We start from the raw sequence: 115,343 nt of genomic DNA, 5'->3' as shown, positions 1-115,343 counted from the left end.
AAAGATGATAAAAAATCGGCTTGTTCAGCAATTTACATTGTCTTTTTGCTCAGCGCAAATACTGATGTATTAATCTTGCGGACAAGGGGGTACTTCAAGCCCACGGCGTGCATAAAAATCGTGAACAAAATCATCAAATGTTCCGTTATCTAATGCATCACGCATCATTTCTGCTAAACGCAAGTAATAACGAAGGTTATGAATTGTGCCAAGCATTGATGCAAGCATCTCACCACATTTTTCTAAATGGTATAGATACGAACGGGTAAAGTTGGTACAGGTGTAACAATCGCAATGCGGATCAAGTGGGCTTTGATCATGGCGGTATTTCGCATTTCGTATACGCACTAAACCGTCCGTAACAAAATAATGTCCATTACGTGCGTTACGAGTTGGCATTACACAGTCAAACATGTCTACACCACGACGAACAGCTTCAACGATGTCTTCTGGTTTGCCAACACCCATTAAATAACGTGGTTTATCCGCAGGCATTTGCTCTGGAAGATAATCAAGGACTTTGATCATCTCTTCTTTTGGCTCGCCTACAGAAAGACCGCCAATCGCATAACCATCAAAACCGATTTCTTTTAATCCATTTAGTGATTCTTGGCGGAGGTCTTCATACATGCCGCCTTGAATAATACCAAACAGAGCATTGCGGTTTTTTAACACATCATGATGTTGAGTCTTACAACGCTTTGCCCAACGCAATGAAAGTTGTAGAGATTTCTGAGCTTCTTCGTGAGTCGCTGGATAAGGTGTACATTCATCAAAAATCATCACGATATCTGAATTCAATGTATGTTGAATATCCATCGAAATTTCAGGAGAAAGAAAGACTTTAGAGCCATCAATTGGAGAGCGGAATGTTACGCCGTCTTCTTTGATACTACGCATTGCGCCTAAGCTAAATACTTGGAAGCCACCAGAGTCAGTCAAAATTGGTTTATTCCATTTCATAAAACCATGTAGACCACCGTGCTCACGAATGACATCTAGGCCAGGGCGTAGATATAAATGAAAGGTATTCCCTAAAATGACCTGTGATTTAATTTCTTCAATATCACGTGGGAGCATGCCTTTAACAGTGCCGTAAGTTCCGACAGGCATAAACATCGGTGTTTCAACGACACCATGTTCCAAGGTTAAGCGTCCGCGTCGAGCGCGACCAGACTGACCTAATTTTTCAAACTTCATAAATTGTCCAAATCGAGGCGAAAAAACAGTTCGCTGATTGATAGCGATAAAGCACTCTATTTTCCTAGATTCGCGCAGTTTATGCTAGAAAAATTACATTATTCTTAACGACTTGGATTTTTGTTTATGAAAAATTACAAGAGATTCATGATCTTGCTAAACAATGAAGATATCTGCTTGTTTTTCGACCAGCTATACAGTTTTTAGCGTACCTTAATATGAATAAATCGTAATGGATAAACAACGTGATTCTCTAAGATATTGCCACTTTTTAAGGTGGAATCCTTATTTGAAATTAGGGCGATAATCAAAATTTTGTTGCGCTTGATGATCGGTAAATGGGCGAATAGGTTTCTTTGCGAGGCTGATACTGTTGATTAAGTTATTTGGAAAAATTTGAATCAAGTTATTAAACTCTTCGACATTTCGATTGAATATTGAAATTGCAGCACTGACATTTTCATTTTGCTCTTGAATGTCATGCATCATTTGGTTGTAAAGCTGATCAGCTTTGAGATCTGGATAATTCTCAACAACCACATTTAAACTTTTCATTAACGACTGACTTAGCGCTTCAATATGCTGAAGCTGAGCTACATCAGTTGATTGTGTATTGAGATTTAGGATTTGTTGGCGTAAGGCTGTGATATTTTCTAATGTTGATTTTTCAAACTCAGTGTATTGAGATAAATTTTGCTCAAGATGCTCTAATGTTTTAATTTTCTGACGTTCAAAATTTGCGACATCTGACCAAGCACGCTGAGAAGCATTCAAATATCGAACGATATTATTTCGAACCCATATTCCCCAAACAACAATCAAAACAAAGATGGAAAGAAAAATGAATAAGCCCACACGCATTACCTAATATGATCGTTATTATGCAACTAAGTTTAGCATGCTCTGTTTGAGTTGTTGATAATTTGGCATGGTTAATGTTCTTAAGTAACCGCGCAAAGCGGATATATTTTTAATGTCTTTGATTTCAAGCTTGTGTGTGACGTCAAATAAATCGCGCTCTCCCAAATAGCACATGATTTGGTCATGAGGGTGGAAAATTAAGTCGCCCTGGTGAAGTCGATAAAATTCAATCAGTTTGAGTGTGGTTGATGGCGTCATGATCTTTGCGAGTTGTAAGCGATCTGTACCGTAAATCTGAACTTTTTTACGTAGCTCTAAATCGCTGCTCTCCCAGCGCTCTGTATATGGTGTGGTGAACCCTTTCTTTCTACTGGTCGTCGCTAATCCTAGTGGTGATATATCAAATACAAATACGCCCCAACGATGACGTTCAATTTTTTTTAATTTTTGTGGTGTTTTGTTTTGCTCAGGCAGATTGACTTCATCAATAAATCGGTAATGAAAAAGCATAACAGGGAAATCTTGATTTTGCGCGTTTTTCCACGTGGTAGAGGCAAATTTTAAAATGTCATTGGCATGGTTGCCTTGGTTAAACAAAGGAAATTTTTGCCTTAGCTGACTTATGATCAAGGTGTTATGTCTATTTGTTCCAAGGTGTGATGGCGTTGAATAAGCTTCTATACCGAATTTAAAACCAATCATTCGCTCTTCAAGAAATGAAATCACTTCATGAATAGGTTTATTTGGTTCATAAATTATATATGCAATCAGGATAAGTATCGCCGCTGAGCTATATGCCATCCATTTTAATGTGTCAAAAATAGGAAAGAGCGAAAAAACAATGAATATGATGGCAAGCGTAACTAAAAATTTAGGTATGCCATTGTGAAAAAAGAGTTGGGTATTCGAACCCCATGGATGTAATCCTTGCAGGATGTCATCAGAATGTTGAGCAGAACGTCCAAGAGCCCAAAGCCGATCAACACTGGCCATAATTTGCTTGTTCTTTCGGGTGCGAAGGTGAAGCAGTTGCTGAACAGAATCAATCGGCATAGATCAGATCCTAATCTTTTGCTTGGTCAATCAACATTGCGTCACCATAACTAAAGAAACGATAGCGTTCTTTTACAGCATGTTGATACGCATTCAAAATATAATCACGATTGGATAGGGCTGAAACAAGCATTAATAATGTTGATTCTGGAAGGTGGAAGTTAGTAATCAAACGATCTACTACTTTAAATTCATAACCAGGATAAATAAAAATCTGAGTATCACCAGTCCAGCCCTTCAGTTCGCCACCATTGGCTTGAGCCGCGCTTTCTGTTGCGCGTGTTGCAGTCGTTCCGACGGCAATCACTTTATTACCTCGATCTTTAGTCGCCTTAATCAACGCCATAGCTTCATCGCTGACTTGGCACCATTCACTGTGCATGATGTGATTTTCGATATCAGTGGTGCGTACTGGTAAGAAGGTACCTGCACCCACATGTAAGGTGACAAATGTCTTGTTTACACCTTTATCTTCAAGTTTTTTTAATAGTTGTTCATCAAAATGTAGAGACGCCGTTGGAGCAGCAACGCTAGCAATTTTTGTAGGATCATTAAATACGGTTTGATAACGAACAGTATCAATATCTTCTGCTTCTCGGTTGAAGTAAGGTGGAATAGGCAATGCACCAAACTGATCCAATACATCTAAGATTGGTTTGGAAAATTCCACCACATAGAGATTTTCATGGCGCCCTTGAACCGTAACTTTAACCTCATCTGATCCGACAAAAAGCTCAGCACCTGGTTTTGGTGAGTTACTTGCTTTGATATGGCAATGAGCAATAAATTGATCAAGCATTCTTTCAACCAGAACCTCAATCGCACCACCCGAAGCACGCTTACCTTTCAAGCGAGCTTTCATTACCTTAGTATCATTGAGAACTAATAAATCACCTTCATTAAACAGGTCTAAAATATCGGTAAATTGGTGATCGTCATATTGACCATCGGCTTTAAGATGAAGTAAGCGAGAAGCGCTTCGCTCTTCAAGAGGGTAACGGGCAATAAGTTCGTCAGGGAGTTCAAAGTTAAAATCAGAAAGTTGCATAAGAATATAAAAATGGAATCAGCAAAAATTTTGGCATTAGTATATGCTTTTTTTGCCCAGTTCGAGTTGAGTTTGGTGGTTAAAAAAGCATAATGCATGCTATTGATTTAAAAATAGGCGCTTGAGTCAGGTTTTGCATTGACAAAGAAAAGAAAAACGATATTATACCGAACACAACCTTTCCCGAGGTGGTGAAATTGGTAGACGCGGCGGACTCAAAATCCGCTGTCAGAGATGACGTGTCGGTTCGAGTCCGACCCTCGGGACCAAATACTTAAAGGCCTTCAAGCATATTCAGACTTGAGGGCCTTTTTATTTGTTTTAAATAAATAAAGGAATTTTAAAATTTCAAATGAAGATTTGATGAATAATATAAGATAAGGATTGAGTAAATTTTATTTTAATAATAAATAGTTATGGTTTATTCAATCGATCTTCACTAGACGCTTACGTTTTATAAAGTATGACTCATGCTTTAGCTAGATATTCAGTCCTCAAAAATGCACTTTCTTAATATTTGAGAATGTATTAGTCTTGATGAAATAAGGTTTCATTTCTTTACTGTGAAATGAAAAAATAAAATGTAATCGATCATTATTCCCCTTTACTCCATGGCAGGATGTAGACATGAAAATAGAATTTATAGATGTCGATCAAGCTGATCAGCTCAGTGCCTGCAAAATGTCTCTTTTACTCGGTGTATCAACGCCAAAAAATCAACTTGAGAGTTTTTTAAGATTTGCGCGTGGCATTTTAAATGCGGAATCAGCAATCTTAGCTTTTCATGATGAACCATATGTGTGGCATTCTTCTCCAAATGGATTTAAAGCTTTTAATGCCAATAAAAAAGCAAAATTATTACCATATTTCGCGGGTCAAACTTCGATCAGTCGTGATCATCCTAATTATTCATCTTTTTCAGCACATATTCATCAACTCGGAGTTGATCACGAGCGAATTATAGCCATTGATTTAAAAGTGAATGATGATTTTTCAATTGGTCAAGTGATTTTATTTGATAATCAGCACCAACCTTTTGATGATCAAAATTTAGAACTGGTTTATGATTTTTCAATGAGCTTAATTCGTATATTAGAGCTTCATTCGGATTATGCGGAACTCAAAGAATTATATGAACAACAATCGGCGCTTAATTTCAGTAAAACAAAATTCTTTCAAATCATTGCACACGATTTACGCGCACCATTTCATGGCTTATTAGGTTTTTCTGATGTATTGGCCAATGAGCGTGAAAGTTTGGATGAGGACAGTGTACAGAATATCGCTGAGTATTTACATGATACCGCTCAATCGACTTATAACTTATTGGAAAGCCTATTAAATTGGGCAATGGCTGAAGGCGGGAGATTTGTCTATCATCCTATTCAGTTTGAGCTTAAACAGGTGACAAAAATCGTTTTTGATGTTTTAAACACGTTGGCTGTGAAAAAAAATATTCAATTAATTGAAAGTGTGCCGCAAGAGTTAAAAGTCTTTGCCGACATTAATATGATCACATCAGTGATTCAAAACTTGGTATCCAATGCTTTGAAGTTTACTCATGTGGATGGAACTGGAAAAGTTTATATCGAAGCATCAAAATGCGATCAAGGTGTCGAAATTGCCATTCGCGATACAGGTTTAGGTATGACATCACAGCAAATTGAGAAGCTTTTTCAACCGGATTTGAAGGTATCTATTCGTGGTACATCTGGTGAAAAAGGTGCTGGTTTAGGTTTGGTGTTATGTAAAAGATTTGTTGATTTGAATCATGGTGAAATTGGTGTCAGTTCTCAACAAGGTCAAGGTACGACTTTTAAAGTCATATTACCTGAAGCAGACACTCATGCAGCGTTACCTACCACCCCAAATACGAGTAATCAAACATCTTTGGAAAAAGTGAACTAAATAGTCCACAAATTGCGTAAGGACTGATATAAAAGAGTTTTAGATTTATTCAGGCTTTTTTTCAAATGAATGCTGATCAGTTGCAAAAAACTCTTAGAGCCAGTCAATACGCGGAACAAGTTTATAATTTACATCAAACATTATTAGAACAAGATTATTCATCTGATCAATTTAATAAATTTTTAAGTACTGAACAAATCTATCACATTGTACAAAAAGAACTTGCTGACATTCAGGATGAAAAAGAATGGATGCAAAAAATTCGAATTTTGCGAGCACGTTTAATGTTTCGGTGGATTTGGCAGGATGCGAACCGCTTCATTTCAGTTATTACATTGACTCGTGAGCTTTCAGACTTTGCCGATGCCAGTATTGATGCAGCCAAAAGCTTCGCTTATCGTCCATTGCAAGCCAAACATGGAGAGCCGATCGGCTATAACGGTAAGCTTCAAGACCTTATCGTGATTGCAATGGGTAAATTGGGGGCTCAGGAACTTAATTTATCCAGTGATATTGATCTTATATTTGCCTTCGATGAGCAAGGTGAAACAAATGGTCGTAAATGTATTGATGTTCAGCAATTTTGCATCCTTTGGGGGCAAAAAATTATTTATTTGTTGGAACATATCACCGCAGATGGATTTGTATTCCGAGTGGATATGCGATTACGGCCATGGGGTGATGGTTCAGCACTTGCAATCAGTCATGCGGCACTCGAAAAGTATCTCAGTCAACATGGACGTGAGTGGGAGCGTTATGCATGGATAAAGGCGCGTATTGTTACAGGAGGAAAGGAAGGGGATGAGCTTCTGGAAATGACTCGACCTTTTGTATTCCGCCGTTATGTGGATTACACCGCTTTTGCAGCGATGCGTGAAATGAAAGCGATGATTGAGCGTGAAGTTCAACGTAGAAATATTGAAGATGATATTAAACTTGGTGCAGGTGGTATTCGTGAAGTCGAGTTTATCGTTCAAGTTTTCCAGTTGATTTATGGTGGTTCAAAACTTGAGCTACAAGACCGTCAATGTTTAGTGAGTCTACATCATTTGGGGGTTGTTGGACTACTTGAACCTGAAGTGGTAGATGAGCTTGAAAATGCTTATTTATTCTTGCGTCGTGTGGAACATGCTATTCAAGCCTTAAATGACCAACAAACGCAATCACTGCCTACTGAGGTTGACCAAAGAAATCGCATCGTAGAGACACTTGGTTTTGAGAGTTGGGATGCGTTCTTAGATGTTCTCAATGAGAAGCGCGCTATAGTAACTTATCAGTTTGAGCATTTGATTAAAGAAAAAGAAGTAGATCCATTGGTTGAAAGCTTTAGCCAAATAGAGCAGCAATTGAATGAAGTTTTAGATGAGTCTGCTAAAAATTTGGTTCGTGAATTTTGGTATGGACATGCCATCAAAAAATTACCCGCTAAAGCAGTTAATCGTTTAAAAGAGTTTTGGCCTCATCTGATTCAAGCTGTTCTTGAATCGGATAATCCACAAGTCGCTTTGGTAAGGCTGATGCCACTGGTTGAATCTGTGATGCGGCGAACAGTCTATCTAGTGATGTTAATTGAAAGTAAAGGAGCATTACAGCGACTCGTTAAAATGGCGACTGTAAGCCCATGGATTTGTGAAGAGTTAACTCATTATCCAGTTTTACTCGATGAGTTTTTATCGATGGATTTTGAGTTACCTAAACGCCAAGATTTGGAGGATTCACTTAGACAGCAGCTGCTGCGTATTGAAATTGATCAAGTGGAAGATCAAATGCGCGTATTGCGCTTATTTAAAAAATCGAATGTTTTGACTGTAGCAGCAAGTGATGTATTGGCTGAAAGTCCACTGATGCGTGTGTCTGATGCGCTCACCGATATTGCTGAGGTTTCAGTTCAAGCAACTTTGAATTTAGCATATCAAATTACAGCAAAAAAACATGGTTACCCAGTAGATGCAGATGGTCAACGTTGTTCAAAAAATCATATGGCATTCAGTGTCATTGGGTATGGGAAATTAGGCGGTATTGAACTTGGGTATGGTTCAGACCTTGATTTAGTCTTTATTCACTATATGGATGAGCAGGCAGATACAGATGGCTTGAAACCAATTAGTGGTTTTGAATTTGCGATGCGTGTTGGGCAAAAGCTCATGTCGCTGATGACAACCCAAACTTTAGATGGTCGTGTGTATGAGATTGATACACGATTGCGTCCTTCAGGAGAAGCTGGGCTTCTCGTCACAAGCCTTAAGGCTTTTGAGCAATACCAACTTAAAAATGCATGGCTTTGGGAGCATCAAGCGATTGTTCGTGCGCGTAGTATAGCGGGTGAGCAAAGCTTAAGAGAAAAGTTTGAGGAATTACGCTGTCGTATTTTAACTTTGCCTCGAAATGAAGAAACGGTGAGAGCAGAAGTGCTAAAAATGCGTCAAAAAATGAAAGACCATTTAGGCTCATCAAATGAGCAAAAAAAAGATGGAATTTTTCATTTAAAACAGGATGCAGGTGGTATCGTTGATATCGAATTTATGGCACAGTATGCAGTATTAGCATGGAGTGGGACGAATCCTGATCTCGCCCATTACTCCGACAATGTACGAATCCTTGAGGATGCCGCAAAAACTGGCTGCTTATCCAGCGCCGATGCGACAGCATTGATTCAAGCTTATCTCCGTGAACGTGCCGAGAGTCATCGTTTAGCCCTTGCAAATCAATCCATGCAAGTGAGTGCTGCGAATTGGCTCGATACCCGTAAGGTCGTTTGCAAGCTATGGCAAAGATTAATAGATCCAACTGCATCAGTAGTTGGATAGAAATGACTGTGTATAAAAATTTGGAGTTTAGGTCATGAATTTGGCTGATCGTGATGGTTTTATTTGGCAAGATGGACAATTAGTTGATTGGCGTGAAGCAAAAACTCACGTCTTAACACACACTTTACACTACAGTATGGGTGTGTTTGAGGGTGTCCGTGCCTACGAAACTCCGAATGGAACGGCAATTTTCCGTTTAAAAGAACACACCAAACGTCTTTTAAACTCTGCCAAAATTTATCAGATGAAAGTTCCGTTTGATCAGGCGGCGTTAGAACAAGCTCAAATTGATGTGGTGCGTGAAAATAAATTGGCTTCTTGCTATTTACGTCCAATTATCTTTATTGGTTCGGAAAAGCTAGGTATTGCAGCGACGGATAATACAATTCATGCAGTGGTTGCTGCGTGGAGCTGGGGGGCTTACCTTGGTGAAGAAGCAATGGCGAAGGGTATTCGTGTAAAAACTTCTTCTTTTACACACCATCACCCTAACGTGACGATGTGTAAGGCGAAAGCATCAGGAAACTATACGCTGTCTATTTTGGCACACCAAGAAGTTGCGCACTCAGGTTATGACGAAGCAATGTTACTTGATCCACAAGGTTATGTATGCCAAGGCTCTGGTGAAAATGTATTCTTAGTGCGTGATGGTGTGATTCATACCCCTGATATCGCTGGTGGTGCTCTTGATGGTATTACACGTCAAACCATTATTACGATTGCGAAAGACCTTGGTTATGAAGTCGTTGAACGTCGTATTACGCGTGATGAATTCTATATCGCTGATGAGGCTTTTTTTACAGGTACAGCGGCAGAAGTAACGCCAATTCGTGAATATGATGACCGTCAAATTGGTGAGGGTGTTCGTGGTCCAATCACAACACAAATCCAAAAAGCATACTTCGATGCCGTACAAGGTAAAGACCCTAAATATGTTCACTGGTTAACATATGTGAAATAATTAAGGCTTTGAAAAAGGACTCAATTGAGTCCTTTTTTAATCATCTTTACCAAAAATATCTCTGGTATACACTTTATCTGCAACATCATTCAGTTCATCGCAATGACGATTACTAATAATTAAATCTGCTCTTTTTTTAAATTCTTCCAGTGTTTTGATGATTTTTGAGTTTTGAAATTTCTTATCTAAAAGTGTGGGTTCGTAAATAATGATCTTGATTCCTTGTGCTTTGAGACGTCGCATAACGCCTTGTATTGCTGAAGATCGAAAATTGTCTGAACCACTTTTCATGACCAAACGATATATCCCAACAACGCTAGGGCATCTCTCCAAAATAGACTGTGCAATAAAATCTTTGCGAGTAATATTCGCATCTACAATGGCTTGAATTAAATTGCTTGGAACTTGGTCGTAGTTGGCGAGTAATTGTTTAGTATCTTTAGGAAGACAATATCCGCCGTAACCGAATGATGGATTGTTATAAAATTTACCAATTCGAGGATCTAAACAAACACCCTCGATCATTTGGCGAGTGTCCAATCGGTATAGTTGAGCGTAAGTATCTAGTTCATTGAAAAACGCAACGCGCATAGCTAAATAGGTGTTTGCAAAAAGTTTGATTGCCTCTGCTTCCGTGGAGTCAGTGAATAAGACTGGACAATCTTTTTTATAAGCACCTTCTATGAGCATGTTTGCAAATTGATGTGCTCGTTCAGAATTTTCACCCATTATAATTCTTGAAGGATATAAGTTATCCAGCAATGCTTTTCCTTCTCTCAGGAACTCGGGTGAAAATATAATATTTTGTGTTTCAAATTTACTTTTTAGTTGTTGGGTGTAACCTACAGGAACTGTCGACTTGATCATGATCGTCGCTAATGGATTGATACTTAAAATCTCAGTGATCACAGATTCAACACTTGAAGTGTCAAAATAATTGGTTGTAGGGTCATAATCAGTTGGTGTTGCAATAAGAATATAGTCTGCCTGAAAATATGCATCCACAGCATTAGTTGTTGCTTTAAAGTTTAATGGTTTATTACTTAGAAAATCAGAGATTTCTGTGTCTTGTATAGGTGAGATTTTCTTGTTCAATAAATTTACTTTATTTTGATCAATGTCTAAGGCGGTGACTTCATGATGTTGCGCTAAAATCATCGCATTTGAGAGACCGACGTACCCAGTGCCGACAATAGTAATTTTCATTATTTTAGTTCAAGCCAGATTAAATTTAATTTGACAAAGTAGGGTTTCTAAGACGTGACAATTTAATGAAGATTTGATTTCAATTTTGAGGAGTTTGAATTCTTATCGTTCAAGAATATTTTAACTCTGTGGTATGATGCAGCTATTGATTCGGTGGAATAAAACGGCATGTCAATACATGAAAACAATGTCTTATTAGAAGAAGAGATTGCACAAGAACAGAACATTGTTTTGTGTATGAAGTGGGGAACCAAATATGGTTCTGAGTATGTGAATCGTCTTTACAATATGGTGAAACGACACACGACTGTTGATTTCCAGATGGTTTGTCTCACTGACCGTACAGAAGGAATTGATCCAAATGTTAAATGCTTTCCTATTCCACCGTTAGCATTGCCTGAAGGTGCGCCTGAGCGTGGTTGGAACAAGCTTTCAACTTTTGAGCCTGACTTATATGGCTTAAAGGGTAACGCGCTATTTTTAGATTTGGATGTTGTTATCGTTGATAACATGGATGATTTTTTCACTTATCCAGGTGATTTTTTAATTATTCACGACTGGAAACGACCATGGCGAATCACAGGTAATAGCTCAGTATATCGTTTTAAATTGGGCGCTTTCCCTGGATTATTACCATATTTTCGTGAGAACTTTGATGAGATCCGAAAAAAATTCCGTAATGAACAAGCCTATTTGTCATGGTATGTAGATAAACATGCGAAGCAAACCTATTGGCCAGATAGCTGGTGTAAAAGTTATAAATATCACTGTTTACAAAAAATCCCAATGGCGTTTTTTAAGCCACCAGTAAAACCTGAAGGTGCTAAAATTATTATTTTCCATGGTGAGATTAATCCACCTGATGCTGTGAATGGTGGCGGTGGTAAATGGTACCGCTATGTGTTGCCAAGTCAATGGATTAAGGATGCTTGGCGCTAAACATGGAAATGTTGAATAGACAAGAAAGAGCATACCGTTTATCTGTTGTGATGATGGTAAAAAATGAGGCTGAAAATTTAGCAGTTAGTTTACCTGCATTGCGTGGTTGGGTAGATGAAATCATTGTGCTTGATTCTGGAAGTACTGATCACGGACGTGAACTGGTCGAAGCTGCTGGCGGTCAATGGTTTGTGAATACAGATTGGCCTGGTTTTGGTAAACAGCGTCAATTGGCGCAAAGCTATGCGACTGGTGATTGGATTCTAGCATTGGATGCTGATGAAGAAATTACTGAAGAATTAAAGCAAAGCATTTTAAAAGTTATCCAAAACCAACCTGCAAATATCGTTTATGGAATTAAACGCGTTGATTGTGTTTTTGGACATGAGATTGACAATCGTTATTGGTCAATAAAAGCGCATTGGCGTTTATATCCTAAATCATTTCAATATAACGATAATTTAGTGCATGAATCTATTGTTTTGAATCAAGCTAGAACAGAAACATTGAATGGATTCATGTTGCATCATACTGCACCTACACCAGAATTTTTACTCAGCAAAAGACTCCAATACGCGAAAGCGTGGGCAGTTGATCGTTTTAATCGTGGAAAATCAACTTCATCATTTGCAATTTTACTGCATGCATTCTGGGCATTTATAAAACAATATATTGTAGATGGTCGTTTTTTGAAAGGCCGCTATGGTTTTTTATACTCGATAATATTTGCGCAATATACTTTTAATAAATATGCAATTTTGTATGATCTACATCATAACAATGCCGAAGGAAAGTTTGTTGCTGAACATCAAGCATTGCAGAATCTAACTTCAATCGAGCTTGGGACAGAAAAAAGATCCACTTTATCATTGGTGATTATTTTAAAAAATGAGTCAAGACATTTGGCAGATTGCTTAGATAGTGTGGTTGATCTCGTGGATGAAATCGTCATTCTAGATTCAGGAAGCACGGACAATACTCGAGAAATTGCTGATCGTTACGGTGCAAAATGGTTTGTAAATACTGATTGGAAAGGTTTTGGTAAGCAACGTCAATTGGCTCAAAGTTATGCCACTCAAGATTATGTGTTGGTTCTGGATCCAGATGAGCGATTGGATCAACCTTTACGTGACTCGATTGCAGAAATTCTAAAGCAGCCAGTACAGTATGATCGAGTGTTTAGTTTGGCGCGAGTGAATTTATTCTGTGGTGTTGAAGTTCAAAAACGAGGCTGGTACACCGACAAACTTGCAAGACTTTATTCACGTGAGCATTTTAAGTATTCAGATTTAGAAGTGCATGAATCTTTAGACCAAAAAGGGGTTTCAGCACAATGTTTGCCAGGTTATTTGGCTCATTTGACCAACGATGATTTACACCATTTCTTGCTCAAAAATGTTCGATATAGTCATGATTGGGCAAAAGATAAGTTTAAAAATGGAAAAAAAGTCAGTTTAATTGCCTTAATATTTCGATCAATATTTTCATTTATTCGAGAATATATTATCCGAGGTGATTTTGTTGGTGGAGCATATGGATTATTTTTGGCAATCGCTTCGATGGGATACACCTTTAATAAATACGTGATGCTTTGGCAAATGAATCAAGAGAAGAATAAATGAATATTGTAATCGCAAATATGTCGACGATTCCAGTTTTTGCTTACGGTGGAACGGAGCGAGTTATTTGGGATTTAGCAAAAAAATTAGTCGAGTTCGGTCATAAAGTCACATTTATCGTCCCGAAGGGCTCAACTTGTGATTTTGCAGAAGTTATTGAAATTGATCCTTTTAAATCTTGGAGTCAATTAATTCCTGAAAATACAGATATCGTTCATTTTCAATTCCAACCTAAAAACCTTGAAATTGATATACCTTATGTTGTGACAGAACATGGTAATGCTCAAGTGGGTGATTTGTTAGATAGAAATACTATTTTTGTTTCAAAAAATCATGCAGAGAGACATCAGTCGAACAGTTTTGTTTATAACGGCCTCGATTGGTCAAATTATGGTAATGTGAATTGGAAAGCCAAGCGTGATTATTATCATTTCTTAGGTAAAGCGGCTTGGCGTTTAAAGAATGTCAAAGGTGCGATCAATGTTGCTTTAAAAGCGAAGCAAAAATTAGATGTATTGGGTGGTGACCGCTTTAATTTTAAACGAGGCATACGCTTAACATTTTCTCCAAATATTCGTTTTCATGGTATGGTGGGCGGTCAAGAAAAACTCGCACTATTAAATGGTTCAAAAGGTTTGATTTTTCCAGTGCGTTGGCATGAACCATTTGGTTTAGCGATTATCGAAAGTATGTATTTCGGGTGTCCAGTTTTTTCAACGCCTTATGGGGCTATTCCAGAATTAGTTCCTCATTTTTGTGGAAAACTTTCACCTCAAACCGATGAGTTAGTCGATGCTATTTTGAATCAGAAATATGATCCTTTACAGTGCCACGAACATGTTAAAGAATATTTTAATGCTGAAAAAATGATGTATGGATATTTAGAAAAATATCAAATGGCTGTTGAGGGTAAAGCATTTAATTATCAAGCTCCATCATTATTGAAAGATAGCACTCATTTAGATTGGCATTAAAAATGCTAAACTCTCATGTAGTTTTTAAATGTATTGCAAATGTTCTAATGTGTAATTAGACAAACTAGAAAAACTAACTTTTATGGATAGATATTTTTTTAATTAATCTAAATTAAAGTATAATGTATATGTTTTTTTCATACTAGAACTGTTGAATGTGAAATTTATTAACAACCATAATCTATTAACTTTTTTTATTTTATAAGCTTAGTAAAAAGTAGATCCCCAATTTTATATGAAGAGTTTTGTTATAAGTTTACCTTCTGCTCATGAGCGAAGGAGTCATATCACTGAGGAATTTCACGCAAAAAAAATTGATTTTGAGTTTTTTGATGCTCTAACTCCCGATTTAGCCTACGAAATTATAAAATCTGATTTTGATTTTTTTGACCTGACTAAAATTAGTGAAGGTGAATTGGCGTGTGCATTGAGCCATATTACTGTTTGGAAGAAAGCGCTGAATGATGGTTTGGATTATGTTGCGATCTTTGAAGATGACATTTTTTTAACTGAAGATGCATCATTATTTTTAAAGGATAGTAGTTGGTTAGAACAAAATATAGATATTTTAAAGATTGAAACTTTCTTCGAGAGAGTAATTTTAAAAAAATCAAAATTAAGTAAAGAAAAACATGTAATAAGTGAGCTAAAAACAGATCACTTTGGGGCTGCGGGATATATACTTTCGAAAAAAGCCATAAAGAATATTCTAAACTATATTCAGCATCAAACAACGTTGAAACCATTGGATCACATACTATTCTCTGATTTGCTTAAACACAATGATTATATTGTTTATCAGTTGGAACCTGCGATTTGTATACAAGAGAAAGTTCTCAAGCAAGAAATTACGCTCGTTAGTTCGCTAGATGCTTTCCGCAACAATTTTAAAGTACCAAAACAAATGTTGAGCATTGATCAAAAAATCAAACGAGAATTTCTTCGTTTGATTCATAAGTTGAGGCTATGTTTGTTTGCTAGAAAAGTAGAGTTTAAGTAGCTGAATTATGAAAAATTTTGTTATTAGCTTAGAGACTGCTAAGAGCCGACGTGAACACATAAGCATTGAATTCAATCGTCAAAATGTTGGTTTTGAGTTTTTTAATGCGATTACACCTGATTCTAGTCAGAAATCGATTAACTTATTAGATCTAAATTTTCAAAAGACAGAGCTTACAGAAGGTGAAATAGCTTGCTTATTGAGTCACCTCACTTTGTGGAAAAAAGCAGTTGATGAGCAATTTGATTTTATTACTATATTTGAAGATGATGTTTACCTGGGTCAAGAGAGTCATCTACTTTTAGAGAATTATAATTGGATACCAAAAGATACACATATAATCAAACTTGAAGTTTTCTCAAAAAAAATAAAAATGGCTTATCAAAAGCAAGCTATAGTACCTGGTAAACGAGCGTTGTATCAGCTGAATGGTATACACTTAGGTTGTGCTGGCTATATTTTATCTAGAAAGGCTTGTGAACAATTATTGCAATATGCTCGAAGTCTTGATGAAATGGTGGCTGTTGATCATATAGTTTTTGAATTATTTGATCAGTCAACTCAGTATACTCCATATCAATTAAGTCCTGGGTTGTGTATTCAAAGCGATATATTAAAGCCTACACAAAAAGAAATTTTTGAAAGTAGTTTAGAGCAGAATCGTCGTAAGCGTTTTGATATTCAAGTACAGCATATCAAGCAGAAATTGACGTTTAAACAAAAGGTTGTACGGGAGTGGTTTAGACTCATTCAGCAACTGTTGGATGTATATCAGCACCGAACAATTAAGTTTAAATAGGAAAAATATCGATGGGTGATGAGAAGGTTATTCTAGCTGCTGCTACAGGTTACAGTGTTTCTCAAATTTTAGCGTTCATAAACTCTTTAGATCATACTGAATTTGATGGTGAACTTGTTTTAATCATTTATCGTAAACAATTAGAAGAATATAGAAAACACTTAAAGCATATTCAACACTACACTATTAATTACCAATTTAGTTCTATGGGTAAGCTACACTATCGTAATGATTATGTTGGATTACTCAAACATAAGTTGGCACGACGTTGCGCCACTCTGTTTTTTCAATTTGTAGCTAAAATTCCAATGCAAGGTTGGAAAGAAATCGCTTTGAACTATGCGAGTTATCCTCATGTAGGTCGTTTCTTTGAGTATCAAAAAGCGATTCGACTTCGTCCAAATGCTCAAAAAATTCTTTTATCTGATATTCGGGATGTAATTTTCCAAGCTCCACCACTTGATGGCATCGTACATGGATTGTATGTCGGGATGGAAAAACAAAAGGTTAAATTAAAGGATGAGGCTTATAACGCTGACTGGATTAAAGATGCATACGGTGTAGAAGTCTTAGAGCAAATGGGAATGCAGCAGATTTCATGTTCAGGAGTAAGCTATGGTGATCGAGAGTCAATGCTGGCTTATATTCAGTTAATGATAAGAGAGTTTTGTAATATTCCATATAAAATCATGTCGAATCGAATTTATGATCAAGCCATGCATAATAAGTTGATATTCGATGGTCGTATACCCAATATTCAATTCTGCCAACCTAATGATTCCAATATAATAACTTTAGGGTTATTTTCGCAAGAAGAGATATCTTTGTTAGATGGCAAAATAGTCAATAAAGATCAATCTGTGATTCCTATAGTGCACCAATATGATCGACATAAGTTTTTATTAAAAATTTTAAACCCTTAGGTATTTAATTTATATTTAAAAATTAATAATTTATTGATAATAGGTGAATCTTGTCAGATGAATACTGACTTAATTTAAGCAAGAGAAGAATGAAGAGGGAAGTAAGCTCAATGCTTATTTATCCGCATTTCCTTTAATCACCATATAAATAAGTGCGGCGATTGAACCAAATGCGGCAATAAAACTACTCGTACTAAAGAACACGATACGCTGATAAGTGGTGAGGTTAAATAATTGTTCATTCAAGATATAACGCATAAATGCCCATTGCACGATGCAAAATACAATAATAATGATTGTATGACGACGAACATCAGGACGCATAGCCATATGAATGAACTCTTAAATATTTTCTGAGATTATGCCATTTTTGAGCGTTTATCTCAATGAAATAAAAACCCTGCAGTTGCAGGGTTTTTTATTTAGATCAACAAAACATTATTCTTGTGATTCAGCTTTTGGTTTTTCACGTAAGCGAATACCAAGATCACGAAGTTGAGTTGATTCAACTGGTGCAGGTGCTTGTGTTAAAGGACATTCCGCAGTTTTCGTTTTCGGGAATGCAATCACATCACGAATAGAAGAACCACCTGTCATTAACATCACAAGACGATCTAAACCGAATGCTAAACCACCGTGTGGAGGTGCACCATAACGTAAAGCGTTCAATAAGAAGCTGAATTTCTCTTCTGCCTCTTCTTCACCAATACCTAATGCTTCAAAAATTGCTTTTTGCATTTCTAAGTTATGAATACGAAGCGAACCACCACCGATTTCAGTACCGTTAAGTACCATATCGTAAGCAACAGACAATGCAGCACCTGGGTTATTCTTCACTTCTTCAACGCTAGATTTTGGCAATGTGAATGGGTGGTGAACAGAGGTCCATTTGCCATCATCAGTTTCTTCAAACATTGGGAAATCAACAACCCAAAGTGGTGCCCACTCGCAAGTTGCCATCTTCATGTCATGACCGACTTTGATACGTAAAGCACCCATTGCATCGTTTACAACTTTCGCTTTATCTGCACCGAAGAATACGATATCGCCATTTTCAGCACCCACACGTTTTAATAGATCAAGAACGATTGGCTCGATGAATTTCACGATAGGAGATTGTAAGCCTTCAATGCCTTTTTCCAGCTCATTGACTTTAATATAAGCTAAACCTTTTGCACCGTAGATACCTACAAACTTAGTGTACTCGTCGATTTGGCTACGTGGAAGAGAGCCTGCACCCGGTACGCGAAGCGCAACAATACGACCTTTAGGATCTTTAGCAGGACCTGCGAATACTTTGAACTCTACATCTTGCATTAAATCTGCAACGTCAACGAGTTTAAGTGGAATACGTAAGTCAGGCTTGTCAGATGCATAGTCACGCATTGCATCTGCATAGGTCATACGTGGGAACCTATCAAATTGAACATTAAGAAGTTCTTTAAACATCTTAACTGTTAAACGTTCCATTAAATCCATAATGTCATCGTCACTCATGAACGATGTTTCAACGTCGATTTGTGTGAATTCAGGCTGACGGTCAGCACGTAAGTCTTCGTCACGGAAACATTTAGCAATTTGGTAATAACGATCAATACCACCCACCATTAACAATTGTTTAAACAACTGTGGTGATTGCGGAAGAGCGTAGAAACTACCATTTGATACACGGCTTGGAACTAAATAGTCACGCGCACCCTCAGGAGTCGCACGTGTCAAAATAGGTGTTTCAACGTCTAAAAATCCATTTTCTTCGAAATAGTTACGAATAAGGTTTGTTAATTTAGAGCGGAAACGTAAACGCTCTAACATTTCTGGACGACGAATGTCCAAGAAACGATACTTCAAACGAATTTCTTCTGAAATATTAGTATTATCATCATTTAATGGAAATGGTGGAGTTTCAGACGCTGCTAGAACTTCAATTTCTTTACCTAATACTTCGATTTGACCACTCACCATGTTGGCATTTTCAGTACCAGCATAACGACGGCGAACGCGACCAGTAATTTTTAAAACAAATTCAGAACGAGCTTTATCAGCTGTTTCGAAAGCTTCTGGTGTATCAGGATCAATAACCACTTGAACTAGACCATCACGGTCACGCATATCAAGGAAAATTACACCACCGTGGTCACGGCGACGGTGTACCCATCCGCAAAGTGTAACGGTTTGATCAATTTGAGCTTCGGTTAATGAACCGCAGTAATGAGTTCGCATCATAGCGTTAAAAATCCAACTATATGGGTTAATGAAAGCGTATACGTAAACAGCGTAACGCCTTTATACAAAGGGTGAATTATGCCTCTTTGAGACTACAGTCACAAGGAGAAGATTATGAAAGCCCAATTATTTAATGCAAATTTAAAATTAAGACGATCCTTCGAATAATTCCAATTGATCTAGGATTTGAAAAACAAGCGCACAAATCGCAAACGTCAATAGAAAGCCTCTAAAGAAATAATTAATTGAGAAGCCAATGTAACCATATAGGTCATTTAAAATAGCTGTATTGTAATTAGAGTTGAAATGAATAAATCCAAATAATCCAACTAATATTGAAATTAGCACGGATACCACAGCAAAAATAGTGATAGAACGAGTTACTCTGAATGGTTGACGGTAAGTACAAAAATACTGTTTTGCAAACCATAAAATAAAGGGTAAAACGATAATAGAGGTACCGACCTGTAAAATTCGATGGAGGGAGTAGTGTTGTCCGAAAAGATTGATTTGCTTAGCTAATAGATCATGAAAAGCAAAGGTTCTGTAATCAACATGAGTTAAACCATCCCAAAGGATATGACTGCTGATACCCAAGATTAATGAAATATTGATCAGCACCAAGAATTGAAAGACAGATCTAAAGTTCGAGAGTTTTAAGGGATTGTAAATACCAATCCATCTAAAAAAAGTAGGTCGTAATAGTGCATACCACAATAGACAGAATGCCATTCCCACCAATAAATTGGGGTATAGCAATGCGCTCCATTGATGTGAGATTTGGATATGTTCGTCTGTAAAAAGACGAAATAAGTCAGGGACCATGCAACCAATTGCTAGAGCAGAAATAGGAAGTGTTCCTTTCGATGCTTTATGCAAAATTGGTGCGAGTACAGCATGTGAAATTGTAAAGGGCATTGCTGAAATATATCAAAAAAATGCTATCCGAATTTTATAGATTAACATTGATATGTAACCCATTGGTTTAATTATATGAAGGTAATTAATTTGGAGTAAATGAATGAAATATGATTGAAGTTTGGTTGAAATGTTATATTATAACAACAATTGTAAATTCTCGAATTTTGAGCTTGTCGTATGAACTTTCATAAAAATATCATTACTGCCTCCGTCTTGGCAGTGATAGCATCCGCAGCACATGCTGATCAAAAACAAAAAAATGTTCAATTAGATACAATTTCTTCTACCGCACATCCATTGGTTCAAACAGCTGCTGACTTCGCTGTAGCAGATCATGTGATTGATCAAAAAAAATTATCTGAAAGACCAACAACCATAGGTGATGCGTTAGCCGATGAGTTGGGTGTTTATTCTAATCAGTATGGAACAGGTGCAAGTCGTCCTGTGATTCGTGGCCAAGATGGACCGCGTGTAAAAGTTTTACAGCATGCTTCTGAAACTGCTGATGTATCAACACTTTCTCCTGACCATGCCGTAACGGTTGATCCTATTTTGGCGAAGCAAGTGGAAGTTATCCGAGGACCTTCAACATTACTGTACGCAGCTGGAACTGTGGGTGGTTTAGTCAACGTGACTGATCAAAAAATACCGACACAAATGCCAGCTAATGGTCTAGAGGGGCAAGTGGGCGTCCGCTACAACTCTGGGAGTGATGAAAAACTTGCGAGTGCAGGTGTAACAGCAGCTATAGGTGAAAATTTTGCACTTCGTGTTGAAGGCACGAAGCATAAAGCCAATGATTATATCCCTTTCAAAGGTTACTTCACTGAACATCATCATGAGGGTGAGACAGAGCCTCATCGTGAAAGTGCTAAACGTGTAGAAAATACCTTCTCAGAAGGTCAAACAGTTAATGTCGGCGGCTCATGGATCCATGATCGAGGTTTTGTGGGGCTGTCATATAGTAATCGACAAGATAAATATGGATTACCAGGTCATAGTCATGAATATCATGGATGTGAATTGCATGGAGATCATTTCCATTGTCCACCACCTAATTCAGCGCACGACCATGAACACGAAAATGCTGCAGGTCCATGGGTTGACTTAAAATCTGAACGCTATGATTTGCGAACTGAATTAAATGATCCATTAAAAGGACTTGAAAAGCTGCGAGCTCATTTAAGTTTTACAGATTACGAGCATGATGAACTAGAAGAAAATGAAGTTATTAGTAACTTTAAAAGTAAGGGTTATGATGGTCGTTTAGAGTTGGTTCATATACCGTTGTTAGGTTGGGAGGGTGTTGTAGGTGTACAAGCATCTCAGCAAAAAATAAAACTTAATGCGCCTGAGGGACATGACCATGATGAAGTTGATCATGGTGACCATGATCATAGTGATCACGATCATGAACATCATGGTCATAGTCATGATGTTCTGATGGCGGATACAAAAACCAATAAGTACAGTTTATTTGCACTAGAACATAAACAGGTTGGTCCTGTGCATGTCGAATTGGGCGCTCGTGTAGACCATCAAAAAATTGATGTCGATTCCAATCAAAAGAACTACTCAGGGACTGCTGTTTCAGGATCAGCTGCAGCTAATTGGGAGTTCGCGCCAAATTATAAGTTGTCTCTAGTGGGGTCTCATCAACAACGTTTACCGCTAGCTCAAGAGTTATATGCAGATGGTCTTCATTTTGCAACAAACACATATGAGCTAGGTAATCCAGATATTGATAAGGAAACATCAAATAATCTAGAGTTAGGTCTCCATTATGAAGGTGATCAGCTCGATTATCATGTTCATGTTTATCACAATTGGTTTGATGACTATATTTATGGTGCAACTGTAGCTCAACAAGGCAATTTACGTGGACTTAAATATACGCAGGATAAGGCACGTTTTTATGGAACTGAGGCTCAGCTAGGCTATCAAATTAATGATACTTACAAGGTGAGTGTGTTTGGTGATTATGTAAGAGGCAAGATAGAGGGGGAAAATGCTCCACGTGTTCCTGCTGGACGACTTGGTACAAAGGTGGAAACCAATTTTGCTGATGGTTGGTCTGGTTTAGCTGAGTATTATCATGTATTCAAGCAAGATAAATTTGCTGACTTTGAAAAAGAAACCCAAGGTTATAACATGGTCAATGTTGGTGTGTCTTATGCTGGGCAGTTAAACAATCGCAACGATTATCGGGTTTATTTAAAAGCAAATAACTTGTTGGATGATCAGGTTTATTCGCACAATTCATTTTTGTCGAATATTCCACAAATTGGACGTAATTTTACCGTCGGCGTTGAATACGAGTTCTAATTTAATTCAACGTGTTAAAAACAGTTTAATGCTTGAAAAAACGTAAATTAAAACCTAGTCTGAAAGTATCGGACTAGGTTTTTTGTTATGCGTCTATTTAAACGAATTCACCAAAAATTAAATTGGTCAAACCGACGTTATGTTGGTCTGATTCTAGGTATGCTGACCATCGGCTATTTAGCCTCAGCGCTTTATCATATTTATAAACCATTACCAGAAGGGCTTAATTATTCCGGTAAATTACGGCATGCAAATGTGAAATTCCTAGCAGACCAAACTTATATAGATACGGCGGGTCAGCGACAGCAGCATCAGATTTTTGATGAAATTCTCAATCTTATTGATCAAGCGCAAACCACAATTGTGTTAGATATGTTTCTGTTCAATCCTGAAACTGGTCAGTCTCAAAATCAACATCGCGCCTTAACACAAGAACTGACCCAAGCACTCATTCAAAAAAAGCATCTAACACCGAATATTGAAATTAAATTAATCACTGATCCTATAAATTCAGTTTATGGTGGAATAATCCCAGAGCACTATCGACAACTCAGACAAGCAGGAATTGATGTCATAGAAACAGATTTATCACCATTACGCGCATCGAATCCACTGTGGTCGGGCATTTGGTATTTTTGTTGTCAGAATTTAGGAAATAATGCTGAGAAAGGTTGGTTAAGTAATCCTTTCGGCGAAGAAAAAATTACCATTCGAAGTTATTTAAATCTTTTTAATTTTAAAGCGAACCATCGTAAAACCATCATAGTGGATACATCCGAGGGATGGAAAACACTAGTGACTTCGATGAATCCGCATGATGGAAGCTCAAGCCATTCTAATGTAGCACTTGTGGTCGAAGGGCATACAGCTGTCGATATTTTAAAAACTGAACAATCAGTGGCTTTATTTTCTAAAGCAAATATTCCAATGGTTATTGTGGGAGATGTACCAGAAGATAAACAGTTGCCACAAGTGCAAGTACTGACAGAAAAAGCAATATATGATGAAGTGCTGAAACTGATTGAATCTGCTCAAGGTGCTGATGCAAAAATAGATTTGGCAATGTTCTATTTATCAGAGCGAGAAATTATTGAAGCCTTAATTAAAGCTCACCAACGCGGTGTTAAAGTTCGTGTATTACTAGACCCAAACAAAGATGCATTTGGACGTACTAAAAATGGTATTCCAAATCGTCCTGTCGCGACAGAGCTCTATAAAGCTGGAATAGACGTACGCTGGTGTAATACACAAGGTGAGCAGTGCCATTCAAAAATGATTACTAAGCGTAGTTCAAATCAGGTTGAACTGATTTTGGGGTCGGCTAATTTTACTGCTCGTAATTTGAAAAATTATAATTTAGAAACTGATTTACGTGTTATTGGCTCTTCAAATCAGCAAGTTTTTAAAGATGCAGTACAGTATTTTGATACTGCTTGGATGAATTTAGAGGGTAAGCAAATGAGTGTTGATTACTCAGAATATGCAGAAGATTCAAAAATGAAATATGCCATTTATCGATTCATGGAATGGAGTGGTCTCTCAACCTTCTAAAAAAAATCCCTCTAAAGAGGGATTTTTTCATTTATGGATTCGGTGGAACTAATTTATCGAGTTCCTTATCATCAATCTGATCGAGCTCTTTAATGTCGGTTTTAATTTTCCACTTAGACTCATCCTCAACAGGTTGAGGTAAACGTGCTTCTAACCAATCACAAACCACATCTGGCGTAAAATCAGGATGATTACACTGAATCACCCAAGATAAGAATTGTTTCGCCTCACCATTCATATAGGGTGGAGGAGACACTGGTAAAAACTGAGTGGGTAGGCGTTCATTTTTAGAAATGTAATTTAATACATGACCAAGTTCTTGAACCGTTTGCCAAGCTAAGGCATGGTCGATATTGATTTGAAATTTAAACCACCATGCATGTTCACCATCAGTGCCATAAGAATCGATATAGTTTTCTTGGACACTCGGAACTTTACAAAAAAATTGGTGCAGGCGATCAAAACTCATTTCAGGCACGGTGGATAATCTCGCAAAGTTAAAAATGGTTAGTCTAGCAGATTTACAAACAGACTCATGCAGATAAATAAAAGGTCTAAAGTATTAAATTTAAAATTTTAAATAATGTTCAAGATTTCTACATGATTGATCTATATTTAAGTTTTAGAATGAGTGTTGAAAACAAAAGTAATCTTACATTTGGAATGAGGTAATAGAGATGAACAATACATTATTGGTTAAGACTCTATTCGGTTCAGTGATTCTTTTAATAACGAGTCATACTTTTGCAGATAGTTGGGCTAATTACCAAGGTTCTAAGGTTCGACCTGTAAAACCAACACAGACTCCAATATATACTGGTAATGCAGATCGTCTAAGTAAGCCAGTCCCATTGCAACAACCACGTTTTGCTCAGAATAGACCTCAATTACAGCGACCATATCCTCCTTATCCAGCGTATCCGCAGCAGAATGGGATTACAGTGATCTATCAACAGTCTTTACCGACCACGACGACATATTCTAGCAAGCAGTCAAGTTTCGTAAATGGGCAGGGTGGTACTATTGAAATGAGTCAGTATATGCTGATTTCAGATTGGCGTCGTTATGGTCTTCCTGCACCACAAGTTGGAATGCATTGGATATACCAAAATGGTCGATATATCCAGATGCCAAATGATCGTTAGATGCTTAATCCAATTTGTCTAAGCCATCTTTATCTAAGCCAACTCATCATCTTCAGGGCGTGGTGTTTTTCCAAGTGGTAAAGGTTTATCTTGGTGTTTATCTCGGATCACTGATGGAAAATTCCAAGAAGCAAAACGCACGACCAATATAGCGAATGCTAGGATTAAAATTGATCCTGTAATAATGACTAAATCAATATCAGCTTTATGGTCATGTTGAATATCTGAAATTAACAGACGTGTCAGGGCAGTGATGGCGATATAGATCAGAAATCTGACGGGCATATGATTGGTCTTAAAATAAATACCTACCATCGCACCTAGCTCTAAATAGATAAATAACAACAGAATGTCATCAATCGTTGCATATTGTTTTACCGTAAGAATATCAATCACGGTATGTCCTGCAGACCAAATTACCATGCAGCCAATAATAAAGAGCGCAATATAGTGGAAGCTCTCAACTGCTAGATTTCCAAAACGATCTAATAAGGATTCGATTTTTTTTACGCTAATATCTTTTTTAATCATGACATCTCCTCCTTTGAAAAAAACTGATGGTTTCATTGGAGTGATGCAAAATTCATGCTCATTTTATGCCTAAGCAGGGAAGACTATTATGAGTTGCTTTGAAAATAAGCAAATTCAGGTAAAAAAAAGCCTGAAGAATCAGGCTTTTTTAAGATAAAACTTATGATTGATTTGTGAAGTAATCTTCGCTAAATCCCATCACGATTTCAGAGCTAGCTTTGATGCGAGCTAAACGTGTATTTAATTCAGGTAAAACGCGTTGGATGTAGTAGTTCACCAAAGATAATTTGTTCTCATAGAACTCACCTGATTTTTCACTCGCAGCTTTAGCAATTTTAGCAAACATATAGGTAAAGCTGAGTAAGCCTACCGCATGTAAATAATCAACCGCAGCAGCATTCGCATAATCAGGATTTTCCGCAGCACGTTCAAGAACAACTTGTGTAATCGATTCAAGTTCAGTTGCAGCATCAAGAGTGGCATCTTTGATGTAATTTAAGTCCGCATCTAATGCATTTGCAAAGTCACGAATTTCTTCGATATATTCTGCGATGAATTGACCATTACATTTAATCGTTTTACGACCAATCAAATCTTGTGATTGAACGCCGTTCGTGCCTTCATAAATTTGTGAGATACGAAGATCACGGATACATTGTTCCATACCCCATTCACGAATATAGCCGTGACCACCAAAGACCATTTGGGCATCTAGTGTCGCATTGAAAGCAGTGTCTGTTAAATATGCTTTTGCGATTGGTGTGAGCAAAGCAACACGATTATTTGCTTTTGCAACTGCTTCTGGATCTGTCGAGAACTTTGTAATGTCAAGTTGTTGACCTACATATACTGCAAATGCACGTGAAGCTTCATTGTTCGCACGAGCATTTAAGAGCATACGACGTACATCACCGTGCACAAGAATACTATCAGCAGGTTTATTCGGAGATTTCACACCTGTTGCACTACGACCTTGTAAACGATCAGTGGCGTATTGAGCAGCATTTTGATAAGCAAATTCAGAAGCGCCTAAACCTTGGATACCCATGGACAAACGTTCATAGTTCATCATCACGAACATTGCAGCAAGACCTTCGTTTTCTTTACCGACTAAATAGCCTTTTGCACCGTCAAAGTTCATCACACATGTTGCAGAGGCTTTGATCCCCATTTTGTGTTCAATAGAACCAGGGCCTACAGGGTTACGATCACCCAAGGTACCATCTTCATTCACTAAGAATTTAGGTACAATGAACAGAGAAATACCGCGTGAACCAGCAGGAGCATCAGGCGTTTTTGCTAATACAAGGTGAATAATATTTTCAGCTAAATCATGGTCACCACCGGTAATAAAAATTTTAGTACCTGTGATGTTGTAAGTACCATCTTCATTACGTTCAGCCTTAGTTTTAATAATGCCTAAATCAGTACCTGCGTGAGGCTCTGTGAGACACATCGTACCTGACCATTCACCTGAATAGATTTTAGGAAGATAGGTTTCTTTTTGTTCTTGAGAAGCATAGCTATTTAATGCCATACCCGCACCCACAGAAAGAAGTGGGTAAAGCATAAATGATGGGTTGGTTGCAAAAAGCATTTCATCTGCAAGCACAGTCAGCATTTTTGGCATGCCTTGACCGCCCCATTCTTCGTCAGCACCTAAGCCAATCCAACCACCTTCTGCATATTGTTGGAACGCTTCTTTAAAGCCCGCTGGTGTGGTAACAGATCCATTATTATAAGTTGCGCCTTCTTCATCACCTGTGCGATTTAGGGGAAGGGTTACGTTTTGAGCGAATTTAGCCATCTCTTCTAAAATAGCTTCAGCTGTCGCAGCATCAATATGAGCTAAATTCTCATTTGATTGCCAAAATTGTTCAGCTTGAAATACATCATTCAAAATGAACTTCATATCTGTAAGAGGCGCATTATAGATTGGCATTTTCGTTCACCTTTTTTTTGTTTAAATATCTTTAGTTCTTAGCAGTCTATCGAAGCATATTAGGACTTGTTAGACGACTAAAGGTTAATATCTCGAATTTATTTATAAAGAAAAAGGACGGCCAAATCTATGACTGTCCTTTTTCTTTTACACATATTTAATATGGATCATTAGAATGCAAAATGTTCAGCATCTAAAGTCATTAATGGCTCTAATCCACCTGCAATTACGTCAACATGTGAGCGAACGCGTGGAAGGATCTTCTTGAAGTAGAAGCGAGCTGTCGTGATTTTCGCATTGTAGAAGTCAACTTCAGTTGAACCTGCTGCAAGTTGTTGTTGAGCAACTTGAGCCATGCGAGCCCATAAGAATGCTAGCGTTACATAACCAGAGAAGTATAGGTAATCTACTGCAGCAGCACCGACTTCATCAGGGTTTTGCATCGCGCGCATACCGATCTGCATGGTTAAATCACCCCATTCTTTGTTGAGTTCAGCCAAAGGTTCAATAAACTCTTTCAAGTCTGTATTATCTTTGTTTGCTTCAGCAAATTTGTGAATGATTTTGGTGAAATCTTTCAACATCGCACCTTGAGTTTGCAGTACTTTACGACCTAACAAATCAAGTGCCTGAATTTCAGTGGTACCTTCATATAAGCAAGCAATACGTGTATCACGAACAATTTGCTCCATACCATGCTCTGAAATGAAGCCGTGACCACCAAATACTTGTACGCCTTTGTTTGCAGCTTCATAACCAACTTCAGTTAAGAATGCTTTAGCAATTGGCGTTAATAATGACAGAATGTTATCTGCAAATTTACGTTCTTCTTCAGTCGCGCCTTTCTCAACGATATCAGCATAGTGAGCAAGGTAGTACACTAGAGCTCGCCCACCTTCAGCAAATGCTTTTTGTGTTAAGATTAAGTTGCGAACTGCTGGATGCACAATAATAGGATCTGCTTCTTTTTCAGGTGCTTTAGGACCAGAAAGTGAACGCATTGCTAAACGATCTTTCGCATATGCCAAAGCACCTTGGAAAGATGATTCAGCAGCAGACAAACCTTGTACAGCTGTACCAATACGTGCAGTGTTCATGAAGGTGAACATTGCATTCAGACCACGGTTTTCAGGGCCAATCAAGTAACCTGTTGCACGATCAAAATTGATCACACATGTTGCGTTACCATGGATACCCATTTTATGTTCAATCGAACCACAACGAACAGCGTTGCGCTCGCCAACTTCACCATCAGCAGTTAAGTTAAACTTAGGTACGATGAATAATGAGATCCCTTTTGTTCCCTTAGGAGCACCTGGTAAACGCGCAAGAACGATGTGAACAATGTTGTCCGCCATGTCATGCTCACCAGCGGAAATAAAGATTTTCTCACCTGAAATTGCAAAACTACCATCTGCATTAGGTTCAGCTTTTGTGCGGATAATACCAAGGTCAGAACCCGCATGAGATTCTGTTAAACACATGGTACCTGTCCACTCACCTGAAATCAGTTTTGGTAAGTAAGTATTTTTTTGCTCTTCCGTACCATGGTGCTCAATTGTACGAACTGCACCATGAGATAGACCTGGGTACATACCCCATGCCCAGTTCGAAGAGCCGATCATTTCAGAAATGATAATGCCTAAAGAGTTTGGTAAACCTTGACCACCATATTGTTCTTCAGCAGCTAAAGATGGAAATCCTAATTCTACATATTTTTTATATGCTTCTTTGAAGCCTGTTGGAGTAGTAACTACACCATCATTCCAAGTACAACCTTCGCGGTCACCTACTTGGTTGAGTGGAGATAATTCGTTTTCACAGAAATCTGCAGCAGCTTCTAAATATTGATCAACCAACTCACGGCTTACGTTTTCTTGGAATGCAGGGAGTTTTGAAAAGTGTTCTTCAGCATTTAATAATTCATGCAAAACGAATTGCATATCACGTAAGGGCGCTTTGTATTGTGGCATATCGGGTTCCTCAATACTGGTTAAACCAGATTTATAATCCTAATAAAAAATGTCGTGTCATCTACGACACCTATTTTGTTCTATTACATCGTGCAATAAGTTATTGCTTGGTACAAGTTTTATAGCCATATTCTGTGTGACTGTAAAGTCAAAGAAAAAATATTAATTTTGGCTAAGTGTTTAGAGTATAAAGTTTTTTCGTGAATTATATGTGAACAGAATAGTCAAAAACGTAATAAGTTATGACATAAAAAAAGGCGCAACATGCGCCTTTTTAATATTCAATCACTTAGTAGTGAGTTGAATTGAATTATGCGGATTTTTTTAAGTCTGGTTTAACGAGTGGTTGATTTGGTTTGAAATAAACTTTACATACACCGTTGATAGTCTGTTCACCCACTTTGATTTGAACTTTTTTACCGTCAGTTTGTCCATTGCATGCTTGAAGTTTTGCATTTTGACTAACTTGCTGTTGCATCAAACGTTGATCAAATTTTTGAACAAGCTCAGCACGTTTGGCATCTGTGAGCGGTTCACCTTTTTGTGAACGGTTAGCTTGGGCCGAAGTTGGCTTTTCAGCTTTAAATTGGGCACGTGCTTGCTCATGCATTTTTTTCATATCAGCACGATCCGCTATGAAACGGATATGACAAGTACCATCAATATTTTGTTTATCAGTTTTGATTTGAACAGTTTGACCTACAGCTTTGCCGTCGCATGCTTGACGAATTTGCTGCATCATCGCTTTACGGTCAGCACGCGCTTGTTTGAATAGCTCGCGTTGTTCAGGTGTTAAACGTTCTTTATGATGATGTTTTTTATCATAGTGACCCTTTTTAACTTCTTGAGGTGCTTGAGTTGTTGTTTGACATGCTGTAAGTGCGCCCATACTGATTAAGCCAGTGGTCACCAATACAATTTTGTTCATCGCTTTCATTATGTTTATCCCCAAAGTTGTTTGGATTCGGTATAGGTAAAGATTAAATAATAAAGATGAAGAAACAATGGAGAGTTTTTTGAATCAGTGTTAGATACAATACTGAAAAACGAAGAAATAATGTGAGTTCAATTTGAATATACGTCGCGTACCAATCGCACTACGCTTATTTTTTACAGTACTGTTAACGACATTGCTCATTACGACGGTTAGCTTAAGTGTGCTGCATTGGACGATGCAAAAAAACTTCACCAAATATGTAGCTGATGTAGAAATGCAAAAGCTTGATCATCTGATCGATAATTTAGCGGGCGTATTCTCTGTTTATCAAGATTGGGGCAATGCCGTTCAAGCTCAGATTTTACAAATTGAAGGTGAAGCTGCACCCGATGATTATGATCGACTATCACGTTGGTGGTTACGTCGCCAATATGATATTGCATTGCAACAGCGTTATTTCAAAGAGCATACATTAATTAGCGAAATTGAGTCACAAAGAACGCAAACTATTAGTCCAGAAGAACTGAAAGTCTTAGAAGAAAATTTACCTTCTGCATTTCAGCCATTTGAAGGATTGCGTTTCCCATTAAGTTCAAATCAGAATCAGACAAGAACCACGAACAGTTCTGATAAATCACATGAAAATAAGCTTTCTAGTTTGAGAACTTCTGAATACCAGCAGGGCAAGAAACTATTTATATCTATGTCTGATCACTTGGGTTTAAGTTCTAGACTTTCCTTATATGATGCAAAACAACAGTTTATCTTGGGTGAACCATCAGAGAATATGGTGTCGTATCGACCGATCACAGTTGATGGAAATATTGTGGGGTATCTCGGGCTAAGACCTGTTTTAGATCAAGATGATGCTTTAAGTATTAATTTTTTTAGCAATCAAAAGCGTTATTTATTTTTAATATATATTCTGACATTTATTTCGAGTTTGGTTGCTGCCTTATTATTAGCAACTTATTTTAGAAAGCCAATTCAACGCTTATTAAATGCAACACGAGAATTAACCAAAGGGAATTTTCAGCATCAGGTGAAAGTAAATCGTAACGATGAGCTTGGCGATCTTTCGACTGAAATTAATCAGTTAGCTGTGATTCTAGATCAGCATGAAAATTCTAGAAAGCAGTGGGTTGCAGACACTTCGCATGAGTTAAAAACGCCGCTGGCTGTTTTGCAAGCACAAATTGAAGCAATGCAAGATGGAATACGTAAACCAACGCCTGAACATTTTGCTTCAATGTTGGCACAAGTTTCGAGTCTGAAAAAATTAACACAAGATTTGGCTGCGTTAGCACAAGCTGAAGCACAACAACTCAATTTTGATTTCAATGAAATTGACCCTTGGAGTGTCGTGTTAAATGAGATTGAAAATTTCAAACCTAAATTTGAACAAGCCGATCTCACGATTAGCGCAGAGGGGCATGGAACGAAATTACAATTAGATGTAGATCGTTTTAAACAAATTATGGTCAACTTACTCGGTAATACTATTCGCTATACGGAAGCCGGTGGAAGAATTCATGTGCATACGATCGAAAACGATAAGACTTGGTCGGTGATTGTTGACGATAGCCCATTAGGTCTTACTGATGAGCAATTGGCTCATTTAGGTGAGCGTTTCTATCGAGCGGATGATTCTAGAACACGTAGTACTGGCGGAACTGGATTAGGTCTAGCATTATCGTGCAAAATTGCACAAGGCATGAAGGGCTCCTTGAAGTTTGACCACTCACCATTGGGTGGATTGCGCTGCATCCTTACATTTCCAAAGAAATCGTTTTAAATTGAAGAAGGGTGACATATGAAACATGTGATGCTGGTTGAAGATGAAGTAGAACTTGCTCAATTGGTGCGAGATTATCTTGAAGCAGCTGGCTTTGAAGTCAGTATGTTTCACGATGGTCAAGAGGCTTATGATAGCTTTTTACAACGTAAACCAAGTCTAATGGTTTTAGATTTGATGGTACCTCGTATGGATGGTCTCACGATCACCCGTAAAGTCCGTGAGCAGTCTGATTTGCCTATTATCATGGTGACAGCACGTACGGAAGAGATTGATCGTGTACTTGGTTTGAATATGGGGGCGGATGATTATGTGTGTAAGCCATTTAGCCCTAAAGAGTTAGTTGCGCGTGTCCAAGCAGTTTTGCGACGTTTAGATCGTAAAGCCGAACCTGAAGAAAATAATTTATTCCGTATGGACAAAGGTCAACAACGAATTTGGTATCAAAACAAATCTTTAAATTTGACACCTACAGAGTTTCGACTTCTTGAATTATTTTTAGAGCATGTAGGTCAGGTGTACTCTCGTGCGCAATTATTGGATCATATCAACCCAGACAGTTTTGAAGTGGCAGATCGTGTGATTGATAGCCATATCAAAAACTTGCGCCGTAAAATCTCGGATGCCGCGGAAACAGGTAATCGCCATGAATGGGTTCAAGCTGTTTATGGGGTGGGATATCGTTTCGAATATCCTGAAGATTAAGTAAAACTGAATGGTGATACAAAAGCGAACAGTACATGATGTTCGCTTTTTTTATGCTGAAAAAAAGAATTTGAATAAAAAAATGAATTTGGAAATTCGACCAGAACGAGACGAGGATATACAGGGTATTGCCGAACTCACTAAAAAAGCATTTGAGAAGGTGGAATATGCGAGTCACACAGCGCATTTTATTGTAAATGCTTTAAGAAAGCGGTAGCAGCTCATCCTATCCTTGGTTGCAGTTGATCATTCAGTCAAAGAAAAATTTAGTTTAGTGAGTCATGTTGCTGTCTCGTCAGTGAAATTATCAAATGCAGATACGGACTGGCACGGTTTCGGGTCTGTATTTTTAATACCTAATGCACAGAATAGAGGTGTGGGAAAAGCTTTGATGAGAAAGCTTTGTCTGAGTTAAAGTTGAAAGGCGCATGTGGATGTGTATTGTAAGGTGATCCAAATATTATCAACAATTTGGTTTCGCACCACAGTCAAACTTGGTTCTTGCCAATGTCTCTCCTAATTTTTTCAGGCGATCAGTTTTACACAGTGTTAACCTCAATCAAAGATTTTTTGTGCTCAAATATTTGAAATTATTAGATAATTTAAGATGTTAATTTAAATATAATTATTCACGAATTATTTTGCGTTGATTAAATCAATATTGAAGAACAATAAATAAACTAATCATAAGTTATCTATAACGAAGATGAGCAGTTTTATGATCATCTTCGTGTTTATAAAAATGTGTAGTTAAAAAAAATTAAATCAGATGGATCACTAGATTTTTACGATGATTTTACCGGTGACATGACCAAATTCACTTTTATTATGTGCTTTTGCCATGTCATGGAATTCAAAAACTTCATCAATTATAGGTTGGATATGCCCCCCTAAAATAAGGTCGTGAATTTCATCACTGTGGTTTTCCAAAACATCAACTGCGAAAATAAATTTTCGATCAAATTTACTTTTGGAAAAATGGGCAGATTCATCACCGAGTAAAGAGACAAGCAAGCCTTGTTGCTTGAGAAGCTCCCAAGATTCGATTTGTGTTTTAGCTCCAATACTATCCAAAATGAGGTCATATCTTTCTTGTATCTGATTCAATGAAGTATTGGTGTAATCAATGACGTGATTTGCTCCTAAGCTTTTAACGAATTCAATTTTTTTGGGTGAAACGGTTGTTGTAATATCCGCACCAAGATATTTTGCAATTTGAATTGCAGCAATTCCGACACCCCCAGCACCAGCGTGAATCAATACTTTCTGTCCTTTTTTTAATTTGCCTAATGTCACCAAAACATTATAAGCAACCTGTGTATTTGTAGGTAAAGCAGCCGCTTGTTCAAAACTCATAGATTCTGGAATATGGTGAGCTTGAGAGACATCCATGGAAACGAACTTGGCATAGGCATGATCTGCTTTACCATACACACGATCACCGACTCGAATGTTTTTTACATGGGCAGGAACTTGCTTTACAACCCCAGCAATTTCAAAGCCTAGAATGTTTGGGAACTCAAGCGGAAATAAGTCTTGGAATAGACCATTTCTTAATTTCCAATCGAAAGGATTAATTCCAATTGCTTTGTTCTCAATGAGTAGTTGATCTGTTGATGGTGTAGGTTCAGGAATTTGAGTGATTTCTAAGACATCTGCATCACCGTATTGTTTTATTTGAATTGCTTTCATGTATATTTTCAACAAATGGAAGAAGAGAAGAAAATCTTAAAATTGATCAGTGAGGGGTTACAGATTCAATTTTGAAAAAGACTGTTCTATGAATTGCTTAAAAAGATGAACTTTTATTCAAATGTGTGAAAAAAATGAGTGGATAAAATGTATCGTGAAGCACGATAGGCATGGATCGTTGCGCAATATCGTTATTCTGCAATTGAACCTAAAAGTGCAATTCTTTTTTGATCTATTTTTCTAAGCTTCGATATCACAAGATTATAGGAGTTAGAGATCAAATCTTTGAGAAGCTCTTCATCCAATTCAGATTCATCATAGATTGAAACCCAGTGTCGTTTATTCATGTGCCATCCAGATCGAATATAAGGATAAATATCTTTCAACATATGTCCATGATCTGGTTCAACTTTTAAATTAATCGCAGCTTTGCCTTGTAAATGAAATGCGAGCAAAAAGACTTTATCCATAATTTTATAAACATCACATCCCTCACCAAACGGTTGACTGACAGTGACTTCAGGAAGTTTTAAAGCTTGTGATGCTGCCAATTGATGTAAATGCATAGTCAAAACGAATGGGTATTGTGGATAATGATTAAATTATCCACAGAATGAGAGAGGTCTGTGAATAACTTATGATGAACAACTGACTTGAATTTCAGGGACGTCGCTAGCTAAAGGGTCTAAGTCTTCTGGTTGTTCAAGATGTTCTTGTTTGGTGTATGGTGTTTGAAGAAGTTTGAACAAGCGATCAACTTCAGAGAAATCATCACGTTCAGCAAGTTCAATTGCTTTCTGTGCCATATGGTTTCGTAGAACGTAGTGTGGATTGGCTGTTAACATCGCTTGATCGAGATCGTCAGTGTCTTGATTTTCCCGTATTGAGAGATATTGGTGAAGAAACCGCTCAAATGCGATACGATCAAGGCAATCATCTTTGATTTGTTCATACGCTTTATTCTGTAAACGAATAAAACTTTGGGTGTAATCAAGTTGTTCTGTTTGTAAAATATGTAGAAAAGCCATACCACAATCAAAGCTATCTTTATGAAAACTTGGTAATCCCATTTTTTGACTTAAACCAAGTTTATAGTGTTCCAGGAACGTTGGTTCATAGTGTTCTAAACAGTAAGACAAGTCTTGTTTCCATTGCTCTCGATCATAATTTTCAGGACAAAGATGAATGAGACTATTTAACCAAGTCCATAAATTCCAGTGCCCGATACTCGGTTGGTTCTGATACGTATAGCGTCCTTGGTAATCAGAATGATTGTTGATCCAATTAGGACGGAAACGCTCCATAAAACCATAAGGTCCGAAATCTAAAGTTGAGCCGGTAATATTCAGGTTGTCAGTATTCATGACCCCGTGCGCAAAACCAATCAGTTGCCACTTGGCGATCATGATCGCAGTACGTTGAATGACTTGAGTTGCAAAAGAAAGAACAGGTTGTTCTGTCTCCAAACATTCAGGGTAGTGCCATTCAATGCACTTTTGCGTAAATTCTTGCAGTAGATCTGGCTGAAATTGATTAATCCATTCAAAGTGACCCAAGCGAATATGTGTCTCGCACGTACGCAACATCATCGCGCCACGTTCAAGTTTTTCTCGTTGTACACCTTGATCTGATGATACAAAACCAATCGCATTACTGGATTGAACACCTAGGGCATTGAGGGCGTGTCCAGCCAAATATTCACGAATAACGGAACGTAACACTGCACGACCATCGCCTCTCCGAGAATAGGGGGTAGAGCCAGCACCTTTAAGATGTAAATCGACCGTGTTGTTATTTTGATCTAGAATTTGAGCAATGAGTAAACCGCGACCGTCACCAAGCTGTCCAGCCCATTGTCCAAATTGGTGACCCGCGTATACCATCGCCAAAGGTTCAAACTCAGCAAAAGTTTTTTGCCCGCTACAGATTTCTACCCAGTTCATTTTATCTTCTTGAGTCCACAGTAACTCATCTGCAAGTGCTTCATTAAAATGACCAGGTTTAGCCCCTTTTAGAGGAAGAGGTTGTTGATGATGATACAGTCGAGCGGGTAGTGTGTTATAGCGAGAATTGAACTGCATATAATTTTTCAAAATGTGATGAACAACTTTGACTATAGCAAAATTCAATACATAAAACTGTGACTGCTACAATGGAAATAGTATCGAAAAAAATAAAAAAAGCCCCGATCAACGGAGCTTTGGAGTAACTGAAGAGTCTCTTGAATGAGTTATTCAGATACTGGTGATTTCTTTAAATTACGAACCAATAAGTTCAATGTCTCTCTATGATGAGATAAACGTTGTTCAACCAATTGGAATTCAACTTTCAGTTTACTATCCATTAGGTGAATTTTTTCAGCAACAGCTGCTTTTTTGGCATTAATTTCTTGCTCTTTAAGCTTCGCCCAATCATTTAAAGTTTGCGTAAATGCTTCATATTCTTGAGCAATTTTTGTTTTAACTGTCACGATATCATCATTCACGTTATGGCCGTAAACAGCGAGATCTTGTTGGGCATATTTAAACTTCATTGCAAGCTCAGCTTTTTTAATATTAAAGCTTGGAATACGTCGTAAGTTTTTTGCTAGACCTAGTTTTGAACACGTCCAGATCAACCATTTAGTTGGGTCGTATTGCCACCATTTTACGCCATTGCGATAGTCGTATTGGAAGATATGATGGTAGTTATGATAACCCTCACCCCAAGTCGCAATAGCAAGAACGAAGTTGTCACGTGCAGTATTTTCATCTGTGTACGGACGTTTGCCCCACATATGGCATAGTGAGTTGATAAAGAAAGTCACATGATGGCTTAAAATTAAGCGCATTAAACCACCCAACAATAACACTCCCCAGACATCACCAACTGCCCATCCAATAGGAAGAAGAATAGCGGCATGAACGACAATCACGAGAGGGATGTAATATTTATCTTGGAACATGACAATTTTGTCAGCCAATAAATCAGGGGCGTTTTTGTAATTTGCTTCAGCTGCTGGATAGTTGCGTAGCATCCAACCGATGTGCGCGTACCAGAAGCCATTGTTAATTGAGTAGGGATCTTTTTCTACATCATCAACATGACGATGATGGGTACGGTGACCTGAGGCCCAATACAAAATGCTGTTTTGTACAGCAAAGGTTCCCATAATCATTAAAATGATTTTGAGTGGTACAGTCGCTTCATAAGCACGATGTGCCCATAAGCGGTGATAACCTGCGGTAATGCCAAGACTGCTCAGACCCAACAGCGCAAACATGCTGATCCACGCAGCAAGCGAGAAATCATGATGATAAGCATAAAGTGGAATCGCAATAACGGCGACAATAGGTAAAAACACCAATGCAAATACTGCAATCCAGTTGATTGGGGCTTTGGGTAGGGGAGCATTCATCTCCAACAGCACTCCTAGAACCTTTAATAGGTTAAAACTAAATCCACTCACAAATTTGTGAGGTTAGACTCGTTAATACTAACATGGGCGAACATGTGTTCACTAGCATTATTGTACAGTTGTATTGTTTAAACCGTAACAGAATACATCATTGTATAAATTCGACTTTGGACGAATTTCAGAAAATAAATTAGAAAAAATAATCAAATAAGTTTTTGAATTTGAAAATATTATAGGTGAGACATCATTAACTTGGGATAATCAGTAATTAAGCCTTGAACTCCTAAATCCTTGAGCTGTTTCGCACGATCTATATGATTGACTGTCCAAATACTAATATTTAAATTTGCGGAAAGTGTGGAGGCAATGATCTCATTTGTAGCAAGTTCGTTCATCCAACCAATTTGACAACATTCAAATTTCAAAGCTTGATCAATGGCTGCATGCTTTATATCGGTTTCAACCAGTAATCCACGCTTAAACCTTGATTTTTGCTGTTGAAGGGCTTGATGAATTTTAGGATCGAAACTGGTGATAATGGCGGAATCTTCAAAGCCTATTAATTGTTGATCTAAGGCTTCGACAATCTTTTCTGCGGCCTTCATCGATTCTACAGCTTTGACCTCAACTTCAATATGATTAAAATTATGAATAATTTTGAGGGTTTGATCGAGTAGAGGCGTAGCTTCGACTTTATTCCATTCAGACCACGTTACGGCATGATTATACTGCGCTAAATCTTGCTCATCACATTCGTATAAATGTTTAGCTTGGCCTGTAGTACGAATAAAGTCATCATCATGCATCACGATCAGAGCATTATCTTTGAGTTGACGAACGTCAAATTCTACAGCACGGATACCAATATCTTGAATATATTGAAATCCACCGAGGGTGTTTTCAGGTGCTTCCCCACGCGCACCACGATGACCAATTATTTTCATAAAACACCCTGAAATTTCAGGGTGATTTTAGTGCTAAATCATGAATGAAATATGACGATTTTTAATCAAAATTTTGATTAAAAAAGCATTTTAAGTGGATGGGGCAATCAACATGCAGACCTTTTTACACTTTTAAGGTCAGGCCTCAATCGTCTCATTGATATTCTTTTGCCAAAGCACTTCTGAGCCACCTTCAGCACGTTGTAAGGTACGAGATGCGACGAATAACCAATCAGATAAGCGGTTCAAAAGTTGCAATGATGTGGCTTGGATATTTTGATCACGTTGATGAACAGACATCACGCTACGTTCAGCTCTACGGCAGACAGCACGTGCTTGATGAGCAAAACTGCAGACTAATGTACCAGCTGGCAAAATAAAGTCTTTTAGCATGGGTAATGCTTCGTTCATACGATCAATATCATTTTCTAAAAATTCAATACATACTGGTTGAACCAAGTTAAAGCCCGGGATACATACTTCACCGCCTAAATCAAATAACCAATGTTGAATCAGACTGAGTGATTTATCCCATTGAGCTTTGTCTTCAATGCTACTTAAAGCAATGTGCGAACGTAATACACCAATGGTCGCATTGAGTTCATCGACATCACCTAACGCATCGATACGTAAATCATCTTTAGGTACACGTGAACCATCGCCTAGTCCGGTAGTGCCCGTATCTCCCGTGCGGGTATAAATTTTACTTAAACGGTGACCCATGAGGTTTCCTTTAAATTTTTTTAAGTGCTAGATATGAAAAGAATCATGCCATAGGCATGACATGATTCTCAAAAGTATTTATGAGTCAAAGAATGCTTAGTATCTGAATGTCACACCAGCAGAAGCTAAACGTCCACCATTGACATAATATTGCTCACCAGCACTGTGAACAGTTTTATAGTTCACATCACCAACGTTTTCAATATTGGTAAACAGTTTTACATGCGGGTTAAGGTTCCAGAATGCATTTAAGTCTACTCGAGCATATCCTGGAATATCTTGGCTAAAATCCTTTGCTTTTGATTTGGCAACGAGCGAAGCACTTAAACCATAATTTGCATTTTGTAAACCTGCTGAAACAGTAACTGATTGACGAGGACGACGTAATAACTCAGTATTTTTTTCAGTATCTTCAGTTTTGATATATGTATAGCCTGCATTGATAAAGTACTGATCATTTGTCCACTGTGCTGTCAATTCACCGCCTGTCATTTGTGCTTTATCAACGTTTTGGTTTTGGTGAGTTGGGAACGTATTCACCCAATCGCCATCACAAGTACTGACGCAGATTGAATTAATTAGATTATCAACTTTGGTATAGAAAGCAGAAGCACCCAATGAAATATTAAGTGGGAGTTTTTGATCAATACCAATTTCATAAGAAATGCTTTCTTCTGGCTTAAGTTGTTCATTACCACCATAGGCATATAGATCATTTAATGTAGGTGCTTTAAATGCAGTGCCAATATTGGTGTAAATACTTGTTGTAGGAAGCAATTGGTATCTGAGTGCACCCTGCATGACTGTGTGTGAACCAAACTTTTCATTGTCTTCTAAGCGGATGCCAGCTTGCGTACTCAAGCCATCGGCTTGATATTGATGCTGAATATAATAACCTGTTGAATTAATATCTTCGTTTAATGCATCGGTTTTAGCTTCAGTATTACGTTGGGTCACACCAACTAGAATATTTTGGGCTGGTACAAAATTCCATTTGCTATAAAGCTCAGCCTCTTGAGTTGTACTGTGTACAAAACTATTAGAAGTTACTTGCTCCAAATCATCTTTAAATTGGGATAAACGTGCATGAACTTCAAGCTGATCAGTTGGGTTAATGCGTCCCTTTGCATTTATGATTTCATTTTCAAAATCTTGACTTGAGAATGTACCCCAGTTGTTGTATTCCCCATTTCCTGAGTTCTGACTGAAATCTAAAGATGCAGCATAACGTTTTTGATCTATACCAAACTTGGCACTATAACCTTTTTGATCAAAGCTATAGTTACGTTTATCATTCATATTAAATACTGGCGTACCGTCAGTTTCTAATATTTGACCTCGAACTTGTGCATAGATGCCATTTTCAGCTAAATCTGCGCCAACAATCGATTTATAGGTGTTATTTTCACCAATTTCACCTGTAATAAAAGCTGTAGTTTTTTCTGGTGTGCGCGTGACAAATTGAACCACCCCTCCAATTGCATCAGTTCCATAAAGTACAGATGCTGGACCTTTTAGAACTTCAATTTGTTTAAGATCGGTGGTGTCTAAAAATGGAATCGAGGCAGCACCAGTTGTCGCTGTATTTAAGCGGACGCCGTCACGTAGCACTAGAGTTTGATTTGAATTCGTGCCTCGTAAAAAAATTGAAGTTTGTTGACCGTAACCGCCAGATTGAACCACGTTAATGCTAGGATCTGTTTTAAGTAGGTCTGGCAGAGCTTTAATTGGTGACTGTTCGAGAATCTGTGGCTGGATAATTGAAATACGTGCAGGTACGTTTTCAAGCTTTTCTTCTGAGCGAGTAGCTGTGATTACAATAGTTTCTAAAGTTGCATTAGAAGTTGTTTGTTCTTGAGCAAAAACTGATGTAGTAAAACCCATCGCAATAGCGATTGCACCAACCAAAGCTGTTGGTTGACATTGAATAGACATAACATGCTCCATACATTCACTTCCCCGTGAATGATTGAGTGGAAGAACACAACAAGCAGGTATCCGGACTCAAATGTAGTAACTGGATTACTTACATTTCCACCTTCCCACATATGACATGCAGTGGTGTAAATCTCTAAAAATCAGAAATCTATTGAGAAATGCTTTTCATTTTTTACCGTTGCGGGGGCAGTGTTGGATTTTCACCAACTTCCCTAAAGCGATTGCTTTGACTTGTTGCAATTTGAGCGCAGTATAAAGAGCGCTTCTCATTTAAACAATCTTCACACCGAATATTCTGAGTGAACTTTACGCAAGATGAAAAAATTGCTTTACAATGAAGCGCCCAAAAATGATAGATCGGCTATGATGAGGGTGGATTAGAGCTAGAATAGATGCGAACTCGTGCAAAAATATGCGGAATTACCCGATTAGAAGATGTCCAAGCTGTTGTGCAAGCTGGTGCGGATGCCATAGGATTTGTGTTTTTTCCACCAAGTCCAAGACACGTAGATGTTGAGCAAGCATCACTGTTGGTTCAAGCGATTCCTGCTTATGTGCAATCAGTTGGATTATTTGTTAATAGTTCAGCCGAAGAGATCCAAAACATACTTAAAAAAGTCCCTTTAGATATTTTGCAGTTTCATGGCGATGAAAGTCCAGAACAGTGCAAACAAATTGCTCAAGCAGTGGGTCGCCGCTGGTATAAAGCAATTCAAGTAAAACCAGAACTAGATATCGTTGAAGAAATCAATAAATATCAAAAGTTTGGTGCGAGTGCTGTGTTGTTGGATGCATGGCATCCAGATTTAAAGGGCGGAACAGGCCACAGCTTTGATTGGACAACATTTCCAAAATTAAATATTCCATTGATCTTGGCAGGAGGACTAAACCCTGACAATATCGAGCAAGCAATTCTTACAACACAAGCATATGCTGTGGATGTGAGCGGCGGTGTAGAGTCCGCAAAAGGTATAAAAGACCAACAACTCGTAGAACGCTTTATGCAAGGAGTCCATCGTGGATCAGCAAACCGTTAATCAACAAGATCAAGTGATTGACTATACCCAATACCCTGATGCAAAAGGGCATTTCGGTATCCATGGCGGACGTTTTGTGTCAGAAACTCTAATGGCTGCACTAGAAGATCTAGAGCAACTGTATTTCCGAATGAAAAATGACGAACAGTTTTTGGCAGAATTCGACCGTGACCTCGCTTTTTATGTAGGTCGTCCAAGTCCGCTTTATTATGCTGAGCGATGGTCAAAGGAGTTGGGTGGTGCACAAATCTATCTAAAACGAGAAGACTTGAACCATACTGGCTCCCATAAAGTAAATAACACGATTGGTCAGGCTTTGCTGGCAAAGTTATCAGGCAAAAAACGTATTATTGCTGAGACTGGTGCAGGTCAACATGGTGTGGCAACAGCGACCATCGCAGCGCGTTTAGGGCTTGAATGTGTTGTATACATGGGTGCAGATGATGTGAAACGCCAAGCGATGAATGTATATCGTATGCGTTTATTGGGCGCGACTGTTGTTCCTGTCGAAAGTGGTTCTAAAACATTAAAAGATGCCATGAACGAAGCCATGCGTGATTGGGTAACAAATGTCGATTCTACTTATTACGTGATTGGTACAGTTGCAGGTCCACATCCATATCCTCAATTGGTACGTGATTTCCAATCGATCATTGGTCGTGAAGCTCGCCGTCAAATTCAAGAGCAAGCAGGTCGTCTACCAGATGCACTGGTTGCTTGTGTCGGCGGTGGTTCAAATGCGATGGGCTTGTTCTATCCATTCCTGAATGATCAAGATGTGAAAATGTACGGTGTCGAAGCTGCTGGTTACGGTATTGAAACTGGTAAACACTCTGCTCCATTAAATGCTGGTCATGTTGGTGTGCTGCATGGTAACCGTACTTATCTTATGTCGGATGCACAAGGTCAGATTATTGAAACACACTCAATTTCAGCAGGTTTGGATTATCCTGGTGTAGGCCCAGAGCATAGCTTCTTAAAAGATATGAAGCGTGTTGAGTATGTTCCAATTAATGACAATGAAGCATTACAAGGCTTCCGCGACTTAACTAAAATTGAAGGTATTATTCCTGCACTTGAAAGTTCGCATGCGATGGCATATGTGACTAAGTTGGCTCCAACGATGTCTAAAGATCAAATTATTATTGCGACGGTTTCAGGTCGTGGTGATAAAGACTTAATGACAGTTGCACGCATTGATGGCGTGGAAATGGTAGAAATGTAATTCACCCTTTAAGTCTCTCCCTTTGGAATGAGAAGTACTGCTTCGTAAGGGGAGAGGTGCTATTTAGAAAATCGCATTTAAGCCATTGGATGCGATTTTTTTTATGCGCTCTAGAAAAGCTAAAACATTTTCCTAAAATTTGATTTTTGGATCGGCGACATGGACGTAGCCTGTATTTCTGTGATACATGGAAGTATCATCAGAAATACAAAATGGTTTTGTTACTTTTACCGAAAAAAGTAAGGCATTTTGGAGGGTGAATCTATTTGAGATTCAGGTTTGAAGACGTATTTCGTGGACTTACTTTTACGTTACTTTGGAAAAGCCCAAAGTAACCGAAGGCTTTCTGTTGAGCAGATATTACATTCTTGTAATACTGCTCAACGGGGGCATCCATGTCGACACCACGTATCCAATATCGTTGAATTAGTCAGGTTAATCTTTAAACCCTGTATAAAAATCAGTAACACAGCCAATCCATTCTTTTCAGTAGTGGCAAATCCAAATTCAGGTATGATTAATGGTCTTGTCAAAGCCAAAGGAAATCAACCATGCCAAGCCTATTTCTTGTAATGCTCGGTGGTCGTCATGCACATGCCAATACTGAAGTGCATGATGTGGTCTTGGCTGTTGGGGAATCACTGGAAGAAGTCTATCCTCAACTCAAAAATGCTTGGTTTGGTGAGCAGAAAGGCTTACATATTGATGCTTGGGCGAAGGTAAATGGAGTGGAGTATAATGAGCAGCAATTCCAAATCAATTTTACAGATGCAGCTCCTAATGAAAACGAAATGAAACTCTGGTTGATTAATTTAGGTGGGTACCACGTTAATGAGTTCGGAGAGTTACATCGTTATGTATTAGTACCCGCTTTAAATAGTGCATCAGCTAAAGAGCGTGGAAAATCATTCTTTGGAAAAGATTGGCAAAAACAGCATACAGATCGGGTTTTGGACGTTGATGATTGTATTGCCATTGATCATGTGCATGGTCGTTATGTGCAATTGATTGAGGGTCAATTTAAAGAAGGGTACTGGGAAAATACATACATCACGATCGGATAATTTTTAATAAAGAACAAATTTACTATCTATATGAATTTATGTGCTAAGAATAGCTAAATAAAATCTTTATGTGGAATAAGTGCTGGAATCCAGAGCTTGTCTATATATCAGTGATTCGAGTGATTACATATCAATAAAACCGCTATTAAATATGTAAAAAACGCATTTTATTGATAGATGAATAAAAGCTATGCTGTGCTTCGTTAAAATTAAACTACTAGCTGTACGCCATGTATTTATATACTGATTTCGATCAGCAACTGATCAATGAACGTGTTGCACAATTCCGTGATCAAACGGAACGTTATTTAGCTGGAAAGCTTACTGAAGATGAATATCGTCCATTACGTTTACAAAATGGATTATATGTTCAGCGTTATGCGCCGATGCTTCGCGTCGCTGTACCTTATGGTTTGATGAACTCTAAACAGCTTCGTAAAATTGCTGAACTCGCTAAAGCGTATGACCGTGGTTATGCACACGTTTCTACTCGTCAAAACTTTCAATTTAACTGGCCAGCATTAGAAAATGTGCCAGACATGTTGCAAGAGTTGGCATCAGTTCAAATGCATGCGATTCAAACATCTGGTAACTGTATTCGTAATACAACAACAGACCAATATGCAGGTGTCGTTGCTGGTGAAATTGAAGATCCAAGACCGACATGCGAATTGATTCGTCAGTGGTCAACTTTCCATCCGGAATTTGCATTCTTGCCACGTAAGTTCAAGATCGCAGTTTCTGCACTTGCTGAAATCGACCGTGCTGCAACAGCATTTCATGATATCGGAGTGTATATCGTTCGCAATGAGGCGGGTGAAATGGGCTATAAAATCATGGTTGGCGGTGGTTTAGGTCGTACACCGATCATTGGTGCTGTGATCAAAGAGTGGTTGCCACGTGAAGACCTTATTGCTTACTTAGAAGCAGTACTTCGTGTGTATAACTTACACGGTCGTCGTGATAACAAATATAAAGCTCGTATCAAAATCTTGGTAAAAGCTTTAACACCTGAAGTTTTTGCTGAAAAAGTTGAAGCTGAATTTGAACATACGATTAAAACTTTAAAAGTTGATGCAGATACTCTGGCGAAAATGGACCAGAACTTCACACCATTTGCGTACCAAGATTATGCAGATGAAGACTTCTCAGCACTGTTTGCTGCACATCCGAAATTCAAACAATGGTTTAACATCAATACCAATGCACACAAAGTGAAAGGTTACCGCATCGTAACAATTTCATTGAAACGTGCAGGCGTTGCACCGGGTGACGTGACCACTGAAGAAATGAACTTGATTGCTGATCTTGCGGATAAGTACACTTTTGGTGAATTGCGTACCACGCATGAGCAAAACATTGCCCTTGTCGATGTACCGCAAAAAGATTTATTTGAGCTTTGGACGATTCTTGAAAAGAATAACTTGGCTCGCGCGCACATTGGTTTCTTAACTGACATTATCTGCTGTCCAGGTGGTGATTTCTGTTCGTTGGCAAATGCGAAATCTATTCCGATTTCTGAAGCGATTTCACGCCGTTTTGATGATTTAGATACGATTTACAACTTAGGTAAATTAGACTTGAACATCTCAGGTTGTATGAATGCCTGTGGTCATCACCATGTGGGTAATATTGGTATTTTAGGTGTCGACAAGAAAGGCGCAGAATTCTACCAAATTACATTGGGTGGTAATGCAGACCATGATGCCTCAATCGGTGACATCTTAGGACCATCATTTGCTGCTGAAAAAGTACCAGATGTGGTGGAAGAAATTTTGAACACTTATCTTGATTTACGTCAAGAAGGTGAAGAGTTCATTGATACTTATCGCCGTGTCGGCATTCAACCATTTAAGGAGCGTGCATATGCTTAATACCGCACTACAAGTGCTCTCTAAGGATGGCACGATTGCAGACAATACTTATCAACTGATTGGTGAAGATGGCGTATTGCCACAAGGTGATGTGGTTTTAACGGTGGAGCAGTTAGACCAGCTTGCCAATGTTTCAGGTAAAAAAGCACTTTACCTAACCGTAGATGCCTCACCTGAAAACAATGAATTCCCACTTGATCAGCTTGATGCAATTTTTATTGAGTTTGCAGGTTTTAATGATGGTCGTGGGTATTCATTTGCCGCATTGTTACGTCGCCAAGGCTTCCAAGGCGAACTTCGTGCAACAGGTGATGTATTCAAAGACGTGTTGAACTACATGAAGCGTGCAGGTTTCGATACTTTCGTGATTAAAGAAGGTAAAGATATTGCAGAAGCAGCAGCAGGTTTAAACGACTTTACTCAACCTTACCAAGCGTCCACCGCTGTACCAAAACCAAATTATCAAACGGGTGCTTAATTTTATTAAGTGATAAAAAAACTGAACTTAGGTTCAGTTTTTTTATTTGATGGAAACAAGATTTCGGTATTCATAGTTCAGCCTAAGCGCTATTCAAAATGACACATAGAAGGTCAAAGTTTAATCATAAGTCTATTTAGAGCAGAATTTTTTAATTCATTCAGAAATATATAGCGACAAAGCCTTTAGTGCAGCGGTTTTTTATATGATTCAATTGATCGATTAACACTGATTTAAATGATAAATTTGCTCCAAAAAAGTGCAGTTTATTGTAGTATGTTAGTATTCATTTGATCATTTTTGGTGCGGGTTTTTCTCCATTCAATCAGACTGTTTTGCGGTATATGTTTAGTACTCAGTCTAGTGATCTTGCCATCATTTAAATAGTGAAGCAGTTGTTATGCAAAATTTGATTCGTATTGGTATTGTTGGTTATGGCAACCTCGGTCGTGGCGTTGAAACGTCAATTCAAAAGAACCCAGATTTAGAGCTTGTGGGAATTTTTACACGCCGTGCACCTGAATCAGTGTCTCCTTGCTTTAGTGACACGAAAGTTTTTCATATGGATGACTTAAATGACCTTCAAGACAAAATTGATGTGTTGATCTTATGTGGTGGATCTAAAGATGATCTTCCAAAACAAACACCAGAATTGGCAAGTAAATTCAACACAGTAGATAGTTTTGATACGCATGCACGTATTCCTGAGTTTTTTGAAGCAGTGAATGAGCCTGCACTTGCTAACAAAAAAACGGCAATGATTTCGATTGGATGGGATCCAGGCATGTTCTCAATTAATCGTCTATTTGGTGAGGCATTATTACCAGATGGTGAAACCTATACTTTCTGGGGTAAGGGTTTGAGTCAAGGTCACTCAGATGCGATTCGCCGTGTGGCGGGTGTTAAAGCAGGTGTTCAATATACTATTCCATCACAAGATGCGATTGATAAAGTTCGTAGTGGTTCACGTCCTGTATTAACCACTAAAGAAAAGCATACTCGTGAATGTTATGTTGTGCTTGAAAATGGTGCTGACGCTGAAGCCGTAAAGCAGGCGATTGTGACCATGCCAGACTATTTTGCAGAGTACAACACGACTGTGAACTTCATTGATGAAGAAACGCTTCGTAACGAGCATAATCGTATGCCCCATGGTGGATTTGTCATTCGCAGTGGTAATAGTAGTGCAGAGCAGACTCAAGTAATGGAGTTTTCGTTGAAATTAGATAGCAATCCTGAGTTTACTGCAAGTGTACTTGTGGCTTATGCACGTGCATGCTACCGCATGAATCAAATGGGTCAATATGGCGCGAAAACTGCATTTGACGTTGCACCAGGCTTATTGTCAATGAAATCTCCAGAGCAACTACGTAAAGAAATTCTTTAAGTCTAATAATTCAAAGTTATGCTTTGAATTGAGATTATAAAAAAGCCTCTAGCTAAGCAGAGGCTTTTTTATTTCCCTTCTTTTTGTAGAGGAGGGGCTTTAGAAGCTTTAGATTAACTCAATCGCCACTGCAGTTGCTTCGCCACCACCGATACAAAGCGCAGCAATACCACGTTTACCACCTGTGCGTTTAAGTGCATGGATTAACGTTAAAATAATCCGTGAACCTGTAGATCCTACTGGATGTCCTAAAGCACATGCTCCGCCGTTGATATTTACTTTTTCAGGGTCGAGTTTGAACTCATCAATAGGACACATCGTGACCATTGCAAAAGCTTCGTTGATTTCCCAAAGGTCGACTTCTGCGACATCCCAACCTGTTTTATCGAGAACCTTTTGGATTGCACCGACTGGTGCAATCGTAAATTCAGACGGATGTTGTGAATTAGAAGCATATGCCACAATTTTGGCTAAAGGATTTAAACCCTTTGCATGTGCTTGCTCAGATGAGCTGATAACCAAGGCTGAAGCACCATCAGAAATCGAACTGGCATTGGCAGCAGTGATCGTACCATCTTTAGCAAAAGCAGGACGTAGAGTTGGGATTTTATCGATGTTTGCGTTAAAAGGTTGCTCATCTTTATCTACAATGACATCTCCTTTACGAGCTGACACAGTAACAGGGACGATTTCATCATTGAAGTAACCTTCAGTAATCGCAGTTTGAGCGCGTCTTAATGAACGTATTGCAAAGTCATCCATTTGCTCACGCGTATAGCCCTTAGTGTTGGCCATATCTTGAGCAAATGAGCCCATCAAACGACCCGTTTCAGCATCTTCTAAACCATCGAAGAACATATGATCTTTGATTTCACCATGACCCATGCGGTAACCACCACGTGCTTTAGGTAAGATGTAAGGAGCGTTGGTCATAGACTCCATACCGCCTGCAACCACAAAATTTGCTGAACCAGCTTTAATCATATCAGCTGCTTGCATCACAGCTTTCATGCCTGACCCACATAATTTATTGATTGTCACTGCACCTGTCGAGTCAGGTAGTCCAGCTTTGCGCATGGCTTGGCGAGCAGGGCCTTGTTTTAAACCTGCAGGCAAAACGCAACCCATAATGACTTCTTCAATGTCTGCTGGTTGCAAGCCTGAGCGTGAGATAGCCTCTGTAATGGTCACTGCACCCAGTTCTGGTGCAGTCACACTTGATAAACTTCCCTGAAAGCCGCCCATTGCTGTACGTGCACCATTAAGGATGACGATATCAGTCATTATTCTCTCCAATTTACTTAGCTTTGTTTTACAGCTTGAGTATATGTAATATCAAGCCAATTAATATTGGCTATAGTGTGTAAAATGTGACTAATAAGTTGTCATTCACATGTCTTAGTTTCTTCAAGACGAGTCTGTCCCATCATTGAAAGTCTAACGATTAGATTTGATTTATTTGAATATGCACAGTATTTGAAATGTCCCATTGATCCACGTGGTAAACCAGAGTCTGGTTGGAAGGTGATCGTATTCTTGCTGGTAACACCACCTTTCCAACTGAAATCACCATATTGGTAATCTGTCGAAGTTGCTTGAATAAGCTTTTCGTGAGGATCGAATTGTTGATTGCGATTCTGATCTAGAAAGATGATAAACCCTTTATGCCATTGACTGTTCGTACACGATTTTAAATCTTGAGAAGCACAGATCATCACAGGGCTTCGGTAACTTACAGCATTGGCTTTAGCTTGGCTAATGGCCTGCCGTACCGTGCTAAGAATTTGCGCCCTTTCTTGATTTTCACGAAATTCATGATAATGAGGGAGTGCTATCATTACAAGAATACTAAGAATAACGATCGTGAAAATGAGTTCTAAAAGGGTAAAAGCAAGAGATTTACAATAGGAATACATTTTAAAGCTTCTAGTATTTGTTAATTATTTGAATTTATAGATAATCTTGGTGAAGTTATATTATAAGCTGAAGTGCTAAAAAATGATTACTATCACCTTTGAATGCTGTTAATATACCAAAAATGAAAAGATAAGTTATTCATGCGGAAAAATTGAGTAAAAAATTACCGAATTACAACGGAAATTGTAAGTAATTTTGTCAATAATTTACTTGATTAAAGTAATCAAACACTTGGAATTCACTTTAAGTGTTTGTATGATTCAACATGAGTAGCTTAAAAAAAATACTGGGGTATAAAAAAGCCTATCTCAGGAAGCCATAATTATTTTAGGCTGAGCTTGAAAAACAATTGTTATCTCTGGAGGATATCCATGAAATTGAGTCGTATCGCACTTGCTATGCTTGTTGCTGCTCCATTCGCTGCTGCTAATGCTGGTGTAACTGTTACTCCACTATTAGTGGGTTACACATTCCAAGACACTCAACACAACAACGGTGCTGCTGATCACTTATCTGACAGCATTATCGAATTACAAGACGATTTATTCGTTGGTGCTGCGTTAGGTATTGAACTTACTCCATGGTTGGGTTTTGAAGCTGAATATAACCAAGTAAAAGGTGATATCGAAGGCACAATTACTGGTAATGATGTTGGCGAGTATAAGCAAACTCAAATCAATGGTAACTTCTATGTTACTTCTGATTTAATCACTAAGAACTATGACAGCAAAATTAAGCCATACGTTCTTTTAGGTGCTGGTCACTACAAATATGAATACGATGGTGTAAATCTTAAAGATGACGAAGGTACTTTAGGTAATGCAGGTGTAGGTGCTTTCTGGCGCTTAAACGATGCACTATCTGTTCGTACAGAAGCTCGTGCAACTTATAACATCGACGAAGATTTCTGGAACTATACAGCACTTGCTGGTCTTAATGTAGTTTTAGGTGGTCACTTGAAGCCAGCTGCTGAAGTCGTAGAAGTTGCTCCAGTTCAACCAGCTCCAGCTCCAGTTCAACCAGCTCCACAAGAGTTGACTGAAGACCTTAACATGGAACTTCGCGTATTCTTCGATACGAACAAGTCTAACATCAAAGATCAGTACAAGCCTGAAATTGCTAAAGTAGCTGAAAAATTAAACGAATATCCAAATGCAACTGCTCGTATTGAAGGTCACACTGATAATACTGGTCCGCGTGCGTTGAACGAACGTTTATCTTTAGCTCGTGCTAACTCTGTGAAATCTGCTCTTGTAAGCGAATACAACATTGACGCTTCTCGTTTAGCGACTCAAGGTTTCGCTTGGGATCAACCAATTGCTGACAACGCAACTAAAGAAGGTCGTGCGATGAACCGTCGTGTATTCGCTACGATTTCTGGTAGCCGTACAGTAGTTGCTCAACCTGAAGCAGCAGCTCAATAATCTTTAATAGATTATAAAAGACAGCTCTTCGGAGCTGTTTTTTTTACCCATTTTTTATAAATGTGATATATTTCACAAAATATAATCAACAACACAATGAGAATAAAGATGAAATATAGTTTAATAGCAAGCCTATGCATTACTTTAACTTTGACAGCTTGTGCAACGACAAAGATACAATCAACTAATAGTGTACAAGACTTGGATCAAAAGATACTAAATGAATTAAAACAAGGTCTACCGCTGTATTTTAATCACAATTCCCGTCAAATCGATGTCCGATATGAACCTTATTTAACAGCAGCTTCAAAAATTCTGGCGCAGAATAAAAGTTTTATACTTCAAGTAGATGGGCATACAGATAATCGAGGGTCTATAGCAGCGAATCAAAAAGTATCACTTGAGCGAGCAAATGCTGTCCGTAATGAATTGGTGATGCAATATAATGTTGATCCTAAACAAATTTCGACTCAAGGCTATGGCCCAAATCAGCCAATCGCTGATAACACGACAGAAGAGGGTCGAGCATTAAATCGTCGAGTGAATTTAACCTTAAAAATACAATAAGATCAGAATCTAATAATAAAAAAACAGCTCAAATTGAGCTGTTTTTTATTAATCTTGTTCGACTTGAATTGGTTTTACATCCATATCTTGATATCGAATCAACTTGGTTTTGTACTTGAACTTATAAACTAGCCATATTGCTAAGAATAAAAAGATCCCAATATAAGTGGAGATGACAGCAATCCATTCACCATCAAGTACAGCTTGATAATTTTGACCTAATACCACGATTGCACAAAGAATAAAGGCGAACCACGGTGCAAAAGGGAAGAACTTTGCACGATATGCTAGATCTTCTAACTTATACCCTTGAGCCAAATAGCCTTTTCTGAATCGGTAATGAGAGATTGCAATCCCAAGCCATACGATAAAGCCACACATACCAGACATATTCAGAAGCCAATTAAATACTTCCTCTTCACCAATAAATGTCGTCAAGAAGCATAATGCTGCGATTGCTGTCGTAGCATAAAGTGCATTCATTGGTACACCGCGACCATCAAGTTTGGAGAAAACTTTGGGTGCACTTCCATTTTTTGCCATATCAAACAGCATTCGTGTGGAAGAGTACATTCCTGAATTTCCGGCAGAAAGGATAGCCGTAAGAATGACTGCATTCATGACACTTGCAGCAAAAGCAAAGCCTGCTTGTTCATAGAGTAAAGTAAAAGGTGATAATGCAATATTCTCATCTGAAGCAGCTTGCATTAGACGAGGATCATCATACGCAATCAATGTACCGATAATAAAAATACAAACGATATAGAATAAGAGAATACGCCAGAAGATCTGTTTAATCGCAATAGGAATGGTTTTCTTCGGATCTTTCGACTCACCAGCGGCAACACCAACCATTTCAGTACCCTGAAATGAGAATCCTGCGATCATCGCAACACCAATTAATGCTGACAAACCACCTACAAATGGCGCTTCACCCTTCGACCAATTTGCGAAAGTTGCAACATCTGGTGTCATCATGATTTTGGCAATCATGAAAATACCAATGATGATAAATGCAATTATGGCAAGAACCTTAATGAGTGAGAAAAAGAACTCAGACTCACCAAAGCCTTTGACTGTTAAGGCATTAATACCAAAAACGATCGCAAGGAAAATGGCACTCCAATAGAAACCTGGGATATCAGGAAACCAAAATTTCATGATGAATTGAACTGCAACGAGTTCAAATGCGACGGTTATCGCCCAGTTGTACCAATAGTTCCAGCCCAACGCGAATCCAAATCCACCCTCGACATATTTGGTGCCATAGGTGAAGAAAGCACCTGACGTTGGATTGTGTGTTGCGAGTTCGCCTAAGCTGGTCATGAGGAAGTAAATCATTACGCCAATTAAACAATAGGCAAGTAATGCACCACCAGGGCCAGCATTGGCAATTGTTGCACCCGAAGCTAGGAATAGTCCTGTACCGATAGAACCACCAATGGCGATCATATTAAGATGGCGTGCTCCAAGCTTTCGCTTAAGTTGACCGGTTTCGCTCATCGAAAGTTCCTTATGATTTCTTTTGAGTACTTGCAAACAGTACTTTAAAGCCTTGTTGATCAGTCAAAGTTTCACATTGACCAAAATTTTGCTCAATGAGAGTTGGATAGTTTAAAAAACGATTTGCCACGATCCAAAGTTCACCACCAGATTTTAGATGGCGCCGTGATGTCTTACAAAGATTCTCACTCGCATTGTAATCAGTGTATATACCCTGATGGAAAGGAGGGTTACTGACGATGGCATGTAAAAATAGTGGTGCATCATCAATGCCAGTCACAGCTTTAATTTCGAGCTGTTCTGGTGACAAATTATTTTTTTCAAATGTTAGGCGGGTAGAGGCGAGCGCAAAAGCATCCACATCAAGCGCAAAAATACGATTTTTGGGATTCAATTTGGCTAAATATGCACTGATAATGCCAGCACCACAACCGAAGTCAGCGATTTTACCTGAACTCACTCGATTGAGGTAGGGGAGAAATACAGCTGTACCAATATCAAGTTTATTTTGACTAAATACACCAGGTAAAGCATAAATCTGTAATTCGCCATTCGGTGTTTGAATTGTATATTGTTGAGCCCAATTTTCTAAAGATCGAGGCGTAGGAGTCTTATCGATTATTAATTGCCACATTTGACAATGACGAGCGCTATCAAGTTTGACACATTTGCCAAATGGAACGAGTTGTTTTGCTGCTCGTTCAACGCCACCTTTCTTTTCACCTACAAGAAAAATTGATGCACCAAGACCGAGTTTTAATACCACACTATGTAGTAAGTAATTCAAAAGTTCTTTGGCTTTAGGTACAAAAATAATGACTTGATCATATTCTGCTTCAGGGATATCCGTCCCAAAATGAACAGGAATATTTTGATTTTGGAAAAATAGAAAGTCGTTATAGTTCCATGTCCATACTGAAGCCTGAATGTTTTTATCGAGCTGAGTAGTTAAGTCATCAGTTGGTGCATTGACTAATAATATTCGACCTTTCAGAAAGTTATGTTGACGAATAACAACTTCACTTTGAGGAACCATATATTTCTCCACAGAATAAAAGAGCCCAGACAATGCTGGGCAGTCTTTGATTCAATCTAAATTATTTCTTTGCTTCAGGTAGAACGAAGTTCAAGATCAAGGCTGCAATGCCGCCAGTTGCTACACCAGAGCTAAATATATTACGAATGAGTTCAGGCATATGTTCAAGAATCTGTGGAACTTGAGCAACACCTAAACCGAGGGCAAGTGAAATTGCAATAATAAGCAATGCACGGCGGTCAAGTTGAATGCCAGAAAGGATATTAATCCCAGATGCCGCAACAGCCCCAAACATCACCATGACAGCACCGCCTAGTACAGCTTGAGGAACAGCTTGGATGATGGCAGCGACTGCTGGTAGTAAACCCAGAATAACTAATAGAGCGGCGATCCATATACCCACATGTCGACTAGCAACGCCAGTTAATTGGATAACACCATTGTTTTGAGCAAAAACAGAACTCGGGAAAGTATTAAATAAACCAGCGAGTAAGGAGTTTGCACCGTTGACGAGTACACCACCTTTAATTCGCTCCATCCATTTCGGACCATCAACAGGCTGATTAGACAATTTAGAGGTCGCGGTGATATCACCAATCGCTTCTAATGAAGTAACCAGATAAATAAATGCCATTGGTATAAATAAACTCCAAGAGAAGTCTAAGCCAAAGTGCATTGGTGTAGGGATTTGAACCAAAGGTGCATTTTCTAAGCCAGAAAAATCTAAATGGCCCATGAAGCCTGCTAACGCATAACCTACGATCAGTGCAATTAATATCGCACTACTCTTGACCCATGTAACATTTAAGCGGTTTAAGAGAATGATTAATGCCAAAACAGTACAAGACATAATGAGATTGTCTGTATTGGCAAAAGTATTATTCCCCATCGCTTGGTAACCACCACCCATTGAGATTAAACCTTCTTTAATCAAGGTTAAGCCAATGAGAAGTACAACAATACCAGTCACAAGTGGAGTAATGAGTTTTTTCACCCATGGTAATATGCGTGAAACGCCCATTTCAATGAATGAGCCTGCAATCACGACACCAAAAATTGAACCCATAACAGTTTCAACTGGAGTTCCTGCGGCAACCATTGCTGAGCCAATCCCAATAATAGGACCGATAAAGTTAAAACTTGTACCTTGAACAATCAGTAAGCCTGCACCGAAAGGACCAACCTTTTTACTTTGTAAGAATGTCGCAATACCTGAAATCACCAATGACATGGAGAGGATCATGTTTGTATCTTCTTTAGAAACACCTAAAGCCAAACAGATCAATAGACCAGGAGTAACAATCGGAACAATAATGGCAAGTAAATGCTGAATGGCAGCGAGAAAAGCGATGAACGGTTTTGGTTTATCGTCTAAACCATAAACAAGATCGAGTTTCGGTTCTTGAGATTGGTCGGGAGCAGACATGGTCTATACCATCTAGATTAAGCGAAAGTGCCGACATTCTAATCGAGTTACATGGGTTTACAAAACCGAAACATAACCATTCATCAAAAAAAAATGAAATTGTAAAGAAACAGTCACTATAAAAGTTTAGGATTTTTCTGTATAATTTGCCCTCAAATTTAAAGCGTATCGAATTTACATGTCAGATATTAAAACTCTCCGTAATATTGCCATCATCGCACACGTCGACCATGGTAAAACGACTCTTGTCGACAAACTTTTACAACAATCAGGTGCTTTGGGTGAACGCGCGGGTGAGATCGAGCGTGTCATGGATTCAGGCGCTATTGAAAGTGAACGTGGTATTACCATTCTTGCAAAAAACACTGCAATCAAATGGTTAGATAAACGTACTGATACTGAATACCGTATCAATATCGTGGATACCCCGGGACACGCCGACTTCGGTGGTGAAGTTGAACGTGTAATGTCGATGGTTGACTGTGTACTTCTTTTGGTAGACTCACAAGAAGGTCCAATGCCACAAACTCGTTTCGTAACGCAAAAAGCGTTCGCACGTGGTTTGAAACCAATCGTAATTATCAACAAAGTTGACAAGCCTAATGCGCGTCCTGACTGGGTAATCGATCAAGTATTCGATTTATTTGATAACCTTGGTGGTACTGACGAACAGTTAGACTTCCCTGTGGTTTATGCTTCTGGTCTTCGTGGTGTAGCAGGTCCTTCACCAGAAGAATTGGCTGAAGACATGACTCCGTTGTTCCAAACAATCGTAGACATCGTTGAGCCGCCAGCAGTGGATGTTGATGGTCCATTCCAAATGCAAGTGTCTTCACTTGACTATAACAGCTTCGTTGGTGTTATTGGTGTTGGTCGTATCCAACGTGGTTCAGTGAAATTGAACACACCTGTAACGGTAATCGACAAAGATGGTAAAACACGTAACGGTCGTATCTTAAAAATCATGGGTTACCATGGTTTAGAGCGTATCGACGTTGAATCTGCTTCTGCAGGTGACATCGTATGTGTAACAGGTATGGACGAACTTCATATCTCTGACACGATTTGTGATCCTAAACATGTTGAAGCATTGCCACCGCTTTCTGTAGATGAGCCTACAGTATCGATGACATTCCAAGTTAACAACTCACCATTCGCCGGTAAAGAAGGTAAGTTTGTGACCTCACGTAACATCCGTGAACGTCTTGACCGCGAATTGATTCACAACGTAGCACTTCGTGTAGAAGATACTGACAGTCCTGACCGTTTTAAAGTGTCGGGCCGCGGTGAACTTCACCTTTCGGTATTGATCGAAAACATGCGTCGTGAAGGCTTCGAGATGGGTGTATCTCGTCCGCAAGTAATCTTGAAAGAGATTGACGGCGAAATGCAAGAGCCATACGAAAACGTAACATTTGACGTAGAAGAACAGCATCAAGGTGCTGTGATGGAACAAATGGGTAACCGTAAAGGTGAAATGACCAATATGGAAGTCGACGGTAAAGGTCGTATTCGTATTGAAGCAACTGTACCTTCACGTGGCTTGATTGGTTTCCGTTCAGAATTCATGACCATGACTTCAGGTACTGGTATCATGACCTCAAGTTTCTCGCACTATGGACCAATGAAACAAGGTTCTGTTGCAAAACGTCAAAACGGTGTGTTGATTTCTATGGTTCAAGGTACATGCTTGGGCTATGCATTGTTCAGTTTACAAGACCGTGGTCGTCTATTCGCTAAACCTCAGTTAGAAGTTTACGAAGGTATGATCATTGGTATTAACTCTCGTTCTGACGATATGGTTGTAAACCCAACTAAAGCGAAACAATTAACAAACGTTCGTGCATCAGGTACTGATGATGCATTAACACTTGTTCCTGCGATTGAGTATACGTTAGAACAAGCACTTGAATTTATTCAAGATGATGAGCTTGTTGAAGTTACACCTAAATCAATTCGTATTCGTAAGCGTTGGTTGACTGAAAACGAACGTAAACGTAATAAATCTTAATTGATTTAAATAAAAAACCGCTCAAAAGAGCGGTTTTTTTATATCTTGATTACATCATTTAAGAGATGAAATAAAAGTTGTTGAATTGTTGTAGTTGATCTGGACAAGATCTTGTTTATTTAAACAGAGATACTTATGATTTTGGTGGAAAACCAACGAGTTTGGACGGAAATATCATTAAGAATAATGTATATTATGTCACATTAATGCATAGAAAAATTTTGGAGAAAAAATGAGCATTATTAAAGAGTTTAAAGAATTTGCCGTGAAAGGCAATGTAATGGATCTGGCGGTCGGTGTGATCATTGGTGGGGCGTTTGGTAAAATCATTGATTCAATGGTGAAAGATGTCATCATGCCAATTATCAGTTGGATCTTAGGCGGTGATGTTGATTATTCAAACTGGTTTGTTGTATTAGGCGATAATCCAAATAACCTTACAACGCTTGCTGCCGCTCAAGAAGCGGGTTTAAATGTTTTGGCTTACGGTAATTTCTTGACGATTCTCATCAACTTTATCCTGCTTGCATGGGTGGTATTCTGGTTAGTGAAATTGATGAATAAAATGCGTCGTAAGCAAGAGGAGGAAGCTCCAGCACCTGAAGCTACTCCAGAAGATATCGAATTACTTCGTGAAATTCGTGACGAATTAAAACGTAAAGGTTAATGCTTTTACAATGAAAACGGCGCTAAATGCGCCGTTTTTTATATCTCATCATTTTTTTTAAATCCCCCTTTGTCAAAGGGAGGCCGGGAGGTATTGATTCTTAGCTCTCCCTTGCGAAGCGATGCTTCTCATCTCCTAAAAGGAGAGGGAAATCCAGGAAGTTTAAAAATCCATACGAAATTTAATTTCGAGTAAATGCCAGCCGAATTGACTCTTAATTGGTCCATGTAATTCACGTTCAGCCAAACTAAAAACTGCCTTATCGATAGGACCAACCAATTGTCCTTTCTTCACCTCACCTAATTCCCCGCCTTTTTTTCCTGAGGGGCAAGTTGAATGTTGTTTAGCAATTTTAGCAAAATCAGCACCGTCTTTAAGCTTTTGTTTAAGTTGGATACACAGGTCTTTATCTTTGACTAAAATATGCCGAACAATTGCTGATTTCATTTGGATTTTACCTTTGATACAGGATTCTTTGAGGCTTGAGGTCGCTTAAGCGGTTGACACTCAGGGCAAAAAACAGAAGCACGTTGCCCGAGTTTAATATTTTCTAAAGTTGTTTCACAGTTGATGCACATTTCACCAGCGCGCCCATAAGCCAATAGCGTTTGTTGAAAGTAGCCATTTTCGCCCATGGCATTGGTGTAATCACGTAAAGTAGATCCGCCTAAATCAATTGCTTGTTTAAGGATTCGTTTTATTTCAATGACAAATTTTTCAATTTGTGGCCGTGTAAGACTAGAGGCGGGTTGTGCAGGATGAATGCCCAAATTAAACAGACTTTCAGTTGCGTAAATATTTCCAACACCCACAACAATGTGGTTATCCATAATTGCAACTTTGACTGCAACACTCTTATTTTTAAATTTCTGCTCTAGATAGTCAGCATTGAAAGATTCACTTAAAGGTTCAGGTCCAAGCGTATCTAAAAGTTTGGATTGAGCATGATCATCCAGCCATAAAATGCAACCAAAACGACGAGGATCGTGGTAGCGTAATTGGATATCATCGAATTGAATGATGAAATGATCATGCTTTCTCAACGCATCACGTGAATCACTCAAACGAAAGCTTCCAGACATTCCCAAGTGCCATAACATGGTCACATTTTCAAATTGTGCCAAAATATATTTGGATCGACGTGTTAGCCCTATCAGTCGTTGACCGACCAATTGATTTACATCATTTGGTATAGGCCATCTCAGACTTGAATTATTGACTTGAACAGAAAGTACTTTTTGATTCAGCAAAGGGAGCAAGCTGGTTTTCGTGGTTTCAACTTCAGGTAATTCAGGCATGGAAACTCTGTTAAATGGGCGAGTAGAAAAATATTGGGTTAAATGAGGATATTGCAAGCAGCATCGAGTGAACTACAAGATATTACGCTTGAACAGAATATGATACACAATCCATCTAGTGCCTTCATGGTTAAGTTTTAAAATGTTTTTTAAAGCATTCAATGATGAAATGAACTTAGATGATTTATCACGTAAATGCGTTGTACACTGCTACAAATAAATCAATTTAAAATCAGGGAGATTCAGTGTGGCAAAATTATTTGAGCCAATTCAATTCGGAAATTTATCACTCAAAAATAGAATTATTATTGCTCCCATGTGTCAGTATTCTGCGAATGAAGCAGGGGAGCATAGTTTTTGGCATGAACAACAATGGGCGAGTTATGCATTGTCGGGAGCTGGATTATATATTATTGAAGCAACTGCGGTACAAGCTGTAGGTCGTATCAGTTTTGCAGATTTAGGGTTATGGAATGATTTACAACGTGCACAATTAAAAGCATTGATTGATAAGGTAAAATCGATTGCTCCAACGCCAATCGCCATTCAGTTAGCGCACGCGGGACGTAAAGCTTCAACTGATAAACCATGGTTGGGACGTGGTCAATTCTCATCGAATCATGAACATGGCTGGCAAACGGTATCTGCAAGTGATTTACCATTTAATCCAGATGATCAGGCTCCTCATGAATTAAGTATCGAGGAAATCAAAAAAATTATCGATGACTTTGCAACTGCAGCAGTCAGATCTGTAGATGCAGGTTTTGATCTCATCGAAGTCCACGCGGCTCATGGTTATCTATTACATCAATTTATGTCCCCTTTATCTAATCGAAGAACAGATGAATATGGTGGAAGTTTTGAGAATCGCATTCGTCTAACTTTAGAGGTTTTTCAGGCGATCAAAAATGCTGTTCCAGACAACTATCCAATCGGTGTTCGTTTGTCTGCAACAGACTGGATGGAGCAAGAAAAGGGATGGAATATTGATGACTCAATTGGGTTATCAAAGGCATTAGAAAAACTTGGTGCCGTTTATATCCATGCATCATCTGGTGGATTACATGTCGATCAAAATATTCAGATTGGTCCTAATTACCAAGTTCCATTTGCGGAAGCAATCAAGAAACACGTTGACATTCCAGTGATTGCTGTTGGGCTGATCACTGAACCTCAACAGGCGGAAGATGTCTTACAACAAGGCAAAGCTGATGCAATCGGGCTCGCAAGGGCAATACTATTTAATCCAAGATGGCCATGGCATGCTGCTGCTCAATTAAAAGCAGAGGTTGAAATTAGTCCGCAATATTTACGATGCCAACCGCATGATGTGAAATCATTATTTAAGCCATATGCTGATAGATAAAATAGGCATAAAGGTATACTTAAAAAGTCATCCTGGGTAATTACGGCTGTTGTATGATAATTTGACTAACTCATACAATAGCTAGGGATGCTAAGTCATGGTTTTATCGGTCATTATTCCGATTTTTTTACTGCTTTTTTCGGGATATGCCTCGGTTAAACTGAATTTACTTAGCAAGGAACAAGTCTCTATTGTTGGTACATTCGTCATTCGAGTCGCTTTACCTGCTCTATTTTTACAAGCGCTTTCATCAAAAGATCTTGATGCGATATGGCAACCTGAACTTTTTTACAGTTATATTGTGGTGACCGCCTTTGTATTTGCAATCGCTTTAGGGGTTTTGGTAAAGCATTTTAAAAACAATTTAAGTGATGCTGCCATTCTCTCGATTGGAGCTTCAATGTCTAATACTGGATTACTTGGTACAGCCATTTTAAGTCTATTGATTGGTCATATCGCGCTTGCCTTTACTTCTTTAATCGTAATTATCGAAAGTGTTTTTCTTGTTCCAGCAGCTTTATTTATTGCGGGCTTGCAAGCTCAAAATCAGCAAGCTGTACTCAATACATTAAAAAATAACTTTATAAACCTATGTAAAAATCCATTGTTTATTGGTGTGGTAATCGGAATTGTGTGCGCTATTTTTCAGGTTAAACTGCCGCATTATATAGATCAAGTTTTCTTAATGATTGGTCAGACGGCATCTCCTTTGGCGTTATTTGTGATTGGCGGGAGCGTCGCAGGTTTAACCTTAAAATATGTCAACCAGCAGAGTCTTTATATTGTTCTATCATCCAACTTTATTTTTCCAATACTCATGTATTTGACTCTACGATTTATTGCTCAAGCACCAATGGATATCGTGTATGTAGGGACATTGATTGCAGCTTTACCTACACCTGCATTATTTGGAATGTTGGGACAAGCATATGGGCTCAATGATCGTGCAATTACACCTTTATTGATGAGTACAGTCATTGGATTTATTGTGACTGCTGGATTAATTATTTTATGGTGGTAATTGAGTAAAACCTAAAATGTAATCATAAATATCCTTTTCATATAAGAAAACCCTATCTCGTGATAGGGTTTTTGTATTTGAGCATCGGTTTAAAATTTAAATTAATGCTTATGATTTAGCTTTCGTATTTGCTGCAGGTTTTTTTGCATTCTCAGCAATCAGTTTGTTCACGATCGCTAGATTTTCTTTGGCTTGAGGAATATTTTCATCTGCTAAAGCACTAAATATTTTTTTTGCCTCAGGTAGGTTTTGCGGAACGATATTTCCGTTTACGAACATGTTACCAATGGCCATAAGCGCAGGGATGTATCCTTTTTTACCTAAATCTTGAATGCTCGCTAAACCTTTTTTCACAGGCGCTTCAGTTTTGGTTTTGAAGCCTAATGAAATATCGTATAAAGCACGAGCATGAATGGCTGGATAACTTCCTTTCTTAATTAAAGGATCAAGTTTTTGCAAAGCGAGCTTATCAGATTGTTCTTTACCTTCAGAGAACAGTAGAACAGCAGATTCAACAATCGCATCTTCAAAACCTTGAGCTGCAGCTTTATCTAAGTATTCACGAGATTTTTTTTCATTTTTGGTCAGCCCCAAGCCGCCAGTGGCATAGTTTTGCGCCAATACATAATTGGCTAAAGGATAGCCTGCAGTGCCAGCTTGTTCATAAAGTTGTACTGCTTTTTTGTTGTCTTGTTTGGTTCCTTGACCAGCTTGAGTGAGATATGCCAAGTTATAAGTCGCTTGAGGATTCCCAGCTTTTGATAAGCGTTCAAGTTCTTGGTAGGCCGCATTGTAATTCTTTGCTTGAATCAGTTCCTGTACTTTGCTGAATACAGGATCGACTGGTGCGGCAGCGAAGCTAAATGAGGTGGCAACAGCGAGTAAAGCACCACATAATATTTTTTTCATAATTGTTTTATACCTATCTTAAAAGCAACCCTATTTATTTGATGTAAATAGAGTTTTATACCATTTAATCATAGTCCGAATTATGTGAATGTAAATATATAATATGTATACATCCTTCAAATTTAGCTTCGCTTTGTGAATAAAGTCTGATTATTGCAATGTGTGCATATAAACGATACTGGATTTATGTTGTTCAGCCTTGAATATATGGATTTAACCAAAATTTTAATGCACTAGTAGTTCTTCGATGGTTTTGCTTAAATACGCATTGTGCAATGAGGTGGTCAACGATGTTTATAAAAGGCATTAAACGTAATTACGATAAAGTTTTTCAAGATGATTCAATCCCAGATGAACAAAAGATAGATGCGCTTTTATTGAAACTTGGCGAGCAGTATTTGGTGAGTCAGGAGAATCGAGTGTACGTATTCCAAAAAGGTGATTTAACTGTAAAGTTTGATGCTAAACACGCGAGAGCATTTCATTTTAAAGATTATGTGGTGAAGGATATGAATAAACTATTTCATGGCTTTTAGAATAAACCTCCTAGCGATATAGGAGGTTTTTTTATGAGTCATCTCTCAATCGATTGAGAGTTAAAATCATTCCATCTAACGCCTTGGTCTTATTTTCATATCTTTATCAATAAAAAAACTCTATTATAAAACGATACGAAACGTATCGTTTTATTCGTGAGGATTTCATGGCAAGCGAAGACAAAAGTGCACGACGCCGATCATGTATTTTAGCTTCAGTCAAACAGGCTTTGAATGAAGTGGAATATCACCAACTGACAGTAGAAGACATTGCTTCACGTGCTGGGGTGGGAAAGTCGACCATTTATCGATGGTGGTCACATAAATCTGAATTGGTTCTAGACACGTTTAAGGAGCTCACACTCTCAATTTTTGAGTTTGAGCCAGAACTCGACCTTGAACAAAATCTTAATCGACAATTGCTTCGTTTGGCTAAGGCTTTAGATCATCCAGTGGGACGAGCGATGTTGGTGGTTATGGCGAATCATCGTGAATTGGCTGCAACATTCTTCAAGCAATATTTGTTACCTAAACGAGTTCAACTGCATCAACTGATCCAACAGGCGATTGAGGCGGGGGAGCTGATAGAACATGATCACTATGATTTGGTACTTGATCGACTGTATGGTCCTATTCATTACCAAATTATTTTCTTTAATCATTTGCCTGATGAGCACTATATCCGTCAATTGGTCAAATTGAGTTTAGATCCATTACGCCCTCAAGCCCAAACATTAATGCGACAAGAGTAGATTTTCATGAGTGTAACCACCGAGCGACTTTGGAATCGTTCATTTATCTTGTGTGTATTAAATAATTTATTTGTTTTTATTTACTACTTTGCCATGTTGGCTGTCCTTCCGATTTACATTGTGAAGGACTTAGCGGGATCAGTTGAAGAAGCAGGATTAGCGTTAACGCTTTTTCTCGCCTCATCAATAGCAGTACGACCATTTTCAGGTATGATCATTCAAAAAATGGGTAAGCGACTCACTATGCGTGGATCGAGCACGTTTTTTGCGGTCTTTGCATTTGCTTATTTATTTATTGATAACATGTGGTCATTGTTGCTTATACGATTTTTGCATGGGATATGGTTTAGTGTGTTGACCACTGTGGCTGTTCCAGTCGCGAATGACTTTATTCCTGAGCATCGTAAAGGTGAAGGCATGGGCTATTATGTGATGTCCACAAACCTAGGTGTGGTATTTGGACCGTTAATTGCGCTCACCATGATTCAATTTTATAGCTTCCAAATTTTATTCGGTGCTCTCGCGGTGCTCATCAGTTTAGGTCTAATTTTTAGCTGGCTATTAAATATTCCAGCGAATCAGATACCTCAGCAAAATAAAATGAATAAAAAAGGTTTTCAGCTAGACGATTTTCTTGAGCCTAAAGTTTTTGCTGTAAGTGGTGTTGCTTTACTTACAGCTTTTGCTTACTCGAGTATTACCAGTTTTATTACGGTTTATAGTGAGAGCAAACAACTGCTGGCGTACACCAGTGTATTTTTTATATTGTTTGCGGCGTCGATGTTAATTGTAAGACCTTGGGTTGGTAAAATTTATGATCGTCAAGGTCCGAGTGCTGTTATCGTTCCTTCTTTTATATTTTTTGCGATTGGACTTGTGGTCGTAACACTAGTTAATAATCAGTGGATGTTGTGGTTATCTGCAATTTTTATTGGAATTGGATATGGTTCAGTATTTCCTTGTTTGCAAACGCTCACCATTCAAACCGTAGATAAACATCGGATGGGGCATGCAATATCAACATTCTTTATTTGTTTTGATATTGGTCTGGCAGTTGGTTCAGTTGTAATGGGATTGGTTATTGCACAATGGAGCTTTGAATTTATGTACTGGTGTTGTGCGGTATTGGTCATATTAAACCTGATCATTTACCGGAAATATGTTCCAAATCCTCAGCCTATTAGTTAATAAAAAAACCTCCTAAATGGAGGTTTTTTTTAGATTATTTTACTGTGGTCTAGCCACATCACCATTTAAATACTCAGGCAAATCTAAAACAGTCACGTCTAACTCTGCTAATGCTTCAGGACGTGCCACCACCAAAGCGATATAACCGTTTTCGAATGGCGCACTATTGACGACTTGTACACTTTTATCGAGTTGTTCAGCTTCTGCTGGTACAGCACCTGTACCCTGAATTAAATGTAACCACGCTTTCGGTTTAGCTTTAAACCATAAACGTGCAATCACTTCCTGACCCAAGTAACAACCCTTGTCGTAGTGAACGCCTTCACGTTGATGTAAACGGAGTTCTTGGGGTTGGAACACGTGTTCTATGGCTTGATCAATGTAAGCTTGACCATGTTGAATAGCTTGAACTTGCCAAGCGGCAATATCTGTTACTTCTGCTGAGAACGTTGTGGTGTCACCTTGAAGCGTAGGATAGACCTGACCTGATTCTTCAAGTTTCATTTTGGAAAAAGCACCAAATTTTTTAATGTGTTTAGAAAATTCTTCAGCTTGATCTTGAGTGGTTACAATGACAAAGCTTTCAGGATTCAGCTTTGTTAGCCATAAACCAAAGTGAATTCGACCTTTTAAATCACAAATTGCTGTGTAGCGCGTGATATTTTCTTCAAGGCGTTCAACATGCAACGTCACTTGACCTTGTAAAAATTTTTGAGCATCCACGCCATTAAGCGTAAATGAGGAGAAAGATAAATTGTTCATTTTCTATGCTCGAATCTGAATCTAATACTAAAGAATTATCCCAATTTTCCACTATTTTTCAAAAAAAAGCACATAACTGCTAATTTAACTGCGTTATTTGAAACAAAATATTTCAAAAACCCTGTTTTTTACACCTAAGTTTATGAAATATATAAGATTTGGGAAATGGACTTTCAGCAGTGTACTATGCCATCACAAATGATGAAGTCTCATCAACAACAAAATGTTTAGAAAGTTTAGAAAAAAGATGCTCAAGGCAAGGCAGGAACGCGATGAATAACAACTACCGTAAACCACTGCAAGGTACCCAGCTCGAATATTATGATGTGCGTCAAGCCGTTGAAGATATTCAGCCAGGCGCATACGCAAAACTCCCATATACTTCTAAAGTACTTGCAGAGCAATTGGTACGCCGTTGCGACCCTGCAATTTTAGAGCAGTCTCTTAAAGAGTTAATCTTTAACAAACAAGACCATGATTTCCCTTGGTATCCAGCACGTGTGGTCTGCCACGATATTTTGGGTCAAACCGCACTTGTGGATCTTGCAGGCTTACGTGATGCGATTGCCGACCAAGGCGGTGACCCATCTAAAGTCAATCCTGTTGTACCAACTCAGCTGATTGTCGATCACTCACTCGCAGTCGAGTACGGTGGTTTTGATCCTGATGCATTTGAGAAAAACCGTGCGATTGAAGATCGCCGTAATGAAGACCGTTTCCATTTTATTGAGTGGACAAAAACCGCTTTTGAAAATGTCGATGTAATCCCTGCGGGTAACGGCATCATGCACCAAATCAACTTGGAGAAAATGTCTCCAGTGATTCAAAACCGTGGTGGCGTGGCTTTCCCTGATACGTGTGTAGGCACAGATTCACATACACCACATACCGATGCGTTAGGTGTGATCTCGATTGGTGTCGGCGGCTTAGAAGCTGAAAACGTGATGCTTGGTCGTGCATCTTGGATGCGTTTACCTGACATTATTGGTGTAGAGCTTGTTGGTCAGCGTAAACCGGGCATTACGGCAACTGATATCGTATTGGCTTTAACAGAGTTCTTGCGTAAAGAGCGTGTAGTCGGTGCTTATTTAGAGTTCTTTGGTGAAGGTGCAGACACCATGTCGATTGGTGACCGTGCAACGATTTCTAATATGACCCCTGAATATGGTGCAACGGCTGCGATGTTCTATATCGACCAAAACACCATTGATTATTTAACGCTGACAGGTCGTGAGCCTGAGCAAGTGAAGCTTGTAGAAACCTACGCCAAAGAAATTGGTCTGTGGGCAAGTGATATGACTAAAGCCGAGTACCCACGTGTACTCCGTTTTGATTTATCGACAGTCACTCGTAATATTGCAGGGCCATCAAACCCACATGCGCGTGTATCAACAAGCGATTTAAAAGCCAAAGGTATTGCAGGTAATTTAGACGCTGCTCGTGCGCAAGAAGCAGAAGGCTTAATGCCTGATGGTGCAATCATCATCGCTGCTATTACATCATGTACCAATACCTCTAACCCACGTAATACGGTTGCAGCTGGCTTGCTTGCTCGTAAAGCGAATGAACTCGGCTTAGTGCGTAAGCCGTGGGTGAAATCATCTTTTGCACCGGGTTCTAAAGCCGCAGCATTGTATTTAGAAGAAGCAGGTGTACTCGGTGATTTAGAAAAACTTGGTTTTGGTATCGTGGCGTATGCATGTACGACTTGTAACGGGATGTCAGGTGCGCTAGATCCAAAAATCCAGCAAGAAATTATCGACCGTGACCTCTACGCAACGGCTGTTTTATCAGGTAACCGTAACTTCGATGGTCGTATCCACCCGTATGCAAAACAAGCATTCTTGGCATCGCCTCCGCTCGTAGTTGCATATGCGATTGCAGGTACAATTCGTTTTGACATTGAAACGGATGCTTTAGGTCATGATAAAGATGGCAACCCAATTTACCTCAAAGACATTTGGCCATCAGATGAAGAAATTGATGCATTGGTGAAAGTTGCGGTTAAACCTGAGCAATTTAAGAAAGTGTATATTCCAATGTTTGATTTGGGTGAGAAAGTTCAAGCTGCAAGCCCACTGTATGATTGGCGTCCGCAAAGTACTTATATCCGCCGTCCGCCATATTGGGAAGGCGCACTTGCAGCACCACGTACTTTAGCCAATATGCGTCCGCTTGCGATTTTAGGCGATAACATTACAACGGATCATTTATCACCATCGAATGCGATTATGATGGATTCGGCAGCAGGTGAATATCTACATAAAATGGGCGTGCCTGAGGAAGACTTTAACTCATACGCAACGCACCGTGGTGACCATTTAACGGCACAACGTGCGACCTTTGCCAATCCGAAATTGTATAACGAAATGGTGGTACGTTCGGACGGTACGATTAAGCAAGGTTCAAAAGCGCGTGTAGAGCCTGAAGGCGAAGTAATGCGTATGTGGGAAGCCATTGAAACCTACATGAACCGTAAACAGCCTTTGATCATTGTTGCAGGTAAAGACTACGGTCAAGGTTCTAGCCGTGACTGGGCTGCGAAAGGTGTACGCCTTGCAGGTGTAGAAGCCATTGTAGCTGAAGGTTTTGAACGTATTCACCGTACCAACTTGGTCGGTATGGGTGTGTTACCGCTTGAGTTTAAGGCAGGAACTGACCGTAAAACTTTAGGTTTGGATGGTACAGAACTGTATAGCGTGATTGGTAATATTGCGCCACGTTCGACTTTGACTTTAGTTATTGAGCGCTCAACGGCGGATGGTAAAAATCAAACGATTGAAGTGCCTGTAACGTGTCGTTTGGATACCGAAGAAGAAGTGTCTGTGTATGAAGCGGGCGGGGTATTACAACGCTTTGCACAGGATTTCTTAGAAGGGAATGTGGCTTAGACTTTAAGTGTAATGTAATTGAAATTGCTTAAAAATAATCCTACATTAGTGTAGGATTATTTACTTATTGAGCTAGAAGAATGATTATAAGTTTAGTAGATGCTTTTAAAGTTGATAAATTGAAATTTGAAGCTACGGGGGCTTTTGATCCAATTTTAGGAGTTGATACAAGACTTTTTATTGATCCAAGTTTAATAAGAGATTGTAAAATTCCAGAATTTCAAAAGGCATATTTAAAAATTCAAAAATTTTTTGAAAATATCATTCGAATATTAAAAAAAGCCAAAAATACTTCTAAATCAGATCTTTTTTGGAAAAATGCTCTAAATTTTTTTAAAACCAATGAAATTAAAGGCTTTAGTATAGGATATTCCACAAGTACGCAAGGAAGTGGCATTGGAGATAAGAAAAAAGCACAGATTTTGGCGAATATAAAAGCAATAGTTGATGCAGGAAATGATGACCCAGCAATTTTTGAATTAATTGGAGCTTTTGAAGATGGTGTTGGGCCTGATCTGATCAGTGATATGACAACAAATATCTTGATTGAAGAGTTAATTGCTTATACTCAAAGAGTATCAATTGAGGTTGGAATTGAATTAAAAGAATTGAAGTTTTCTAAACATTATAAGCCAGCCATGTTGCCTGAGAATCCCTATAATAATGAACCAATTATATTAGTTCCTAAAGAGTTCCTCAGAGATTTACCTATTGCACATGAATTTGCTGATCTGAATTGGATAAAATCTCACAATGAGGAGCTAAGAGAATTTTTTAACGATTTATTAGGAAATGCATATAAAACAGTCACGCTAAAGGAAAAGAAAACACATGTAAAAAATGTTTTTATATCTCATCCTTATTTGTTAAAAGATTTACTAGATGCATATTCAAAATCTAAACCTAATTACTATAATTTTAATGAAGATAAAACAGGTGAAGTAATTTGGTATAGGACTGCTCAAAAAGTATTAGCAGATAAACCTTTAGAATTAGCTTTAAATAAAGAGCCATCTTTAGATGATGTATACAAGATTGTCGAAAAAATTTGCCTACATTTTAAGGAATTAATTGAAAATAATGGTTTAAGTAAATTACTTTATGACGATAAGGATAAAAGAAAGCATGAGTCAGCTGCACAATTACTGTTTTTGGTATAGCTTGTGCGTATTGTTACGCAAATAATTTAGATTTATCTCCTGAAGCTGATGCAGGTAGAGGTCCAGTTGATTTTAAAATAAGTATGGGCGCATCTATAAAAGTCTTAGTTGAAGTGAAACTAACGTCAAACAATCAATTAACACATGGATACGAAAAGCAGCTTCCAATTTATCAAAAGGCTGAAAAGTCTCAAAGAGGAATATATTTAGTTCTCTATAATGAAGGAATAACAAAATCACGATGGAAGAAATTTAATGACCTAGTTCAAAACAAAAAACTTAATAATTTAGAGGTCATTGTTGTAAATGCTATTCCTAAGGCATCGGCGAGTGTGGCGGATGAGTAGTAATAAGCTCAATATAACTTCGCCCAATCGCCACCATCATCTGTCGAAATGGACAATAAAAAGTCATTCACACTCCGTTATAGTGATCTCACCATTTCTAAAATTATACGGAGAACAAAAATGGTTACAGCTGGCTCTAAACCGGGAACAGGTTTCTATTTTTGCGTTCAATGTGGGCATCGTGCTTACTTAGAAATTGGTACTGATCGTTTACCACCGTGTACCAAATGCTTAAGCAATCAATTTAAAAAATAATTCGCTCAAGCAAACACACTAAAACAGACACCACTGTTTTAAACAAAAGCCCTATTACACCATAGGGCTTTTTTGTTACCTTAAGAAAATTAAAAACATATTAATAAAAAGGTTTGCTATGGAAACAATACTCGGTTTATGTCTTGGTATAGGATTAAGTGCTGCATGTGGCTTCCGCGTATTTGTTCCCTTATTGGTGATGAGTATTGCTGCCATTATGGGCATTTTTGAACCCATCAAAGGTTTTGAATGGTTGGCGATGCCATCAGTCTGTATTGCATTAGGCTTTGCCACACTATGTGAAATAGGTGCTTATTACATCCCATGGGTAGACAACTTACTCGACACCATTGCAACACCTGCCGCGATGGTGGCTGGAACATTGACGACCATGGCGGTAAGCTCTGGTGAAATGTCGCAATTTGCAAGTTGGGCTGCTGCAATCATCGTCGGTGGTGGAACAGCAGGAGCAGTGCAACTTGGGACAGTGGCAGCACGGGGCGTATCGACCGCAACCACGGGTGGCGTGGCAAATCCTGTGGTTTCTACAGGTGAGTGGGTCAGCGCATTGGTGATTTCCGTATTGTCATTCTTTATACCAGTATTGGTAGTGATCGCTTTACTAATTGGTGTGGTTTGGGCAGTACGTTGGTTCAAAAAGAAAAAGCAGCGTCAAGCTGATGCTCAGTAAATTTATAAAAGAAGTATTAAAAATACTCGGATAAAGAATGAAAAATATATTGGCATTTTTTCAAGTTTTAATTGGGCTTTACTTTTTGGGTGATCTGATTAGACAGAATCCAAAGATTGATGGGTTTTTACAAAATACTGAAAAAAAATTTTCAAATTGGAATCACAAGCTCAAAGATTCAAATGCAAAATCAGGCTTATTTTTGTTGAAGAAGATTCATGGTTACTTATCTATAATTTTTATCATTATATTTCTCGTTATCCAAAAATTATGGCCTTCACAAATTTATTTGCTTCATCTTCTGTCCGCTGCTTTCGTTGCTTGTATATTTGTTTGGTTGTCTTTGACCTGGACAATTGATCATAAAAACATGATCCTTTCGATGGCAAAGCAAGTTGCTTTTTTAAGTGTAACGCCTTTTATTGCAGGAATAATGGACTATCTTTTTTCATTAAATTTTACAGCAATATTTGTTCAGATATACAACACGCTCGCACAGACACTGCATTTGGAACCGAGCGGGATGCATCATCCAATTATTATGGGGCTTGTAGGCAGTCTTATTTTGACAAGCTTATTTGTCATCTATTACATAATAATGTGGGTGATTTCGCTACCAACACTACTGATTTTTCTATTATTTATGCTGAGTGCTCAGAGAATTGCCAAATTAATTAACAGTATTGCGCCTAAACAGCCTTTAATGGGTTTAGCTGTAATATTGTTTATCATTCTGACGTTTGTTCAAGCAAATATCTAAATTATTCAGTGGATGAATTGAATTTACAAACTTCTGAACAAACTATATCTTTGATTTTTAAGTGAGATTGTTTAAATATTTAAAAACCACGATCAATTTTACAGCTATTTTAGCTCAGTATTGGTCTAAAGCTTGCTTTAGATTTATAGCACTTAAGCTCATTGAAGACTGAAATAAACTTATAGGATCACCCTGTGAATACAGTACAAGAAAAATCCCGCGCAAAACTTCCTTTTAAAGTCCACATGATGGCAGGCTGGCCGTTGTTACTACTGATTATTGGTGGTGCTGTGGGTGGTGCACTCGGTGCAATTGCTTATACAATTAACCTCAAAATTTATAAATCTGAATTATCTCAACTACAAAAAGTACTCGCTAATCTTATGTGCGGCATGTTTGCCATGATGTTGTGGTGGAGCATTGCATCTTGGATTCAAGCCAGTCTCTAAAATGAAAGGTCAACTTGAATTTTAATTGCAATATTTAGCTAAAAAACGCTAAAAAAAGTGTATCAATGAACCTATTTGGGAAAAAATATTATATTTATAAGGTGATATGAAATATTTTTTTATTCGATGCTAAAATTCGTTAATCTTAGGAAATTAATCCCGACGCAGTCTCGCTATTATATATCTCAAGGGTGTGACGGGATCGAAAAGAGTAGATTGCTACCAGTTGCGTACAACGTGCGTGTAGTACTTACCCAAAAGGTCTTGATTCGGCTTAGGACGCTATAAACCAGAAGTTTATAGGCAATAGGGTTATAACTTACAAAGTTATAATAGTTGAAGTAAACAACATGTTTTCCCTGACACCCTCAAAATTCTCTTAAAAAAAAATTATAATTCTCAATTCTCAATTCTCAATTCTCAATTCTCAATTCTCAATTCTCAATTCTCAATTCTCAAATCGCTCATCTTATAAATTGACACTGTGTTGATCAGTTGCTATTTTTCCGCATCCCAAAGAAATGCTTTGTTCACATGCCTTTAGACGATAATTTTGTATATATGCCACCTCAAGGTCCACTTAACATCGTCTATGAAGATGATGATTTGGTGGTCATTGATAAACCAGCAGGACTATTGTCTGTGCCAGGACGCTTGCCTGAGCATCATGACAGTGCGTATTTAAGAGTGATAGCTCAATATCCAAATGCAAAAATTACCCATCGTTTAGATATGGCAACCTCTGGAATTTTGATGTTTGCAAAACATCGCGATGCTGAAGTGGCTGTGAGCAAAATGTTCCAAGCGCGCACCGTGAAAAAAAATTATGTGGCACTGGTGCAAGGTAAAATTGCACAACAGGGACAAGTAGACTTGCCTTTAATTACGGACTGGGAAAACAGACCGAGACAAATTGTTCATTTTGAACTTGGAAAATCAGCCTTAACACTGTTTGAATTGGTCGCTTATGATGCGCATTTAGATGTTAGTCGTGTCTTGTTGACGCCAATTACGGGGCGTTCACATCAATTACGCGTACATATGCAAGCCATAGGTCATCCGATCACAGGTGATAAACTCTATCATCCAAACCCTAAACTCAGTGATTTAGGGCGTATGGCTTTGCATGCGAGTTATTTAGAGTTTCAACAACCGTTGAGTGGTATTGAAATTAAAATTGTGAGTGAAGTTCCATTTTGAATGAAACGCTTCAAGCAAAATACGTATTGTGAGTGCCTAACTAAAATTTAACAATTACGATCATATAAAGTTAAGAACAATTTCTAATGAATTCTTCTCCAAAATGAAATAAATATAGGCTACTCTAGGATATTGTATACGCAATAACCACAATAAGGATGAACGTATGAGCCGTGATTTAGAACAATTTCCAAATGATGATAATGGCGATGTACTGTGGCAAATGTTCCAGGATGGAGATGATTTAAGCGAGCCGCATGAGATTGAGTACTCAATTGCTTTTAGCTCTAAAGACAAAGCTGAAAAATGTGCCTTGTTCTTGCTTCAGGAAGAACAAAAGATCAGTTTATTTATTGATGAAGAGTCTGAATCCGCAGAATGGATTATCACGATTTATGTGTATATGGAGCCAGAATACTCAGATATTGTGGATTTAGAAGAGTGGTTTACCAAAATAGCCAATGACTATGACGGTGAGTACGATGGATGGGGATGTATGGCATATGTATATGATGATGAAGATATAGAAGATGAGTTTCAAAGCTAAACAAGGCTAGAGCCAATAAAAGAACCTAAGTGATTGAACTTAGGTTTTTTTTATTTAAACCTTATAAAATTTAAGGTTTTTTTCTATTCGCTAGATGAAAGTGGTATATTGAGCAAAATTTTTTTAATTTTTTGGATTTTTTTTATGTCTTTGCCAAATTGCCCAAAATGTTCCTCTGAATATACTTATGAAGATGGGGACCTCTTGATCTGCCCAGAATGTTCACATGAATGGAAAGAAGGAGAGACACTCGAAGAAGTGGTTCAGATCAAAGATGCAAATGGCAATCTTCTTGCAGATGGCGATACCGTAACGGTTATCAAAGATTTAAAAATTAAAGGTTCATCATCCGTAATCAAAGTCGGTACTAAAGCAAAAAGTATTCGTTTGTTGCCAGATGCAACGGATGGTCATGATATTGATTGTAAAGTAGATGGTTTTGGCGCAATGAAACTTAAGTCCGAATATGTAAAGAAAGCATAAGCTTTTATAATGGCTTCAGTGAAACTGGGGCCAATTTTTTATGCGAAAATAACTCGTCATTGGTTTTCTGATCATAATGATAAGTTTTAATAAATAATGGTTGTTTTTTATCAATTTAAATTGAATTTTAGATACAAATTAGAATAAAAATTTCTTTGCTTGGCACAAAATAACATTACACTTCTTCTTTAAAAGTGTTAACTTCATCACACTAATAACAATAAGGTCACATCATGTCTATTCAGATTGAGGGTAATGTTGTTGCTGCTCATGAAGTATTAGCGCAATTAAAAGAATGGGATTCAGCATTAGTGGGTAATAATGTTGATGCGTTAATCGAAAAATGTGCACAAAATGTAAGTATGTTTGATGTCAGCACTCAACTTGAAGGGGCTGAAGCTTATCGAAAAGAATGGCAAAAATTTAGCCCATATTTCTTTGATGGGATGCAAATCACTCGCCGTGATGTAAAAGTGCATGCGAGTGATCATTTGGTTGTATTACACTGTCACTCTAAAGTGGAACATAAAGCCTTAAAAGGTCAGCTGCAAATGCCTTGGTGTCGTACAACATTATGTCTACAAAAAACCAATGAACAATGGGTGATGGTACACCAACATATTTCTATGCCTGTAGACTTAGCAACGGGAAAGGCTATCATCTTGAAGGATAAATCAAAATTACGGCTTGTGGTTTAGCTTATCTTGAGCATTTAGATGGGCTTAAACAGTGTTATCTTTCATGAATGAGTTAAATTCTGGAGACGTGTCATGGGATTTTATGATTTTTATCGTTTGAGTTCTCATGCGGTGATCACCAACCCAGAGGGACAAGTCTTATTACTGAAAGCAAACTATGCCAATTACAGTTGGGGGTTGCCAGGTGGTGGTTTAGATCAAGGTGAAACCATACATCAAGCTTTGCTCAGAGAATGTAAAGAAGAAATAGGTTGTGATGTAAGCATCCAATATTTATCAGGGGTCTACTATCACGCACATGTAAACTCACACACCTTTATATTTAGATGCATGATTGAAAATAACGCCCAAATTCAACTCTCTGAGGAACATACGGAATATGCATGGTATAGTCCAGAGCAACTGTCTGAAGTTCAACGCACTCGCGTTCAAGACTGTCTGAATTTTCAAGGTGAAGTTCGGAGTTATTCATTCTAGAATTTAGAAATTAGACAGTTGGCATAATGTTTTGAAAATGATTGAGCTTAGCAATGATTTCATCTACTTGTTTGAGACGTTTCACCTCATCCCATAACAGTTTTGCTTCAGGATAATGTTTAGACATCATACCTAGCCATTGCTTATAACGTCCGACCATATTCATTTCTTTTTTATAAGAACCATTTAAGAAGCGAATTTGGAGTGTAATTAAATCGCTCCATTGTAATATCGCTTCGTCTTTATTTTGTCGGATGCATTGTGTGACATCGGGTGTTGTCACTGCTGCACGACCAATCATTAGATCTTCACAACCTGACTCTAGTAAACACTGGCGCGCATCTTGGTTATTCCAGATTTCACCATTGGCTATCACATTAATGCTAAGCGCATGACGAATGGGTTGAAGTTGATCCCAAAAGGCGGGTGGGGTGTAGCCATCTGCTTTTGTTCGTGCATGAACGGTAACCCAAGCGGCACCAGCATCTTCTATCGCATGTGCATTTTCTAGGGTGAAATTACGATCCATATAACCTAAACGCATTTTTGCTGAAACTGGTATTTCAGCAGGCACTGCATCACGTACAGCTTTAACCAGTTGATACACTGTTTCAGGTTCATCCAATAATACAGAACCACCTCGATGCCTGTTTACTGTTTTAGCTGGACAGCCAAAATTCATATCAATTGCAGGTGCACCTAACTCCACCGCTCGAACGGCATTTGCAGCCAACATGGTTGGATTATTCCCTAAAAATTGAACATGAACGGGTGTTCCTGCTGCTGTTTTGCCATCGTTCAATAATTCGGGACAGTAAGAATGATAGATGTGATCTGGAAGGACAGAATCAGTGACACGGATAAACTCAGTTACACACCAGTCGAAGCTGCCGACATGTGTGAGAACATCACGCATGATGGGATCAGTTAAACCTTCCATGGGTGCTAAAACGAGTTTCACTTGGTCACCTGAATATGGGAAAAACGGTGTTATACGGTGTTTTGTAAAGCTTGTCTAGTCAGAAATTTCACACAAAAAAAAGCCCAAACTTATGTTTGGGCTTTTCGCTTCCAATTATTGATATTTAGCCCATTGTAGGTCTGCATTTTTAATGGCGATGAAATCATTGGCATTCACATCGTCAACTTTATTTAAATTTTTATATTCATTTTTGGGAATATAAATATTTGTACCAGCACCCATTGTATTGTGTTGTTGAACACTAGTATACGGTGGGACACCTTGAGAGCTGATATTACCAAAGATTCCATTTTTTTCACCGATACCACATGCTGCACTACCTTCAACATTACTTCTTGCTAATACGTCACCATAAATTTGTGCACATGCACCAATACGCACAACTTGATTAGACATCAAGGCAACTAAACCAAGTTCTAACTTTGTTATTTCTTTATTATCAATAGTCACTGTATCAAGCGTACCGTTAGGTAATCTATTGGTATTTTTATACATCGTATTCGCATCTTGGCACAAATTCACTGGCGTCAAGAATTTGTTCGATAAAGTTGCAGGTGTTGTTGCAGGTGGACTAACACTAAACTTAGTATTAGACGTAGTGCCTAAGTTACGTGAACAAATTAAGGCATCTGTTGCATTTGGATTTCGCGTAATATTACGAGGCGAATAAATGCGAGGAGACATCGCAATCGCATCAATATCACCTTCAGCAAGGAAAGTATTGGTGAATACAGAATCAGTACTATCCGCCGCAAGATTCGCTTTACCAGAAATAATTAATTTACCTTCGAAATACAGAATACCTGGAGCAAAACTTGCGTTATCGAATGTAGATGTATCCATTGAACGAATATACCAAGTGTCTGGTAATGTATAGTCATAATCTTTAGGCCAGCCAAATATATAACGATCTTTACCATCAAGACCATTGAAGTCTAAGCTGACCCGTGGAAGATATCCAATAATTTGGCTCGTGCAATAACCGCTCTTATGCTCAGTACGTAGCCCTAAACTATTGGTCATGACCTGTTCTTCATGAATAGTTTCACAAATAGCACCGACATAATCTTTGCTATTCAAGGTGTATTTCCCTAAATAGAAACCTCGTGAGCCTGAGTTTGAGTTCTCAGGGTCAATTTTCATGATTTGAGTTTTATTTCCTGAAGTATCTACAGCAAACTGTTTGTGAATATTATTAGTAGCGTCATACTCATACATGTAAGTGATTTTAGAGCTCTCATTGCGAAGATGATTTAAATATACGCGAGCAGCGCCATATTCACGTACGAAAATATAGTTTGCATCATTTCGATATTGACGAACATCGACTCTGGTTTCAAACGTCATATTTTGAATTGCTTCTTGAATACTGGCTATGGTTTCAGAAATATCGTATTTAGGAATATCTGGAAAAGTACTGAGCTGAGGGATGCTTGTGAGTTTTTCATAAATTTTTCCACTAATTGCATTCTTAAATCCTTCAACTACACCATTCTGATTTGAAGTACTAAAGTTGGCAAGATAGACATCACCTTTTACGTCTTCAGCAATAAGACCATCTAATAAGCGTAATGGACCGTTAGAATACACATTTCCACCAATCCAACTTGTACTTAAGCGGACTCCAGCCTTGTACACGCCAATCCCTTGTTTCGACTGATTGTGAGCATAGGCCGATTGTTCAATTTTGGAGAAGGTATCAAGGTCAATAAATTCTTTGGCTCTTACACTGCCCTTAACGTCACTACTAGAAATATTAACTTTCCCGCCTGATGTAATATCACCCGTAACAACACTAGTTCCGATCATTGTTACGTTGCCACCTGCCATGACATTTCCGTTGACTTTACTAGAAACGGAAATATTGACATTCCCTTGGTGTGTGGTGATAGAAGACACTTCAACATTCGTGCGTAGTGTTACATCTTTATTGGTATGCAAGTTTGCAGCATAGCCACCTTCTGTAAGGCTAATATTTCCGTCAGTGGAAATATTTTGAGCTTTAGAACCAAGAGAAAGTGTGACATCACCAATTGCTTTAATATTTTCTGCTTTGACATTAGTTAACAGTTTAACCCACTCACCAGATGAAATATTGCCAAAATTTCCGCCGTTAATAATGTGAACATAGCCCTCAGCATTGATGTTAATTACAGCCCCATTTCTTGTACCACAGGCATCAATTAAACAATCAATATAGACATTTCCACCTTTACCATCTTTGTCTTTCTTAACGTTAATAGTTAAGTTTTTGATATTTTTGATTTTGAAACCAGCTTGTAAGGACAGGCTGCCACCATCGACATTCAGTTCGACATACTCATCTGGTTTAGTTGGATCTTCGCCGGAAATGGTAGTGCCAGACATAAATGTTTGACCAGTGAAATTAATAACACTCTTGTACTTAATCAGGTCTGCTGCAAGGTCATAGATTGCTTGTATCGTAGTAGCTGATTGAGCTGACCCACTTTTCGACAGAATATTTGCGATGACAATACATTTGGTTCCAGTAGAACCATCTGGGTTATTGGTTAAACCATTGCAACCTTTTACATCTTTTACTTCAACCGTGACATAACGTTGGTTGGTATCATCATTTAAAAGCTGAATTTCACCTGTATTTAATAAGCTTTGGCGAAAGTCGTTAATATCGGTATCCTTATATTTTTTTAATAAATATTCACGAAAGGCACTAACACCTGACCATCCCATGAGTTGTACGTTGGTTTGTGCATGCGCAGCAACATTTGCTTCTTTGTTGGAGATGAGTGATTTTGCAACAGTCGATGTTATGATCATCACTGTAAGCCCGATGAGCAAGACCAAAAGAATAGTGGCCATGCCTTGCTGCTTTCTTAAACTATTCATCTTTAATCTCGCTCTTAAAGGTTAACAATGTTATTAAGACAAACGGTATTACTCACTGTTTGACCAATGTTTGAATTTTGCATTTCATCTGCGTATTGACGATTAGCAGTAATCGTCAGTTGGCGCGTACCTTTGGAGTTGTTTTTATCAATTCCAAAAGGTGTACAATTTCCCGGTGTTAATACAAAGTTAAAAACGGTGCCTGTTTCTAAGGTCTTAAAGGAAACAATATGCTGTTTTTCATCAGGTTGGCTAAAAGTTTCTATATTTAATACTGCTTCAGACCCACAGTTATTCTTTTTAAGAAAGATTAAGCGATATGTATCACCTTCTTTTTCTTGAGTTAATGCTTCACAGTTGTAATTAATCGTTGTATTTGCAGACATTAAGCTTGTTACAGGATCTGGATTCATTCGCCAGAAAACAGCAGGTAAATTTTGAGTGTCCACTCCTACAGCAATATCTGATGTTTTTCCTGAACCATAGCCTGCATTTTGAACGAGCTTCTGTGCAACTGATAATGCTGTTCGTATTTGAGCATCGTATTCCGAATCACGAGAAGAACTAATACCAATTTGAGTCGTCTGTTTAAAAAGCATGAGCATCATTAGCATGCATAACATTGCAATGACTAATCCAACCATCAACTCAACGAGCGTAAATCCTTTTTGACTCATGATTTATCTCCCGACTCGATAACAATCTAAGCCTTCCATACTGTCTTCAGCACAGGTCTTGGCATTAGATTGATTTGTACTCGCAGCTAACACAGGCCATGTAATTTTTGTACCTGCGACACCGCTCGTTTCACTAATATTTTCAGAATTCAAATTGCAATAAATGTAGTAGGTATTACCATTTAATGTGAACGATTTACTTTCGGTAGATTGGTTATTGAATGAAGCACAAACATCAGTTGAATCAGTAGATATAGTGATGGTTTGTAAGCGATTTTGCAGTTCGTTTATCACTATATTGTCAATGTTCATATATCGTTGCGTGTTCAACATTTTGCTGATTGCTAAACCGCTACCAAAAACAATAATCGAGAATATAAGTAAACCAACAAGAGACTCCAACAATGTGAAACCACGTTGATTAGTTGATTTGAATGTTTGCTGATTCATTATTCTTCTCAACTGTAACGGTTAAATTTAAATTTGAATTGCACGTTGCTGATGCTGAACTTGCAGCAACCAACATCCCATTCGAGTTAAAAGATAGACAATAAAACTCTGTATTGTTTACTTTGAAAAATACATTCGATGCATAGGGAATTTTTTGAAGGATATAGTTTTGGTCAGGCGAGTTGCCGTCACTTGTTGAACACGCATCAGTATTGTCCTTAGCAACACGAATCACTCTAATTTCTTGATGGGTTTTATCTATACAAACAGATGCTGCTGCAAGTGAAGACTCTTGATTATTCGTGTTTCGAATTGCTGCAGAACGGGCTTGATAAGTCGCATTTTTAATACCTGCTAGCGCTCCATCAACATGACTTTGATCTACCCAAGCTCTGGTTAAAGAAGTACCTACAAATAACAAAATAGCCAGTACAACGATCGTAATCATTAGTTCGATCAGCGTGAAACCAAATTGTTTTCTATAACCAGTATTTTGCATATTATTTCACCCAGTCAGTATATGAACCACAACCGGACACGGTACGAGTTCCATCATTTTTGAGTGTTAATGTACAACCTAAAACTCTTGCTTCAGTTCCAATTGCCTGAACCGCATAATTCACACCATCTGATGAAGTGTACGTAAAATTAAATGAATCAGAACTTGGATTCCAAGTTGTAAATTTAGTTTTTACTGCGTTGGTATTTGATAAGGTTTCTTTAGGATAGTTTAGTGTTCTTTGATATGCATTTTCAGCACCTAATGAAAGTGCGATTAAATTCGATTGAGCTTCTTTGATTTTGGCTTTGGTGACGTAGTTTTGATAACTAGGTACTGCAATTGCGGCCAAGATTGCAACAATAATGATGACGATCATTAATTCGATTAAGGTAAAACCTTTTTGCAATTTCATACATACCCCAAAATAATCATCAAAAATATCCATTTACTAACTGTAACATTAGTTACTAACCTAAATAATAACAACTTATAGGAGATTAATGGGGGGTATTAAGCGATGAATAGATTATTAATATTAATTAATTAAATAATTCAAATAATATTAACTATTATTTATTAAATCATCATAAAGGTTTAATGTAGTTTTTTATTTTAAGTAATTGATTTTTATTACTATTTCTAGTATGAAAATTTTATTTATACTTAAAATTTATTTATCTATATTTTAAATGTATTTAAAATATATAAAATTTAATATGATGTGATATTTATTTAATTATTATAATTTATTGTGATTCAAATCACACAATTATTATTTTCCTAGAATCATTTCTAATACAAATTTTGATCCAATAAAGCCTATTGCAAGTAAAATAAAACCAATAATGGTAAAGCGTCTCGCTTTTTGACCGCGCCAACCAAAACGATAATGTCCAAATAAAAGTGCACCGTAAACAAACCAAGAGACAATACTAAACGCTGTTTTATGTGCCAAATGTTGTGCAAAAAAATCATCAATCGTAAAAAAGCCGAAGATAAGTGCAGTACTTAATAAAATGAAACCTGTAACAAGCATATCGAATAACAGAGATTCCATTGCTTGATAGGAGGGTAATAGATTTACCCAAACACGATGTTTCTGTTTGTTTTTTAATTCACGATCTTGTAACCACAACAAAACTGCGTGAATTGTTGCCATTAATAGCACTGCATAAGCCGAGAGTGACAAAATAATGTGGACATCAAGTCCAAGCGTATTCTGTTTAAGTGTAAGTATAGGCTGGCTCAAGGAATAGCCTAAAATTAAACCCAATGCAGCTACTGGTATTCCAATCAGATTTAGGGCAAGTACAGGTCGATAAGTGCTATAAAGCAGGCTCAATAACAGCATGAGTGCTGAAGTAAATGAAAGGAGATTAAAAACATTATAGTTAATGCCGAAAGGCGTTTTCATATCTATCAATAAGACGACAGCATGCAAGATCAAGCCTAATCCAGCTACGAGACTGATAAACCAATGATTAGGGACACGTTTAGTCATTAAATGGGTAAATAAATACCAAAAGGCAGTGGTATAGGCGATCAATGCTAAAATTGTGTAAACCAAAGGGAGGCTAATCATGTCAAACCTTTTTATGGATGCTGAATATTCATCTAATAAGATATAAATTCCAAACGAACTACAGTATCCTATAGCATCTTATGCATAAATTTTCTATTTTAAGAAAGATTTTTTTGCAACAACCATTTTAAGCGGATTTTGCAATGTTTGATACCTTAACAGAACGACTCACGCAGAGTTTAAGAAATGTTACTGGCTCTGGGCAACTGACCGAAGACAATATTAAAGATACGTTACGTGAAGTGCGTATGGCACTTCTTGAAGCCGATGTTGCACTTCCTGTAACTCGTGAATTTATCGCGAAAGTTAAGGAAGAGGCATTAGGTCAAGAGGTGATGTCACAGTTATCTCCAGGCCAAGCATTCGTCAAAATTGTTCATGATGAACTCACCAAAATGATGGGTGAGGCAAATGAAAGTCTTGATCTTGCTGCAAAGCCTCCCGTTGTTGTTTTATTGGCTGGTTTACAAGGTGCAGGTAAAACGACGACTGCTGCAAAATTAGCTCGTTTTTTACAAGAGCGTCAAAAGAAAAAAGTCGCAATGGTTTCTGCCGACGTCTATCGTCCTGCAGCGATTAAGCAGCTCCAGACTGTAGCAGGTGAAGTCGGCGCGATTTTCTTTGAATCAAGTGCTGATGAAAAGCCAATTACGATTGCAAACCGAGCAATTGAACAAGCCAAAATTCAATTTGCGGATGTATTGATTGTCGATACTGCAGGTCGTTTACATATCGATGACGATATGATGGGCGAAATTAAAGAATTGCATGCAGCGATTAATCCTACAGAAACACTGTTCGTTGTAGATGCAATGACCGGTCAGGATGCTGCAAATACAGCAAAAGCATTCAATGATGCATTGCCTTTAACCGGTGTGATTCTTACAAAAACTGATGGTGATGCGCGTGGTGGTGCGGCACTTTCTGTTCGTGCAATTACTGGTAAGCCTATTAAATTCTTGGGGATGGGGGAGAAACTCGATGCCCTTGAACCATTCCATCCTGAGCGTGTAGCACAACGTATCTTAGGTATGGGTGATGTGCTTTCTTTGGTCGAAGAGCTTGAACGTAAAGTCGACAAAGAAAAAGCTGAAAAAATGGCGAAAAAACTGCAAAAAGGCGGCAGCTTCAACTTTGAAGATATGCTGATGCAGTTTGAACAAATGAATAAAATGGGCGGTATGATGGGCTTCTTAGACAAGTTGCCTGGCATGAGTAACTCAGGAATTCAGGATGCGATTGCTCAAGCAAATCCTGAAAAGCAAGTGAAGAAAATGGAAGCGATTATTCAATCGATGACCATCAAAGAGCGTCGCAATCCTGACTTGATGAATCCAAGCCGTAAAAAACGTATCGCAGCAGGTTGTGGTATGGATGTTGCTGAAGTCAATAAGCTGATCAAACAACATGCCCAAATGGCAAAAATGATGAAAAAATTTGCGAATCCATCGGGTATGGCGAAAATGATGAAATCATTAAGCGGTATGCAAAAGAAATTTGGTGGCGGCGGTGGCGTTGGTCCGTTATTTGGTGGCAAAGATCCAAAATAACTCCCATAATTTAAAAAGGCGCTTTGGCGCCTTTTTTCATGCTACATAATTTTGCAAACTTACTATTTAGTTTAAAAAATAATCAATTCATGATGTTGAGAATATAGTCAAGAGTGCAAGAAAATGACACAGGTTTATGTTGTGCATGGATATACGGCAAGCCCTGAAGAAAATTGGTTTCCATGGATACAACAACAAGCTGATCAGTATGGTATTCCATTAAAAGTATTGAGATTAGATCCTTCTGAGACGCCACAATTAGGAACGTGGGAACAACAAATGAAAGAGCAAATAGCTCAAATTGATGATCAAACAATTTTTGTTGCTCACAGTCTCGGGTGTATTGCAACTTTACATTACTTAAGCCAAGTGCTTTTAAACCAAAAAATCAAAAAATTAATTCTAGTTGCTGGTTTCAATGGACGTTTAGGGCGTCTTGAGCAAGTCAATCCATTTATTGATGCTGCTGATATAGATTTTGAACTCATTCGTGACCAAGTTCATGATCGCGTGGTCATTTATTCTGAAGGTGATGAGCGCGTTCTGCCTAAATTTAGTTTCCAGCAAGCTGAAAGTATTGATGCACATGTCGTTGCTGCTGAACATCAAGGCCATTTTATTGATTCAGAAGGTTGTACGGCATTGCCTGAGGTCTGGGCTGAGATTATTCGAGATTAATTCAGAAGCTATAAGCTCTCACTGACGTGTTTAACGTGATGTCACCCACATATTGATTTCTGCTCTAAAGACAAGCGCTTGGTTTTGATCATGGACTTCGATACACGCTACAAATTTATTTGGTATGGATTGACCCGCTTGAATTGGCGTCAGAGGATAAGCAACTGCTGTTAAATCGGTCGTTGCTTTTTTAATATAGTTGACTTGCATACCATCGGGTATCCATCGATGGCTTGGTGGAAGAGTGACTTCTGTCATTAGACCACCAGTAAGCTCTGCCAAATTACACAATGCGATCGCATGTATAGTATCGAGGTGATTTAAAACCCTTTTTTCTTTAGACATCTGGACCTGACAAAAATCTGGTCTCAATTCAATAATTTTCGTGCGAATCGACTTGAAATAAGGTGCTTTGAGTTGGATCACTTGATTGAAAAGTATTTTCCCAAAGGGCAGTTTCTTCGCGATATTCCAAACGTTTAACGTCCTGTTATTCATGTTGTTCAGCCTGTTTTTTTGTATTTTGGATGTGTGTATTGACACTGAGTGAATAATTTTTTGTTTTAAGAGACACTCAGTTCAGCAGACCTGATGACCAAGTTATGTTTTTTGTTGCGTGACAGCAAGATAGCGTTGTAAGCCTTTTAATAATAAATCGGTTTCAATTTTCGGGTCATAAGATTGTAAATATTGAGCAAAAAGTGCTGCATCTCCACCTGTAAGGATTAATTTTCTAGGAGATGTTGTTAAAACTTTTTCGATCATACTGACCAATCCCAATAAAATACCATGATGAACAGCATCCATTGTATTTTGCCCAGGACTTAACTCATCAAATGCAGCATCAGGGATTTTGATCCCTTTGGTATTTTGAATAAGTGAGTCTCGTTGTAGATAGAGATTAGGTACGATATATCCCCCTAAATGTGTAAATCCATCTGCTAAATCAATTGTTAAGGCCGTTCCACAACTGATCACGCAATATTTCTCTTGAGGATCGGTGACGACCGCTAGAACTTGTAGCCAACGATCGATACCCAATTGATTCGGTTCTGTATATCCACATTGGAGTCCTGCATATTCTTGATGAACTTTAGCAACGACAATTGGGATATCCAGCAGTTTTAAAATTTTGAGTATACGATCGTTATTTTTCTTGTCTTGAACAGATGAGATACCGACTTCTGATAGGTTTTGAGATTTAAAGTGTTGGATGAGACCCAACATTAAGTCCGCAGGAGATTGTAGATGAAGCTCCGCCACATGCTCCAAGATTTGCTCACCTTCCGTGATCCAATATTTTAAACGCGTATTGCCTATATCTAACCAAAGACGTTTCATCATGTATTCGCTGACCTATCTTTTCTCTATTTTTTTAAGCGTAAACGCCCTTGATACAAACCGATTAAACCTTGTTCAGTCAAAATATTAATTCGACCATCGTCTCCAATACCTTTAAAGATACCTTGTACTGTTTTATTCACTTGCTCAAATTCTACAGTCTGATTCATAAAAGCAGCATAGTGATTGAAACGTCCTGAGAGGTTATAACTTCCGTGCTCAAACCATTGTCCGGCTTGCATGATGGCAAGATAAAGCTCTGAAATAATCTTAATTCGATTTGGATGAGCTAAACCCAATTGCATGATTGATGTGGTTTGCTGTTCGATTGCTGCATCAGAAACAGGCAATAAATTAATACCAACACCAACAATCGCCTGATGTGGGGTTACAGGCTCTACCAAAATGCCACCCCATTTGCCTTGCGCACTATAAAGGTCATTTGGCCATTTGATTTGTAAATGATCCAATGACTTAAATGAAGGAATTTGCAAAATATTGAGTGCAATCTCAAGGGATAGTCGACCATCTAAGGGTGTTTTGGTTTCTAGCAATGTGCTTAAATAAATATTCCCGACTGGGGAAACCCATTGTCGTTGATGTTGTCCACGTCCCTGAGTTTGAGTCTCACTGCATACAAGAATACCCTGTACACCTTTTTTGATGAGTGCGCGTACTTCATCATTGGTTGAAGTGGTGCTCTGTTTTAACAGTAAAACTTCTGGAAGTTGTTGAGCTTCAGTTAAAAGCTGACTGAGGTGGCGAGTCTCTAAATCCATGTTGAATCTGAGAAGAGTAAAAGATTTATGGAGTTAATCATATATTTAGCTATTGGTGCAATCGCTGGTTTTACTGCAGGGTTGTTTGGCGTGGGCGGTGGATTAATCATCGTACCCATTTTATTTATTGTATTTACCCAAATGGGTTATGACCCAACTGTCATTATGCACATGGCGCTTGGAACATCATTAGCTACGATTGTGGTCACATCGATTAGCTCAGTTATGGCACATCATAAAAAAGGTGCAGTGCTATGGTCAGTATTTAAAAATTTAGCGCCAGGTTTGGTACTGGGTTCATTTTTTGGTGCTGGATTGGCCAGTATTATCTCTGGACCAATGCTGCAATTGATTATCGGTTGTTTCGCAATTTGGGTTGCATACCGTATGTTCCGTGGTGCTAATGTGGTGGTCGATCAATCTAAGCAACTACCTTCTGTACCTGCTCAATTGGCTGCGGGAAGTGGAATTGGGGTGGCTTCAGCAATTTTTGGGATCGGTGGAGGAAGTTTAACCGTACCTTATTTAAATCATCATGGGGTGGTGATGCAAAAAGCTGTTGCAACATCTGCTGCATGTGGACTGCCGATTGCTTTAGCAGGTGCATTTGGATTTATGTTCTACGGACAAAAAGCACCTGCTGAAATCGAAAATGCCATTGGATATGTTCATGTTTATGCATTCATTGGCATTAGTGTAATGAGTTTTATCACCGCAAAAGTAGGAGCAAAAGTTGCACATAAACTGTCAGCAGCGATGTTGAAAAAATGTTTTGCAGCTTTGCTTACAACTGTAGGAATTTATTTTATTTATCAAGGCGTATTTTGAGGAAAATATGCCAAATAACTCTCAAAAAAAAGTGATGTGTATTGACTTAAAAATTTGATAAATTGTCAGACAAAGACATAGTCAGTATGATGCTATTGGTATAAAAACAATAAAATAGCATCATGTTTGATGAAGTGTGAGTAAAAAAATAAATAGGAATATTATGCAATTGGAAGAAGTGGACAGCCTTTCAGAGCAAATAGCCAGACATATAAGTGAACAGATTATTAGTGGCGAATTGGTCGAAGGTGAACGTATACAAGAATTGCGTATCGCTAAAGAATTAGACGTGAGTCGAGGTTCGGTACGTGAAGCTTTATTATTACTTGAACGCACGCATTTAATTGAAATTTATCCAAGACGCGGCGCAATTGTGTCAGAAATGTCTGCCCAACAAGTGCGAGCTTTATTTGATACGAGTGCTCTTATGTTAGGGCAGATCGTCCAGCGTATGAGTGAAACTTGGCGTAATCATGAAGCTGAGGCGCTTCAGCAACTTTTGCAATATTTAATTGAACAAGTTAAACAAAGTAATACTGAAAAATTTTACGATGGTGTATTTCAATTTTTAGCTAAGCAACAAGATATGGTAGCCAACCCATACTTAATGAAGTTTTATCGCGAACTGTTGCCATCTATACGTCGTAGTTATTTTTTAACCTTAAATACTTCGCGTAGAGAGCTCCAAGAAGCACTTGAATTAATTAAGCTCGTGATCGATGCAATTTTGATCCGAAAATCACAACAAGCTACTTTATTTATGGAAGATTTTTGCCGACACTTGCGCAATCTAGTGTTAGAGTCACTGACACGAATGAAACAAATTGAACTAGCTTGGGCGCGGAGATCGCGCAGATAATCAGGACACTATGCGATTAAGCAGCTTAAAACTCTCTGGCTTTAAATCTTTTGCGGATAGCAGCACCTTACAATTTAAAGCCAACCGTACCGCAGTCGTGGGACCAAATGGTTGTGGTAAATCCAACGTCATCGATGCAATCCGATGGGTGATGGGAGAGTCAAGCGCACGCCAGTTACGTGGTGGAAGTATGCAGGATGTCATTTTTACTGGGACAGCAAAGCGTAAACCAGTGGGAATGGCGAGTGTAGAATTACGCTTCGAAAACACCTATGGAAAACTAGGTGGAGCATATAACGCTTATAGTGAGTTGGCGGTACGTCGCCAAGTCAATCGCGATGGTAAATCTGAATATTTTCTTAATGGTACAAAATGCCGCCGCCGTGATATTACAGATATTTTTTTAGGAACAGGCTTAGGTCCTCGTTCGTATGCGATTATTGAACAAGGCATGATTAACCGTTTGGTCGATGCAAAACCAGATGAAATGCGCGTTTATATCGAAGAAGCTGCTGGAGTATCACGTTATCAAGCACGTCGTCGTGAGACGATGCAACATTTAGAACATACTCATCAAAATTTAAGTCGTCTAAATGACATTGCTGTTGAATTAAAATCCCAATTAAAGACACTAAAGCGTCAAGCAGAAGCTGCACTTCAATATAAAGCCTTAGAGACTGAAATTCGAACTTTGAAAGTTGAGATACTTTCATTTCAATGCCATCAAAGTGAACGAATTCAACAAGAATATACAACTGAAATGACTGAATTGGGTGAGCAATTTAAGCTTGTTCGTTCTGAACTCACCACTGTTGAGCATGATTTAACAGCAACAAATGAGTTATTTCAGCGATTAATGCAACAATCCACACCACTTCAGCAAGAATGGCAACAAGCTGAAAAAAAGCTGGCTGAATTACAAGCCAATTTGGATCAAAAACAGCAATTGTTTGCTCAAAATACTTTAACTTTAAAGCAGCTTGAAGAGCAAAAAATACAAACCAAAGAGCGGATGCAACTGATTGATATTCAGTTGGAAGATTTGATCCTCCAGCAAGAACATCAAGCAACAACATTGAGTAATACTGAATCAAATGCACAGCTTGATTTACAACAATTCAATGAGCTGAAGGCAAAGCAACTTGAAGCGCAAAAATCATTTTCTGAAATAAAAGCATTGGTTGAAAAGCAACAACAGCAACGTGCACAAATGTTGGCGCAGAGTGATCAATTGGCTAAAAATGTGCTTCGAATTGAGCAGCAAAAACAAACTTTGCTCGAACAAAAATCTCAAAATCAAGCACAGTATGAACAGGATGATATTGACAATCTCCTGCATGAAAAAAATGATGTACAGATTGAAATCGTTCGTCTAGAAGAAAGAATTACGACATTAGAAACTCAATTGAAACGTGATCAAATCTCATTGACTGAGCAAAAAAGTAAATGCACAGATTTGAATTCACACATACAGATTTTGAAATCTGAACAAAAACAATTACAACAGCTTGTGGTGAAAGTCAGTCGACATGCATCGAAGAGCAATGACCCTTTAATGCAAATTTTGAAGCTAAAAGATCAGGCGAAACCGTTTGCAGCATTGGTCGAAAAATTTCTGTCAAAGTGGCTGCATGCGAATACGTTAAAGAGTGAAGATTTATTTCAGACCGAATCTGCCCGTCAATTAAAAGTTATTCAGCAAGATGTATCTGGGACTGTACTTGGTTTACCCACATTAGCGAGCTGGATTGATTTCCCCCAAAACTCATTATGGTTAAACGTTGCGATAGCTCAAGATTTTGAGCAGGCGCTTCAATTACAGCCTCAATTAAAACCAGGTGAGTCTATTTTAAGTTTGGATGGCTATCATATTGGTCCTGACTGGATGATTGGTCTGTACTTTGATGAGTCGAGTCAAGATGCTCAAGGAGCACTTAGCCACCGAATTCGATTAGATGAAATTGATTCAGAGTTGACACAAATGGTGAAAGCGCATGAGTCAATGACGCTCGAACTCGCTGAGATGCAATTAAAGCTTGAACAAAAAAATAGTGAATGTACGGAGTTGCAAAAAGCGTTAAAAAATCATCAAGCCCTTGCTCACCAAGTTGAAGTGAAGATTGCAAAACAGCAAATGGCTCAGCAGGCTTTCGAGTCGCAAAATCTACACATCGAGTCACAAATTGCTCAACTTGATGCGCAGCTTGAAGAAGATGCGATGCAAAAAGATGATTTGGAAATCGATTTACATGCATTGATGCTCAAGATTGAGCACAATCTTCCACACTACAAAACTTTAGAGTTTCAAGTTGAAGAATTGAATAATCAGGTTGAGCATCTTCAGGACTTAGTCTACAAAAAACAACAAGAGTTAGAAAAAAACCGCCGTACTCATACGCAAAATCAGCAACAAATTGAGCTGTTGGAAAAAGATGCAAGTTTTCTAAAAACTCAATATCAGCAGATCATCACTCAAATTACACAAGCTAAAAATTTCGTGGATCCGATTCAATTAGAATTACCCACTTTGCAAAGCCAATATGAGGCTCAAAAGCAGCAGACTGAAAAGTTACAAAAGACTTGGTCCTCATGGCAAGTCGAGCTTAATGAAATTCAGTCCAAGCAACAAAAATTGACGGAGCTACGGTTAAATCATCAGCAAAGTGATGAGCACTTTAGAACCCAGTTAGAAGAGAAGCGTTTAGCATGGCAAGTGGCTAAATCTGATTTACAACATTATGCTGAACAATTAAAAGAGCTTAATGCTGAATTATTAAAAAATGTGCCAATCGATCTGAGTCAGCACCAACAGCAGTTAGAGCAGGCACAGCGTCAGTTTGACAAAATAGGCGCTGTGAACTTAGCAGCTTCAGAAGAGTATGAAGAAGTATCAAAGCGCTATGAAGATTTAAGCCATCAAATTGAAGATCTTGAAAAAACAGTCGCACAATTAAAAGATGCGATGAAAAGCATTGATCAAGAAACTAAAAAGCTATTCATGACTACCTTTGATCAAGTAAATGCGGAATTGCAAAACTTATTCCCAAAGGTGTTTAATGGTGGTGAAGCAAGTTTAAGTTTAGAAGATGATTGGCAATCTGGTGTAAAGCTAATGGCTCGACCACCAGGAAAGCGAAATAGTTCTTTAGCATTGTTATCAGGCGGTGAAAAAGCACTAACAGCACTAGCATTAGTTTTTGCTATATTTCGACTGAATCCAGCACCATTTTGTGTATTGGATGAGGTTGATGCACCGTTAGATGATGCAAATGTTGGACGTTTTTGTAATTTAGTAAAAGAGCTTTCTGAACAGGTCCAATTCATTTACATTACACACAATAAAGTTGCGATGACGATGGCTACTGATTTACTTGGTGTAACAATGCCTGAGCCAGGAACATCGAAGTTAGTCACTGTTGATCTAGAAGAAGCGAAAGAATACGGTTTAGCTGCGGAGTCTTAATATGGAAATCAGTACCATTATCGGAATTGTGATCGCAATCGTGATCTGTTGCATAGGGTTGTTTATGATCCTGCGCAAGCCGAGTGATGCAGCACCGTCATTAGATGCTGAATTACATATAAATGAACAATGTAATCAACCCGTCATTCCGCGTCATGTTCGTAGTCTTTTACAGGCGCAAGCCGCTCCATTGGCTTCTTCTGAGCGTGTAGAACCAAGTTTGAAAGACATTGAAGCGAGTGAAGTGGCTCAATTGGATCAAACAGCTGTTCAACAAGCTACAAAGACGCCTGAAAATATTCAAGAAACTGTAGAAGTGGTAGATACAGTGCAATTGAATACTTCGGTAGACCTTGCAGAGAAAGAAAGTAAATCTCTGCTCGACTCCAGTAAAAACACGGATAGCACTGAGACTGACCCATTAGAAAAAAATACAGAAACAATTGAGAGTAAAGCTCAGTCGATTGATGGTGTAACAGACACTCAAAGTGCAGATCTTATTTCCAAAGATTCAATCGTAGAAATTACAATTGAAGACTCGAAAAAAGTTGAGCCAAGTTTTGTATTAAATCCGAATATTCAAACTGCTGAAATCAAAGAATTTGAAGAAGAAAGCAGCATCTTGGATGTGCATTTACATGAACAGCAACGTTTTGATGATGAAAGTGCTTTAGCAAATGCCGAATACATTATTAGTTTGAATATGTATCCGAACCCTCGAAAAGCACTTTCTGGTGATAAAGCTTTGAAAGTGTTAATGAAATATGGATTGCGCTTTGGCGAAATGAACTGTTTCCATCGTTATGAAACTCCTGATGCAGTCAGCCCATTGCTGTTTTCCGTACTCAGAATCACAGATCAGGGTCCTGCAGGTTTTGATTTAGAAACATTATCTGGTGAACAAGTCCAAGGTTTAGCATTCTTCTTAGCATTACCGCATCATAATGTTCAAAAAGGCTATGACAGTATGGTGAGTATTGCAGGGCTTATTGCACGTGAAACAGATGGTACCGTCTATGATGAAAATAATCTTGAATTTACACCGCAGTTAAAAGAACACTGGCGCCATAAAGCGATCGACTATAGATCAGGTCAAGCTGTTTAATCACCTAGGTGACTTACTGAATTTGTGTAAAGTCATTTATACTGTTTAGGTTGAAATTATTGGGCGGAATTTTCCGCCCTTTTATATGGTGAAAATATGGATCAGAACGCTGTCGTTGCGCAAATGCGCCAACTCATTCAATTATTGGCTCGGCATAACCATGCTTATTATGTGATGGATCAGCCGACAATTGAAGACAGTGAATATGATCAATTGTTTTATCAACTAAAAAACTTAGAAGAACAATATCCTGATTTAGTACAGACGGATACACCGACCAATAAAGTCGGTGATAAACCTTTATCTAAGTTTGAAAATATTACACATACTGTTCCAATGTTGTCTTTGGGTAATGTGTTTAATCAGGATGAACTTTTTGCCTTTGCACGCAGAATTGAAGAGCGTTTACCTAACCAGAAAATCCAATACGACGTCGAACTTAAATTTGATGGGCTTGCGATCTCACTATGGTATGAACATGGTGTGTTGATTCGAGCGGTTACACGTGGGGATGGTGAAACAGGAGAAGTCATAACCCAAAATGTAAAAACAATTCGTAATTTGCCTAAAGTACTCATGATGTCTCAAGGTGTACCACCAGCGTTGTTAGAAGTTCGTGGCGAAGTACTAATGCCTAAAGCTGGATTTGTAAAGTTAAATGCTGAAAATGAGGCCAAAGGTGAGAAAACTTTTGCTAACCCAAGAAATGCAGCAGCAGGGAGTTTGCGTCAACTTGATCCGACCATAGCAGCATCACGACCACTTGCATTCTATGCTTATGGAATTGCGCAATGCATGCCACATCATGGTCTGAGCACGATGTCAGAGAGCTTAAATTGGCTTGAACAGTTGGGCTTTGCTGTTGGGGAAAAACATTTTGTTTGTGACAGTATTGAAGAGGTTCAAGCGGCTTATGAATCTGTAAATCAGGAGCGTCCAAACCTGTCAGTTGAAATTGACGGGATGGTCATCAAAGTCAATGATTTGAAGCAACAACAACAATTAGGCTTTTTAAGTCGTGAACCTCGATGGGCAACAGCATATAAGTTCCCTGCAGTGGCTGCGCTAACCACAGTTGAAAATATTGATTGGCAGGTAGGGCGTACAGGTACTTTAACGCCTGTAGCGCGATTAAATCCTGTATCGGTTGGCGGAGTCACAGTATCAAACGTGACTTTACATAATATTGGTGAAATACATCGCTTGGACGTGCGCGTTGGAGATACGGTGAGTGTCTATCGTAGCGGAGATGTTATTCCTAAAGTTGAAAAGGTTTGGCCAGAATTTCGACCTCTAGAAACCACTGAAATTCAATTGCCAGAACAATGTCCTGTATGTGCTTCTCCAGTTGTGATGCCTGAAGGCGAAGCTTTAGCACGATGTTCTGGTGGGCTTTATTGTGCGGCACAGCGTATAGAGGCGATCCGTCATTTTGTATCACGTAAAGCAATGGACATCGAAGGTTTGGGTGATCGTTGGGTTGAGTCTTTATTACATCTTGAACTCCTCAAAGATGTTGCAGACATTTATCACTTGCACGAGCATCGTGAAAAATTATTGACTATTGAAAAAATGGGTGAGAAATCTGTACAAAATCTCATCGACTCAATTGAAAGTAGTAAAAAAACAACATTAGCGGCATTTATTTACGCACTAGGCATTCGAGGAGTAGGCGAGACTACGGCTCGAATGTTAGCCAATACTTTCCAGACTTTAGATGCGCTGAAATCTGCTGATTTAGAAGCACTGAAGAAAACCCCTGATGTAGGTGATATTACTGCAGAATGGATATTAGACTTTTTTAAAGCTGAACATAATATTGAAGTATTAAATCGATTAATTGAGGCTGGAATTCATTGGGATGCACCGATAGCACCGACTCGACAACCTTTAAATGGTGAGAGCTGGGTGGTGACTGGTACTTTAAGCAGTATGGGGCGAGATGAAGCGACTCAACTCTTACAGGCATTAGGTGCACGTGTGAGTGGTAGTGTATCCAGTAAAACGAAAAGCTTGGTTGCTGGTGAAAAGGCGGGTTCCAAACTTGAAAAAGCAGAAAAACTAGGTATTCCGGTGATGAATGAGGCTGAGTTTATTGCATTTATGATTCAGCATGGTCAGCTCACTGAACCTGAGTCTTAAGTGTATCTTGCACATAACGAAGGGCATCAATAGATGCCCTTTTTTCTCGAGTAATTAGATATTAACCACGTTTTTTGATAATGCCATCGTCAAGTAGCTGTTGAAAATGTTCTACGATACTTGTCTCAACGTCACGATATTGCATGCCTAATTCTTGCTTACTACGCTCAGCATTGAAGTAAATGGGGTAACCCACATTCAAGTCAACGAATTTTCGCGTATAGCCAAACAGAGGAGCGAGTAATTTGAATAAAAACTTGGGAGCAATCATTCGTGGGAAAGGATAGCGTCCACCATAATGTTGTCGTAATGTTTTACCCATTTCGAGTAGGGTCATCGTTTTAGCATTAATAATATATCGTCCATGTGCTTTAGGGTGATGTGCTGCTTGGATATGCGCATGAGCGACATCTCGAACATCGACTAAACCATTCCACATTGGAGGAACACCAAATAATGTCATGCCATTTCCAAATTGTTGAATGACTTCAACACTTCCAGATTGTGTAGAAGGTGTGAGTGATGGTCCAACAACCAATGAGGGATTGATACACACTAAATTCCATCGAGATTGTGCCTTTTGCATATCCCATGCTTTGCGTTCTGCTGCGACTTTAGAGTAAAAATAAGGTTGGTGTTCGGCACTACTGGTGGTATTCCAATCGCTTTCTTCAAACTGGTTCTGCTCAGTTTTCAAAATATCCACTGCATCGCCATAAGTTGAAGCAATACTAGATGTGACAACGACACGTTTTACTGTATCTGTACGATTGACACTGTTCAGTACATTGGTCGTACCTTTTAGTGCAGGGTCAATCAAGTCTGTGATTGGATCTTGAAAGTTAGTCACTAAAAAAGGTGACGCCATATGGATCACAATTTCACAGTCTTTCATTGCTTCATCAAACGAACCTTCTTCTAAGAGATTTGCTTGAAATAACTTTAAAGCGCCTGAAGTTTGAGATGCGATTTGTTCTAAATGTTGAAAACTTGAACTTTTAGTTAAGTCTCGTACAGTGGCGTGAACTGTGTATCCTTGTTCTAATAATTGTTTAATTACCCAACCAGCAATATAGCCAGTTGCACCTGTCACCAAAATCGGAGCAGTAGTCGTCATCATTGTTATTGCCTGATGGTCAAATAGATTCATTCTAAAATTAAAAAAAGGATTTGTCCTTGATCATTTTCAACATCAACTCAAATGTAATGAGAGTCACTTCGATTGGTTACAAAATTAAATAGAGCTAAAATTTGTTTAAAACTGCTCTCGAATTTTTTTAACTGTATGCAAGGGGTTATTTTTTAAGTAAAAAATAAGTGATTCAAACTGCAAATGCGTATGTTTCTCATTTTAATTATATAAAAATCATAAACTTACACATTATATTTTTTGCAAAATAAGCTCTGATTGTTCATAATGTTGCTATTAAAGAATGGAGTGATTGAAATGCGTGGCAATCCAGAAGTCGTAGATTACTTAAATATGTTGATCGGTGGTGAACTGGCTGCTCGTGATCAATATCTCATTCATTCACGTATGTATGAAGATTGGGGTCTCACTAAGATTTTTGAGCGTATCGATCACGAAATGCAAGAAGAAGCACAACATGCTGATGCTATTATTCGCCGTGTCTTATTCTTGGAAGGCACACCGAATATGAGTCGTGATGATATTGAAGTAGGTGAAGACGTTGTTTCATGTTTAAAAGCCGATTTAAAGCTTGAGTACGAAGTGCGTGAAAAATTAGCGCAAGGTGTAAAGCTTTGTGAGGAAAAAGGCGATTACGTGACACGTGATATGTTGCGTCAACAAATGTCGGATACCGAAGAAGATCATACCTATTGGTTGGAAAAACAGCTTCGCTTAATTGAACTAATTGGTTTACAAAACTATATTCAGTCTCAAATGTAAGTTAAAACCCAGCAAGGCTGGGTTTTTTTATACCTCAGTTTTGCCTGAATTGGCTCATTTTTAATAATTATCTAAAAATCAAAGTGAAATTGAATGATTTGCTCAATGAGTTATTGTGCTTGGCTTTATATACTGACCGAAAACGATCAGCTAAGGATTGGCAATCATGAGTAAAATCTTATTAATTACCGGTTGGGGACTTGGAACAAAACCACTAGAAAATTTAAAAACTGCTTTGGATATGGCAGGATTTCAAATCGATCTGATTAATATCTTTAATGCACTCGACCCTGTGGAATTATCTAAACATGTAGAGTTAGCCAAAAAAGTCGATGTCATTATGGGGTGGTCTTTAGGCGGACAATTAGCAACGTTGCTCACCCAAAAGGTTTTCGAGCTTTCAGGTCAGGCAAAAACGTTAATTACTTTAGCATCGAATCCTTGCTTCGTTGCCAATGAACGCTGGTGTACAGGTATGCCGGTTTCTACTTTTCAAAGTTTTAGAGAGTCTTTTGAAAATGATCCCATGACCACTTTAAAGCGATTTTGTTATCTGGTCTCACAGGGAAGCCAAACTGCTAAGCAAGATTGGCAATCTTTGCAAAATTCAATTACGAGTGAAGAGCTAGATTTAAAAAAGCAGGGCTTGGATTTACTATATCATCTTAATACTGTCGAGATATTGAAAAATTATGTCGGAAAACAATTACATGTATTTGCTGATGATGATGGATTAGTTAGTAACAAAGTTCTAGATAATATCCGAAAGATAGATGCAAAGTTTTTTAAATTCGAAATTATCCCAGGCTCTCACTGCTTTTCAATTTTTAGAGCTACACAACTAAGTGACAAAATCGTTCAATATCTAAGAAAGAATGAGAAATCCTGATGAATATTGTCTAATCAGGCAATTCATAACAAAAATAATTCGCGTTATGCTCTGTTTAGATTAATAAGGAAATTCTTCCAGGATGGTTGACGAATTCGATTTAGCACACTTATGGCACCCTTATACTTCGATGTTAAACCCACTGCCGACATATAAAGTAAAAAAGGCTACAGGGGTGATGATTGAACTTGAAGATGGCCGTCAACTCATTGATGGTATGTCATCTTGGTGGTGTGCCATTCACGGATATAACCATCCTCAACTTAATCAAGCTGTGTCGGATCAATTGCAGCACATGTCACACATTATGTTTGGTGGGCTTACTCATGATCCTGCGATTGAATTAGGGAAGGCATTATTAAAAATTACACCACCTCAATTAGATAAAATATTCTATGCGGACTCAGGTTCTGTCGCTGTTGAAGTCGCACTAAAGATGGCAGTTCAATATTGGACCGCACAAAATAAGAAAGATAAAACCAGTTTTATCACGACGCGTTCTGGTTACCATGGTGATACATGGAATGCAATGTCAGTATGTGATCCAGTCACTGGGATGCATCAGGTCTTTGGTTCTAGTTTACCTTCTCGTTGTTTTGTTCCTGCACCGCAGACTCGATTTGATGAAGATTGGAATCCAGCAGATATTCTTGTATTGGCAGAAACTTTAAAAAACCATCATGCCACTATCGCTGCCATGATTATTGAGCCGATTGTGCAAGGTGCTGGAGGCATGCGTTTCTATCATCCTGAATATTTACGCGAAGCCAAGAGGCTATGCGATCAATATCAGGTGTTAATGATATTTGATGAAATTGCCACGGGGTTTGGACGAACAGGTAAATTATTTGCTTGGGAACACGCTCAAGTTGAACCAGACATCATGTGTATTGGTAAGGCGCTGACCGGTGGGTATATGACTTTATCTGCAACACTGACCACACGACATGTCGCTGAAGTGATCAGCTCTGGTGAAGCTGGCGTATTTATGCATGGACCTACATTTATGGCGAACCCCTTGGCTTGTGCTGTTGCCTTAAAGAGTACTGAGCTTTTATTGTCACAAGATTGGCAGTCCAATATTCAAAGAATAGAGCAAATTCTAAAACATTATTTACATAGATTAGATGATCAAGCGCATATTCAAGATGTTCGTGTGCTCGGTGCTATCGGTGTTGTTGAGCTTAAACAAAATGTTGATATGAAAACGCTGCAACAGCGTTTCGTAGAACGAGGCGTGTGGATTCGTCCTTTTGGAAAATTAGTTTATGTCATGCCACCTTTTGTGATTTCAGATGTCGAACTTACTGAGTTACTAACGCAGTTGGTGAGTGTTGTGATGGAACTTGCAGAGGAAATAAGATGAATCTGTTGGACTACTACGCAGAGCAGTTAGACTCATTAAAACAAACTGGAAATTTTCGGCAGTTTAAATCCATCGTTCAGCATGGAAAATGGGTTGAGCTTCAGCAACAAAGAATGTTGAATCTATCGAGTAATGATTATTTAGGGATTGCGTCAGATCTACAAATAAGAGAAGCATTTTTTGATCACTGTTCAGCAGATTCAAAAAGAATGAGCTCTTCATCTTCAAGGTTACTCACAGGAAATTATCCTGAATATGAGCAATTTGAATATGACATGAGTCAATCATTCAATCAAAGGGCAGTTCTGTTATTCAACAGTGGCTATCACATGAATATTGGTATTCTGCCTGCGATTGCTGATAGTCAAACTTTAATTCTTTCGGATAAATTGATTCACGCCAGCATGATTGATGGGATTCGCTTAAGTAAAGCGAAGCTGATACGTTATCGACATAATGATCTGCTTCATTTAAAGCAATTGATCGAGCAATATCATGATGATCCCTTGTATCAAAGAATCATTGTGGTAACTGAATCAATTTTTAGTATGGATGGTGATGAAACTGATTTAACTGCGTTGGTGAGTCTGAAATATCAGTTCAGTAAAATCATGTTATATGTAGATGAAGCACATGCTATTGGTGTTCGGGGGAAGCAAGGACTCGGTTGCGCTGAACAATATGCTGTCATAGATGATATCGATTTCTTGGTAGGAACATTTGGGAAAGCACTCGCATCTGTTGGTGGATACATTGTGTGTCATCCAATCTTAAAAGATTATTTAATCAACAAAATGCGCTCTTTGATTTTTAGTACCGCACAACCACCCATCAACATGGCTTGGACGCATTTTATTTGGAATAAAATGAAAAAAATGCAGGAGCAACGTGCTCATTTAAGTGATTTGAGTCTGCAACTGCGTCAATATATTCTTGAGCAAGGTTACGAATGTCCTTCAAGCTCGCAGATTATTCCTTTAATTTTAGGTGATTCTCAGCGTGCACTTGAGCGCGCACAACAATTACAACAATCTGGTTTTTATATTTTGCCGGTTCGGCCACCAACGGTTCCACAAGGAAGTTCACGCCTGAGAATTTGTATGAATTCTCAGCTGAATCAAGATGAATTGGAGCGGTTGAAAGAACAATTATGAATGACTCTATGTTGAACAAATTTATTCAAAAAGAAATGATTGCTACTCGATTTGCAAAATCGCATTGGACTTATGCAGATCAGGCACGTATTCAACAAAATGTAGCGAAGCATTTAAGCGAGCTGATGCGTCTTTATGTTTCATCTTCTGAGCTTGCTAAAGTATTTGAAATTGGATGTGGAACTGGAAATCTAACTCAAGAGATGCTTCATCATTTTAAAATGGATCAAGTCATTTTGAATGATTTATATGCTGATGTTGAGCATACCATCAGTCATCATCAGCCTGTCGAGTGGCGTATTGGTGATGTCGAAAAAATTGAGTTACCCAAAGACCTTGATTTATGTGCCTCAAGCTCTGCATTACAGTGGATGTCTGAGTTTGAAAGATTGATACAGAAAATTTATTCGGCTTTAAAGCCCAATGGTTTTTTTTGCTTTTCAACTTATGGGCCTCAGAACTTAAAAGAAATTAAATCCTTAACTGGACAAGGATTAAAATATTTTGATCAAAGCCAAATTAAAAGCTTACTAGAGCAGAACGGATTTGAAGTGATGCACTGTGAACAACAATTGGCTCAATTACACTTCGCGCACCCAAAATTGGTCCTAAAACATTTACAGGCCACAGGTGTGACGGCAACCTCACAGGGGTTTCGTTGGACGAAGGAAAGTTTGAATCAGTTTTATCTAGGTTACCGACAATTTATTGCGACTGATGAGCAAGAGAATCTTGTATATCCTTTAACGTATCACCCTATATTTTTTATCGCACGGAGTAAGTCATGAGTGCTCAAATCTACTTTGTGAGCGGTATTGATACTGGAATTGGAAAAACATACGTCACTGGTTATTTGGCAAAAATTTGGCGTGAACAAGGGCGGAATGTCATTACTCAGAAATTAATTCAAACGGGTAATGTGGATGTTTCTGAAGATATTGAAAAACATCGTGAAATTATGGGATGTGGTTGGTTAGAGGAAGATACTCAAAAACTCACTATGCCTGAAATTTTCAGTTATCCTGCATCGCCTCACTTAGCGACACGTATAGATGGGCGAAGTATTGATTTCGCTAAAATTGAACAAGCGACTCAACAGTTGTCCTCTTCATATGAAGTTGTTTTACTTGAAGGGGCGGGTGGCTTGATGGTCCCTCTAACAACACAATATTTAACCATTGATTATTTGGTGGATAAAAAATATCCCATAATTTTGGTGAGTTCGGGGCGTTTGGGAAGCATCAACCATACTTTGTTGAGCTTAGAGGCACTGAAGCATCGTGGGCTTGAGTTATATGCTCTAGCATATAATTTGAATGCTGAATCTGACGATGAGCTTATTTCACGTGATACATCTACCTACTTAAAAAAGTATTTATCACAACATTTTCCATCTGCTAAATGGTTTGATATTCCTGTTATTGAATAAATGAAAAAAAACCGCTCTATTGAGCGGTTTTTTTAGGGATTTCAAAATTAGAACTTCTTAAAGCCTTTGTTAATACCAAAAGGTTTGCGTTGACCGAATTTATTTTCGTTGCGTGGTTTGTAATCAACAGAATTGCCGTTTACTTCACCTTTGTTTTCAGGACGTTTATTGCGGAAATCCTGATTTTCAGTGCGAGGGGCACGATTGTTGAATCGATTCTCAAATCCTTCTTGACGTGGTGCACGTGCATTGAAACGGTTTTCTGAGCCTTCTTGACGCGGTGCGCGATTGTTAAATCGATTATCACTGCGGCTTTGATCAGCACCACCTTGACGGAAGTCACGGCGTGGTTCTTGATGCTCGCCTTCGTCACGGCGTTGTTGGCGTAAATAACCACCACGACGTGCTGCAAGTGGTTTCTCTTGCATACGTTCATTGCGGCGTTTCGCCATACCGTAAAGACCAGTACCTTGACGTGGTTTGAGCTCAACAGACTTAGTTAAGTTATCAATGTCATTTTTATCAAGTTCAATCCAACGACCTGTACGTAATTCACGTGGCAGAATGACTGTACCATAACGTGTACGTAATAGACGGCTGACTTTCAAGCCTTGTGATTCAAAGATGCGGCGTACTTCACGGTTACGTCCTTCTTTTACAACCACTTGATACCAACGGTTAATCCCTTCACCACCAATTTCAGAGAATGACTCAAATTTTGCTGGACCATCATCGAGCATGACACCATCTGTCATGTTCTTTTTCAGTTGAGGGGTCACTTCACCCATCACACGTACAGCGTATTCGCGTTCAATTTCACTAGATGGATGCATTAAGCGGTTTGCAAGCTCGCCATCGTTTGTGAAAAGTAATAATCCTGTTGAGTTGATATCTAAACGACCAACCATGACCCAACGATCACCCGGAATTGATGGTAATTGATCAAATACAGTTGGGCGATTTTCAGGATCGTTACGTGAACAGATTTCACCTTCAGGTTTGTAGTAAATCAATACACGACGACGGATTTCATCTTCAATTTGGAACTGTACTTTACGACCATCGATACGAAGCTCATCGGTTGGTTCGATACGTTCACCTACTTGAGCAACTTGACCGTTGACACTAACACGACCGGCAGCAATGACTTCTTCCATATAGCGGCGAGAGCCCAAACCTACACGTGCCAATACCTTTTGCAATTTTTCACTCATAACAGCATAACCTTAGAAATAATCATCAACAGTTCACCTATTTACGACTTGGGTGCGTGAGCATCCAATGCCATAAAAGCTTCCTTGGCATCCTGTAGGGGAGGCAGTTGATTTAAATCACTTAAACCAAAAGCATTTAAAAATTGTGGCGTTGTAACCAACAACGCGGGTCTTCCTGGAAGTTCCCGGAAACCAGACTCTTTAATCCAGTTCCAATCGAATAACGTTCTGAGTTGCTGACTGTTATTCGTGACTCCTCGAATTTGCTCAATATCGGCTCGGGTAACGGGCTGATGATAAGCAATCACTGCTAGAGTTTCTAACAATGATGGTGATAATTTAGTTGGACGTTCTGGCCAAGTTTGTGCAATCACTTGTCGATACTTAGCACGAACTTGAAAGCGAAAACCTTGAGCTGTTTCAGTCAGCTCAATTGAACGACCGTGTTGTAACACTGCAAGCTGTTGCAAATATGCGCGCAGTTGTTGTTTGGAAAATTGGTTTTGAAATGCCTCTTTCAAGCGTGCAATAGAAACAGGCGCTTCACTGGCAAAAATAATAGCTTCGAGTTGCATGAGCACTTCGTGGTGTAACTCATCAACTTGAAAGGAGTTTGATTGATCAATGGTCATATCATCACCCCTTGAATTGCCAGCGGGGCTTCAATACCTGATGCAATAATTTGAACTTTTTGCTGACGTGTTAGCTCTAATATTGCCATAAACGTCACCACTAACCCCATACGGCCTTGACTTGGTTTTAAAAGTTGATCAATTTTCAAAACCTCACCTGATTTTGTCATTTGTTCAATATAGGCAATACGTTCTTCAAGCAAAACAGGTTCTTGAGTAATCTGGTGTGTAACAGGCTCTGGGCGATTAAAAATACAAAACATAGCATCGCGCAGAAGAGAGGCTTCATAACCTTCATTTACTGTATTAATTTGTCCAAGGCTAACGTTGGGTAGAAAAGTATCACGGTCCAAAATAGGCATTTGACCGAGACGCTCAGCAGCTTGCTTGATCCTTAAATATGTCTCTAAGCGATCTATTAATTGTTGTTTTGGATCTTTTTCAATTTGGATTGATTTAGGTTTAGGAAGCAGTAAGCGTGATTTTAAATCTGCTAATAATGCCGCCATCACCATATAATCTGCGGTTAACTCAATATTGAGTGACTTCATACTGTCAATATATGACAAATATTGCGTTGCAATCGGAGCTATATCGAGCTGAAGTAGATCGAAACCATTTTTTTGGATGAGGTAAATTAAAAAGTCGAGTGGTCCTTCGAAATGTTCTAATAGAATTTCGAATGCTGCAGGCGGTATATATAAATCTTCAGGAATCGTATCTTGCCACTCATCTAAAACACGGATGTGTGGAAGTGCGTCCATGGGATTATGGATAGCTTGAGTCATTACAATTATTAGCCACGCGAATTTTCAAAAGCATGTTGGGCGATTCAGGAGATCACATATCGAAATCAGTAAAAGGACAGTGATTCGAATAGCATAAAAACAATATGGGTATTCTAAATTAAATCGAGTGCTGAATATATCTTTATCCGCAGTTTTACGATAAAAAATTTGAAATAAATAGGTAGTATTTTTTAAGGTTATATAGATGTATTTAGTGTTTTAATTGATAAATGTAAACTGGTATTCATTGTTGGCGTGTATTTGACGAGAAGTAAAACAGTATGAATAATTTTCAAAAAGTAGAACAAAATGTAGGTATAAAAGTTCACTCAAGTACTCACCCTATAAACTCATTCAAAGCGTTGAGTGGAACGTATGTAAATTTATATCCTTTAAATTTAATTGAAAATATTGAAGAGCTTGCGAGAAATCTATTCCCAATTAAGATTACAGACGAGTTTATTTCAAGCTTTACCTATTTGCCTTACGAAGCGCCAACTTCGATTGAAGACTTGTCATATAAACTCTCATCACAATTTGGTACACAGGGGAATATTTATTATGTTATTCGCATAGCGAGCAAACCAGTGGGGTGGATCGCATTGATGAATATCGGGTTGGATGATGGAGTGGTTGAAATTGGGAATGTATACTTCTCAGCAGATTTAAAACGGTCTAGAGCTGCTACAGAAGTATTATTTTTACTGTTGAATGAGTGTTTTACTTTAGGATTTAGGCGTATAGAGTGGAAGTGTCATGAGTTGAATTTAGCTTCCAAAAAAGCCGCACTACGATTCGGTTTTCAATATGAAGGAATGTTTAGACAACATAAAGTGGTCAAGGGAAGAAACCGAAACACGCTTTGGTTTTCAATGTTGGATGAAGAGTGGCTGACTTTAAAAGAAAGTTATTTAGCTTGGCTTGAACCAAGCAACTTTACGCAAGAGGGTCAACAAATAAAGACCCTCCAAGCATTTTATAACGAAAAATCAGCGTAAATTAAATAAAGCGAGATAAATGGTGAGGCATTTTACTCAAAAGCACTCACATCACCCACGCCACGGCGGATAATTTCAGGTTGACTTCCTGAGAGATCAACAATACTTGTTGTGGTTAATGTACCAAGTCCACTATCAATAAAAACATCAATTCTTTTACTTAATTGTTGTTCTATTTCATATGGATCATCCAAAGGCTCAGTTTGACCTGGAAGAATCAGGGTGCTGGTGAGTAAAGGTTCCCCCAGCTCTTTAAGAAGCATTTGACAGACTGGGTTGCTCGGTACACGTAAACCAATGGTTTTCTTTTTGGGGTGCATCAAGCGACGAGGGACTTCACTTGTCGCTTGCAAAATAAAGGTGGTAATCGCAGGTGTATTATTTTTAAGCAGACGATAAGTTGCATTATCCACTTTTGCATACGTTGCAATATCTGAGAGATCCGCACATAAGATCGCATATTGATGCTTAGCACCAAGATCACGGATTTGAGCAATTCGTTCCATTGCTTGCTTATTACCAATTTGGCATCCGATGGCATAGGCCGCATCTGTTGGATAAACCACGACATCGCCTGCACGTATTCTTTCTACTGCTTGAGTAATAAGTCGAGATTGTGGATTGTCAGGATGTACTCTTAAATGAAGCATTTTATTTTCTCCTGATTATTTTTTCGTATTATTGCGTGCATGGACATTCACTTCAATGTCATGAATATATATTTACTAGACTTAATCTAGCGATGCACGAGAAAATTCATCCAAATGTAATGTTTTGCCACTTCTGAGACACTTACAGATGCACTGAATAAAGTGTTGAGCATCTCGAGGAAGCTGAGCTTCACCTGAAAAATAACGTTGTACTTGAGCATAAACATTGTCTTTAAAAGACTGTCCATCACCACCTTCACCCGTTAAATTGTCCAGAGAAACGCGGAATTTTAGACCAAAGGCTGTGGCAAACATCCATTCAATTGCTTGAGGTTTAATTTCGACTTGTTCAAATAGGGCTTGTTGTTCAGCGGTTCGACCATCTGGTGCATACCAGTAGCCAAGATCAGGAAGAGTGCGACGATGATCTCCTGCGATTGTCCAATGACTTATTTCATGTAAAGCACTATTGAAAAATCCATGTGCGAATTGGATGCGAGCGGGTTGTTGGTCTGAGGCAGGGAAGTATTCAGGTTCAAAGTCGCCTTTGACTAATGTGACATTTAAGTGGGAAAACCAATGATTAAAGTGTAAGATAAGCCAGTCTACCTGTTGAGCTTCTGTTTGCAGATTTACCCAAGGTGCGAGTTGCACGCGGTCTAAGTGATCGGTCAAATTTGAGGTCGAAGGATAGTGTAACTGTAATGAAGTTGTGACTTCAGGTTGCGGCTGCAACTGATGCATGACTTGATTAACCCAAATGATCTGTCTGAATAAGTGCAAAATTGTATCTTAATCTTTGACAGAGTACTTATGAATTTGTAGAATTGCCGCCTTAATTATGTCAGCAAATACCTTTCCGGCACAGATTGAGCCGTTTAAATGGGCTGAACAGGGCTTCACATGGTCAGGTACACTGCCATTGTCGCGCTTTGTTCGTATATCCCGTGAAGCTGTTGGGTCAATTGATAATCAATTGATCAATATAGACTGTAAGCTATCAATGGATGCGTATCATCGTATCGTTTGGCTTGATGGTAGTGTTGAAACGAAGGTTCCAATGGAATGCCAACGTTGTTTGGATACTGTTGAATTACCTCTCGAATTGGACTTTCATCTGGCTTTAGTCGATGATGAGTCACTGATAGAGCGCTTGGATGAGGATGCTGATTTCATCGTCTTAGGTGAGAGTGAAGCAACGACAAAAGGTTCATTTGATGCACCTGCAACCGCTGATTTACTTTCTCTCATAGAAGATGAATTGTTATTGTTGATTCCTTTGTCACCAAGACATGAGTCTTGTGAGCATAAGCATCAACCTGCCCAAGAAGAAGTTGTTGAAGAAAAACGAGATAATCCGTTTGGTGTTTTGGCAGCTTTGAAGGGTAAACTTAACTAATTTTTGTGTTATACTCTTAGGTATAAGACAATCGAATTTGTTCTGATCCATTTTTTCGATCTTTGTAAGGAGCCATCATGGCCGTTCAGCAAAACCGTAAAAGTCGCTCTCGCCGTGACATGCGCCGTTCACATGACGCTTTAACCGAGAATGCATTAACAGTAGACCAAACGACTGGTGAAACTCACCGTCGTCACCACGTAACTAAAGATGGTGTCTACCGTGGTCGCCAATTATTCGCTAAAGCAGCTGATGCTGAATAATTGGTGATGTATTAAGCGTCAAGCTTAGTAGAAAAAATGGGAGCGTAAGCTCCCTTTTTTTATTTCTATTTTTTGTTGTATTTGGCAATTACCAAAGCTTTTTTTTAATGATAAATTTCGCTCCATCAAATCAGTTAAGACTTGAGTTTGATGTTCAAGATGATCGAAATGAATCAAAATTGAATAGTCAAAGCTCTGAATAAAGGATTTTTATATGTCTGCTAAACGCCTCGAGCAAGCCGTTCTTGCGACCAAAACTGCATTTGTTTTTCCTGGACAGGGTTCTCAAAAAGCAGGAATGTTAGCGGAGCTTGCAGAACAGTTTAGTAGTGTGCAAGAAACGTTTGCTGAAGCTTCTGAAGCACTCGGCTTTGATTTATGGCACATTGCGCAAAGTGGTGAAGGGTTAAACCAAACTGAATTTACACAACCAGTACTGCTCACAGCAAGCATTGCTTTATGGCGTGTATGGTTAGAGCTTGGTGGTGTCGTTCCTAAATATTTAGCGGGACATTCACTGGGTGAATACAGTGCATTGGTTGCTGCAGAATCTTTAAGCTTAAAAGATGCAGTTAAATTGGTGAACTTACGCGGTAAGTTGATGCAAGATGCTGTCCCTCAGGGTCAAGGTGCTATGGCTGCGATTCTTGGTCTTGATGATGCTAAGGTTGTAGAACTGTGTGTTCAAGTCACCGCTCAAGGTGAGGGTTCGGTGGAGGCTGCAAACTATAATGCACAGGGTCAAGTTGTGGTGGCAGGTGATACTGCACGAGTTGAAGCGTTAATGGCTTTGGTAAAAGAGCAAGGTGCAAAAGCAATTGCGTTACCAGTATCAGTACCATCACATTGTTCATTAATGAAGCCAGCGGCAGCAGAGTTTGCCAAAGCTTTAGCAGATGTTGATATTCAATTACCTCGCATTCCAGTGATTCAAAATGTCAATGCACAAGTGGCTGACAGTGTTGATGAATTGCGTACAGCGTTGACATCACAACTTTATGAGTCTGTCCAATGGACTAAAACACTTCAAGTATTGGCTGATCAAGATGTGAGCTATGTTGTTGAATGTGGTCCTGGGAATGTATTAACAAATTTAGCAAAACGTCTAGCACATGTTGAAAAAGCATTGCCTTTAGATACTAAATCTCGTTTAGAAGATGCTTTAAATACTGTATTAGTTGCAGAAGGGAAAATTGCATGACGCAGGAACGTAAAGTCGCGTTAGTGACAGGTGCAAGCCGTGGTATTGGTGCTGCGATTGCACAACAGCTGATCGAAGATGGTTTTTTTGTCGTAGGTACGGCTACATCTGAGTCAGGTGCTGAAAAATTATCTACACAATTTGCTGAACATGGTGCAGGAAAAGTACTTGATGTTCGTGATGGAGCTGCAATTGATGCACTTATTACGGATATTGAACAAAGTTTTGGCCCTGTACTTGTTCTTGTGAATAATGCAGGTATCACTAAAGATAATCTACTGCTTCGTATGTCTGAAGATGATTGGGATGATATCCAAAATATTCACCTTAAAGCAGTATTCCGTCTCTCTAAACGTGTATTGAAAGGTATGACGAAAGCGAGATTTGGACGAATTATCAATATTAGTTCTGTCGTTGCGCATTTTGCAAATCCAGGTCAAGCAAATTATTCAGCTGCGAAGGCTGGGATTGAAGCTTTTAGCCGCAGTTTGGCTAAAGAAATGGGCAGTCGTCAAATTACTGTCAATAGTATCGCGCCTGGCTTTATTGCCACTGAGATGACTGAACAGTTAAGTGATGAAATTCAGAAAAAAATGAGTGATCAAGTGGCATTGAACCGTTTTGGTCAGCCTCAAGATATCGCAAATGCAGTAAGTTTCCTTGCTTCTGATAAAGCAAGTTACATTACTGGTACGGTATTACACGTGAATGGCGGTTTATACATGGCGTAATGCGATGTATAAACTTTCAAATATATTAAGATTCAATTAAACTATAGGCATTATACGCCGCCACAAGCAATGAGGAGAATTCCTGTGAGCGATATCGAACAACGTATCAAACAAGCAGTAGCTGAACAACTTGGCTTAAAAGCTGAAGAGATTAAAAACGAAGCATCTTTCATGGATGACTTAGGTGCTGACTCTCTAGATCTAGTTGAGCTTGTAATGTCTTTCGAAAATGATTTCGACATTACTATTCCTGATGAAGACTCTAACGAAATTACAACTGTTCAATCTGCTATCGATTATGTAACTAAGAAATTAGCTTAATCATCAGATTCAGTTCTTTTCGAACTTAAAAGCTACCTTTATGGTGGCTTTTTTTTATTAAGGATTAAATTGCAATATTACATTAAGTTACCTTAAGTTTAAGAAAGATAACGGCGTTAGGTATAGTTCTTCTGTATAAAAATTAAGGGATCTAAATTATTTGATCACCAAACTGAAATAACAATAGGAGAATAACAATGGGTCTTTTTGATTTTGTGAAAGGTATTGGGAAAAAAAATACCGCACCAGCTGAGCAACAAGCTACACCAGCAACGCCAGCAGAGCCATCTGCTCAAGAAGTTGCGAATAAATTATTGGGGCATATTAAATCACTTGGCTTACCAGTAACAGGACTGTCTGTGACTTATAATGCAAGCAGTGATTTAGCGACTGTAAAAGGACAAGTGCAAACTCAAGCAGATCGTGAAAAGATCATCTTGGCTGTGGGAAATATTGATCATGTTGCTCAAGTCGATGACCAACTTACTGTTTCATCTCCAGAGCCTGAAAGTAAATTCTATACAGTAAAATCAGGGGATAATCTTTCAAAAATTTCTAAAGAGTTTTATGGTGATGCAAATCAGTACAACAAAATTTTTGAAGCAAACCGACCATTACTTAAAAATGCAGATGATATTTTCCCGGGACAGGTTCTAAGAATTCCAAACTAAAATATCAATGAATCTAAAAGACCGAGATTTAAATCTCGGTTTTTGATTTTAAAGTAACTTAATAACTTAAAACTGATTTTTAAATTATCAATATAAAACAATATTTTAACGGCTGGAAAATTTCTATAAATATATTTTAACTTCCACATTGCAATGGTGTTTTTGGCCATTTTTTAAGTTATTTCGAAGTAATAAGAATAAAAAAATTGAAATAAACCCATTAATTCTAACCTTATGTTTTATATAGGAAAAATAAATTAGTAAAAATAAGTGTTTGAAAATAAATGAAATTTAATTTGTTTCAGGAGATAAAATATTGTTTCATTAGGTTTTATTATGTAAATTTAATTAATTAATAGTGTAATTTTGTTTCTGGTATTTTTTTGCAATATTTAAAAATTTTATGTCTAAATTATATAAAATAATAAATTATGAGATTTTTTTCACTATTAATTTATAAATAGTGACTTTGTATAAATTTAAATATTCTCAATAAAAACATTGCTTTAAGAATCTCGAATGGGGTGTAAAAAATTTTTTTTAACTACGAATTTTTGTTGATTTTCAACTGACTTTTTATGACGTTTACATTGATTCTTAATCTGATAAAAAAATAGAGGGTTAAAGAATATCTTAATAATACTGGGTGACGTCATGAAAAATTTAGAAATATTATCAAAAAACGATGGGGCGGTTTTAGAAAAGACTACTGCTAATAAAATCGTATTAAACCAGAACTCAATTGTGAAAATTGATGCATCAATCGAAGAGGTCTTAAACTTTCAGAAAGAAGGAAATTCTTTAGTTATTAATTTTAAAAATGGCACACAATTAGTTGTAGAAAGTTATTTTGACGATCCCGTAAGTAGTCATAATATTTTATTTAATGATAATGGTCAGCTTTATTGGGTTGAGTTCACAGATGCTGCCAATGAAATAGCTTCGACTATTAAATATTATCCCATTGATGATATTTCAGCACTTATCGCTGGAAACTCAAGTACAGCTTTGACAGGGTTAACTCCATGGTTAATTGCAGGGGGATTAGCTGCTGGAGTAGTTGCTATTGCAGATAATATGAGTGATTCAGATAAAAAATCTAATTCTGTATCGCCGGAACCAGAACCACCAATTAACGATGAATTAGAAGAAGCAAAACAGCTCGTTAATGATGCAGAGAAAGCTTATCAAGATCTTAAAGATTTGATTGAAGATAAATTAAATGATGGGTTAATTACCCCTGAGGAAAAAGCTGAATTAGAGGAAGCATTACAAGATGCAAAGGATGCTAAAGATGCTGCTCAAGATAAAGTCGATAACTTGGTAGATGGCGAGGAAAAATCTGATTTACAAGATCGACTAGATGATTTGGTTGATGAAGAGTTGCCACCAATTAATGATCAAAATGGTGATGGTGTACCAGATGATCTCGAGCAAGCTTTACTAGATGCTGAAGAAGCTGTAGCCAATGCTGAACAAGCGTACGAAGCATTAAAAGATTTAATTTTAGAGAAGAATGAAAACGGTCTGATTACACCTGCTGAAAGAGCGGAATTAGATCAAGCTAAAGAGGCTTTCGAGAGTGCCAAAGCCTTAGCAGAAACTAAAACAAATTTATTACCAGAATCAGTTCAATCTCAAAAAGATGCTTTGCAGGAACGTCTTGAAGATTTAGTGGATATCATCCTACCTGAAATTAATGATGAAAATGATGATGGTATCGTAGATGATATCGCTGAAGCACTCATTGAAGCAGAGTTGGCTGTTGCGGAAGCTGAAGCAAAGTATGCAGCTGCTGAAAATGCTTTAACTGTTGCAAATCGTGATGGATTAATTAATCCAACAGAGCTTAATGCTTTACAGAATGCTTTAGAGCAGGCACAAATTGCTAAGTCAACTGCTCAAAGTAAAGTAAATGCTCTACCTGAATCTGTTCAGGAACAGAAAGATGCCTTTCAAAATCGATTAGATGATCTGACTGACATAAGTTTGCCTGAAGTAAATGACGCAGATGGTGATGGCATTGTAGATGGCTTACCAGAAGCGATTCAGGAAGCGCAGTCAGCTGTAGAAGAAGCTGAAGCTAAATATGCTGAAGCTCTTAATAATTTAGCTTTGGCTCAAAAAGATGGCTTAATTAACCCGCTTGAACTCAGTATTCTTGAACAGAAAGTACAGGCTGCACTTGATGCAAAAGAAGTTGCTCAAGATAAGGTAAATGTATTGCCAAATGGAGCGATTAAAGATGGTTTACAAGATCGTCTAGATGCTCTTGTAAATATTGACTTGCCTGAAGTCAATGATGCAGATGGTGATGGCGTACCAGACGGCGAAGATATTACACTTGAAGAAGCGACAGAGGCAGTAGAGGCGGCTGAAGCAGCATATGCTGAGGCAGAGCAAGCACTAGCAGATGCAGAATCAGATGGTTTAATCACGCCAACAGAACTTGCTGAGCTGACTCAAGCACGTG

At 38.4% G+C, this 115,343-nt stretch carries 107 protein-coding genes, 1 tRNA gene, 1 pseudogene and 1 riboswitch; of the genes and pseudogenes, 63 read left to right on the top strand and 46 right to left on the bottom strand.

The features are described from left to right. Positions 1-69: 69 nt before the first annotated feature. From tgt to queA, 4 genes are all read right to left on the bottom strand, one after another. Positions 70-1,200, bottom strand: a complete 1,131-nt coding sequence (gene tgt, locus AC1M83_RS09950) for a tRNA guanosine(34) transglycosylase Tgt (RefSeq protein ID WP_035265598.1) — start codon at positions 1,198-1,200, stop codon at positions 70-72. A 285-nt stretch (positions 1,201-1,485) separates the two neighbouring features. Beyond that, entirely contained in the window at positions 1,486-2,055 is a 570-nt protein-coding gene (locus AC1M83_RS09945) for a LemA family protein (protein WP_481590565.1), read from the bottom strand. A 24-nt stretch (positions 2,056-2,079) separates the two neighbouring features. Next, the gene (locus AC1M83_RS09940; protein WP_481590564.1) at positions 2,080-3,114 is read right to left on the bottom strand and encodes a hypothetical protein; all 1,035 of its coding nucleotides are present in this window, start codon (positions 3,112-3,114) and stop codon (positions 2,080-2,082) included. Positions 3,115-3,124: 10 nt separating this feature from the next. Next, positions 3,125-4,162, bottom strand: a complete 1,038-nt coding sequence (gene queA, locus AC1M83_RS09935) for a tRNA preQ1(34) S-adenosylmethionine ribosyltransferase-isomerase QueA (RefSeq protein ID WP_481590563.1) — start codon at positions 4,160-4,162, stop codon at positions 3,125-3,127. A gap of 182 nt (positions 4,163-4,344) precedes the next feature. Between queA and AC1M83_RS09930 the strand changes: the two genes are divergently transcribed. The 4 genes from AC1M83_RS09930 (at position 4,345) to AC1M83_RS09915 (ending at position 9,838) form a co-directional block, all read left to right on the top strand. Then, a tRNA-Leu gene (locus tag AC1M83_RS09930) sits at positions 4,345-4,431 on the top strand. 358 nt (positions 4,432-4,789) lie between these two features. Beyond that, positions 4,790-6,070: a sensor histidine kinase gene (locus AC1M83_RS09925; protein ID WP_481590562.1), complete on the top strand. Its 1,281-nt coding sequence runs from the start codon at positions 4,790-4,792 to the stop codon at positions 6,068-6,070. Positions 6,071-6,135: 65 nt separating this feature from the next. Continuing rightward, positions 6,136-8,877, top strand: coding sequence for a bifunctional [glutamate--ammonia ligase]-adenylyl-L-tyrosine phosphorylase/[glutamate--ammonia-ligase] adenylyltransferase (gene glnE, locus AC1M83_RS09920; protein WP_481590561.1), 2,742 nt, complete (start codon positions 6,136-6,138; stop codon positions 8,875-8,877). A 34-nt stretch (positions 8,878-8,911) separates the two neighbouring features. Beyond that, positions 8,912-9,838, top strand: coding sequence for a branched-chain amino acid transaminase (locus tag AC1M83_RS09915; RefSeq protein WP_481590560.1), 927 nt, complete (start codon positions 8,912-8,914; stop codon positions 9,836-9,838). Positions 9,839-9,874: 36 nt separating this feature from the next. Here AC1M83_RS09915 and AC1M83_RS09910 read toward each other — a convergent pair whose 3' ends face one another. Beyond that, a complete protein-coding gene (locus tag AC1M83_RS09910; protein ID WP_481590559.1) occupies positions 9,875-11,044 on the bottom strand; it encodes a nucleotide sugar dehydrogenase in 1,170 nt (389 codons plus the stop codon). A gap of 168 nt (positions 11,045-11,212) precedes the next feature. Between AC1M83_RS09910 and AC1M83_RS09905 the strand changes: the two genes are divergently transcribed. From AC1M83_RS09905 to AC1M83_RS09880, 6 genes are all read left to right on the top strand, one after another. Next, entirely contained in the window at positions 11,213-11,983 is a 771-nt protein-coding gene (locus AC1M83_RS09905) for a glycosyltransferase (RefSeq protein ID WP_092767589.1), read from the top strand. A gap of 11 nt (positions 11,984-11,994) precedes the next feature. Continuing rightward, on the top strand, positions 11,995-13,605 hold the full coding sequence (locus AC1M83_RS09900) for a glycosyltransferase family 2 protein (protein ID WP_481590579.1): 1,611 nt from the start codon (positions 11,995-11,997) through the stop codon (positions 13,603-13,605). Beyond that, positions 13,602-14,576 carry a glycosyltransferase gene (locus AC1M83_RS09895; protein WP_092767587.1) on the top strand — a complete coding sequence of 325 codons (975 nt, stop codon included), beginning with the start codon at positions 13,602-13,604 and terminating at the stop codon, positions 14,574-14,576. The genes AC1M83_RS09900 and AC1M83_RS09895 overlap by 4 nt, the downstream gene beginning before the upstream one ends. Positions 14,577-14,811: 235 nt before the next feature. After that, positions 14,812-15,576: a glycosyltransferase family 25 protein gene (locus AC1M83_RS09890; protein WP_481587166.1), complete on the top strand. Its 765-nt coding sequence runs from the start codon at positions 14,812-14,814 to the stop codon at positions 15,574-15,576. 7 nt (positions 15,577-15,583) lie between these two features. After that, positions 15,584-16,375, top strand: a complete 792-nt coding sequence (locus AC1M83_RS09885; protein ID WP_481590558.1) for a glycosyltransferase family 25 protein — start codon at positions 15,584-15,586, stop codon at positions 16,373-16,375. An 11-nt stretch (positions 16,376-16,386) separates the two neighbouring features. Beyond that, positions 16,387-17,298 carry a hypothetical protein gene (locus AC1M83_RS09880; protein ID WP_481590557.1) on the top strand — a complete coding sequence of 304 codons (912 nt, stop codon included), beginning with the start codon at positions 16,387-16,389 and terminating at the stop codon, positions 17,296-17,298. Positions 17,299-17,412: 114 nt separating this feature from the next. Here the strand turns inward: AC1M83_RS09880 and AC1M83_RS09875 are convergent, their stop codons facing one another. The 3 genes from AC1M83_RS09875 to AC1M83_RS09865 form a co-directional block, all read right to left on the bottom strand. After that, complete coding sequence (locus tag AC1M83_RS09875) at positions 17,413-17,628, bottom strand: hypothetical protein (RefSeq protein WP_035265580.1); 216 nt, start codon at positions 17,626-17,628, stop codon at positions 17,413-17,415. Positions 17,629-17,736: 108 nt separating this feature from the next. After that, entirely contained in the window at positions 17,737-19,521 is a 1,785-nt protein-coding gene (gene aspS, locus AC1M83_RS09870; RefSeq protein WP_180028273.1) for an aspartate--tRNA ligase, read from the bottom strand. A gap of 147 nt (positions 19,522-19,668) precedes the next feature. Beyond that, positions 19,669-20,439, bottom strand: a complete 771-nt coding sequence (locus AC1M83_RS09865) for a DUF4184 family protein (RefSeq protein ID WP_180028274.1) — start codon at positions 20,437-20,439, stop codon at positions 19,669-19,671. 180 nt (positions 20,440-20,619) lie between these two features. Between AC1M83_RS09865 and znuD the strand changes: the two genes are divergently transcribed. Both znuD and AC1M83_RS09855 read left to right on the top strand, forming a co-directional pair. Then, positions 20,620-22,767: a zinc piracy TonB-dependent receptor ZnuD gene (znuD, locus tag AC1M83_RS09860; protein ID WP_481590556.1), complete on the top strand. Its 2,148-nt coding sequence runs from the start codon at positions 20,620-20,622 to the stop codon at positions 22,765-22,767. 87 nt (positions 22,768-22,854) lie between these two features. Next, a complete protein-coding gene (locus tag AC1M83_RS09855; RefSeq protein ID WP_481590555.1) occupies positions 22,855-24,318 on the top strand; it encodes a phospholipase D family protein in 1,464 nt (487 codons plus the stop codon). Positions 24,319-24,349: 31 nt separating this feature from the next. Here AC1M83_RS09855 and AC1M83_RS09850 read toward each other — a convergent pair whose 3' ends face one another. After that, the gene (locus tag AC1M83_RS09850; RefSeq protein ID WP_092767573.1) at positions 24,350-24,796 is read right to left on the bottom strand and encodes a hypothetical protein; all 447 of its coding nucleotides are present in this window, start codon (positions 24,794-24,796) and stop codon (positions 24,350-24,352) included. A 199-nt stretch (positions 24,797-24,995) separates the two neighbouring features. Between AC1M83_RS09850 and AC1M83_RS09845 the strand changes: the two genes are divergently transcribed. Beyond that, positions 24,996-25,463: an RcnB family protein gene (locus AC1M83_RS09845; protein ID WP_481590554.1), complete on the top strand. Its 468-nt coding sequence runs from the start codon at positions 24,996-24,998 to the stop codon at positions 25,461-25,463. A 33-nt stretch (positions 25,464-25,496) separates the two neighbouring features. Here the strand turns inward: AC1M83_RS09845 and AC1M83_RS09840 are convergent, their stop codons facing one another. From AC1M83_RS09840 to AC1M83_RS09825, 4 genes are all read right to left on the bottom strand, one after another. Further along, a complete protein-coding gene (locus AC1M83_RS09840; protein WP_481590553.1) occupies positions 25,497-25,994 on the bottom strand; it encodes a phosphate-starvation-inducible protein PsiE in 498 nt (165 codons plus the stop codon). Between the two features lie 160 nt (positions 25,995-26,154). Next, a complete protein-coding gene (locus AC1M83_RS09835) occupies positions 26,155-27,936 on the bottom strand; it encodes an acyl-CoA dehydrogenase C-terminal domain-containing protein (protein WP_092767569.1) in 1,782 nt (593 codons plus the stop codon). Positions 27,937-28,106: 170 nt separating this feature from the next. After that, complete coding sequence (locus AC1M83_RS09830) at positions 28,107-29,909, bottom strand: acyl-CoA dehydrogenase C-terminal domain-containing protein (protein ID WP_481590552.1); 1,803 nt, start codon at positions 29,907-29,909, stop codon at positions 28,107-28,109. A gap of 310 nt (positions 29,910-30,219) precedes the next feature. Next, on the bottom strand, positions 30,220-30,846 hold the full coding sequence (locus tag AC1M83_RS09825) for a hypothetical protein (protein WP_481590551.1): 627 nt from the start codon (positions 30,844-30,846) through the stop codon (positions 30,220-30,222). Positions 30,847-30,979: 133 nt separating this feature from the next. Here AC1M83_RS09825 and baeS point away from each other — a divergent pair, with 133 nt between their 5' ends. Together baeS and AC1M83_RS09815 are read left to right on the top strand one after the other, a co-directional pair. Further along, positions 30,980-32,641 (top strand): sensor histidine kinase efflux regulator BaeS, encoded by a 1,662-nt coding sequence (baeS, locus tag AC1M83_RS09820; protein ID WP_035265564.1) that lies wholly within the window; start codon positions 30,980-30,982, stop codon positions 32,639-32,641. 18 nt (positions 32,642-32,659) lie between these two features. Beyond that, entirely contained in the window at positions 32,660-33,346 is a 687-nt protein-coding gene (locus AC1M83_RS09815) for a response regulator (RefSeq protein ID WP_092767563.1), read from the top strand. Between the two features lie 777 nt (positions 33,347-34,123). On the opposite strand, the gene AC1M83_RS09810 is transcribed toward AC1M83_RS09815, so the two are convergent. The 7 genes from AC1M83_RS09810 to AC1M83_RS09780 all read right to left on the bottom strand — a co-directional run bounded on the left by AC1M83_RS09810 (position 34,124) and on the right by AC1M83_RS09780 (position 42,037). Then, positions 34,124-35,038, bottom strand: a complete 915-nt coding sequence (locus AC1M83_RS09810; protein ID WP_481590550.1) for an NADP-dependent oxidoreductase — start codon at positions 35,036-35,038, stop codon at positions 34,124-34,126. A gap of 191 nt (positions 35,039-35,229) precedes the next feature. Then, on the bottom strand, positions 35,230-35,604 hold the full coding sequence (locus AC1M83_RS09805) for an MmcQ/YjbR family DNA-binding protein (protein WP_092767559.1): 375 nt from the start codon (positions 35,602-35,604) through the stop codon (positions 35,230-35,232). Between the two features lie 69 nt (positions 35,605-35,673). Beyond that, positions 35,674-37,119 carry a protein adenylyltransferase SelO gene (locus AC1M83_RS09800; RefSeq protein ID WP_481590549.1) on the bottom strand — a complete coding sequence of 482 codons (1,446 nt, stop codon included), beginning with the start codon at positions 37,117-37,119 and terminating at the stop codon, positions 35,674-35,676. A 149-nt stretch (positions 37,120-37,268) separates the two neighbouring features. Beyond that, complete coding sequence (locus AC1M83_RS09795) at positions 37,269-38,435, bottom strand: acyl-CoA desaturase (protein WP_035265557.1); 1,167 nt, start codon at positions 38,433-38,435, stop codon at positions 37,269-37,271. Between the two features lie 230 nt (positions 38,436-38,665). Then, entirely contained in the window at positions 38,666-39,379 is a 714-nt protein-coding gene (locus AC1M83_RS09790; RefSeq protein ID WP_180028285.1) for a glycerophosphodiester phosphodiesterase, read from the bottom strand. Between the two features lie 138 nt (positions 39,380-39,517). Further along, positions 39,518-40,102 (bottom strand): cob(I)yrinic acid a,c-diamide adenosyltransferase, encoded by a 585-nt coding sequence (locus AC1M83_RS09785; RefSeq protein WP_035265549.1) that lies wholly within the window; start codon positions 40,100-40,102, stop codon positions 39,518-39,520. A gap of 96 nt (positions 40,103-40,198) precedes the next feature. Further along, positions 40,199-42,037: a TonB-dependent receptor plug domain-containing protein gene (locus tag AC1M83_RS09780; protein WP_481590548.1), complete on the bottom strand. Its 1,839-nt coding sequence runs from the start codon at positions 42,035-42,037 to the stop codon at positions 40,199-40,201. Positions 42,038-42,074: 37 nt separating this feature from the next. Beyond that, positions 42,075-42,290, bottom strand: a riboswitch (cobalamin riboswitch). A gap of 142 nt (positions 42,291-42,432) precedes the next feature. Here AC1M83_RS09780 and AC1M83_RS09775 point away from each other — a divergent pair. From AC1M83_RS09775 to AC1M83_RS09750, 6 genes are all read left to right on the top strand, one after another. Then, the gene (locus AC1M83_RS09775) at positions 42,433-43,077 is read left to right on the top strand and encodes a phosphoribosylanthranilate isomerase (RefSeq protein WP_035265546.1); all 645 of its coding nucleotides are present in this window, start codon (positions 42,433-42,435) and stop codon (positions 43,075-43,077) included. Beyond that, entirely contained in the window at positions 43,058-44,302 is a 1,245-nt protein-coding gene (gene trpB / locus AC1M83_RS09770) for a tryptophan synthase subunit beta (RefSeq protein ID WP_035265544.1), read from the top strand. Before AC1M83_RS09775 ends, trpB begins: the two co-directional genes overlap by 20 nt. Positions 44,303-44,853: 551 nt before the next feature. After that, on the top strand, positions 44,854-45,366 hold the full coding sequence (locus AC1M83_RS09765; RefSeq protein ID WP_481590547.1) for a DUF1543 domain-containing protein: 513 nt from the start codon (positions 44,854-44,856) through the stop codon (positions 45,364-45,366). A 230-nt stretch (positions 45,367-45,596) separates the two neighbouring features. Beyond that, positions 45,597-47,240 (top strand): nitrite/sulfite reductase, encoded by a 1,644-nt coding sequence (locus AC1M83_RS09760; RefSeq protein ID WP_481590546.1) that lies wholly within the window; start codon positions 45,597-45,599, stop codon positions 47,238-47,240. Next, positions 47,233-47,718, top strand: a complete 486-nt coding sequence (locus tag AC1M83_RS09755; protein WP_481587188.1) for a DUF934 domain-containing protein — start codon at positions 47,233-47,235, stop codon at positions 47,716-47,718. Before AC1M83_RS09760 ends, AC1M83_RS09755 begins: the two co-directional genes overlap by 8 nt. Positions 47,719-48,118: 400 nt before the next feature. Further along, a complete protein-coding gene (locus AC1M83_RS09750) occupies positions 48,119-49,105 on the top strand; it encodes a diaminopimelate dehydrogenase (protein ID WP_092767536.1) in 987 nt (328 codons plus the stop codon). 108 nt (positions 49,106-49,213) lie between these two features. Here the strand turns inward: AC1M83_RS09750 and AC1M83_RS09745 are convergent, their stop codons facing one another. Together AC1M83_RS09745 and AC1M83_RS09740 are read right to left on the bottom strand one after the other, a co-directional pair. Beyond that, the gene (locus tag AC1M83_RS09745; protein ID WP_481590545.1) at positions 49,214-50,389 is read right to left on the bottom strand and encodes a thiolase family protein; all 1,176 of its coding nucleotides are present in this window, start codon (positions 50,387-50,389) and stop codon (positions 49,214-49,216) included. Positions 50,390-50,490: 101 nt separating this feature from the next. Beyond that, positions 50,491-50,943, bottom strand: a complete 453-nt coding sequence (locus AC1M83_RS09740) for a GspH/FimT family protein (RefSeq protein ID WP_481590544.1) — start codon at positions 50,941-50,943, stop codon at positions 50,491-50,493. Positions 50,944-51,393: 450 nt separating this feature from the next. Here AC1M83_RS09740 and omp38 point away from each other — a divergent pair, with 450 nt between their 5' ends. Together omp38 and AC1M83_RS09730 are read left to right on the top strand one after the other, a co-directional pair. Beyond that, positions 51,394-52,446, top strand: coding sequence for an outer membrane protein Omp38 (gene omp38 / locus AC1M83_RS09735; protein WP_481590543.1), 1,053 nt, complete (start codon positions 51,394-51,396; stop codon positions 52,444-52,446). A gap of 108 nt (positions 52,447-52,554) precedes the next feature. Next, a complete protein-coding gene (locus AC1M83_RS09730; protein ID WP_481590542.1) occupies positions 52,555-53,013 on the top strand; it encodes an OmpA family protein in 459 nt (152 codons plus the stop codon). A 48-nt stretch (positions 53,014-53,061) separates the two neighbouring features. On the opposite strand, the gene AC1M83_RS09725 is transcribed toward AC1M83_RS09730, so the two are convergent. From AC1M83_RS09725 to AC1M83_RS09715, 3 genes are all read right to left on the bottom strand, one after another. Then, positions 53,062-54,516 (bottom strand): amino acid permease, encoded by a 1,455-nt coding sequence (locus AC1M83_RS09725; RefSeq protein ID WP_481590541.1) that lies wholly within the window; start codon positions 54,514-54,516, stop codon positions 53,062-53,064. A 10-nt stretch (positions 54,517-54,526) separates the two neighbouring features. Next, a complete protein-coding gene (locus AC1M83_RS09720; protein WP_481590540.1) occupies positions 54,527-55,552 on the bottom strand; it encodes a methyltransferase in 1,026 nt (341 codons plus the stop codon). A gap of 61 nt (positions 55,553-55,613) precedes the next feature. Then, complete coding sequence (locus AC1M83_RS09715) at positions 55,614-56,978, bottom strand: uracil-xanthine permease family protein (RefSeq protein WP_035270592.1); 1,365 nt, start codon at positions 56,976-56,978, stop codon at positions 55,614-55,616. A gap of 178 nt (positions 56,979-57,156) precedes the next feature. On the opposite strand from AC1M83_RS09715, the gene typA reads away from it, so the two are divergent. Next, complete coding sequence (typA, locus tag AC1M83_RS09710) at positions 57,157-58,989, top strand: translational GTPase TypA (RefSeq protein WP_035270590.1); 1,833 nt, start codon at positions 57,157-57,159, stop codon at positions 58,987-58,989. Positions 58,990-59,221: 232 nt separating this feature from the next. Beyond that, the gene (gene mscL, locus AC1M83_RS09705; protein ID WP_035270698.1) at positions 59,222-59,656 is read left to right on the top strand and encodes a large conductance mechanosensitive channel protein MscL; all 435 of its coding nucleotides are present in this window, start codon (positions 59,222-59,224) and stop codon (positions 59,654-59,656) included. A 162-nt stretch (positions 59,657-59,818) separates the two neighbouring features. On the opposite strand, the gene AC1M83_RS09700 is transcribed toward mscL, so the two are convergent. Then, positions 59,819-60,103, bottom strand: coding sequence for a peptidylprolyl isomerase (locus tag AC1M83_RS09700; protein WP_180028291.1), 285 nt, complete (start codon positions 60,101-60,103; stop codon positions 59,819-59,821). Next, positions 60,100-60,954: a bifunctional DNA-formamidopyrimidine glycosylase/DNA-(apurinic or apyrimidinic site) lyase gene (gene mutM, locus AC1M83_RS09695; protein WP_481590539.1), complete on the bottom strand. Its 855-nt coding sequence runs from the start codon at positions 60,952-60,954 to the stop codon at positions 60,100-60,102. The genes AC1M83_RS09700 and mutM overlap by 4 nt, the downstream gene beginning before the upstream one ends. A 247-nt stretch (positions 60,955-61,201) precedes the next feature. Here mutM and AC1M83_RS09690 point away from each other — a divergent pair, with 247 nt between their 5' ends. Together AC1M83_RS09690 and AC1M83_RS09685 are read left to right on the top strand one after the other, a co-directional pair. Continuing rightward, positions 61,202-62,320 carry an NADH:flavin oxidoreductase/NADH oxidase gene (locus AC1M83_RS09690; RefSeq protein WP_481589231.1) on the top strand — a complete coding sequence of 373 codons (1,119 nt, stop codon included), beginning with the start codon at positions 61,202-61,204 and terminating at the stop codon, positions 62,318-62,320. Between the two features lie 97 nt (positions 62,321-62,417). Further along, positions 62,418-63,341 carry an AEC family transporter gene (locus tag AC1M83_RS09685; protein ID WP_481590538.1) on the top strand — a complete coding sequence of 308 codons (924 nt, stop codon included), beginning with the start codon at positions 62,418-62,420 and terminating at the stop codon, positions 63,339-63,341. A 108-nt stretch (positions 63,342-63,449) separates the two neighbouring features. Here AC1M83_RS09685 and AC1M83_RS09680 read toward each other — a convergent pair whose 3' ends face one another. After that, entirely contained in the window at positions 63,450-64,250 is an 801-nt protein-coding gene (locus AC1M83_RS09680; protein ID WP_481589229.1) for a tetratricopeptide repeat protein, read from the bottom strand. 290 nt (positions 64,251-64,540) lie between these two features. Between AC1M83_RS09680 and AC1M83_RS09675 the strand changes: the two genes are divergently transcribed. The 3 genes from AC1M83_RS09675 to AC1M83_RS09665 all read left to right on the top strand — a co-directional run bounded on the left by AC1M83_RS09675 (position 64,541) and on the right by AC1M83_RS09665 (position 66,726). Next, entirely contained in the window at positions 64,541-64,786 is a 246-nt protein-coding gene (locus AC1M83_RS09675) for a hypothetical protein (protein ID WP_092767507.1), read from the top strand. A 167-nt stretch (positions 64,787-64,953) separates the two neighbouring features. Further along, entirely contained in the window at positions 64,954-65,538 is a 585-nt protein-coding gene (locus AC1M83_RS09670) for a TetR/AcrR family transcriptional regulator (protein WP_180028295.1), read from the top strand. 6 nt (positions 65,539-65,544) lie between these two features. Next, positions 65,545-66,726, top strand: coding sequence for an MFS transporter (locus AC1M83_RS09665; protein ID WP_481590537.1), 1,182 nt, complete (start codon positions 65,545-65,547; stop codon positions 66,724-66,726). A 39-nt stretch (positions 66,727-66,765) separates the two neighbouring features. Here the strand turns inward: AC1M83_RS09665 and ygfZ are convergent, their stop codons facing one another. Further along, on the bottom strand, positions 66,766-67,488 hold the full coding sequence (gene ygfZ / locus AC1M83_RS09660) for a CAF17-like 4Fe-4S cluster assembly/insertion protein YgfZ (RefSeq protein ID WP_481590536.1): 723 nt from the start codon (positions 67,486-67,488) through the stop codon (positions 66,766-66,768). A 272-nt stretch (positions 67,489-67,760) separates the two neighbouring features. Between ygfZ and acnD the strand changes: the two genes are divergently transcribed. The 12 genes from acnD to AC1M83_RS09600 all read left to right on the top strand — a co-directional run bounded on the left by acnD (position 67,761) and on the right by AC1M83_RS09600 (position 77,446). After that, positions 67,761-70,379 carry a Fe/S-dependent 2-methylisocitrate dehydratase AcnD gene (gene acnD / locus AC1M83_RS09655; RefSeq protein ID WP_481590535.1) on the top strand — a complete coding sequence of 873 codons (2,619 nt, stop codon included), beginning with the start codon at positions 67,761-67,763 and terminating at the stop codon, positions 70,377-70,379. An 80-nt stretch (positions 70,380-70,459) separates the two neighbouring features. After that, the gene (locus AC1M83_RS09650; protein WP_481590534.1) at positions 70,460-71,539 is read left to right on the top strand and encodes a hypothetical protein; all 1,080 of its coding nucleotides are present in this window, start codon (positions 70,460-70,462) and stop codon (positions 71,537-71,539) included. 83 nt (positions 71,540-71,622) lie between these two features. Beyond that, positions 71,623-71,886, top strand: a complete 264-nt coding sequence (locus tag AC1M83_RS09645; RefSeq protein WP_481590533.1) for a hypothetical protein — start codon at positions 71,623-71,625, stop codon at positions 71,884-71,886. A gap of 48 nt (positions 71,887-71,934) precedes the next feature. Further along, positions 71,935-72,141, top strand: a complete 207-nt coding sequence (locus AC1M83_RS09640) for a zinc ribbon-containing protein (RefSeq protein ID WP_481590532.1) — start codon at positions 71,935-71,937, stop codon at positions 72,139-72,141. Between the two features lie 118 nt (positions 72,142-72,259). Beyond that, positions 72,260-72,832, top strand: a complete 573-nt coding sequence (locus AC1M83_RS09635) for a DUF4126 domain-containing protein (protein WP_481590531.1) — start codon at positions 72,260-72,262, stop codon at positions 72,830-72,832. Positions 72,833-72,869: 37 nt separating this feature from the next. Further along, positions 72,870-73,592, top strand: coding sequence for a hypothetical protein (locus tag AC1M83_RS09630; RefSeq protein WP_092767493.1), 723 nt, complete (start codon positions 72,870-72,872; stop codon positions 73,590-73,592). Between the two features lie 245 nt (positions 73,593-73,837). Beyond that, complete coding sequence (locus AC1M83_RS09625; RefSeq protein WP_051586633.1) at positions 73,838-74,041, top strand: hypothetical protein; 204 nt, start codon at positions 73,838-73,840, stop codon at positions 74,039-74,041. A 534-nt stretch (positions 74,042-74,575) separates the two neighbouring features. Next, positions 74,576-75,241: an RluA family pseudouridine synthase gene (locus tag AC1M83_RS09620; protein WP_180028302.1), complete on the top strand. Its 666-nt coding sequence runs from the start codon at positions 74,576-74,578 to the stop codon at positions 75,239-75,241. Positions 75,242-75,407: 166 nt separating this feature from the next. After that, the gene (locus AC1M83_RS09615; RefSeq protein ID WP_035269856.1) at positions 75,408-75,788 is read left to right on the top strand and encodes a ribonuclease E inhibitor RraB; all 381 of its coding nucleotides are present in this window, start codon (positions 75,408-75,410) and stop codon (positions 75,786-75,788) included. A 144-nt stretch (positions 75,789-75,932) separates the two neighbouring features. Beyond that, positions 75,933-76,271, top strand: coding sequence for a zinc ribbon domain-containing protein YjdM (locus tag AC1M83_RS09610; RefSeq protein WP_035269853.1), 339 nt, complete (start codon positions 75,933-75,935; stop codon positions 76,269-76,271). Positions 76,272-76,504: 233 nt separating this feature from the next. Continuing rightward, a complete protein-coding gene (locus tag AC1M83_RS09605; protein WP_179998993.1) occupies positions 76,505-76,969 on the top strand; it encodes a YybH family protein in 465 nt (154 codons plus the stop codon). A gap of 72 nt (positions 76,970-77,041) precedes the next feature. Continuing rightward, entirely contained in the window at positions 77,042-77,446 is a 405-nt protein-coding gene (locus AC1M83_RS09600) for an NUDIX hydrolase (protein ID WP_481590530.1), read from the top strand. 10 nt (positions 77,447-77,456) lie between these two features. Here the strand turns inward: AC1M83_RS09600 and AC1M83_RS09595 are convergent, their stop codons facing one another. The 8 genes and pseudogenes from AC1M83_RS09595 to AC1M83_RS09560 form a co-directional block, all read right to left on the bottom strand. Beyond that, positions 77,457-78,407 carry a tRNA dihydrouridine synthase gene (locus AC1M83_RS09595; RefSeq protein ID WP_213032613.1) on the bottom strand — a complete coding sequence of 317 codons (951 nt, stop codon included), beginning with the start codon at positions 78,405-78,407 and terminating at the stop codon, positions 77,457-77,459. 114 nt (positions 78,408-78,521) lie between these two features. After that, positions 78,522-81,269, bottom strand: coding sequence for a bactofilin family protein (locus tag AC1M83_RS09590; protein WP_481589219.1), 2,748 nt, complete (start codon positions 81,267-81,269; stop codon positions 78,522-78,524). A 41-nt stretch (positions 81,270-81,310) separates the two neighbouring features. After that, positions 81,311-81,973: a PilW family protein gene (locus tag AC1M83_RS09585; protein WP_092767483.1), complete on the bottom strand. Its 663-nt coding sequence runs from the start codon at positions 81,971-81,973 to the stop codon at positions 81,311-81,313. A gap of 3 nt (positions 81,974-81,976) precedes the next feature. Next, positions 81,977-82,267: a hypothetical protein gene (locus AC1M83_RS09580; protein ID WP_481590581.1), complete on the bottom strand. Its 291-nt coding sequence runs from the start codon at positions 82,265-82,267 to the stop codon at positions 81,977-81,979. Between the two features lie 69 nt (positions 82,268-82,336). After that, positions 82,337-82,423 (bottom strand): annotated as a pseudogene (locus tag AC1M83_RS09575) (type IV pilus modification PilV family protein); the annotation flags it as partial. Then, positions 82,395-82,922, bottom strand: a complete 528-nt coding sequence (locus AC1M83_RS09570; RefSeq protein ID WP_481590529.1) for a pilus assembly FimT family protein — start codon at positions 82,920-82,922, stop codon at positions 82,395-82,397. The pseudogene AC1M83_RS09575 and the gene AC1M83_RS09570, both read right to left, overlap by 29 nt. Position 82,923: 1 nt before the next feature. Beyond that, positions 82,924-83,337 (bottom strand): type IV pilin protein, encoded by a 414-nt coding sequence (locus tag AC1M83_RS09565; protein WP_481587214.1) that lies wholly within the window; start codon positions 83,335-83,337, stop codon positions 82,924-82,926. Positions 83,338-83,697: 360 nt separating this feature from the next. Beyond that, positions 83,698-84,507, bottom strand: a complete 810-nt coding sequence (locus AC1M83_RS09560; protein ID WP_179999001.1) for a cytochrome C assembly family protein — start codon at positions 84,505-84,507, stop codon at positions 83,698-83,700. A 143-nt stretch (positions 84,508-84,650) separates the two neighbouring features. Between AC1M83_RS09560 and ffh the strand changes: the two genes are divergently transcribed. Together ffh and AC1M83_RS09550 are read left to right on the top strand one after the other, a co-directional pair. Then, a complete protein-coding gene (gene ffh, locus AC1M83_RS09555) occupies positions 84,651-86,057 on the top strand; it encodes a signal recognition particle protein (protein WP_035269264.1) in 1,407 nt (468 codons plus the stop codon). Between the two features lie 123 nt (positions 86,058-86,180). Beyond that, positions 86,181-86,735: an RBBP9/YdeN family alpha/beta hydrolase gene (locus tag AC1M83_RS09550; RefSeq protein ID WP_179999002.1), complete on the top strand. Its 555-nt coding sequence runs from the start codon at positions 86,181-86,183 to the stop codon at positions 86,733-86,735. 30 nt (positions 86,736-86,765) lie between these two features. On the opposite strand, the gene AC1M83_RS09545 is transcribed toward AC1M83_RS09550, so the two are convergent. From AC1M83_RS09545 to AC1M83_RS09535, 3 genes are all read right to left on the bottom strand, one after another. Beyond that, a complete protein-coding gene (locus AC1M83_RS09545) occupies positions 86,766-87,233 on the bottom strand; it encodes a hotdog fold domain-containing protein (RefSeq protein WP_481590528.1) in 468 nt (155 codons plus the stop codon). A 102-nt stretch (positions 87,234-87,335) separates the two neighbouring features. Further along, positions 87,336-88,076 (bottom strand): type III pantothenate kinase, encoded by a 741-nt coding sequence (locus tag AC1M83_RS09540; protein ID WP_035269271.1) that lies wholly within the window; start codon positions 88,074-88,076, stop codon positions 87,336-87,338. A gap of 26 nt (positions 88,077-88,102) precedes the next feature. After that, positions 88,103-88,855, bottom strand: coding sequence for a biotin--[acetyl-CoA-carboxylase] ligase (locus tag AC1M83_RS09535; protein WP_092767469.1), 753 nt, complete (start codon positions 88,853-88,855; stop codon positions 88,103-88,105). 27 nt (positions 88,856-88,882) lie between these two features. On the opposite strand from AC1M83_RS09535, the gene AC1M83_RS09530 reads away from it, so the two are divergent. The 5 genes from AC1M83_RS09530 to ligA all read left to right on the top strand — a co-directional run bounded on the left by AC1M83_RS09530 (position 88,883) and on the right by ligA (position 97,252). Further along, the gene (locus AC1M83_RS09530; protein WP_035269256.1) at positions 88,883-89,683 is read left to right on the top strand and encodes a sulfite exporter TauE/SafE family protein; all 801 of its coding nucleotides are present in this window, start codon (positions 88,883-88,885) and stop codon (positions 89,681-89,683) included. A gap of 163 nt (positions 89,684-89,846) precedes the next feature. Next, positions 89,847-90,542 (top strand): GntR family transcriptional regulator, encoded by a 696-nt coding sequence (locus tag AC1M83_RS09525; protein WP_035269253.1) that lies wholly within the window; start codon positions 89,847-89,849, stop codon positions 90,540-90,542. 10 nt (positions 90,543-90,552) lie between these two features. Further along, positions 90,553-94,005: a chromosome segregation protein SMC gene (gene smc, locus AC1M83_RS09520; protein WP_481590527.1), complete on the top strand. Its 3,453-nt coding sequence runs from the start codon at positions 90,553-90,555 to the stop codon at positions 94,003-94,005. A gap of 1 nt (position 94,006) precedes the next feature. Then, positions 94,007-95,110: a cell division protein ZipA C-terminal FtsZ-binding domain-containing protein gene (locus tag AC1M83_RS09515; RefSeq protein WP_481590526.1), complete on the top strand. Its 1,104-nt coding sequence runs from the start codon at positions 94,007-94,009 to the stop codon at positions 95,108-95,110. Positions 95,111-95,206: 96 nt separating this feature from the next. Continuing rightward, complete coding sequence (gene ligA, locus AC1M83_RS09510) at positions 95,207-97,252, top strand: NAD-dependent DNA ligase LigA (protein WP_481590525.1); 2,046 nt, start codon at positions 95,207-95,209, stop codon at positions 97,250-97,252. A 61-nt stretch (positions 97,253-97,313) separates the two neighbouring features. On the opposite strand, the gene AC1M83_RS09505 is transcribed toward ligA, so the two are convergent. Further along, a complete protein-coding gene (locus AC1M83_RS09505) occupies positions 97,314-98,378 on the bottom strand; it encodes an SDR family oxidoreductase (protein WP_481590578.1) in 1,065 nt (354 codons plus the stop codon). Positions 98,379-98,699: 321 nt separating this feature from the next. Between AC1M83_RS09505 and ftn the strand changes: the two genes are divergently transcribed. The 6 genes from ftn to bioD all read left to right on the top strand — a co-directional run bounded on the left by ftn (position 98,700) and on the right by bioD (position 104,002). After that, positions 98,700-99,164, top strand: coding sequence for a heteropolymeric bacterioferritin subunit Ftn (gene ftn / locus AC1M83_RS09500; RefSeq protein WP_035269243.1), 465 nt, complete (start codon positions 98,700-98,702; stop codon positions 99,162-99,164). A gap of 166 nt (positions 99,165-99,330) precedes the next feature. Then, positions 99,331-100,053 (top strand): alpha/beta hydrolase family protein, encoded by a 723-nt coding sequence (locus tag AC1M83_RS09495; protein ID WP_481587224.1) that lies wholly within the window; start codon positions 99,331-99,333, stop codon positions 100,051-100,053. 82 nt (positions 100,054-100,135) lie between these two features. Next, positions 100,136-101,419, top strand: a complete 1,284-nt coding sequence (gene bioA, locus AC1M83_RS09490) for an adenosylmethionine--8-amino-7-oxononanoate transaminase (RefSeq protein ID WP_481590524.1) — start codon at positions 100,136-100,138, stop codon at positions 101,417-101,419. After that, positions 101,416-102,573, top strand: coding sequence for an 8-amino-7-oxononanoate synthase (locus tag AC1M83_RS09485; protein ID WP_481590523.1), 1,158 nt, complete (start codon positions 101,416-101,418; stop codon positions 102,571-102,573). The genes bioA and AC1M83_RS09485 overlap by 4 nt, the downstream gene beginning before the upstream one ends. Further along, a complete protein-coding gene (gene bioC, locus AC1M83_RS09480; protein WP_481590522.1) occupies positions 102,570-103,361 on the top strand; it encodes a malonyl-ACP O-methyltransferase BioC in 792 nt (263 codons plus the stop codon). Before AC1M83_RS09485 ends, bioC begins: the two co-directional genes overlap by 4 nt. Further along, entirely contained in the window at positions 103,358-104,002 is a 645-nt protein-coding gene (gene bioD / locus AC1M83_RS09475) for a dethiobiotin synthase (protein ID WP_035269221.1), read from the top strand. The genes bioC and bioD overlap by 4 nt, the downstream gene beginning before the upstream one ends. Before the next feature lie 47 nt (positions 104,003-104,049). On the opposite strand, the gene rluB is transcribed toward bioD, so the two are convergent. The 3 genes from rluB to AC1M83_RS09460 are packed head-to-tail and all read right to left on the bottom strand — an operon-like array spanning position 104,050 to position 106,636. Then, complete coding sequence (gene rluB, locus AC1M83_RS09470) at positions 104,050-105,216, bottom strand: 23S rRNA pseudouridine(2605) synthase RluB (RefSeq protein ID WP_081403293.1); 1,167 nt, start codon at positions 105,214-105,216, stop codon at positions 104,050-104,052. Positions 105,217-105,257: 41 nt separating this feature from the next. Beyond that, a complete protein-coding gene (scpB, locus tag AC1M83_RS09465) occupies positions 105,258-105,848 on the bottom strand; it encodes an SMC-Scp complex subunit ScpB (protein WP_035269219.1) in 591 nt (196 codons plus the stop codon). Continuing rightward, entirely contained in the window at positions 105,845-106,636 is a 792-nt protein-coding gene (locus tag AC1M83_RS09460; RefSeq protein WP_481590521.1) for a segregation and condensation protein A, read from the bottom strand. The genes scpB and AC1M83_RS09460 overlap by 4 nt, the downstream gene beginning before the upstream one ends. A gap of 281 nt (positions 106,637-106,917) precedes the next feature. Here AC1M83_RS09460 and AC1M83_RS09455 point away from each other — a divergent pair, with 281 nt between their 5' ends. Then, positions 106,918-107,634, top strand: a complete 717-nt coding sequence (locus tag AC1M83_RS09455; RefSeq protein ID WP_481590520.1) for a GNAT family N-acetyltransferase — start codon at positions 106,918-106,920, stop codon at positions 107,632-107,634. Between the two features lie 32 nt (positions 107,635-107,666). Here the strand turns inward: AC1M83_RS09455 and AC1M83_RS09450 are convergent, their stop codons facing one another. Both AC1M83_RS09450 and AC1M83_RS09445 read right to left on the bottom strand, forming a co-directional pair. Next, positions 107,667-108,284, bottom strand: a complete 618-nt coding sequence (locus AC1M83_RS09450) for an L-threonylcarbamoyladenylate synthase (RefSeq protein ID WP_035269212.1) — start codon at positions 108,282-108,284, stop codon at positions 107,667-107,669. Between the two features lie 81 nt (positions 108,285-108,365). After that, positions 108,366-109,028, bottom strand: coding sequence for an elongation factor P hydroxylase (locus tag AC1M83_RS09445; protein WP_481590519.1), 663 nt, complete (start codon positions 109,026-109,028; stop codon positions 108,366-108,368). A 97-nt stretch (positions 109,029-109,125) separates the two neighbouring features. On the opposite strand from AC1M83_RS09445, the gene AC1M83_RS09440 reads away from it, so the two are divergent. The 7 genes from AC1M83_RS09440 to AC1M83_RS09410 all read left to right on the top strand — a co-directional run. Continuing rightward, positions 109,126-109,683 (top strand): YceD family protein, encoded by a 558-nt coding sequence (locus tag AC1M83_RS09440; protein WP_179999015.1) that lies wholly within the window; start codon positions 109,126-109,128, stop codon positions 109,681-109,683. Positions 109,684-109,760: 77 nt separating this feature from the next. After that, positions 109,761-109,946 (top strand): 50S ribosomal protein L32, encoded by a 186-nt coding sequence (gene rpmF, locus AC1M83_RS09435; RefSeq protein WP_035269206.1) that lies wholly within the window; start codon positions 109,761-109,763, stop codon positions 109,944-109,946. A gap of 214 nt (positions 109,947-110,160) precedes the next feature. Next, complete coding sequence (gene fabD, locus AC1M83_RS09430) at positions 110,161-111,147, top strand: ACP S-malonyltransferase (RefSeq protein ID WP_481590518.1); 987 nt, start codon at positions 110,161-110,163, stop codon at positions 111,145-111,147. Beyond that, positions 111,144-111,878 carry a 3-oxoacyl-ACP reductase FabG gene (fabG, locus tag AC1M83_RS09425; protein WP_092767441.1) on the top strand — a complete coding sequence of 245 codons (735 nt, stop codon included), beginning with the start codon at positions 111,144-111,146 and terminating at the stop codon, positions 111,876-111,878. Before fabD ends, fabG begins: the two co-directional genes overlap by 4 nt. 84 nt (positions 111,879-111,962) lie before the next feature. After that, a complete protein-coding gene (gene acpP, locus AC1M83_RS09420) occupies positions 111,963-112,199 on the top strand; it encodes an acyl carrier protein (protein WP_035269198.1) in 237 nt (78 codons plus the stop codon). 197 nt (positions 112,200-112,396) lie between these two features. Beyond that, a complete protein-coding gene (gene lysM / locus AC1M83_RS09415) occupies positions 112,397-112,870 on the top strand; it encodes a peptidoglycan-binding protein LysM (RefSeq protein ID WP_481590517.1) in 474 nt (157 codons plus the stop codon). 654 nt (positions 112,871-113,524) lie between these two features. Next, the coding region (locus AC1M83_RS09410) for a GA-like domain-containing protein (RefSeq protein WP_481590516.1) at positions 113,525-115,343 on the top strand (1,819 nt) is incomplete at its 3' end.

It is taken from the genome of Acinetobacter sp. 25-47-130 (assembly GCF_056779705.1).
The sequence above is the reverse complement of the archived record's forward strand: the minus strand, read 5'-3'. Positions and strand labels throughout refer to the sequence as shown.

Coding starts and splice junctions, on each gene's coding strand:
- tgt (WP_035265598.1), bottom strand. CDS start 1,200: ATGAAGTTTGAAAAATTAGGTCAGTCTGGTCGCGCTCGACGCGGACGC.
- AC1M83_RS09940 (WP_481590564.1), bottom strand. CDS start 3,114: ATGCCGATTGATTCTGTTCAGCAACTGCTTCACCTTCGCACCCGAAAG.
- queA (WP_481590563.1), bottom strand. CDS start 4,162: ATGCAACTTTCTGATTTTAACTTTGAACTCCCTGACGAACTTATTGCC.
- AC1M83_RS09925 (WP_481590562.1), top strand. CDS start 4,790: ATGAAAATAGAATTTATAGATGTCGATCAAGCTGATCAGCTCAGTGCC.
- glnE (WP_481590561.1), top strand. CDS start 6,136: ATGAATGCTGATCAGTTGCAAAAAACTCTTAGAGCCAGTCAATACGCG.
- AC1M83_RS09915 (WP_481590560.1), top strand. CDS start 8,912: ATGAATTTGGCTGATCGTGATGGTTTTATTTGGCAAGATGGACAATTA.
- AC1M83_RS09910 (WP_481590559.1), bottom strand. CDS start 11,044: ATGAAAATTACTATTGTCGGCACTGGGTACGTCGGTCTCTCAAATGCG.
- AC1M83_RS09905 (WP_092767589.1), top strand. CDS start 11,213: ATGTCAATACATGAAAACAATGTCTTATTAGAAGAAGAGATTGCACAA.
- AC1M83_RS09895 (WP_092767587.1), top strand. CDS start 13,602: ATGAATATTGTAATCGCAAATATGTCGACGATTCCAGTTTTTGCTTAC.
- AC1M83_RS09890 (WP_481587166.1), top strand. CDS start 14,812: ATGAAGAGTTTTGTTATAAGTTTACCTTCTGCTCATGAGCGAAGGAGT.
- AC1M83_RS09885 (WP_481590558.1), top strand. CDS start 15,584: ATGAAAAATTTTGTTATTAGCTTAGAGACTGCTAAGAGCCGACGTGAA.
- AC1M83_RS09880 (WP_481590557.1), top strand. CDS start 16,387: ATGGGTGATGAGAAGGTTATTCTAGCTGCTGCTACAGGTTACAGTGTT.
- AC1M83_RS09875 (WP_035265580.1), bottom strand. CDS start 17,628: ATGGCTATGCGTCCTGATGTTCGTCGTCATACAATCATTATTATTGTA.
- aspS (WP_180028273.1), bottom strand. CDS start 19,521: ATGATGCGAACTCATTACTGCGGTTCATTAACCGAAGCTCAAATTGAT.
- AC1M83_RS09865 (WP_180028274.1), bottom strand. CDS start 20,439: ATGCCCTTTACAATTTCACATGCTGTACTCGCACCAATTTTGCATAAA.
- znuD (WP_481590556.1), top strand. CDS start 20,620: ATGAACTTTCATAAAAATATCATTACTGCCTCCGTCTTGGCAGTGATA.
- AC1M83_RS09855 (WP_481590555.1), top strand. CDS start 22,855: ATGCGTCTATTTAAACGAATTCACCAAAAATTAAATTGGTCAAACCGA.
- AC1M83_RS09845 (WP_481590554.1), top strand. CDS start 24,996: ATGAACAATACATTATTGGTTAAGACTCTATTCGGTTCAGTGATTCTT.
- AC1M83_RS09840 (WP_481590553.1), bottom strand. CDS start 25,994: ATGATTAAAAAAGATATTAGCGTAAAAAAAATCGAATCCTTATTAGAT.
- AC1M83_RS09835 (WP_092767569.1), bottom strand. CDS start 27,936: ATGCCAATCTATAATGCGCCTCTTACAGATATGAAGTTCATTTTGAAT.
- AC1M83_RS09830 (WP_481590552.1), bottom strand. CDS start 29,909: ATGCCACAATACAAAGCGCCCTTACGTGATATGCAATTCGTTTTGCAT.
- AC1M83_RS09825 (WP_481590551.1), bottom strand. CDS start 30,846: ATGAAAGCGATGAACAAAATTGTATTGGTGACCACTGGCTTAATCAGT.
- AC1M83_RS09815 (WP_092767563.1), top strand. CDS start 32,660: ATGAAACATGTGATGCTGGTTGAAGATGAAGTAGAACTTGCTCAATTG.
- AC1M83_RS09810 (WP_481590550.1), bottom strand. CDS start 35,038: ATGAAAGCAATTCAAATAAAACAATACGGTGATGCAGATGTCTTAGAA.
- AC1M83_RS09805 (WP_092767559.1), bottom strand. CDS start 35,604: ATGCATTTACATCAATTGGCAGCATCACAAGCTTTAAAACTTCCTGAA.
- AC1M83_RS09800 (WP_481590549.1), bottom strand. CDS start 37,119: ATGCAGTTCAATTCTCGCTATAACACACTACCCGCTCGACTGTATCAT.
- AC1M83_RS09795 (WP_035265557.1), bottom strand. CDS start 38,435: ATGAATGCTCCCCTACCCAAAGCCCCAATCAACTGGATTGCAGTATTT.
- AC1M83_RS09790 (WP_180028285.1), bottom strand. CDS start 39,379: ATGAAAATAATTGGTCATCGTGGTGCGCGTGGGGAAGCACCTGAAAAC.
- AC1M83_RS09785 (WP_035265549.1), bottom strand. CDS start 40,102: ATGGGTCACCGTTTAAGTAAAATTTATACCCGCACGGGAGATACGGGC.
- AC1M83_RS09780 (WP_481590548.1), bottom strand. CDS start 42,037: ATGTCTATTCAATGTCAACCAACAGCTTTGGTTGGTGCAATCGCTATT.
- AC1M83_RS09775 (WP_035265546.1), top strand. CDS start 42,433: ATGCGAACTCGTGCAAAAATATGCGGAATTACCCGATTAGAAGATGTC.
- AC1M83_RS09765 (WP_481590547.1), top strand. CDS start 44,854: ATGCCAAGCCTATTTCTTGTAATGCTCGGTGGTCGTCATGCACATGCC.
- AC1M83_RS09760 (WP_481590546.1), top strand. CDS start 45,597: ATGTATTTATATACTGATTTCGATCAGCAACTGATCAATGAACGTGTT.
- AC1M83_RS09755 (WP_481587188.1), top strand. CDS start 47,233: ATGCTTAATACCGCACTACAAGTGCTCTCTAAGGATGGCACGATTGCA.
- AC1M83_RS09750 (WP_092767536.1), top strand. CDS start 48,119: ATGCAAAATTTGATTCGTATTGGTATTGTTGGTTATGGCAACCTCGGT.
- AC1M83_RS09745 (WP_481590545.1), bottom strand. CDS start 50,389: ATGACTGATATCGTCATCCTTAATGGTGCACGTACAGCAATGGGCGGC.
- AC1M83_RS09740 (WP_481590544.1), bottom strand. CDS start 50,943: ATGATAGCACTCCCTCATTATCATGAATTTCGTGAAAATCAAGAAAGG.
- omp38 (WP_481590543.1), top strand. CDS start 51,394: ATGAAATTGAGTCGTATCGCACTTGCTATGCTTGTTGCTGCTCCATTC.
- AC1M83_RS09730 (WP_481590542.1), top strand. CDS start 52,555: ATGAAATATAGTTTAATAGCAAGCCTATGCATTACTTTAACTTTGACA.
- AC1M83_RS09725 (WP_481590541.1), bottom strand. CDS start 54,516: ATGAGCGAAACCGGTCAACTTAAGCGAAAGCTTGGAGCACGCCATCTT.
- AC1M83_RS09720 (WP_481590540.1), bottom strand. CDS start 55,552: ATGGTTCCTCAAAGTGAAGTTGTTATTCGTCAACATAACTTTCTGAAA.
- AC1M83_RS09715 (WP_035270592.1), bottom strand. CDS start 56,978: ATGTCTGCTCCCGACCAATCTCAAGAACCGAAACTCGATCTTGTTTAT.
- typA (WP_035270590.1), top strand. CDS start 57,157: ATGTCAGATATTAAAACTCTCCGTAATATTGCCATCATCGCACACGTC.
- mscL (WP_035270698.1), top strand. CDS start 59,222: ATGAGCATTATTAAAGAGTTTAAAGAATTTGCCGTGAAAGGCAATGTA.
- AC1M83_RS09700 (WP_180028291.1), bottom strand. CDS start 60,103: ATGAAATCAGCAATTGTTCGGCATATTTTAGTCAAAGATAAAGACCTG.
- mutM (WP_481590539.1), bottom strand. CDS start 60,954: ATGCCTGAATTACCTGAAGTTGAAACCACGAAAACCAGCTTGCTCCCT.
- AC1M83_RS09685 (WP_481590538.1), top strand. CDS start 62,418: ATGGTTTTATCGGTCATTATTCCGATTTTTTTACTGCTTTTTTCGGGA.
- AC1M83_RS09680 (WP_481589229.1), bottom strand. CDS start 64,250: ATGAAAAAAATATTATGTGGTGCTTTACTCGCTGTTGCCACCTCATTT.
- AC1M83_RS09675 (WP_092767507.1), top strand. CDS start 64,541: ATGTTTATAAAAGGCATTAAACGTAATTACGATAAAGTTTTTCAAGAT.
- AC1M83_RS09670 (WP_180028295.1), top strand. CDS start 64,954: ATGGCAAGCGAAGACAAAAGTGCACGACGCCGATCATGTATTTTAGCT.
- AC1M83_RS09665 (WP_481590537.1), top strand. CDS start 65,545: ATGAGTGTAACCACCGAGCGACTTTGGAATCGTTCATTTATCTTGTGT.
- ygfZ (WP_481590536.1), bottom strand. CDS start 67,488: ATGAACAATTTATCTTTCTCCTCATTTACGCTTAATGGCGTGGATGCT.
- acnD (WP_481590535.1), top strand. CDS start 67,761: ATGAATAACAACTACCGTAAACCACTGCAAGGTACCCAGCTCGAATAT.
- AC1M83_RS09650 (WP_481590534.1), top strand. CDS start 70,460: ATGATTATAAGTTTAGTAGATGCTTTTAAAGTTGATAAATTGAAATTT.
- AC1M83_RS09645 (WP_481590533.1), top strand. CDS start 71,623: ATGGGCGCATCTATAAAAGTCTTAGTTGAAGTGAAACTAACGTCAAAC.
- AC1M83_RS09640 (WP_481590532.1), top strand. CDS start 71,935: ATGGACAATAAAAAGTCATTCACACTCCGTTATAGTGATCTCACCATT.
- AC1M83_RS09635 (WP_481590531.1), top strand. CDS start 72,260: ATGGAAACAATACTCGGTTTATGTCTTGGTATAGGATTAAGTGCTGCA.
- AC1M83_RS09630 (WP_092767493.1), top strand. CDS start 72,870: ATGAAAAATATATTGGCATTTTTTCAAGTTTTAATTGGGCTTTACTTT.
- AC1M83_RS09625 (WP_051586633.1), top strand. CDS start 73,838: ATGATGGCAGGCTGGCCGTTGTTACTACTGATTATTGGTGGTGCTGTG.
- AC1M83_RS09620 (WP_180028302.1), top strand. CDS start 74,576: ATGCCTTTAGACGATAATTTTGTATATATGCCACCTCAAGGTCCACTT.
- AC1M83_RS09615 (WP_035269856.1), top strand. CDS start 75,408: ATGAGCCGTGATTTAGAACAATTTCCAAATGATGATAATGGCGATGTA.
- AC1M83_RS09610 (WP_035269853.1), top strand. CDS start 75,933: ATGTCTTTGCCAAATTGCCCAAAATGTTCCTCTGAATATACTTATGAA.
- AC1M83_RS09605 (WP_179998993.1), top strand. CDS start 76,505: ATGTCTATTCAGATTGAGGGTAATGTTGTTGCTGCTCATGAAGTATTA.
- AC1M83_RS09600 (WP_481590530.1), top strand. CDS start 77,042: ATGGGATTTTATGATTTTTATCGTTTGAGTTCTCATGCGGTGATCACC.
- AC1M83_RS09590 (WP_481589219.1), bottom strand. CDS start 81,269: ATGGCCACTATTCTTTTGGTCTTGCTCATCGGGCTTACAGTGATGATC.
- AC1M83_RS09585 (WP_092767483.1), bottom strand. CDS start 81,973: ATGAGTCAAAAAGGATTTACGCTCGTTGAGTTGATGGTTGGATTAGTC.
- AC1M83_RS09570 (WP_481590529.1), bottom strand. CDS start 82,922: ATGCAAAATACTGGTTATAGAAAACAATTTGGTTTCACGCTGATCGAA.
- AC1M83_RS09565 (WP_481587214.1), bottom strand. CDS start 83,337: ATGAAATTGCAAAAAGGTTTTACCTTAATCGAATTAATGATCGTCATC.
- AC1M83_RS09560 (WP_179999001.1), bottom strand. CDS start 84,507: ATGATTAGCCTCCCTTTGGTTTACACAATTTTAGCATTGATCGCCTAT.
- ffh (WP_035269264.1), top strand. CDS start 84,651: ATGTTTGATACCTTAACAGAACGACTCACGCAGAGTTTAAGAAATGTT.
- AC1M83_RS09550 (WP_179999002.1), top strand. CDS start 86,181: ATGACACAGGTTTATGTTGTGCATGGATATACGGCAAGCCCTGAAGAA.
- AC1M83_RS09545 (WP_481590528.1), bottom strand. CDS start 87,233: ATGAATAACAGGACGTTAAACGTTTGGAATATCGCGAAGAAACTGCCC.
- AC1M83_RS09540 (WP_035269271.1), bottom strand. CDS start 88,076: ATGAAACGTCTTTGGTTAGATATAGGCAATACGCGTTTAAAATATTGG.
- AC1M83_RS09535 (WP_092767469.1), bottom strand. CDS start 88,855: ATGGATTTAGAGACTCGCCACCTCAGTCAGCTTTTAACTGAAGCTCAA.
- AC1M83_RS09530 (WP_035269256.1), top strand. CDS start 88,883: ATGGAGTTAATCATATATTTAGCTATTGGTGCAATCGCTGGTTTTACT.
- AC1M83_RS09525 (WP_035269253.1), top strand. CDS start 89,847: ATGCAATTGGAAGAAGTGGACAGCCTTTCAGAGCAAATAGCCAGACAT.
- smc (WP_481590527.1), top strand. CDS start 90,553: ATGCGATTAAGCAGCTTAAAACTCTCTGGCTTTAAATCTTTTGCGGAT.
- AC1M83_RS09515 (WP_481590526.1), top strand. CDS start 94,007: ATGGAAATCAGTACCATTATCGGAATTGTGATCGCAATCGTGATCTGT.
- ligA (WP_481590525.1), top strand. CDS start 95,207: ATGGATCAGAACGCTGTCGTTGCGCAAATGCGCCAACTCATTCAATTA.
- ftn (WP_035269243.1), top strand. CDS start 98,700: ATGCGTGGCAATCCAGAAGTCGTAGATTACTTAAATATGTTGATCGGT.
- AC1M83_RS09495 (WP_481587224.1), top strand. CDS start 99,331: ATGAGTAAAATCTTATTAATTACCGGTTGGGGACTTGGAACAAAACCA.
- bioA (WP_481590524.1), top strand. CDS start 100,136: ATGGTTGACGAATTCGATTTAGCACACTTATGGCACCCTTATACTTCG.
- AC1M83_RS09485 (WP_481590523.1), top strand. CDS start 101,416: ATGAATCTGTTGGACTACTACGCAGAGCAGTTAGACTCATTAAAACAA.
- bioC (WP_481590522.1), top strand. CDS start 102,570: ATGAATGACTCTATGTTGAACAAATTTATTCAAAAAGAAATGATTGCT.
- bioD (WP_035269221.1), top strand. CDS start 103,358: ATGAGTGCTCAAATCTACTTTGTGAGCGGTATTGATACTGGAATTGGA.
- rluB (WP_081403293.1), bottom strand. CDS start 105,216: ATGAGTGAAAAATTGCAAAAGGTATTGGCACGTGTAGGTTTGGGCTCT.
- scpB (WP_035269219.1), bottom strand. CDS start 105,848: ATGACCATTGATCAATCAAACTCCTTTCAAGTTGATGAGTTACACCAC.
- AC1M83_RS09460 (WP_481590521.1), bottom strand. CDS start 106,636: ATGACTCAAGCTATCCATAATCCCATGGACGCACTTCCACACATCCGT.
- AC1M83_RS09455 (WP_481590520.1), top strand. CDS start 106,918: ATGAATAATTTTCAAAAAGTAGAACAAAATGTAGGTATAAAAGTTCAC.
- AC1M83_RS09450 (WP_035269212.1), bottom strand. CDS start 108,284: ATGCTTCATTTAAGAGTACATCCTGACAATCCACAATCTCGACTTATT.
- AC1M83_RS09445 (WP_481590519.1), bottom strand. CDS start 109,028: ATGCATCAGTTGCAGCCGCAACCTGAAGTCACAACTTCATTACAGTTA.
- AC1M83_RS09440 (WP_179999015.1), top strand. CDS start 109,126: ATGTCAGCAAATACCTTTCCGGCACAGATTGAGCCGTTTAAATGGGCT.
- rpmF (WP_035269206.1), top strand. CDS start 109,761: ATGGCCGTTCAGCAAAACCGTAAAAGTCGCTCTCGCCGTGACATGCGC.
- fabD (WP_481590518.1), top strand. CDS start 110,161: ATGTCTGCTAAACGCCTCGAGCAAGCCGTTCTTGCGACCAAAACTGCA.
- fabG (WP_092767441.1), top strand. CDS start 111,144: ATGACGCAGGAACGTAAAGTCGCGTTAGTGACAGGTGCAAGCCGTGGT.
- lysM (WP_481590517.1), top strand. CDS start 112,397: ATGGGTCTTTTTGATTTTGTGAAAGGTATTGGGAAAAAAAATACCGCA.